Source organism: Bacillus sp. FSL K6-1012 (assembly GCF_037964915.1).
GTDB lineage: Bacteria > Bacillota > Bacilli > Bacillales > Bacillaceae > Bacillus > Bacillus halotolerans.
The window spans coordinates 2,766,565-2,881,907 of record NZ_CP150175.1 but is presented as its reverse complement, the minus strand read 5'-3'; the positions used below and the strand labels follow the sequence as shown (position 1 = coordinate 2,881,907).

Annotated in this window: 120 protein-coding genes, 1 other RNA gene, 3 pseudogenes and 2 other annotated features (2 of these 126 only partly in view); of the genes and pseudogenes, 93 read left to right on the top strand and 31 right to left on the bottom strand. The window is 43.3% G+C overall.

From position 1 onward, the window contains the following. From mreC to rpmA, 9 genes are all read left to right on the top strand, one after another. Positions 1 to 356 carry the final stretch of a rod shape-determining protein MreC gene (gene mreC / locus NSS75_RS15090; RefSeq protein ID WP_103672518.1) on the top strand. Its footprint begins 517 nt before the window's first position, so only the last 356 of its 873 coding nucleotides appear in the window; the start codon falls outside the window, past its left edge; its stop codon occupies positions 354 to 356. After that, entirely contained in the window at positions 353 to 871 is a 519-nt protein-coding gene (mreD, locus tag NSS75_RS15085) for a rod shape-determining protein MreD (RefSeq protein ID WP_010335162.1), read from the top strand. Before mreC ends, mreD begins: the two co-directional genes overlap by 4 nt. Before the next feature lie 52 nt (positions 872 to 923). Next, a complete protein-coding gene (gene minC / locus NSS75_RS15080) occupies positions 924 to 1,604 on the top strand; it encodes a septum site-determining protein MinC (RefSeq protein WP_103672519.1) in 681 nt (226 codons plus the stop codon). Position 1,605: 1 nt separating this feature from the next. Next, positions 1,606 to 2,412, top strand: a complete 807-nt coding sequence (gene minD, locus NSS75_RS15075; RefSeq protein ID WP_024122353.1) for a septum site-determining protein MinD — start codon at positions 1,606 to 1,608, stop codon at positions 2,410 to 2,412. Positions 2,413 to 2,561: 149 nt separating this feature from the next. Next, positions 2,562 to 3,356 (top strand): M23 family metallopeptidase, encoded by a 795-nt coding sequence (locus NSS75_RS15070; RefSeq protein ID WP_024122352.1) that lies wholly within the window; start codon positions 2,562 to 2,564, stop codon positions 3,354 to 3,356. Beyond that, on the top strand, positions 3,349 to 4,215 hold the full coding sequence (locus NSS75_RS15065) for a M50 family metallopeptidase (protein WP_339233625.1): 867 nt from the start codon (positions 3,349 to 3,351) through the stop codon (positions 4,213 to 4,215). Before NSS75_RS15070 ends, NSS75_RS15065 begins: the two co-directional genes overlap by 8 nt. Before the next feature lie 57 nt (positions 4,216 to 4,272). Continuing rightward, positions 4,273 to 4,350 (top strand) — a sequence feature (ribosomal protein L21 leader region). A 13-nt stretch (positions 4,351 to 4,363) separates the two neighbouring features. Next, positions 4,364 to 4,672 carry a 50S ribosomal protein L21 gene (rplU, locus tag NSS75_RS15060; protein ID WP_003222620.1) on the top strand — a complete coding sequence of 103 codons (309 nt, stop codon included), beginning with the start codon at positions 4,364 to 4,366 and terminating at the stop codon, positions 4,670 to 4,672. A 2-nt stretch (positions 4,673 to 4,674) separates the two neighbouring features. Beyond that, a complete protein-coding gene (locus tag NSS75_RS15055; protein WP_069487111.1) occupies positions 4,675 to 5,016 on the top strand; it encodes a ribosomal-processing cysteine protease Prp in 342 nt (113 codons plus the stop codon). A 12-nt stretch (positions 5,017 to 5,028) separates the two neighbouring features. Beyond that, entirely contained in the window at positions 5,029 to 5,313 is a 285-nt protein-coding gene (gene rpmA / locus NSS75_RS15050) for a 50S ribosomal protein L27 (protein ID WP_003222623.1), read from the top strand. Positions 5,314 to 5,432: 119 nt separating this feature from the next. On the opposite strand, the gene NSS75_RS15045 is transcribed toward rpmA, so the two are convergent. Further along, positions 5,433 to 5,555 (bottom strand): hypothetical protein, encoded by a 123-nt coding sequence (locus tag NSS75_RS15045; RefSeq protein ID WP_125825434.1) that lies wholly within the window; start codon positions 5,553 to 5,555, stop codon positions 5,433 to 5,435. Between the two features lie 77 nt (positions 5,556 to 5,632). Here NSS75_RS15045 and NSS75_RS15040 point away from each other — a divergent pair, with 77 nt between their 5' ends. The 4 genes from NSS75_RS15040 to pheA are packed head-to-tail and all read left to right on the top strand — an operon-like array spanning position 5,633 to position 8,905. Beyond that, on the top strand, positions 5,633 to 6,211 hold the full coding sequence (locus NSS75_RS15040; protein ID WP_216394361.1) for a sporulation initiation phosphotransferase B: 579 nt from the start codon (positions 5,633 to 5,635) through the stop codon (positions 6,209 to 6,211). A gap of 34 nt (positions 6,212 to 6,245) precedes the next feature. Next, a complete protein-coding gene (gene obgE, locus NSS75_RS15035) occupies positions 6,246 to 7,532 on the top strand; it encodes a GTPase ObgE (protein ID WP_339233619.1) in 1,287 nt (428 codons plus the stop codon). Between the two features lie 54 nt (positions 7,533 to 7,586). After that, positions 7,587 to 8,030 carry a transcriptional regulator ThrR gene (gene thrR, locus NSS75_RS15030; protein ID WP_010335153.1) on the top strand — a complete coding sequence of 148 codons (444 nt, stop codon included), beginning with the start codon at positions 7,587 to 7,589 and terminating at the stop codon, positions 8,028 to 8,030. A 17-nt stretch (positions 8,031 to 8,047) separates the two neighbouring features. After that, positions 8,048 to 8,905 (top strand): prephenate dehydratase, encoded by an 858-nt coding sequence (pheA, locus tag NSS75_RS15025; protein WP_024122347.1) that lies wholly within the window; start codon positions 8,048 to 8,050, stop codon positions 8,903 to 8,905. Positions 8,906 to 8,926: 21 nt separating this feature from the next. On the opposite strand, the gene NSS75_RS15020 is transcribed toward pheA, so the two are convergent. Next, positions 8,927 to 9,469, bottom strand: coding sequence for a transcription repressor NadR (locus NSS75_RS15020; RefSeq protein WP_095714293.1), 543 nt, complete (start codon positions 9,467 to 9,469; stop codon positions 8,927 to 8,929). Beyond that, a complete protein-coding gene (locus NSS75_RS15015; protein WP_213417790.1) occupies positions 9,435 to 10,616 on the bottom strand; it encodes an IscS subfamily cysteine desulfurase in 1,182 nt (393 codons plus the stop codon). The genes NSS75_RS15020 and NSS75_RS15015 overlap by 35 nt, the downstream gene beginning before the upstream one ends. A 102-nt stretch (positions 10,617 to 10,718) precedes the next feature. Between NSS75_RS15015 and nadB the strand changes: the two genes are divergently transcribed. From nadB to NSS75_RS14985, 6 genes are all read left to right on the top strand, one after another. Then, a complete protein-coding gene (gene nadB / locus NSS75_RS15010) occupies positions 10,719 to 12,314 on the top strand; it encodes an L-aspartate oxidase (protein WP_339233612.1) in 1,596 nt (531 codons plus the stop codon). Then, positions 12,268 to 13,137: a carboxylating nicotinate-nucleotide diphosphorylase gene (gene nadC / locus NSS75_RS15005; RefSeq protein ID WP_103672524.1), complete on the top strand. Its 870-nt coding sequence runs from the start codon at positions 12,268 to 12,270 to the stop codon at positions 13,135 to 13,137. The genes nadB and nadC overlap by 47 nt, the downstream gene beginning before the upstream one ends. Continuing rightward, positions 13,124 to 14,227: a quinolinate synthase NadA gene (nadA, locus tag NSS75_RS15000; RefSeq protein ID WP_095714297.1), complete on the top strand. Its 1,104-nt coding sequence runs from the start codon at positions 13,124 to 13,126 to the stop codon at positions 14,225 to 14,227. Before nadC ends, nadA begins: the two co-directional genes overlap by 14 nt. A 115-nt stretch (positions 14,228 to 14,342) precedes the next feature. Beyond that, positions 14,343 to 15,506 carry a spore coat assembly protein SafA gene (gene safA, locus NSS75_RS14995; RefSeq protein WP_339233605.1) on the top strand — a complete coding sequence of 388 codons (1,164 nt, stop codon included), beginning with the start codon at positions 14,343 to 14,345 and terminating at the stop codon, positions 15,504 to 15,506. A gap of 146 nt (positions 15,507 to 15,652) precedes the next feature. Then, positions 15,653 to 16,264: a YhcN/YlaJ family sporulation lipoprotein gene (locus tag NSS75_RS14990; RefSeq protein WP_024122340.1), complete on the top strand. Its 612-nt coding sequence runs from the start codon at positions 15,653 to 15,655 to the stop codon at positions 16,262 to 16,264. 103 nt (positions 16,265 to 16,367) lie between these two features. Continuing rightward, complete coding sequence (locus tag NSS75_RS14985) at positions 16,368 to 17,087, top strand: YebC/PmpR family DNA-binding transcriptional regulator (protein ID WP_198098494.1); 720 nt, start codon at positions 16,368 to 16,370, stop codon at positions 17,085 to 17,087. A 48-nt stretch (positions 17,088 to 17,135) separates the two neighbouring features. Here the strand turns inward: NSS75_RS14985 and NSS75_RS14980 are convergent, their stop codons facing one another. Beyond that, the gene (locus NSS75_RS14980; protein ID WP_198098493.1) at positions 17,136 to 18,590 is read right to left on the bottom strand and encodes an alanine/glycine:cation symporter family protein; all 1,455 of its coding nucleotides are present in this window, start codon (positions 18,588 to 18,590) and stop codon (positions 17,136 to 17,138) included. A gap of 266 nt (positions 18,591 to 18,856) precedes the next feature. Then, entirely contained in the window at positions 18,857 to 19,168 is a 312-nt protein-coding gene (locus NSS75_RS14975) for a DUF5412 family protein (protein WP_232351009.1), read from the bottom strand. Positions 19,169 to 19,372: 204 nt separating this feature from the next. On the opposite strand from NSS75_RS14975, the gene NSS75_RS14970 reads away from it, so the two are divergent. Continuing rightward, a complete protein-coding gene (locus NSS75_RS14970) occupies positions 19,373 to 19,495 on the top strand; it encodes a hypothetical protein (RefSeq protein WP_024122335.1) in 123 nt (40 codons plus the stop codon). Between the two features lie 41 nt (positions 19,496 to 19,536). On the opposite strand, the gene NSS75_RS14965 is transcribed toward NSS75_RS14970, so the two are convergent. Next, complete coding sequence (locus NSS75_RS14965) at positions 19,537 to 20,187, bottom strand: phosphotransferase (RefSeq protein WP_268496893.1); 651 nt, start codon at positions 20,185 to 20,187, stop codon at positions 19,537 to 19,539. A gap of 237 nt (positions 20,188 to 20,424) precedes the next feature. On the opposite strand from NSS75_RS14965, the gene iolG reads away from it, so the two are divergent. From iolG to yajC, 9 genes are all read left to right on the top strand, one after another. Then, entirely contained in the window at positions 20,425 to 21,450 is a 1,026-nt protein-coding gene (gene iolG / locus NSS75_RS14960; RefSeq protein WP_268509576.1) for an inositol 2-dehydrogenase, read from the top strand. A gap of 83 nt (positions 21,451 to 21,533) precedes the next feature. Next, positions 21,534 to 22,841 carry an MFS transporter gene (locus NSS75_RS14955; protein ID WP_339233592.1) on the top strand — a complete coding sequence of 436 codons (1,308 nt, stop codon included), beginning with the start codon at positions 21,534 to 21,536 and terminating at the stop codon, positions 22,839 to 22,841. Between the two features lie 47 nt (positions 22,842 to 22,888). Then, a complete protein-coding gene (locus NSS75_RS14950; RefSeq protein WP_024122331.1) occupies positions 22,889 to 23,398 on the top strand; it encodes an intercompartmental signaling factor BofC in 510 nt (169 codons plus the stop codon). Between the two features lie 138 nt (positions 23,399 to 23,536). After that, the gene (gene ruvA / locus NSS75_RS14945) at positions 23,537 to 24,142 is read left to right on the top strand and encodes a Holliday junction branch migration protein RuvA (RefSeq protein ID WP_024122330.1); all 606 of its coding nucleotides are present in this window, start codon (positions 23,537 to 23,539) and stop codon (positions 24,140 to 24,142) included. Positions 24,143 to 24,152: 10 nt separating this feature from the next. After that, positions 24,153 to 25,157 (top strand): Holliday junction branch migration DNA helicase RuvB, encoded by a 1,005-nt coding sequence (ruvB, locus tag NSS75_RS14940; RefSeq protein ID WP_024122329.1) that lies wholly within the window; start codon positions 24,153 to 24,155, stop codon positions 25,155 to 25,157. Continuing rightward, positions 25,150 to 25,350 carry a DUF2905 domain-containing protein gene (locus NSS75_RS14935; RefSeq protein ID WP_003222669.1) on the top strand — a complete coding sequence of 67 codons (201 nt, stop codon included), beginning with the start codon at positions 25,150 to 25,152 and terminating at the stop codon, positions 25,348 to 25,350. The genes ruvB and NSS75_RS14935 overlap by 8 nt, the downstream gene beginning before the upstream one ends. A gap of 26 nt (positions 25,351 to 25,376) precedes the next feature. After that, positions 25,377 to 26,405 (top strand): tRNA preQ1(34) S-adenosylmethionine ribosyltransferase-isomerase QueA, encoded by a 1,029-nt coding sequence (gene queA / locus NSS75_RS14930; protein ID WP_024122327.1) that lies wholly within the window; start codon positions 25,377 to 25,379, stop codon positions 26,403 to 26,405. Between the two features lie 26 nt (positions 26,406 to 26,431). Beyond that, on the top strand, positions 26,432 to 27,577 hold the full coding sequence (gene tgt / locus NSS75_RS14925) for a tRNA guanosine(34) transglycosylase Tgt (RefSeq protein WP_024122326.1): 1,146 nt from the start codon (positions 26,432 to 26,434) through the stop codon (positions 27,575 to 27,577). Between the two features lie 47 nt (positions 27,578 to 27,624). Further along, positions 27,625 to 27,891, top strand: coding sequence for a preprotein translocase subunit YajC (gene yajC / locus NSS75_RS14920; protein WP_024122325.1), 267 nt, complete (start codon positions 27,625 to 27,627; stop codon positions 27,889 to 27,891). A 58-nt stretch (positions 27,892 to 27,949) separates the two neighbouring features. On the opposite strand, the gene NSS75_RS14915 is transcribed toward yajC, so the two are convergent. Further along, on the bottom strand, positions 27,950 to 28,336 hold the full coding sequence (locus NSS75_RS14915) for a TIGR04086 family membrane protein (protein ID WP_024122324.1): 387 nt from the start codon (positions 28,334 to 28,336) through the stop codon (positions 27,950 to 27,952). 196 nt (positions 28,337 to 28,532) lie between these two features. Here NSS75_RS14915 and NSS75_RS14910 point away from each other — a divergent pair, with 196 nt between their 5' ends. Continuing rightward, positions 28,533 to 29,189, top strand: coding sequence for a DUF421 domain-containing protein (locus NSS75_RS14910; protein WP_024122323.1), 657 nt, complete (start codon positions 28,533 to 28,535; stop codon positions 29,187 to 29,189). 3 nt (positions 29,190 to 29,192) lie between these two features. On the opposite strand, the gene spoVB is transcribed toward NSS75_RS14910, so the two are convergent. Beyond that, a complete protein-coding gene (spoVB, locus tag NSS75_RS14905) occupies positions 29,193 to 30,749 on the bottom strand; it encodes a stage V sporulation protein B (RefSeq protein WP_024122322.1) in 1,557 nt (518 codons plus the stop codon). 115 nt (positions 30,750 to 30,864) lie between these two features. On the opposite strand from spoVB, the gene NSS75_RS14900 reads away from it, so the two are divergent. The 8 genes from NSS75_RS14900 (at position 30,865) to dtd (ending at position 40,250) form a co-directional block, all read left to right on the top strand. After that, positions 30,865 to 31,161 (top strand): post-transcriptional regulator, encoded by a 297-nt coding sequence (locus NSS75_RS14900; protein WP_010335127.1) that lies wholly within the window; start codon positions 30,865 to 30,867, stop codon positions 31,159 to 31,161. A 37-nt stretch (positions 31,162 to 31,198) separates the two neighbouring features. Next, the gene (gene secDF, locus NSS75_RS14895; RefSeq protein ID WP_024122320.1) at positions 31,199 to 33,412 is read left to right on the top strand and encodes a protein translocase subunit SecDF; all 2,214 of its coding nucleotides are present in this window, start codon (positions 31,199 to 31,201) and stop codon (positions 33,410 to 33,412) included. Positions 33,413 to 33,571: 159 nt separating this feature from the next. Next, a complete protein-coding gene (locus tag NSS75_RS14890; protein ID WP_024122319.1) occupies positions 33,572 to 34,069 on the top strand; it encodes a cation:proton antiporter regulatory subunit in 498 nt (165 codons plus the stop codon). A gap of 75 nt (positions 34,070 to 34,144) precedes the next feature. Beyond that, positions 34,145 to 34,480: a lipopolysaccharide assembly LapA domain-containing protein gene (locus tag NSS75_RS14885; RefSeq protein ID WP_024122318.1), complete on the top strand. Its 336-nt coding sequence runs from the start codon at positions 34,145 to 34,147 to the stop codon at positions 34,478 to 34,480. Positions 34,481 to 34,546: 66 nt separating this feature from the next. Further along, the gene (gene recJ, locus NSS75_RS14880; protein WP_213417786.1) at positions 34,547 to 36,907 is read left to right on the top strand and encodes a single-stranded-DNA-specific exonuclease RecJ; all 2,361 of its coding nucleotides are present in this window, start codon (positions 34,547 to 34,549) and stop codon (positions 36,905 to 36,907) included. 5 nt (positions 36,908 to 36,912) lie between these two features. Further along, positions 36,913 to 37,425: an adenine phosphoribosyltransferase gene (locus tag NSS75_RS14875; RefSeq protein WP_010335123.1), complete on the top strand. Its 513-nt coding sequence runs from the start codon at positions 36,913 to 36,915 to the stop codon at positions 37,423 to 37,425. Positions 37,426 to 37,592: 167 nt separating this feature from the next. Beyond that, complete coding sequence (gene relA, locus NSS75_RS14870) at positions 37,593 to 39,797, top strand: GTP diphosphokinase (protein WP_010335122.1); 2,205 nt, start codon at positions 37,593 to 37,595, stop codon at positions 39,795 to 39,797. 12 nt (positions 39,798 to 39,809) lie between these two features. Then, complete coding sequence (gene dtd, locus NSS75_RS14865) at positions 39,810 to 40,250, top strand: D-aminoacyl-tRNA deacylase (RefSeq protein ID WP_010335121.1); 441 nt, start codon at positions 39,810 to 39,812, stop codon at positions 40,248 to 40,250. 25 nt (positions 40,251 to 40,275) lie between these two features. Here dtd and NSS75_RS14860 read toward each other — a convergent pair whose 3' ends face one another. After that, the gene (locus tag NSS75_RS14860) at positions 40,276 to 41,829 is read right to left on the bottom strand and encodes an SH3 domain-containing protein (RefSeq protein ID WP_339233574.1); all 1,554 of its coding nucleotides are present in this window, start codon (positions 41,827 to 41,829) and stop codon (positions 40,276 to 40,278) included. A gap of 133 nt (positions 41,830 to 41,962) precedes the next feature. Between NSS75_RS14860 and NSS75_RS14855 the strand changes: the two genes are divergently transcribed. The 5 genes from NSS75_RS14855 (at position 41,963) to NSS75_RS14835 (ending at position 46,681) form a co-directional block, all read left to right on the top strand. Next, positions 41,963 to 42,133 (top strand): YrzK family protein, encoded by a 171-nt coding sequence (locus NSS75_RS14855; protein ID WP_010335119.1) that lies wholly within the window; start codon positions 41,963 to 41,965, stop codon positions 42,131 to 42,133. 59 nt (positions 42,134 to 42,192) lie between these two features. Further along, positions 42,193 to 42,423: a binding site (T-box leader), on the top strand. Positions 42,424 to 42,513: 90 nt separating this feature from the next. After that, positions 42,514 to 43,788: a histidine--tRNA ligase gene (hisS, locus tag NSS75_RS14850; protein ID WP_326323339.1), complete on the top strand. Its 1,275-nt coding sequence runs from the start codon at positions 42,514 to 42,516 to the stop codon at positions 43,786 to 43,788. 13 nt (positions 43,789 to 43,801) lie between these two features. Next, positions 43,802 to 45,580 carry an aspartate--tRNA ligase gene (gene aspS, locus NSS75_RS14845; protein ID WP_024122315.1) on the top strand — a complete coding sequence of 593 codons (1,779 nt, stop codon included), beginning with the start codon at positions 43,802 to 43,804 and terminating at the stop codon, positions 45,578 to 45,580. Positions 45,581 to 45,640: 60 nt separating this feature from the next. Beyond that, a non-coding RNA gene (gene ssrS, locus NSS75_RS14840) (6S RNA) lies at positions 45,641 to 45,833 on the top strand. An 83-nt stretch (positions 45,834 to 45,916) separates the two neighbouring features. Continuing rightward, complete coding sequence (locus tag NSS75_RS14835; RefSeq protein ID WP_059293512.1) at positions 45,917 to 46,681, top strand: tRNA threonylcarbamoyladenosine dehydratase; 765 nt, start codon at positions 45,917 to 45,919, stop codon at positions 46,679 to 46,681. 65 nt (positions 46,682 to 46,746) lie between these two features. On the opposite strand, the gene NSS75_RS14830 is transcribed toward NSS75_RS14835, so the two are convergent. Continuing rightward, positions 46,747 to 47,897, bottom strand: a protein-coding gene (locus tag NSS75_RS14830) for an IS3 family transposase (RefSeq protein WP_339233173.1) whose coding sequence is annotated in 2 segments (ribosomal slippage) — positions 46,747 to 47,624 and positions 47,624 to 47,897 — 1,152 coding nt in all. Because the reading frame shifts where the segments join, the coding sequence is not laid out codon by codon here. Positions 47,898 to 48,013: 116 nt separating this feature from the next. Then, positions 48,014 to 49,279 carry a replication-associated recombination protein A gene (locus tag NSS75_RS14825; protein ID WP_103672583.1) on the bottom strand — a complete coding sequence of 422 codons (1,266 nt, stop codon included), beginning with the start codon at positions 49,277 to 49,279 and terminating at the stop codon, positions 48,014 to 48,016. Between the two features lie 201 nt (positions 49,280 to 49,480). Here NSS75_RS14825 and cymR point away from each other — a divergent pair, with 201 nt between their 5' ends. From cymR to NSS75_RS14780, 9 genes are all read left to right on the top strand, one after another. Continuing rightward, positions 49,481 to 49,897 carry a cysteine metabolism transcriptional regulator CymR gene (cymR, locus tag NSS75_RS14820; RefSeq protein WP_003225879.1) on the top strand — a complete coding sequence of 139 codons (417 nt, stop codon included), beginning with the start codon at positions 49,481 to 49,483 and terminating at the stop codon, positions 49,895 to 49,897. 19 nt (positions 49,898 to 49,916) lie between these two features. Beyond that, positions 49,917 to 51,059, top strand: a complete 1,143-nt coding sequence (locus NSS75_RS14815) for a cysteine desulfurase family protein (protein WP_339233566.1) — start codon at positions 49,917 to 49,919, stop codon at positions 51,057 to 51,059. A 28-nt stretch (positions 51,060 to 51,087) separates the two neighbouring features. Next, a complete protein-coding gene (gene mnmA / locus NSS75_RS14810) occupies positions 51,088 to 52,203 on the top strand; it encodes a tRNA 2-thiouridine(34) synthase MnmA (RefSeq protein ID WP_213417782.1) in 1,116 nt (371 codons plus the stop codon). Between the two features lie 48 nt (positions 52,204 to 52,251). Next, positions 52,252 to 52,908, top strand: a complete 657-nt coding sequence (locus NSS75_RS14805; RefSeq protein WP_116429896.1) for a tetratricopeptide repeat protein — start codon at positions 52,252 to 52,254, stop codon at positions 52,906 to 52,908. A 24-nt stretch (positions 52,909 to 52,932) separates the two neighbouring features. After that, positions 52,933 to 55,329 carry an ATP-dependent RecD-like DNA helicase gene (locus NSS75_RS14800; protein WP_339233560.1) on the top strand — a complete coding sequence of 799 codons (2,397 nt, stop codon included), beginning with the start codon at positions 52,933 to 52,935 and terminating at the stop codon, positions 55,327 to 55,329. 113 nt (positions 55,330 to 55,442) lie between these two features. After that, a protein-coding gene (locus NSS75_RS14795; RefSeq protein WP_339233173.1) for an IS3 family transposase occupies positions 55,443 to 56,593 on the top strand; the annotation gives its coding sequence in 2 pieces (ribosomal slippage) (positions 55,443 to 55,716 and positions 55,716 to 56,593; 1,152 coding nt in all). A 131-nt stretch (positions 56,594 to 56,724) separates the two neighbouring features. After that, positions 56,725 to 57,204: a PRC-barrel domain-containing protein gene (locus NSS75_RS14790; protein WP_223257231.1), complete on the top strand. Its 480-nt coding sequence runs from the start codon at positions 56,725 to 56,727 to the stop codon at positions 57,202 to 57,204. An 11-nt stretch (positions 57,205 to 57,215) separates the two neighbouring features. After that, positions 57,216 to 57,407 (top strand): hypothetical protein, encoded by a 192-nt coding sequence (locus NSS75_RS14785; protein ID WP_010335110.1) that lies wholly within the window; start codon positions 57,216 to 57,218, stop codon positions 57,405 to 57,407. Positions 57,408 to 57,428: 21 nt separating this feature from the next. Beyond that, positions 57,429 to 57,560 (top strand): YrzQ family protein, encoded by a 132-nt coding sequence (locus NSS75_RS14780; protein ID WP_024122308.1) that lies wholly within the window; start codon positions 57,429 to 57,431, stop codon positions 57,558 to 57,560. A gap of 33 nt (positions 57,561 to 57,593) precedes the next feature. Here NSS75_RS14780 and NSS75_RS14775 read toward each other — a convergent pair whose 3' ends face one another. The 4 genes from NSS75_RS14775 to NSS75_RS14760 all read right to left on the bottom strand — a co-directional run bounded on the left by NSS75_RS14775 (position 57,594) and on the right by NSS75_RS14760 (position 60,553). Further along, positions 57,594 to 58,250 carry an amino acid ABC transporter permease gene (locus NSS75_RS14775; RefSeq protein WP_024122307.1) on the bottom strand — a complete coding sequence of 219 codons (657 nt, stop codon included), beginning with the start codon at positions 58,248 to 58,250 and terminating at the stop codon, positions 57,594 to 57,596. A 16-nt stretch (positions 58,251 to 58,266) separates the two neighbouring features. After that, a complete protein-coding gene (locus NSS75_RS14770; RefSeq protein ID WP_024122306.1) occupies positions 58,267 to 58,917 on the bottom strand; it encodes an amino acid ABC transporter permease in 651 nt (216 codons plus the stop codon). A gap of 63 nt (positions 58,918 to 58,980) precedes the next feature. Further along, positions 58,981 to 59,802 (bottom strand): transporter substrate-binding domain-containing protein, encoded by an 822-nt coding sequence (locus NSS75_RS14765; RefSeq protein ID WP_024122305.1) that lies wholly within the window; start codon positions 59,800 to 59,802, stop codon positions 58,981 to 58,983. 22 nt (positions 59,803 to 59,824) lie between these two features. Beyond that, positions 59,825 to 60,553: an amino acid ABC transporter ATP-binding protein gene (locus tag NSS75_RS14760; RefSeq protein ID WP_024122304.1), complete on the bottom strand. Its 729-nt coding sequence runs from the start codon at positions 60,551 to 60,553 to the stop codon at positions 59,825 to 59,827. A gap of 222 nt (positions 60,554 to 60,775) precedes the next feature. Between NSS75_RS14760 and NSS75_RS14755 the strand changes: the two genes are divergently transcribed. From NSS75_RS14755 to NSS75_RS14695, 13 genes are all read left to right on the top strand, one after another. Next, positions 60,776 to 61,837 (top strand): AI-2E family transporter, encoded by a 1,062-nt coding sequence (locus NSS75_RS14755; RefSeq protein WP_024122303.1) that lies wholly within the window; start codon positions 60,776 to 60,778, stop codon positions 61,835 to 61,837. Positions 61,838 to 62,169: 332 nt separating this feature from the next. After that, a complete protein-coding gene (gene alaS / locus NSS75_RS14750) occupies positions 62,170 to 64,806 on the top strand; it encodes an alanine--tRNA ligase (protein WP_095714639.1) in 2,637 nt (878 codons plus the stop codon). A gap of 84 nt (positions 64,807 to 64,890) precedes the next feature. Further along, on the top strand, positions 64,891 to 65,157 hold the full coding sequence (locus NSS75_RS14745; RefSeq protein ID WP_003225903.1) for an IreB family regulatory phosphoprotein: 267 nt from the start codon (positions 64,891 to 64,893) through the stop codon (positions 65,155 to 65,157). A 7-nt stretch (positions 65,158 to 65,164) separates the two neighbouring features. Next, a complete protein-coding gene (gene ruvX / locus NSS75_RS14740; protein WP_024122301.1) occupies positions 65,165 to 65,581 on the top strand; it encodes a Holliday junction resolvase RuvX in 417 nt (138 codons plus the stop codon). 17 nt (positions 65,582 to 65,598) lie between these two features. After that, the gene (locus NSS75_RS14735; RefSeq protein ID WP_010335105.1) at positions 65,599 to 65,880 is read left to right on the top strand and encodes a DUF1292 domain-containing protein; all 282 of its coding nucleotides are present in this window, start codon (positions 65,599 to 65,601) and stop codon (positions 65,878 to 65,880) included. A 127-nt stretch (positions 65,881 to 66,007) separates the two neighbouring features. After that, positions 66,008 to 67,090 carry an endolytic transglycosylase MltG gene (gene mltG, locus NSS75_RS14730; protein WP_216394341.1) on the top strand — a complete coding sequence of 361 codons (1,083 nt, stop codon included), beginning with the start codon at positions 66,008 to 66,010 and terminating at the stop codon, positions 67,088 to 67,090. Positions 67,091 to 67,241: 151 nt separating this feature from the next. Next, the gene (locus NSS75_RS14725) at positions 67,242 to 67,895 is read left to right on the top strand and encodes an O-methyltransferase (protein WP_024122299.1); all 654 of its coding nucleotides are present in this window, start codon (positions 67,242 to 67,244) and stop codon (positions 67,893 to 67,895) included. Between the two features lie 5 nt (positions 67,896 to 67,900). Further along, positions 67,901 to 68,830 (top strand): peptidase U32 family protein, encoded by a 930-nt coding sequence (locus tag NSS75_RS14720; protein ID WP_101864613.1) that lies wholly within the window; start codon positions 67,901 to 67,903, stop codon positions 68,828 to 68,830. An 18-nt stretch (positions 68,831 to 68,848) separates the two neighbouring features. Then, positions 68,849 to 70,117, top strand: a complete 1,269-nt coding sequence (locus tag NSS75_RS14715; RefSeq protein ID WP_044154332.1) for a U32 family peptidase — start codon at positions 68,849 to 68,851, stop codon at positions 70,115 to 70,117. 6 nt (positions 70,118 to 70,123) lie between these two features. Beyond that, positions 70,124 to 70,759 carry a uridine kinase gene (gene udk / locus NSS75_RS14710; protein WP_010335100.1) on the top strand — a complete coding sequence of 212 codons (636 nt, stop codon included), beginning with the start codon at positions 70,124 to 70,126 and terminating at the stop codon, positions 70,757 to 70,759. 248 nt (positions 70,760 to 71,007) lie between these two features. Next, the gene (gene greA / locus NSS75_RS14705) at positions 71,008 to 71,481 is read left to right on the top strand and encodes a transcription elongation factor GreA (RefSeq protein ID WP_010335099.1); all 474 of its coding nucleotides are present in this window, start codon (positions 71,008 to 71,010) and stop codon (positions 71,479 to 71,481) included. 53 nt (positions 71,482 to 71,534) lie between these two features. Continuing rightward, entirely contained in the window at positions 71,535 to 73,289 is a 1,755-nt protein-coding gene (locus NSS75_RS14700; RefSeq protein WP_024122296.1) for a penicillin-binding protein 2, read from the top strand. Between the two features lie 64 nt (positions 73,290 to 73,353). Continuing rightward, positions 73,354 to 74,055 (top strand): YrrS family protein, encoded by a 702-nt coding sequence (locus NSS75_RS14695; protein ID WP_339233552.1) that lies wholly within the window; start codon positions 73,354 to 73,356, stop codon positions 74,053 to 74,055. 34 nt (positions 74,056 to 74,089) lie between these two features. On the opposite strand, the gene NSS75_RS14690 is transcribed toward NSS75_RS14695, so the two are convergent. Continuing rightward, positions 74,090 to 74,293: a YrzA family protein gene (locus tag NSS75_RS14690; RefSeq protein ID WP_024122294.1), complete on the bottom strand. Its 204-nt coding sequence runs from the start codon at positions 74,291 to 74,293 to the stop codon at positions 74,090 to 74,092. A 192-nt stretch (positions 74,294 to 74,485) separates the two neighbouring features. Here NSS75_RS14690 and NSS75_RS14685 point away from each other — a divergent pair, with 192 nt between their 5' ends. From NSS75_RS14685 to NSS75_RS14665, 5 genes are all read left to right on the top strand, one after another. Further along, positions 74,486 to 75,127, top strand: a complete 642-nt coding sequence (locus tag NSS75_RS14685; RefSeq protein ID WP_024122293.1) for a class I SAM-dependent methyltransferase — start codon at positions 74,486 to 74,488, stop codon at positions 75,125 to 75,127. A gap of 20 nt (positions 75,128 to 75,147) precedes the next feature. Continuing rightward, a complete protein-coding gene (mtnN, locus tag NSS75_RS14680; RefSeq protein WP_024122292.1) occupies positions 75,148 to 75,843 on the top strand; it encodes a 5'-methylthioadenosine/S-adenosylhomocysteine nucleosidase in 696 nt (231 codons plus the stop codon). Between the two features lie 61 nt (positions 75,844 to 75,904). Further along, complete coding sequence (locus NSS75_RS14675) at positions 75,905 to 76,828, top strand: O-acetylserine dependent cystathionine beta-synthase (protein WP_213417775.1); 924 nt, start codon at positions 75,905 to 75,907, stop codon at positions 76,826 to 76,828. A 1-nt stretch (position 76,829) separates the two neighbouring features. Next, positions 76,830 to 77,969 (top strand): bifunctional cystathionine gamma-lyase/homocysteine desulfhydrase, encoded by a 1,140-nt coding sequence (locus tag NSS75_RS14670; RefSeq protein ID WP_024122290.1) that lies wholly within the window; start codon positions 76,830 to 76,832, stop codon positions 77,967 to 77,969. A gap of 84 nt (positions 77,970 to 78,053) precedes the next feature. Next, positions 78,054 to 78,284 carry a YrhC family protein gene (locus NSS75_RS14665; RefSeq protein WP_010335091.1) on the top strand — a complete coding sequence of 77 codons (231 nt, stop codon included), beginning with the start codon at positions 78,054 to 78,056 and terminating at the stop codon, positions 78,282 to 78,284. Positions 78,285 to 78,316: 32 nt separating this feature from the next. Here the strand turns inward: NSS75_RS14665 and NSS75_RS14660 are convergent, their stop codons facing one another. After that, the gene (locus tag NSS75_RS14660; RefSeq protein WP_010335090.1) at positions 78,317 to 78,799 is read right to left on the bottom strand and encodes a DUF1641 domain-containing protein; all 483 of its coding nucleotides are present in this window, start codon (positions 78,797 to 78,799) and stop codon (positions 78,317 to 78,319) included. A gap of 19 nt (positions 78,800 to 78,818) precedes the next feature. Next, entirely contained in the window at positions 78,819 to 81,761 is a 2,943-nt protein-coding gene (gene fdhF / locus NSS75_RS14655; protein ID WP_101861182.1) for a formate dehydrogenase subunit alpha, read from the bottom strand. 315 nt (positions 81,762 to 82,076) lie between these two features. On the opposite strand from fdhF, the gene NSS75_RS14650 reads away from it, so the two are divergent. From NSS75_RS14650 to cypB, 7 genes are all read left to right on the top strand, one after another. Then, entirely contained in the window at positions 82,077 to 82,445 is a 369-nt protein-coding gene (locus NSS75_RS14650) for a DUF2294 domain-containing protein (protein ID WP_024122287.1), read from the top strand. Between the two features lie 264 nt (positions 82,446 to 82,709). Next, positions 82,710 to 83,510, top strand: coding sequence for a formate/nitrite transporter family protein (locus tag NSS75_RS14645; RefSeq protein WP_095713420.1), 801 nt, complete (start codon positions 82,710 to 82,712; stop codon positions 83,508 to 83,510). A 396-nt stretch (positions 83,511 to 83,906) separates the two neighbouring features. Beyond that, the gene (locus tag NSS75_RS14640; RefSeq protein ID WP_024122284.1) at positions 83,907 to 84,056 is read left to right on the top strand and encodes a YrzI family small protein; all 150 of its coding nucleotides are present in this window, start codon (positions 83,907 to 83,909) and stop codon (positions 84,054 to 84,056) included. Between the two features lie 166 nt (positions 84,057 to 84,222). Beyond that, entirely contained in the window at positions 84,223 to 84,381 is a 159-nt protein-coding gene (locus NSS75_RS14635; protein ID WP_125825436.1) for a hypothetical protein, read from the top strand. A gap of 179 nt (positions 84,382 to 84,560) precedes the next feature. Continuing rightward, positions 84,561 to 85,118 (top strand): methyltransferase domain-containing protein, encoded by a 558-nt coding sequence (locus NSS75_RS14630; RefSeq protein ID WP_339233547.1) that lies wholly within the window; start codon positions 84,561 to 84,563, stop codon positions 85,116 to 85,118. A 222-nt stretch (positions 85,119 to 85,340) separates the two neighbouring features. After that, positions 85,341 to 85,931, top strand: a complete 591-nt coding sequence (locus NSS75_RS14625) for a TetR/AcrR family transcriptional regulator (protein WP_024122281.1) — start codon at positions 85,341 to 85,343, stop codon at positions 85,929 to 85,931. A 16-nt stretch (positions 85,932 to 85,947) separates the two neighbouring features. Continuing rightward, on the top strand, positions 85,948 to 89,112 hold the full coding sequence (cypB, locus tag NSS75_RS14620; protein ID WP_339233545.1) for a bifunctional cytochrome P450/NADPH--P450 reductase CypB: 3,165 nt from the start codon (positions 85,948 to 85,950) through the stop codon (positions 89,110 to 89,112). Between the two features lie 347 nt (positions 89,113 to 89,459). Here the strand turns inward: cypB and NSS75_RS14615 are convergent, their stop codons facing one another. From NSS75_RS14615 to NSS75_RS14595, 5 genes are all read right to left on the bottom strand, one after another. Beyond that, positions 89,460 to 89,747, bottom strand: a complete 288-nt coding sequence (locus NSS75_RS14615) for a YrhK family protein (protein WP_339233543.1) — start codon at positions 89,745 to 89,747, stop codon at positions 89,460 to 89,462. A gap of 429 nt (positions 89,748 to 90,176) precedes the next feature. Next, positions 90,177 to 92,045 (bottom strand): acyltransferase family protein, encoded by a 1,869-nt coding sequence (locus tag NSS75_RS14610; RefSeq protein ID WP_339233541.1) that lies wholly within the window; start codon positions 92,043 to 92,045, stop codon positions 90,177 to 90,179. 131 nt (positions 92,046 to 92,176) lie between these two features. Then, positions 92,177 to 93,034, bottom strand: coding sequence for an anti-sigma-V factor RsiV (gene rsiV / locus NSS75_RS14605; RefSeq protein ID WP_095713415.1), 858 nt, complete (start codon positions 93,032 to 93,034; stop codon positions 92,177 to 92,179). Then, positions 93,034 to 93,531 carry an RNA polymerase sigma factor SigV gene (sigV, locus tag NSS75_RS14600; protein WP_095713414.1) on the bottom strand — a complete coding sequence of 166 codons (498 nt, stop codon included), beginning with the start codon at positions 93,529 to 93,531 and terminating at the stop codon, positions 93,034 to 93,036. The genes rsiV and sigV overlap by 1 nt, the downstream gene beginning before the upstream one ends. Positions 93,532 to 93,781: 250 nt before the next feature. Next, the gene (locus NSS75_RS14595) at positions 93,782 to 94,609 is read right to left on the bottom strand and encodes a TrmB family transcriptional regulator (RefSeq protein ID WP_095713413.1); all 828 of its coding nucleotides are present in this window, start codon (positions 94,607 to 94,609) and stop codon (positions 93,782 to 93,784) included. Between the two features lie 153 nt (positions 94,610 to 94,762). On the opposite strand from NSS75_RS14595, the gene NSS75_RS14590 reads away from it, so the two are divergent. Further along, positions 94,763 to 95,395 carry a LysE family transporter gene (locus NSS75_RS14590; RefSeq protein WP_024122275.1) on the top strand — a complete coding sequence of 211 codons (633 nt, stop codon included), beginning with the start codon at positions 94,763 to 94,765 and terminating at the stop codon, positions 95,393 to 95,395. Positions 95,396 to 95,635: 240 nt separating this feature from the next. Here NSS75_RS14590 and NSS75_RS14585 read toward each other — a convergent pair whose 3' ends face one another. Beyond that, a complete protein-coding gene (locus tag NSS75_RS14585; protein ID WP_024122274.1) occupies positions 95,636 to 97,009 on the bottom strand; it encodes an amino acid permease in 1,374 nt (457 codons plus the stop codon). A 701-nt stretch (positions 97,010 to 97,710) separates the two neighbouring features. On the opposite strand from NSS75_RS14585, the gene NSS75_RS14580 reads away from it, so the two are divergent. From NSS75_RS14580 to NSS75_RS14555, 6 genes are all read left to right on the top strand, one after another. Continuing rightward, positions 97,711 to 100,521, top strand: coding sequence for a sigma 54-interacting transcriptional regulator (locus NSS75_RS14580; protein ID WP_339233537.1), 2,811 nt, complete (start codon positions 97,711 to 97,713; stop codon positions 100,519 to 100,521). A gap of 191 nt (positions 100,522 to 100,712) precedes the next feature. Next, positions 100,713 to 101,153, top strand: a complete 441-nt coding sequence (gene levD / locus NSS75_RS14575; protein ID WP_024122271.1) for a PTS fructose transporter subunit IIA — start codon at positions 100,713 to 100,715, stop codon at positions 101,151 to 101,153. Further along, positions 101,153 to 101,653, top strand: a complete 501-nt coding sequence (locus NSS75_RS14570) for a mannose/fructose/sorbose PTS transporter subunit IIB (RefSeq protein WP_326230491.1) — start codon at positions 101,153 to 101,155, stop codon at positions 101,651 to 101,653. Before levD ends, NSS75_RS14570 begins: the two co-directional genes overlap by 1 nt. A gap of 4 nt (positions 101,654 to 101,657) precedes the next feature. Next, on the top strand, positions 101,658 to 102,464 hold the full coding sequence (levF, locus tag NSS75_RS14565; protein ID WP_103672574.1) for a PTS fructose transporter subunit IIC: 807 nt from the start codon (positions 101,658 to 101,660) through the stop codon (positions 102,462 to 102,464). A 19-nt stretch (positions 102,465 to 102,483) separates the two neighbouring features. Then, positions 102,484 to 103,311: a PTS fructose transporter subunit IID gene (gene levG / locus NSS75_RS14560; protein WP_024122268.1), complete on the top strand. Its 828-nt coding sequence runs from the start codon at positions 102,484 to 102,486 to the stop codon at positions 103,309 to 103,311. Positions 103,312 to 103,451: 140 nt separating this feature from the next. Then, positions 103,452 to 105,488, top strand: a complete 2,037-nt coding sequence (locus NSS75_RS14555) for a GH32 C-terminal domain-containing protein (RefSeq protein ID WP_185848776.1) — start codon at positions 103,452 to 103,454, stop codon at positions 105,486 to 105,488. Between the two features lie 97 nt (positions 105,489 to 105,585). Here NSS75_RS14555 and yraA read toward each other — a convergent pair whose 3' ends face one another. The 3 genes and pseudogenes from yraA to NSS75_RS14540 form a co-directional block, all read right to left on the bottom strand. Continuing rightward, positions 105,586 to 106,095: a cysteine protease YraA gene (gene yraA / locus NSS75_RS14550; protein WP_069487145.1), complete on the bottom strand. Its 510-nt coding sequence runs from the start codon at positions 106,093 to 106,095 to the stop codon at positions 105,586 to 105,588. A gap of 175 nt (positions 106,096 to 106,270) precedes the next feature. Then, positions 106,271 to 107,320, bottom strand: a complete 1,050-nt coding sequence (locus tag NSS75_RS14545; RefSeq protein ID WP_095713408.1) for an NAD(P)-dependent alcohol dehydrogenase — start codon at positions 107,318 to 107,320, stop codon at positions 106,271 to 106,273. Positions 107,321 to 107,510: 190 nt separating this feature from the next. Next, positions 107,511 to 107,705: pseudogene (locus tag NSS75_RS14540) on the bottom strand (hypothetical protein); the annotation flags it as partial. Between the two features lie 108 nt (positions 107,706 to 107,813). Between NSS75_RS14540 and NSS75_RS14535 the strand changes: the two are divergent. The 3 genes and pseudogenes from NSS75_RS14535 (at position 107,814) to NSS75_RS14525 (ending at position 108,911) form a co-directional block, all read left to right on the top strand. Next, positions 107,814 to 108,218, top strand: coding sequence for a MerR family transcriptional regulator (locus tag NSS75_RS14535; protein WP_024122264.1), 405 nt, complete (start codon positions 107,814 to 107,816; stop codon positions 108,216 to 108,218). Between the two features lie 70 nt (positions 108,219 to 108,288). After that, positions 108,289 to 108,489, top strand: a pseudogene (locus NSS75_RS14530) (aldo/keto reductase); the annotation flags it as partial. Positions 108,490 to 108,632: 143 nt separating this feature from the next. Next, positions 108,633 to 108,911 carry an HPr family phosphocarrier protein gene (locus NSS75_RS14525; RefSeq protein ID WP_095713407.1) on the top strand — a complete coding sequence of 93 codons (279 nt, stop codon included), beginning with the start codon at positions 108,633 to 108,635 and terminating at the stop codon, positions 108,909 to 108,911. A 203-nt stretch (positions 108,912 to 109,114) separates the two neighbouring features. Here NSS75_RS14525 and NSS75_RS14520 read toward each other — a convergent pair whose 3' ends face one another. Then, the gene (locus NSS75_RS14520; RefSeq protein WP_095713406.1) at positions 109,115 to 109,483 is read right to left on the bottom strand and encodes a CotD family spore coat protein; all 369 of its coding nucleotides are present in this window, start codon (positions 109,481 to 109,483) and stop codon (positions 109,115 to 109,117) included. A gap of 264 nt (positions 109,484 to 109,747) precedes the next feature. On the opposite strand from NSS75_RS14520, the gene NSS75_RS14515 reads away from it, so the two are divergent. The 4 genes from NSS75_RS14515 (at position 109,748) to NSS75_RS14500 (ending at position 112,640) form a co-directional block, all read left to right on the top strand. Beyond that, complete coding sequence (locus NSS75_RS14515) at positions 109,748 to 110,446, top strand: aspartate/glutamate racemase family protein (RefSeq protein ID WP_095713405.1); 699 nt, start codon at positions 109,748 to 109,750, stop codon at positions 110,444 to 110,446. A 525-nt stretch (positions 110,447 to 110,971) separates the two neighbouring features. Next, positions 110,972 to 111,625, top strand: coding sequence for a VOC family protein (locus tag NSS75_RS14510; protein ID WP_095713404.1), 654 nt, complete (start codon positions 110,972 to 110,974; stop codon positions 111,623 to 111,625). A 250-nt stretch (positions 111,626 to 111,875) separates the two neighbouring features. After that, complete coding sequence (locus NSS75_RS14505; protein WP_010335061.1) at positions 111,876 to 112,235, top strand: SH3 domain-containing protein; 360 nt, start codon at positions 111,876 to 111,878, stop codon at positions 112,233 to 112,235. 48 nt (positions 112,236 to 112,283) lie between these two features. Further along, positions 112,284 to 112,640 (top strand): SH3 domain-containing protein, encoded by a 357-nt coding sequence (locus NSS75_RS14500; RefSeq protein WP_004398671.1) that lies wholly within the window; start codon positions 112,284 to 112,286, stop codon positions 112,638 to 112,640. Positions 112,641 to 112,753: 113 nt separating this feature from the next. Here the strand turns inward: NSS75_RS14500 and NSS75_RS14495 are convergent. Continuing rightward, a pseudogene (locus NSS75_RS14495) lies at positions 112,754 to 112,872 on the bottom strand (aldo/keto reductase); the annotation flags it as partial. A gap of 201 nt (positions 112,873 to 113,073) precedes the next feature. On the opposite strand from NSS75_RS14495, the gene NSS75_RS14490 reads away from it, so the two are divergent. Both NSS75_RS14490 and NSS75_RS14485 read left to right on the top strand, forming a co-directional pair. Next, the gene (locus tag NSS75_RS14490; RefSeq protein ID WP_339233527.1) at positions 113,074 to 113,838 is read left to right on the top strand and encodes a metal-binding protein ZinT; all 765 of its coding nucleotides are present in this window, start codon (positions 113,074 to 113,076) and stop codon (positions 113,836 to 113,838) included. A gap of 317 nt (positions 113,839 to 114,155) precedes the next feature. Continuing rightward, complete coding sequence (locus NSS75_RS14485) at positions 114,156 to 114,296, top strand: hypothetical protein (RefSeq protein ID WP_180948929.1); 141 nt, start codon at positions 114,156 to 114,158, stop codon at positions 114,294 to 114,296. A gap of 183 nt (positions 114,297 to 114,479) precedes the next feature. Here the strand turns inward: NSS75_RS14485 and nikE are convergent, their stop codons facing one another. After that, positions 114,480 to 115,301 carry a nickel import ATP-binding protein NikE gene (gene nikE, locus NSS75_RS14480; protein ID WP_101861132.1) on the bottom strand — a complete coding sequence of 274 codons (822 nt, stop codon included), beginning with the start codon at positions 115,299 to 115,301 and terminating at the stop codon, positions 114,480 to 114,482. A 30-nt stretch (positions 115,302 to 115,331) separates the two neighbouring features. Beyond that, positions 115,332 to 115,343, bottom strand: partial view of a nickel import ATP-binding protein NikD gene (gene nikD, locus NSS75_RS14475; protein WP_103672569.1) — the 3' end only. It continues 816 nt past the right edge of the window; 12 of the gene's 828 nt are visible here — the last part of the coding sequence; its start codon lies off the right edge, out of view; its stop codon occupies positions 115,332 to 115,334.

The window sequence follows — 115,343 nt, the reverse complement described above, 5'->3', positions numbered from 1 at the left end:
TAAGCGATACTGACCGGAATAACAGGGTCGCAACAACCATTTCCGGGAAAAAAGGCAGCAAAGGCTACGGTTTAATCGAAGGCTATGATAAAGACAAAAAACGGCTGAAGATGACCATAATCGAACGCAAGGAAAAACAAGACGTGAAAAAAGGCGATCTGATTGAAACGTCGGGCACAGGAGGCGTATTTCCAGAAGGGCTGACAATCGGTGAAGTGACTGAGATTGAGTCTGACTCTTATGGATTAACGAAAGTTGCCTATGTAAAACCTGCGGCTGATCTTTCTGATTTAAATAATGTGATCGTTGTTAATCGTGATGTGCCGACTGTCGATACAGAGGAGGAAGGATCGTGAAACGTTTCCTTCTCCCTTTCGTTATGATGTTGGTTTTTTCGGCGGAAAGCATCTTTACTGATCTGGTGCATTTCCCGTTCGTCACGGATGACCAGGTGCTCGTCCCGCGTTTTCTGATGCTTGTGCTGATTTTTATGTCGGCTTTTATCAATCAAAAACACGCGGTGATCTACGGTTTTATTTTCGGCTTTCTATATGATATGAATTATACAAGTCTATTAGGTGTTTATATGTTTGGCTTTGCGGGGCTAAGCTATTTGGCGTCAAAAGCGTTTAAAGTGCTGCACACAAACGCTTTTGTCGTCATCCTGATTGCTGTTCTCGCAGTTTGCCTGCTTGAATTTTATGTATTCGGCATTCAGTCGCTGATTCACAAAGACATTATGACGTTTAATGGCTTTGTGCTAGACCGGTTTATACCGACAGTTTTATTAAATATGATAAGCGCACTCATCCTGGTTCTCCCATTTAGATTATTTTTTATGAGTCTAAAGAAAGAATTGAGAGATGAGTAAAAAGGATTTTATCTTTTTTTGACGAAATGAGTATGTTGTTGAGGTGAATATTGTGAAGACCAAAAAGCAGCAATATGTAACGATAAAAGGAACAAAGAATGGTTTGACATTGCATCTTGATGATGCATGTTCTTTTGATGAGCTTCTCGATGGTCTTCAGAATATGCTGTCAATTGAACAATATACAGATGGAAAAGGCCAGAAAATCAGCGTTCACATTAAGCTGGGCAATCGCTGCTTATATCAGGAGCAAGAGGAACAGCTGACCGAATTAATTGCGTCAAAGAAAGATTTGTTTGTTCATTCTATTGAGAGTGAAGTCATTACTAAAAAAGAAGCACAGCGTATGAAAGAGGAAGCTGAAATTATTTCTGTTTCAAAAATTGTCCGTTCAGGCCAAGTGCTCGAGGTGAAGGGCGATTTGCTTCTAATCGGAGATGTGAACCCGGGCGGGACAATCAGAGCCGGCGGAAACATTTTTGTTTTGGGTTCGCTGAAAGGGATTGCCCACGCCGGATTTAACGGAAATAATCATGCGGTCATTGCTGCCTCTGAAATGCTGCCGACACAGTTAAGAATCAATCACGTGTTAAATCGCTCCCCAGACCACATTCAAAAAGGGAACGAAATGGAATGTGCTTATTTAGATACAGACGGAAATATGGTCATTGAACGCCTTCAACATTTGGCTCATTTAAGACCTGATCTAACAAGGCTTGAGGGAGGAATGTGAATTGGGTGAGGCTATCGTAATAACTTCGGGAAAAGGCGGAGTAGGTAAAACAACAACATCTGCTAACCTCGGTACCGCCTTAGCCATTTTAGGGAAGCGTGTATGTTTAGTAGATACTGATATAGGACTGCGCAACCTGGATGTAGTAATGGGTCTTGAAAATAGAATTATTTATGATCTCGTAGACGTTGTAGAGGGCAGATGTAAAATGCATCAGGCGCTCGTAAAGGATAAACGTTTTGATGATTTGCTCTATTTAATGCCCGCTGCTCAAACGAGCGATAAAACGGCTGTTGCTCCTGAACAAATTAAAACTATGGTCCAAGAGCTCAAGCAGGAATTTGATTATGTCATCATAGACTGCCCCGCAGGAATTGAGCAAGGATACAAAAACGCCGTTTCCGGGGCTGACAAGGCGGTAGTGGTCACAACGCCTGAAATTTCAGCTGTGCGAGATGCTGATCGCATTATAGGGCTTTTGGAACAAGAAGAAAATATTGAACCGCCGCGGCTCGTCGTAAACAGAATCAGAAATCACCTGATGAAAAACGGTGACACGATGGATATCGATGAAATCGTTCAGCATTTGTCGATTGATTTGCTCGGTATCGTTGCCGATGATGATGAAGTGATTAAGGCATCTAACCATGGCGAACCGATTGCAATGGACCCTAAAAATCGCGCCTCCATCGCATATCGCAATATTGCCCGCCGCATTTTAGGCGAATCTGTTCCTTTGCAGGTGCTTGAAGAGCAAAACAAGGGAATGATGGCTAAGATTAAGTCATTTTTCGGAGTAAGATCATAATTTCATAGAATAAAAGAGAAGAATCTGACAAAGCAAATGCTGTGTCAGGTTTTTTTGTTTCTGACTGCTCTGTGCTGAAGGTAAATCGAATAATTGCCGTGGACAAGACATATGATGTACAAACCCAACGAATGCAAAGGATGATGGCAATGAGTCACAGAGCAGATGAAATCAGAAAACGATTAGAGAAAAGAAGGAAACAGGTTTCCGGCTCAAAACGTTTCCCTACTCAGACAGGTTCCGAAAAGCAAAAACCGCCGTCTTGGGTCATGATGTCTGATCAGGAAAAACATGGAACCCTCCCGGTATATGAAGATGGCAATTCGAATTTCAGCGGAAGACACCCTTTGGTGAAAACAGACTCAATTATTCTGAAATGTCTTCTATCGGCCTGCCTTGTTCTTGTTTCTGCCATAGCCTATAAAACAAATATTGGACCCGTCAGCCAGATCAAGCCGGTCGTTGCACAAACCTTCGAAACAGAATTTCAATTTGCTTCAGCAAGTCATTGGTTTGAAACGAAATTTGGCAGCCCGCTTGCATTTCTCGCTCCTGAAAAGAAAAATAAGGAACAGCAGGTTGAAGTGGGTCAGGATCTCGTCGCACCCGCATCTGGTAAAGTTCAGCAGGATTTTCAGGACAACGGGGAAGGCATTAAAGTCGAAACAAGCAGCGATACAATCGATTGTATAAAAGAAGGCTATGTTGTTGAAGTCAGTAAAGACGGTGAGACGGGGCTGACAGTGAAAGTGCAGCATGCTGACAATACCTACAGCATTTATGGTGAACTGAAAGACGTGGATGTCGCTTTATATGATTTTGTAGATAAAGGCAAAAAGCTCGGTTCGATTAAACTCGATGATCATAACAAAGGGCTCTATTATTTTGCCATGAAAGACGGCGACAAATTTATTGATCCGATTCAGGTGATCTCATTTGAATAAATGGCTTGACCTCATCTTGAAAATTCATGTTCATCCTTTTCTTTGGATTATCGTGGCGCTGGGGCTGATTACAGGGCACATGAAAGCACTGCTGTGTTTGCTTGTGATTGTTCTGATCCATGAGCTGGGGCATGCCGCTCTGGCCGTGTTTTTTTCTTGGAGAATCAAGCGTGTTTTTTTGCTGCCATTTGGAGGAACAGTTGAAGTGGAAGAGCACGGAAATCGGCCGTTAAAGGAAGAGTTTGCGGTTATTATTGCCGGACCTCTTCAGCACATTTGGCTTCAGCTTGCGGCTTGGATGATTGCAGGCCTCGCCATAATTGATCAGCAGACCTTTGAACTGTTTACATTTTATAATCTATCTATTTTATTTGTGAATCTGCTGCCGATTTGGCCGCTTGATGGCGGCAAGCTATTATTTTTAATTTTTTCAAAGCATCTGTCTTTTCAAAAAGCGCACCGGCTGAATCTGAAGACTTCACTTGTGTGCTGCCTGCTTCTCGCATGCTGGGTTTTATTTGCGGTTCCTCTGCAAATCAGCGCATGGGTTTTGTTTGTCTTTCTGGCTGTTTCTCTGTTTGAGGAGTACAGGCAAAGACACTACATCCATGTGAGGTTTCTCCTGGAAAGATATTATGGGAAAAACCGTGAGCTTGAAAAATTGCTACCGCTTACCGTTAATGCTGAGGACAAAGTCTATCATGTCATGGCGGAATTCAAACGAGGCTGTAAGCATCCCATTATTATAGAAAAATCCGGAGAGAAGCTAAGCCAGCTGGATGAGAATGAAGTGCTGCATGCCTACTTTGCTGATAAGCGGACAAATTCCTCCATGGAAGAGCTGCTGCTCCCTTATTAAAATCGATTGACAAACGCCTTGTATTCTGATATATTTTTTAATGTTATGGATGTAGCACCAATGCTACAACCGCTCAGTACAGGTGTTAAGAGTTGTTTTACAGCCCCCTGGTATCTGGCGAGTCTTAGTCTAATAGGAGGTGCAGAGAATGTACGCAATCATTAAAACAGGCGGTAAACAAATTAAAGTTGAAGAAGGCCAAACTGTTTACATCGAGAAACTTGCTGCTGAAGCAGGTGAAACAGTTACTTTTGAAGACGTTTTGTTTGTTGGCGGAGACAATGTGAAAGTCGGCAACCCTACAGTTGAAGGCGCAACAGTAACGGCTAAAGTTGAAAAACAAGGCCGCGCGAAAAAAATCACTGTTTTCAGATACAAAGCAAAGAAAAACGTTCATAAAAAACAAGGTCATCGTCAGCCTTACACTAAAGTGACGATCGAAAAAATCAACGCGTAAGCATGATTCAGGCAACAATCAGACGGTCCCGTACTGACAAAAGCTTATTGTCTTTTGAAATGACGGGCCACGCCAACTTTGCTGAACATGGACAAGATCTCGTTTGTGCCGGAGTAACAGCCGTTGTGTTTGGATCCGTTAACGCGGTCATCGCGCTGGCGGGCTTCGAGCCGCTTCTTGATATAGGAGAAGACGGGGGTTATTTCTACTTTGAATTCCCTGAATCTCTCGATCCGGAGGCGCGCCAAAAAGCTCAGTTGCTGATTGAAGGCATGATTGTTTCGTTAGAGACAATTGAGCGGGATTATAAAGATCACTTGCGTGTGACCACAAACATAATATAGGAGGTGAGCTACATGCTTAGATTAGATCTTCAGTTTTTCGCTTCTAAAAAAGGAGTAGGTTCTACAAAGAACGGACGTGACTCTGAGGCTAAACGTTTAGGTGCTAAACGTGCTGACGGTCAATTCGTAACAGGCGGTTCTATCCTTTACCGTCAACGCGGAACAAAAATTTACCCAGGTGAAAACGTGGGCCGCGGCGGAGATGACACTCTTTTTGCGAAAATCGACGGAACTGTTAAATTCGAACGTTTCGGCCGTGACCGCAAAAAAGTGAGCGTATATCCTGTAGCTCAATAATGATTCAAAAACTCCGGTCGATGATGACTGGAGTTTTTTTTGCAATATGCGGAGTAAGCATCAAGAATGTTATGCAGAGTATGTGCGAGCAGACCCCGCCAAGAATGAGAACGAATGTCTCAAACCCACTGGATATGTTCCCCAAGCAGTAATACATAAAATGTTCTGCCTGGCTGAAAATCAACCGAAGCCAGAAAAAAGGAACATGATATTTCTGGGAAAAACAATTGTTTTTCTATCAAAGCCTTCTCTGTTATAATTCATAATACACACTTATACAGACTCCTAAATAAGAAATCAAATGATTGGGAGTGCGAAAATGAAGGATGTTTCAAAAAATCAAGAAGAAAATATAAGCGATACGGCTTTAACAAATGAACTGATTCATCTTCTTGGCCATTCCCGGCATGATTGGATGAATAAGCTGCAGCTAATTAAAGGAAACTTAAGCTTGCAGAAGTATGACCGCGTCTTTGAAATCATTGAAGAAATGGTGATAGACGCTAAGCACGAATCAAAGCTCTCAAACCTGAAAACACCGCATTTAGCGTTTGATTTTCTTACGTTTAATTGGAAAGCCCAATGTATGACACTTGAATATGAAGTTCTCGGGGAAATTAAGGATTTGTCAGCTTATGATCAAAAATTGGCGAAACTGATGAGAAAGCTGTTTGATCTGTTTGAACAAGCAGTCACTAGAGGCAGTGAAAATCATTTAACCGTTTCGCTTCAAACCGATCATCCTGACAGACAGCTGATTCTGTACCTTGATTTTCACGGCACTTTTGCCAATATATCTGCCTTTGACGATTTTCGGCAAAATGGATATGAGGACTTTGATATCATGCGTTTTGAGATCGCAAGTCACGAATGTCTGATTGAAATTGGGTTGAACTAGCGGAGTTTTTTAACGGTTTAGAACGGAGGACATTATGTTTGTAGATCAGGTGAAAGTGTATGTAAAAGGCGGCGACGGAGGCAACGGGATGGTTGCGTTTCGCCGTGAAAAATATGTGCCGAAAGGCGGCCCTGCCGGCGGCGACGGCGGAAAAGGAGGAGACGTCGTTTTTGAAGTGGACGAAGGTCTCCGTACTCTTATGGATTTTAGATATAAAAAACACTTTAAAGCGATTCGCGGCGAGCATGGCATGTCAAAAAACCAGCACGGACGAAATGCTGATGATATGGTCATTAAAGTTCCGCCTGGCACTGTTGTGACAGACGATGATACAAAACAGGTCATTGCCGATTTAACCGAACATGGACAGCAGGCTGTCATCGCAAGGGGCGGAAGAGGCGGAAGAGGGAACTCACGCTTTGCCACACCGGCGAACCCTGCACCTCAGCTCTCAGAAAACGGTGAACCGGGAAAAGAACGCTATGTTGTTCTTGAATTAAAAGTGCTTGCAGACGTCGGGCTTGTCGGGTTCCCAAGTGTAGGAAAGTCGACTTTGTTGTCCGTCGTTTCATCTGCAAAACCGAAAATTGCGGATTATCATTTTACGACACTTGTTCCGAATCTTGGCATGGTCGAAACAGATGATGGACGGAGCTTCGTTATAGCCGATTTGCCTGGACTGATTGAAGGGGCTCATCAAGGCGTCGGGCTTGGCCACCAATTTTTGCGCCATATTGAGCGGACCAGTGTTATCGTTCATGTCATTGATATGTCCGGCTTGGAAGGCCGCGATCCGTATGAGGATTATGTGACAATTAATCAGGAATTGAGCGAGTACAATTTGCGTCTCACTGAGCGCCCGCAAATTATTGTCGCAAATAAAATGGACATGCCGCAGGCGGCGGAAAATCTTGAAGGGTTTAAAGAAAAGATGACGGATGATTATCCGGTGTTCCCGGTCAGTGCAGTGACAAGAGAAGGTCTTCGCGAGCTTCTGTATGAAGTTGCCAATCAGCTGGAAAACACTCCGGAATTCCCGCTGTATGACGAGGAAGAGCTTACGCAAAACCGTGTTATGTACACGATGGAGAATGAAGAAGTGCCATTCAGCATTACGCGAGATCCTGACGGAGTCTTTGTGCTTTCAGGAGACAGTCTTGAGCGGTTATTCAAGATGACTGATTTCTCACGTGATGAATCTGTTAAACGATTTGCAAGACAGATGCGGGGAATGGGTGTTGATGAAGCACTCAGAGAACGCGGGGCCAAAGACGGAGACATTATCAGACTTCTTGAATTCGAATTTGAATTTATTGATTAATGATGGGTGAGAGCCTGGATATCAGGCTCTCTATTTTCAAAAGGGGGGATGCAAGTGAAAGAGGAGACGTTTTATCTTGTCCGTGAAGATGTGTTGCCTGATGCGATGAGAAAAACATTAGAAGTCAAAAAACTGCTGGATCGAAAAAAAGCAGAATCAGTGGCAGATGCCGTTCAAAAGGTGGATTTAAGCAGAAGTGCATTTTATAAATACAGAGATGCCGTTTTTCCTTTTTATACAATGGTTAAAGAACAAATTATCACACTTTTCTTTCATTTAGAGGATCGCTCCGGGGCGTTATCTCAGCTCCTTCAGGCGGTGGCTGACTCTGGAAGCAACGTTCTTTCCATTCACCAGACCATCCCGCTTCAAGGGAGAGCAAACGTAACGCTGTCTATCAGTACATCTGCAATGGAAGAGGATATTCATACATTAATGAACAAGATGAGAAAGTTTGACTTTGTAGAAAAGGTTGAAATATTAGGTTCAGGAGCGTAAGGGGAGAGAATATTGTCATGAAAGTCGGTTATTTAGGTCCAGCAGCTACATTCACACATCTAGCAGTCAGTTCTTGTTTCCAAAATGGCGCCGAGCATGTTGCTTACCGCACGATACCGGAATGTATAGATGCGGCAGTCGCAGGTGAGGTTGATTTTGCTTTTGTTCCTTTAGAGAACGCATTAGAAGGATCAGTAAATTTAACAATAGACTATTTAATACATGAACAGCCTCTGCCCATCGTAGGTGAAATGACATTACCGATTCATCAGCACTTACTCGTTCATCCTTCCAGAGAAAATGCGTGGAAAGATCTAGACAAAATTTATTCTCACTCACATGCGATTGCGCAGTGCCATAAATTTCTCCATCGGCATTTTTCTTCTGTGCCGTATGAATACGCCAATTCAACCGGAGCGGCGGCAAAGTTTGTCAGTGACCATCCCGAGCTGAATATCGGGGTGATTGCCAATGAAATGGCGGCTTCTACATACGAATTAAAAATCGTAAAACGGGATATACAGGATTATAGAGACAATCATACGCGATTTGTCATTCTGTCTCCTGATGAAAATATAACCTTTGAAGTGAATTCAAAATTGAATTCAAGACCAAAAACAACACTGATGGTGATGCTTCCGCAGGATGATCAGTCCGGAGCGCTGCATAGAGTGCTGTCTGCTTTTTCTTGGAGAAACTTAAACCTGTCAAAAATCGAATCCCGTCCGACCAAAACCGGGTTAGGGAATTATTTCTTTATTATTGATATTGAACAGGCGTTTGATGAAGTATTAATCCCTGGGGCTATGCAGGAGCTTGAAGCGCTCGGATGCAAAGTAAAGCTGCTTGGTACATATCAATCTTATCAATTATAAAAAGCCCTATTAGGGCTTTTTTTAGTCTTCAATCAAAATACCGGCTTCTTCGAGTGCTTGACAGGCTTGATCAATGCGATGTTCATCGGGTGCTGTCAGTGTATGAAGATGCACACCATCTGTCAGCTGTGATAAATAGGCGGCATTTGTGGAATTGATCTTTTTGATGAAATGTTCGACTTCTTTTCGCGTGCCGACTTGGATCGCTGCAGTTAAATCTCCGTATACAGGGTGCTCAATTTTTACGTCTTTTACAGTTACCCCTTCATCCACGATGAGCTGCAATTCTTCTTCTGTCCGTTCAGGCCCGTGCAGACACGCTATGATTCTTTCTGCCTGCTGATGCTTCTGAGCGGCGGCGTCCAGATAGACATAGCCTTGGCTTGTGGCGATAATCGGCTCGTTTCTCGCTTTTAAAAGCGAGATATCCTGAACGATCACCTGTCTCGAAACATTTGCTTTTTTTGCGAGCTCTCCTCCTGTCAGCGGCGATGTGGATTCCTTCAGCCACAAAAGAAGCTGCTCACGCCTATTGGCGCCCAAGAGCTTTAATTCTTCGGTCAATATGATATTCTCCTTTCCTTTGTTCCAAAAGCGCTGTAAACGTATGTAATAACATATCCAGCTGTTCAGTTGTTGTGTTTTTTCCGAAAGAGATGCGGATAAATTGCAGGGCTTCCTGTTCTGTTTTTCTTAACGCTTTCATCGTTTCAGACGGCCCGTGATAACCTGCAGAACAAGCGCTGCCCGTTGAAATGCAAATATTATTCCGATTACATTCTAACATAACATATTGTCCTTCAAATGAGCCAAAAAAACACCCGATAATATGGGGCAGACATTCTGTGTTTGCACCATCTGCCGCAAGGGTTACAGGGAGAGACCGAATACGGATTTGTTCTAAAAAGTATTGTCTTAACATTTGATTATGGGATATCTGACTTTCCATTTCACTTACGATCAGCTCCGCTGCCGCTGTAAAGGCTCCGATACCCGGTACGTTTATCGTGCCTGCTCGAAACCCATTCTCATGAACGGTGTCAGGGTACACCGGTTTCCAATTGACGTCCGGCCGAATATAGACAGCTCCGACTCCTTTAGGGCCGTGAATTTTGTGACTGGAAATAGAGAGAGCATCCACCCCCATTTCTTCAGTATGGATGGGCAGTTTGCCGAATGTTTGTACCGCATCACAATGAAGAAGAATTTGCCTGTTGTGAAGATACGATGACAGGTGTTTAATGGGCTGAATAATTCCTGTTTCTGAATTGGCATGCTGAATAGAAACCAGGCCTGTGTCCGGGCGAATATGAGCTGCCAATATTTCCTCGGTAATAAGTCCGTACTCGTTAGGCTTAATGATTGTCACGTCAAAGCCAAGATTCTGCAGTAAAGCAGCACAGTTATGGATTGATTGATGTTCCATGGCAGTCGTAATAAAATGTCTTTTTGTTTTTGGCAGGCCGTTTAACAATGATTGAATGGCAAGAAAATTGGATTCAGTGCCGCCGCTTGTAAAATATATACCGCCTGTTTCTCCGCCGATTATGTCAGCTATTTTCCCCCGGCAGTACTCCAGTATATGATTTGCTTTTCCCCCAGCGTCATGCAAGCTGCTGGCATTCCCGTACATATCAATGCTGAGCTTCTGAAATACGTCCAGTGCTTCCTCGCAAATTGGCGTGGTTGCTGCATAATCTAAATAAATCATCCGGTCTTTCCTCCATATGTTCTTCATAAAAAACTCTTGAGTTTATTTTATCGTTGTGTAAATATAGGTGTCAAGACAGGTGTAAACAACAGGAGGTGGCATATGTCTATAAAGACGATTGTGGTTATTGGTTCAGGAGCGGCGGCACTTGCCCTGGCTTCTGCACTTCCGCCATCATACCAGGTGACTGTCATCACGAAAAAAAGCACAAAAAACAGCAATTCAAGACATGCACAGGGCGGAATTGCGGCGGCTTATGCAAAAGATGACTCGATTGCGTCTCATATGGAGGATACGTTATATGCAGGCTGCGGACATAACGATCAAAACATCGTATCAGACGTTTTACTTGATGGAAAAACCATCATTGAGAACTTTTTGGAGAATGACTTTCCATTTGACCGGGATAAACAAGGCAAAGTCAGCCTTGGCAGGGAAGGAGCCCATACGCGTAACCGCATATTTCATGCGGGCGGAGACGCTACAGGCAGCATGCTTATTGATTACTTGCTGAAACAAATCAATAGCCAAATCGAAGTCATCGAGAATGAAACAGCGGTTGATTTGCTGATGAAGAATGGGCGCTGTGCCGGTGTAGTGGCGAAAGACAGCCGCGGCCGGATCAATTTGCGGCATGCGGATGAGGTTGTGCTGGCAGCTGGCGGATGCGGAAGCTTGTTTCAGCACCATACGAACGATCCATCTGTCACGGGTGATGGTCTTTCACTTGCTTACCGGGCCGGAGCGGAATTAACTGATTTAGAGTTTACCCAGTTTCATCCTACACTTCTAGTCAAAAATGGCGTCTCGTGTGGGCTTGTTTCAGAGGCAGTCAGAGGTGAGGGCGGTTTTATAACAGACCAAAACGGCCGCCGTATTATGGCCGGACGGCATCCGCTGGAGGATTTAGCACCACGGGACGTCGTCTCGCGGGTGATTCATGAAGAAATAGCAAAAGGAAAACGTGTGTATATTGATTGCAGCGCTATTTCTGACTTCGAAGTGCGTTTTCCCACAATCACCTCTATTTGCGAAAAGGCAGGGGTTGATATTCGTAAAAGAAAAATACCTGTTGCGCCGGGAATGCATTTCTTAATGGGAGGCGTTTCAGTCAATCGGTGGGGAGAAACAACTGTGCCCGGGCTATACGCGATAGGGGAAACTGCATGCACCGGCTTACACGGAGCCAATCGTCTTGCGAGCAATTCCTTGCTGGAGGCACTTGTGTTTGGTAAAAGAGCAGCAGAACATATCATGAGAAAACCGGTTGATAACAGGTATAGTCAATTCAACGGCGAAACCAGCGGAGTTTATGAGGTGCCGAATATCGAGCTTTCTGAACTGCAAAACAGAATGACAAGCGACATGTCCATAGTAAGAGAAAAAGACAGACTGATTGAGATGAGCAATTGGCTTTATGGGCTCCCATCTCAGAAGATAAATGTGAAGGATATCACAATTCCGCAGCTGGAGCTTTCTCACTTGTGGCAGGTTGCAAAGCTGATGACTTCGTCTGCTCTATTGCGGGAAGAAAGCAGGGGGGCGCATTTTCGAATTGATATTCCTCAGGCTGATGCAGGCTGGCAAGGAAAACAAATTGTCCATACAAAAAAGGGAACCAAAATGAGAAAAAACGAAGGGATTTGGAGAAATGAATCATTTACAGCTGAAAAAATTGCTGAATCACTTTTTTCATGAGGATATAGGGACGGGAGATCTTACATCACAGTCCATCTTTGAAGGACAGAACTGTGAGGCCTCAATTGTTGCAAAGTCAGACGGCATTTTCGCCGGAGCTGCGGTGATTAAGGAAGGCTTTGCTTTATTAGATGAAAAGGTTCAGACGTTTTTACACAAAAAAGATGGAGATCATTTGCGAAAGGGTGATGTGATTGCCGTCTTACGCGGGCCGGCCGCTGCTCTTCTTTCTGGAGAGAGGGTAGTATTAAATCTTATTCAAAGGCTGTCGGGTATTGCGACGATGACAAGGCAGGCTGTTGAACGGCTTGATGATGAACAGATTAAGGTTTGTGACACAAGGAAAACGACGCCGGGGTTAAGAATGCTCGAAAAATATGCGGTCAGGGTCGGAGGAGGATATAACCATCGATTCGGCCTGTACGACGGAATCATGATCAAAGATAATCATATTGCAGCTTGCGGTTCCATTGTAAAGGCGTGTGAAAAAGCGCGGCAGGCAGCAGGGCACATGGTGAATATTGAAGTGGAAATTGAATCTGAGGAGCAGCTCAGAGAAGCCATTCTTGCTGAAGCTGATGTCATTATGTTTGACAATTGCCCGCCTGACACTGTCCGCCATTTTGCAAATATCACACCAGATCACATTAAAACCGAAGCTTCCGGAGGAATTACATTAGAAACTCTGCCCGCTTTTAGAGGGACGGGTGTGAATTATATTTCCTTAGGATTTCTGACTCATTCAGTCAGAAGCTTAGATATCAGCATGGATGTAGCGTTAACAAATCAGTCAGTGGAGGAATGCGGTTATGTCAATTCTTGATGCAATCAAACAATTTGAAATGATGCCTGACCATTATAAAGGGCTGTCAATGAAAGAGATGGAGAGACGTGTTGCAGCCATTAAGGAAAAGTTCGGGAGCAGGTTGTTTATTCCAGGCCATCATTACCAAAAGGATGAAGTAATTCAATTTGCTGACCAAACGGGCGATTCACTCCAGCTTGCCCAAATGGCGGAAAAAAATAAGGATGCGGAATATATTGTATTTTGCGGCGTACATTTTATGGCAGAGACCGCTGATATGCTGACAGGTACGGACCAAACGGTCATCCTGCCAGATATGAGAGCGGGCTGTTCTATGGCTGATATGGCTGACATGCAGCAGACGAACAGGGCGTGGGAGAAACTTCAGCATATATTCGGCGACACGATCATACCATTAACCTATGTGAATTCCACAGCGGAGATCAAGGCATTTGTCGGAAAGCACGGCGGAGCGACTGTAACCTCATCCAATGCCAAAAAAGTGCTTGAATGGGCGTTTACACAGAAAAAACGCATTTTATTTCTGCCTGATCAGCATTTAGGAAGGAACACCGCTTATGAACTGGGTATACCGCTTGAGGACATGGCTGTCTGGGACCCGATTCAAGATCAATTAGAGAACGAGGCAGAACAAAACGATATCAAGGTTATTCTTTGGAAAGGCCACTGCTCTGTTCATGAAAAATTCACCGTGAAAAACATAAATGATTTGAGAGAACGAGATTCTGACATCCGGATCATTGTTCATCCTGAATGCTCCCATGAAGTCGTAATGCAAAGCGACGACAGCGGATCAACGAAATATATTATTGATACAATCAGCCACGCTCAGCCGGGAAGCAAATGGGCAATCGGTACAGAAATGAATCTTGTTCAGCGACTGATTCAAGAGCATTCCGACAAACAGATCGAATCACTCAATCCGGATATGTGTCCATGTCTGACGATGAATCGAATTGACCTCCCGCACTTGCTCTGGTCTTTAGAACAAATAGAAAAAGGAGAACCAGCAGGCGTGATCAAAGTGCCGAAAGTCATTCAGGACGATGCCCTTCTTGCGCTGAATCGAATGCTTTCCATCACGTAAACCAGAAATATTTCCCCTCCTGTACTCATAATTTCTTTCGATCAGGCATATGTTGTGAAGAAACATATTGTAATCACAACTGAACTGTTCACGTTTTGCATAGGAGGGGAAAACGTTGAAAATCCATATCGTTCAAAAAGGCGATTCACTCTGGAAAATAGCTGAAAAATACGGAGTTGATGTTGAGGAAGTAAAAAAACTCAATACGCAGCTCAGCAATCCAGATTTAATCATGCCTGGGATGAAAATAAAAGTGCCGTCTGGAGGTGTTCCAGTCAGAAAAGAGATAAAAGCGGGCAAAAGTCCGGCGGCAGTCGGGGATGAGAAGCAAGAACACCCATTTTCCAAGGAGAAGCCTAAATCCGTTGTCGACGTAGAAGACACAAAACCGAAAGAAAAGCAGTCTGTTCCTTTTGTCCCGCCGATGCCGAATTTGCATGATAATGTGTATCCTGAAGCTGATGTGAACGATTATTATGATATGAATCAGCTTTTTCAGCCTTGGTCGCCTCCTAAACCGGAGGAGCCTAAAAAGCATCATGACGGAAATATAGATCATATGTATGACATGCAAGATCAATTTCCACAACAGGAGGCAATGAGTAATATGGAGAATGCAAATTATCCGAATATGCCTAATACGCCTAAAGCGCCAGATGTAGGCGGTATGGAAGAAGAAAACATCCACCACACTGTTCCGAATATGCCGGCAGTTCAGCCATACTATCCGTATCCAGCCCATTTTGTGCCATGTCCGGTTCCTGTCTCACCGATTCTGCCTGGATCCGGCCTGTGCTACCCATACTATCCTGCACATGCATTTCCGATGCATCAGCCTTATGGCTTCCAGCCAAGTTTTGTATCACCTTCGCAATATGATCCGGGTGAATATGATAACCAGCATCATGAAAACAGCCATCACGGGCATTACGGATATCAGCCTTCGCACGGCGCGCCTCAATATGCATCGCCGGCTTATGGATCTCCTTATGGGCATATGCCATATGGTCCTTATTATGGCGCTCCTCAAGTGATGGGTGCTTATCAGCCAAATATGGCGCATGGTTATATGCCGCCATTTAAGGATCATGATGATTGCGGGTGTGACGATGATCAGCAGCCATACTTCTCAGCACCTGGTTATCAGGGAGGAGCATATGGAACTCCTTATATGCCTTACGGAGGAGCAAATCCGAATCCGTATGCAGCCGGAACTTCCATGCCAAATCAGCCTTCAACAAACCAGATGTTTGGACGCCCTGAAGAAGAAAGTGAATGATTGTTCGGGACGATGTAAATCGTTCCTTTTTTTATATTGCCTTACAATCGTCGAATGGTCATAACTGACACGCTTAACATATCTCCCTGATGCACATGATAAAAACGAGCACAACATGCTCAATCAGTCCTCGGGGGGTTTTTCCATTGGGTAGAAAGTTAACAATTGCAGGCCTCATTTTGATGACAGCCGGATTAACAGCATGCGGCGCAAATAATGATGCCCTTAATGATACGCGTAATAACGGTAATAACGGCAATACCCGTCCAATCGGATATTATACAAATGAGAATGACGCTGACAGACAGGGAGACGGGATGGATCACGACGGCCCGGTCTCTGAATTGATGGAGGACCAGAACGGCCAAAACGGCCGTGACCGAAACACAACCAATGTAAACGACCGTGTTACTGCAGATGATCGCGTCCCATTGGCAACTGACGGAACATATAACAACACAAATAACAGAAATATGAACCGAAATGGGACGAACAACAACGGGTATGACAACCAAGAGAACAGAAGACTTGCCGCAAAAATCGCCAATCGTGTGAAACAAGTCAAAAACGTCAACGACACACAAGTGATGGTAACGGATGACAAAGTAGTCATCGCTGTCAGAAGCCACGCTGATTTCACACAGTCTGACAGGCAAAATGTCAAAAAAGCCGCACGAAACTATGCGGATGGCCGTGACGTTCAAGTATCTACAGATAAAGGACTGTTCACAAGACTTCATAAAATGAACAGACGCTAGGACTAAGAAGGCTGCCGGAGAGTGATTCCCGGCGGTCTTTTTCTTTACAACGGCTTGCAATACCCATTAAAGTGTACATAGAAATATCAAGGAAGGTGAAAGCATGGCTGGCCATTCTAAGTGGAAAAACATCCAAAAAAGAAAAAATGCGCAAGACGCAAAGCGCGGAAAAGTATTTATGAAGCTTGCTAAAGAAATCTATGTGGCAGCAAAGCAAGGCGGAGCCGATCCTGAAGCAAATTCAGCATTGCGGCTTGTGATTGAAAAAGCAAAAGGCGCCAATATGCCAAATGATAATATAGACCGTGCCCTAAAAAAAGCCGCAGGAAGCCAGGACGGCAGCAGCTACGAGGAAATCACCTATGAAGGCTACGGTCCCTCAGGGGTTGCCGTCATGGTGGAGTGCTTAACTGATAATAAAAACCGTACGGCGACAAATGTGCGGACAGCTTTCAATAAAAACGGCGGAAGTCTCGGAGAAAGCGGATGTGTATCATTTTTATTTGAACGGAAGGGGTACATTGCAATTGACCGTACACATCGGCAAATAGAAGAGGATGACCTGATGCTTGATGTCATAGAAGCGGGCGGCGAAGAGCTGCAGACAGAGGATGAATACTTTGAGGTATTAACAGCGCCTGAACGTTTTGAAGAGGTAAAAACAGCACTTGAAGCAAATTATCCAGTCGATTCAGCTGAAGTAACCATGATTCCGAAAACATATGCAGATGCTGATGATGAGGCTGTTGAAAAACTGGATAAATTGATTGATGCGCTTGAAGACGATGATGATGTTCAGGCAGTGTATACAAATTACCAGTAATATAAAAATGACCGGCGCGAAGTGATCTCAGACCGGTCTTTTTACGTCTTAAGAGACGCGCTCATTTTCGTGTGTGTATTCTTTCTCCCAGAAATCAGCGTTTTTGATGCCGAGAGCTTTAGGATCAAAGACTGGGTCTAAGCCTTGTTTCTTCTGTTGCTCATAATCCTTTAACGCAATAAGCGCCGGCTTGGCGAGCAAAACAATGGCAATGACGTTCAGCCAAACCATAATGCCAAGTCCCGCGTCACCTAATGCCCAAGCAAGTGTAGCGGTTTTGACAGCACCGTAGAATGTCGCGGCTAAAATGATCATTTTTAAGCCGAGCATTGCCCACTTGCTTTCTCTGCCTCTCGCTAAATATGCGATATTTGTTTCAGCGATGTAGTAATAAGCCATAATGGTTGTAAAAGCGAAGAAGAACAAAGCGATAGCGACAAAGCCTGCACCAAAGCCGGGCAGCACACTGTCAATGGCGGCCTGAGTGAAGCCCGGTCCAGCTTCTACACCTTTCAGGTGATTGACAATAAATGAACCGTCGGCAGCCTGTGTATTGTACATACCGGTAAATAAAATCATGAATGCTGTAGCGGAACATACAAATAAAGTGTCGATATAAACAGAAAATGCCTGAACCAATCCTTGCTTTACCGGATGAGATACCTCTGCGGCGGCAGCAGGATGAGGGCCTGTTCCTTGTCCGGCTTCGTTTGAATAAATGCCTCGTTTGACGCCCCATGAAATGGCCATGCCGATGAGACCGCCGAATGCGGAATCTAATGCAAAAGCACTTCTGAAAATCAAAGAAATGACAGCAGGCAGTTCAGAAATATTCATCACAATGATGATCAGAGAGAGCAGAATGTATCCGACTGCCATAAACGGGACAATCATTTGTGAGGCACTGGCGATACGTTTTACACCTCCGAAAATGATAAAACCTAATAAGAGAACAAGAAAACAGCCAGTAATGGCAGGAGAGATGCCGAATGCATTTTGGACGCCCGCTGCAATGGAGTTGGACTGGACCCCTGGCATAAGGAGAGCCATTGCAATAAGGGCCGCAGCCGCAAATAAAACAGCAAACCACTTAATGCCTAATCCTTTTTCTATATAATAAGCGGGTCCGCCTCGATATTGGCCGCCTTGTTTCACTTTATAAATTTGGGCAAGAGTAGATTCAACAAAGGCGCTCGAAGCACCGATAAAAGCAATGGCCCACATCCAGAACACCGCGCCGGGTCCGCCGAACGCAATTGCTGTTGCCACACCTGCAATGTTTCCGGTCCCCACCCTGCCGGACAGAGCGATTGATAATGCTTGAAACGAAGATACCCCTGCCTCTGAGCTCTTGCCTTGAAACATCAGCACAATCATTTCCTTGATGTGTCTGACTTGTAAAAAACGGGTCACAATAGAAAAGATCAATCCAATTCCTAATAAAATATAAATGACGGGTGTACTCCATAAGACCGCGTTTAAACTAGCAACAAAATCTGCCATCAAGCTTCCTCCTCACGTCGTTTCGATTGCTTTATAAAGAGGATTTTGGGTTAATTGAACTATTTTTACAATCAATCTGTCACATTATATAACGTGTAATGATCATGAGAGGGGAGAATGGGGTGAAAAAAAGCGCAGCGTATGAAGTACGCCGCGCTTCTGTTTATAAAGGCATGTGGACACCAATTATGAAACAGTCTTTGAGAAATAAATAGCCAAGCTCATTGCGTATATAAAAGGCAAAACGAGAAGGATCTTTCATTATCTCATCTCACTGATGCTTGCGGCGGTTCCTCACGAATCCAATGATCATCCTTTCGCCAATCATAAGTTTCATCGATATCGAGATGTAAAGTCTGGCTGCCGATTTTTACTGTATTGTTGTTCAACCATTTAACAGATGGTCTGCTGTCAGGATAATTCCAATAGATTGTTTTTTCATTCACGAGTTCGCCTCTGGCGGCATCTGAGCCTAAGGTATTTTTGGATACATAAGTGTTTAGCGTATAGCTTCCGTCCGGTGATTCCACTGATTGTACGAGGCTGCCTTTCGGAACGTTTTTGAGTGAAAAAAACATCCAATAAACGGCACCGCCGAAGAACAGAAGACATGAGAATATAATAAGAGGGACTTTACTGCGTGTTTTGATGTGACTCTCTCCCTTTTTTTCTCTCATTTTATCATATCGCGGATTTTATACGATCTTTACATTTCTTTAAAATTTCCTCAATAAAGTGAAGGTATGATAAAGGAAAATAGATAAAGGGTGGGGGAGACAGAAATGGAAAACACATATTGTCATTCCAGCGAAAAGAACTCAGACGCGGTTTATTTGAGTGTGAGAGGATATCGCATCAAGCTGTCGCCTGAACAAATGAAATTGATTTCTGCTGTCAGAAAGTAAAAATAAAATGATAAAGGCAGCCGCTTATGCGGCTGCCTTTTCTATGAAGAATATTTTCTTTTCCGTTGTGCAAAGCGCTTCTGAAACCAAACTTTTTTATATAAAAAAGCAATAACCTCAAGCCAAAAGCCCGGGATTTTTTTCGGGAAAATCGGCTTTTTATAAAGCGTATGATACGCCGTTTTTAAATCGTCCCACTGCGTGCACGTTTTCGTCTGTTCAAATCTCGCAACATCAATGACCCGCACTGCTCCGGATTCTGTCAGAATCAGATTGCGCAAATGAATGTCTGACGGGTTGAGGCCAGCTGCACGGGCGTCAGAAAGTGCGTCCTCTACCTGCTGAATCATATCGTCGCTGATCGCGATGCCTTTTTTCAGGCAGTTGTAAAAGGTATCGCCTTTAATATATTCCATTAAAATAAATGAATCACCAGTTTCATAAATGTCAGGGTAGAATGCGGATCCGTCTAATTTTTCATAAATCGCTGCTTCTTTGACGGCTGTCGCTTGATACTCCGGAAAAAATACCTTCAGCGCCATTTTCCGGTCACCTTCTGTTATGGCAAACACATAGGCGCTTCGTCCCTTGCCGATCAATGTTAATTCCTCGGGTTTCTCTTTGACTTTATCAAATCTGCTGTTTTGGCGGTATATGACTGAATGGGCCAGTGCCTCTGCTTTTGTCAGCATTTCATTCACCTTCTTTGCTCTATTTTATGCAGTTGTTTATAGGAAAATCCAAAACTGTTCAGGAAAAAGAGCCTAAATATAGTGTATCTGGTCTTGGGAAAGAAGGCTACCTATAAGCTTTGATTGTGATAAAAGAGACATGAAAACGTTTATCCCACTCCTTGAAAAGCGCTTACAAATGGGATACTATTAATTTGAAATAAAGCGCTTTCGTAAACTATCAAGGGGGAACACGCCATGACGAAACAGATGGTGACAGGAATTATCGGTGCAGGGCGCATCGGCAAACTTCATGTTCAAAATATACATCGGATTCCTCATATGAAAATAAAAGCGGTTTCTGATATTTCTGCAAGCTGTTTACAGGATTGGGCCGCCAGTCACCACATTGAATACATAACCGCTGACTATAGAGATTTATTGCTTGATCCTGATATTGACGCTGTTTTTATCTGTTCGCCAACAAACACACATGCGCAAATCATCAGAGAAGCAGCTGAGGCGAAAAAACATATTTTTTGTGAAAAACCAATCAGTTTTTCTCCTGATGAAACGAAGGAGGCACTTGCGGCCGTGCGGAAACATGGGGTTAAGCTGCAAGTCGGATTTAACCGCCGTTTCGACCCTCATTTTAAGAAAATCAAAACCATTGTCTCAAATGGTGAAATCGGCACGCCTCATTTATTAAAAATTACGTCACGGGACCCTGAACCCCCGAATGTTGATTATGTCCGCACATCAGGCGGCTTATTTATCGATATGTCGATTCACGATTTTGATATGGCGAGATACATCATGGGAAGTGAAGTGACGGAAGTGTATGCAAAAGGAGCGGCTTTGGTGAATCCGTCCTTTGCAGAGCTGGGGGACATTGATACGGCTGTCATTACCTTGACATTTGCAAACGGTGCCATGGGTGTGATAGACAACAGCCGTCAAGCTGTGTACGGATATGACCAGCGGGTCGAGGTTTTCGGCACGAAAGGCTCGGCAGCAGCGGATAACAGCAGGCCGACGACGGTAGAAGTGTCAACGGCTGACTTTGTCATGAAGGATAAACCGCATTTCTTTTTTCTTGAACGCTATAAGGAAGCCTACACAGAAGAGATTCTTCAGTTTGCAGATGCGATCAAAACCAATCGGGAGACTGCCTGCACCGGCGATGACGGCTTTCAGGCGGAACGAATAGCAAGGGCGGCTCAGCAGTCACTCGCTTTAGGCATGCCTGTCAGCATTGAACATACTGAGAAAATTGTTTTTTAATATTCAGATAAAGGGATTGCAATACAGCAAGCTTGGGTATATACATTCCATTGATACTTTATAAAAAGTAGGCGGTGGAAATCATGAATACAGCACATGCTAAAGGAAATGCTTTAAACAAAATCGGAATTCCTTCTCACATGCTTTGGGGTTATATTGGTGTGGTCATCTTTATGGTTGGAGACGGACTTGAGCAAGGATGGCTGTCTCCTTTTCTTGTTGATCACGGTCTCAGTATGCAGCAATCTGCTTCGCTGTTTACGGTGTATGGCATTGCTGTCACGATTTCGGCTTGGCTATCAGGAACCTTTGTCCAGACTTGGGGGCCAAGAAAGACGATGACGGTCGGTTTACTTGCTTTTATCCTCGGTTCGGTTGCTTTTATCGGCTGGGCGATTCCTCATATGTACTATCCGGCTCTCTTGGGCAGCTACGCGCTCAGGGGCTTGGGATACCCGCTGTTTGCATACTCGTTTCTTGTATGGGTATCATACAGCACCTCTCAGCAAATCCTTGGTAAAGCCGTCGGCTGGTTTTGGTTTATGTTTACGTGCGGCCTGAACGTGCTTGGACCGTTTTATTCGAGCTATGCGGTTCCGGCGATTGGAGAAATCAATACGCTTTGGAGCGCTTTACTATTTGTGGCAGCAGGCGGAGTTCTCGCACTGTTTTTTAATAAAGATAAATTTATGCCTGTACAAAAACAAGATCAGCCGAAATGGAAAGAGCTGTCGAAGGCGTTTACAATTATGTTTGAAAATCCTAAAGTCGGCATCGGCGGCGTAGTCAAGACAATAAATGCTATCGGACAATTCGGATTTGCGATATTTCTTCCGACCTATTTGGCGCGTTACGGCTATTCTGTTTCAGAATGGCTGCAAATTTGGGGGACGCTGTTTTTTGTCAACATTGTATTTAACATCATTTTCGGCGCGGTCGGAGATAAACTGGGCTGGCGCAATACTGTCATGTGGTTTGGCGGAGTCGGCTGCGGCATTTTTACACTGGCGCTCTATTACACGCCGCAATTGATTGGGCATCAGTACTGGGTGCTGATGATCATTGCCTGCTGCTACGGTGCGGCACTGGCCGGATATGTTCCATTAAGCGCGCTTTTGCCGACGCTTGCGCCTGATAACAAAGGTGCTGCCATGTCTGTGTTAAATCTGGGGTCGGGTCTGTGCGCTTTTATTGCTCCCGGCATCGTGAGCCTTTTTATCGGCCCGCTCGGCGCAGGCGGCGTGATATGGATTTTTGCGTCATTATATTTTCTCAGTGCTTTCCTGACACAATTTCTGACGATTTCAGAACGGCACGCCGATATGTATCCAGAGGAACGGCTTGTCAGGAAAAATGTGCAAACAAATTTTGAGGAAACGGTTAAGCAGTAGCCTCTTTGGTCAGACTAGTCATAAACGTGTGCAAAGAGGTGTAAAGGGTGAAACGATTTAGCACTGCGTATCTGTTGCTGGGGATTTTATGCTCAGCCGCAGCTTTTCTAATGGGTGCTCCCCGCGCGTCAGGGGCGGAAGTGGAGCACTATGAACCGCTGCAAGTGCATGTGCAGCTTGAAAAAGTGTATTTGGATGGAGAGGTCAGCATCGAGCATAAGCGTGAAAAGGTGCTGTCCATGGATGACTTTTGGGCGGATTATGCGGGATGGACGCTTGTCGAACATAAAAATGGGTACGTTCTATTTCGGAAGCAGGTGGACGATATTTCTCCGCTCAGCAAGGTGAATGGTTATATCGGCGTTTCTGACAGCGGAGTAATTTCCACTTTTCATGGACGGCCGGAGTCGGATTCTGAACCGATTCAATCTTTTTTTCAAATTGACTTAGAAAGACTGGAGAGCCATATGCAAAAAAATCTCGAAAAAGGCATTCCGTTTCGGACGAAAGCGGAGTTTGAAGATGTCATAGAACATATCAAGACGTACAGCGGGTGACCACTGCTGATTGAAGACATGTGCTCATGTCTTTTTTTTCGTGGAACAATGAATGAGAAGCGAACATATGTTAACTTTTCTTTAAGCCTTTGGCTGTTTTTATGGTACAATGAAGAACAGTCAAAGAGGTGAATTTTCGTGATCGAATTTGTTAAAGGGACGATTGATTATGTATCTCCCCAATATATTGTGATAGAAAACGGCGGCATCGGCTATCAGATTTTTACGCCAAATCCGTTTATATATAAGGAGAGAAGTCAAGAAACCATTTTTACGTACCATCATGTAAGAGAAGATGCGTTTTTACTATACGGCTTTTCAACAAGGGAGGAAAAAGCGCTCTTTACAAAGCTGTTAAATGTGACCGGAATCGGTCCAAAAGGGGCACTCGCCATTTTGGGATCAGGTGACCCGGGAGCGGTCATTCAAGCAATTGAAAATGAAGATGAAGCCTTTTTAGTCAAGTTTCCGGGCGTCGGCAAAAAAACTGCCCGCCAGATTATCCTTGATTTAAAAGGAAAGCTGGCTGACGTCGTGCCTGAAATGATTGAAAATCTGTTCAATCATGAAGAAAGACTTGAAAAACAAACGGCAGAAACGGCGCTTGAAGAAGCACTCGAGGCCCTCAGGGTACTTGGTTATGCCGAAAAAGAAATCAAAAAGGTACTTCCTCACTTAAAAGAGGATATTGGTCTGACAACAGACCAGTACGTAAAAAAAGCATTACAAAAACTATTGAAGTAAGGTGATGTTCATGGATGAACGGCTCGTCTCAAGTGAAGCAGACAACCATGAATCAGTGATAGAGCAAAGCCTGAGGCCTCAGCGCCTGGTTCAATACATCGGGCAGCATAAGGTAAAAGAGAATTTGCGTGTTTTTATAGATGCCGCAAAAATGAGACAGGAAACGCTTGATCATGTTCTTTTATACGGTCCGCCAGGGCTTGGAAAAACGACGCTTGCTTCCATCGTTGCCAACGAAATGGGAGTGGAGTTGCGGACGACTTCGGGACCTGCGATTGAAAGGCCGGGTGATTTGGCTGCGATCTTAACGGCGCTCGAGCCGGGGGATGTATTATTTATCGATGAGATACATAGGCTGCACAGATCGATTGAAGAGGTGCTTTATCCGGCAATGGAAGATTTTTGTCTTGATATTGTCATTGGAAAAGGGCCTTCTGCCCGTTCAGTCCGTCTTGATCTTCCGCCTTTTACACTGGTCGGCGCCACGACAAGAGTAGGGCTTTTGACTGCGCCTTTAAGAGATCGATTCGGCGTCATGTCGCGGCTTGAGTATTATACACAAGAAGAGCTTGCTGATATTGTTACGAGAACGGCTGATGTGTTTGAGGTTGAAATTGATCAGCCGTCAGCGCTTGAGATTGCCAGAAGATCAAGAGGAACGCCGCGGGTGGCCAACCGCCTGCTGAGAAGGGTCCGGGATTTTGCACAGGTGTTAGGCGACAGCCGGATTACAGAAGAGATTTCTCAGGACGCTTTGGAGCGGCTTCAAGTCGACCGTCTTGGTTTGGATCACATTGATCACAAGCTGCTGATGGGAATGATCGAAAAATTTAACGGCGGTCCGGTGGGGCTTGATACGATTTCAGCCACGATCGGCGAAGAACCGCATACGATTGAAGATGTATACGAACCGTATCTTCTGCAAATCGGTTTTATCCAGAGAACGCCGCGGGGAAGGATCGTCACACCGGCCGTTTATCATCATTTTCAAATGGAGGCTCCCCGATATGACTGAATTTCCTAAGATCATTATGATTCTTGGTGCTGTTTTGCTTATTATCGGAGCGGTTTTGCATTTTGTCGGCAAGATGCCGGGAGATATTTTTGTAAAAAAAGGAAATGTGACGTTTTTCTTCCCGGTTGTCACTTGTATTATCATAAGTGTGGTATTATCAATCTTGCTTAATCTTTTCGGCAGAATGAAATAACAAAAGACTAGAATAAAGGTGAAATTATGAAAGTTGATTTATTTGATTTTGAACTTCCGGAACGTTTAATTGCACAGGTGCCATTGGAACAGCGTGACGCTTCAAGGCTGATGGTGCTTGATAAACATACAGGAGAGCTGACAGACAGCTCGTTTAAACAGATCATCAGTTTCTTTAAAGAAGGGGATTGTCTCGTGCTGAACAATACCCGCGTTTTGCCTGCCCGGTTATTCGGAACAAAAGAGGATACGGGGGCAAAAGTAGAACTGCTTTTGCTGAAACAGGAAGCCGGTGACAGGTGGGAAACGCTCGTCAAACCGGCAAAACGGGTAAAAAAAGGAACCGTTGTAACATTTGGAGACGGCAGATTAAAAGCTGTCTGCACGGAAGAGCTGGAGCATGGCGGCAGAAAAGTTGAGTTCCAATATGACGGTATTTTTTACGAGGTGCTGGAATCACTCGGAGAAATGCCGCTTCCGCCATATATTAAGGAACAGCTTGATGACAGAGAGCGCTACCAAACTGTGTTTTCAAAAGAAATCGGATCTGCCGCTGCGCCTACAGCCGGACTTCATTTCACGGAAGACATTTTACAGCAGCTGAAGGACAAAGGTGTTCAGATTGAGTTCATCACACTGCATGTCGGTCTCGGAACGTTTCGTCCGGTCAGTGCCGATGAAGTGGAAGAGCATAATATGCATGCAGAGTTCTATCAAATGTCAGAAGAAACGGCCGCGGCTTTAAACAGCGTAAGGGAAAAGGGCGGACGGATTATTTCTGTCGGCACGACCTCAACCCGCACGCTTGAAACGATTGCCGGTGAACATGATGGGCGATTTAAAGCATCAAGCGGATGGACATCTATTTTTATTTATCCGGGCTATGAATTCAAAGCCATTGACGGAATGATTACAAACTTTCACTTGCCGAAATCATCATTGATTATGCTGGTCAGTGCGCTTGCAGGCAGAGAAAACGTTCTGCGTGCGTATAACCATGCGGTTGAAGAAGAATACCGTTTCTTCAGCTTCGGCGACGCAATGCTGATTATATAAATTGAGAACAGGAGGCCTCATAAAAAGTGGCTGAACAACCAATACGCTATGAATTTATAAAAGAATGCAAACAAACAGGGGCGCGCCTGGGCAGAGTGCATACTCCCCACGGCTCCTTTGAAACGCCTGTTTTTATGCCGGTCGGCACACTGGCGACAGTCAAAACAATGGCGCCTGAAGAGCTGAAGGCAATGGACGCGGGCATCATATTAAGCAACACATATCACCTATGGCTTCGCCCGGGACAGGATATTGTAAAAGAAGCGGGCGGACTCCATAAATTTATGAACTGGGACCGCGCAATTTTAACAGATTCCGGCGGTTTTCAGGTCTTTTCATTAAGCAAGTTTCGTAATATAGAGGAAGAGGGCGTTCACTTCCGCAATCACTTAAATGGAGATAAGCTGTTTTTATCTCCGGAAAAAGCGATGGAGATCCAAAACGCACTCGGCTCTGATATTATGATGGCATTTGACGAATGCCCGCCATATCCGGCAGAATACGATTACATGAAACGGTCAGTTGAGCGGACAAGCCGCTGGGCTGAACGCTGCCTGAATGCCCATGCCCGGCAGGACGAGCAAGGCCTGTTTGGTATTGTTCAGGGGGGAGAATACGAAGATTTGCGTACACAAAGCGCGAAAGACTTGATTTCCCTTGATTTTCCGGGATATGCTATAGGTGGATTGTCCGTTGGTGAACCGAAAGACGTTATGAACCGGGTGCTTGAATTTACGACACCGCTTTTACCGAAGGATAAGCCGAGGTATCTGATGGGAGTCGGTTCTCCGGATGCTCTGATTGACGGAGCGATCCGCGGAGTAGACATGTTTGACTGTGTGCTGCCTACCCGTATTGCACGGAACGGCACGGTGTTTACTGCTGAAGGACGGCTCAATATGAAAAACGCAAAATTTGAGAGAGACTTCCGTCCGATTGATGAAGAGTGTGATTGCTACACATGTAAAAATTACACACGGGCGTATATCAGACACTTGATTCGCTGCAATGAAACGTTTGGACTCCGATTAACAACTTACCATAACCTTCATTTTCTGTTACACTTAATGGAGCAGGTAAGACAGGCTATTCGCGAGGATCGTCTGGGTGATTTCAGAGAAGAGTTCTTTGAGCGTTACGGCTATAACAAGCCAAATGCGAAAAGCTTCTAATATAAAAAGCCATAATGGCGAGTTTGTTTCAGAAAGGGGGGAAAAAGATGACAGGTACTTTAGGTACATTAGTTCCTATTATTTTAATGTTTGCGGTTCTTTATTTCTTGCTGATCCGTCCGCAGCAGAAGCAGCAAAAAGCTGTGCGTCGAATGCAGGAGGAACTGAAAAAAGGCGATTCAGTCGTGACAATCGGTGGATTGCACGGTACAGTTGACTCTATCGACGAAAGCAAAGTCGTCATTAAGACTGGTGATAACACACGTCTTACTTTCGACCGCCGCGCGATCAGAGAAACTTCTGCTGCTGAATAACAGCAGGAGTTCATACATAGCAAACAAAAAAGAGCGGGTAACCCCCGCTCTTTTTTTATTAGGAAGATCTGCTTCCTCTCAAATTCACTCCGAAAATGCCGCCAAGCATACATACGCCTAAAAAGCCAAGATGGAAGAGCAGCTGTTCTGCTGTAAATGTTTTTCCGAATCCCAGATATTGAAACAGTAAAATAATCAAGGAAAAGCTTAAAGCAGTCAATGCCCCAATCAGCCATCCTCTTTCCTTCCCTTTCCCGCCAGATATGAATCCGCCGATAAATAAAGAAAGAAATGATACGGCGGTGATCAGCCAGTTGAATGATGATTCTTCAAGCGAGGTTGCTGTCAGTAAAAGTGAAACGGCTAAACTCGTTAGGAGCATGGCTGAAAAAATAGCGATTAAGCCGTAGAGTATGCCTTTTCCAACTTGTTTCGTTTCCTCCATGAATTTCTCCTCCCTGCCTATCTATAAAGGCTTCTGTTCTTTTTAAACAAAGCCTCAGACATGCTGATGGCTCGTCTTTGTAAAAATGTATTCCCTCGTTCCGTGAATTAGACGTAAAAGCTTTATGAAATACGATCACTTTTTCTTACATAAATCGTATGTTTTGTTGCATGCTATGATGAGTTGGAGGTGCATGATGGAAGAGCTTCTTACTATAACGTTTCGCACAGTCGTATTATATTTTGTGATCCTGATTATTTTTCGTTTCATGGGCAAGCGGGAGATCGGAGAGCTTAGTATATTAGATCTCGTTGTCTTTATCATGATGGCAGAAATTGCTGTCCTGGCCATAGAAAACGTAGAGGACCATCTGTTTCATACCATTTTGCCAATGCTTGTGCTAATGATGATCCAAGTGACGTTTGCATACATATCCTTAAAAAACCGGAACGTACGTCAGCTTCTTGACGGCAAGCCCACCATTATCATTAAATACGGAAAAATTGACGAAAACGCCATGAAATCACAGCGTTATAATTTTGATGATTTGATGGTTCAGCTAAGAGAAAATAATATCGACAGAGTGGCTGATGTATCATTTGCTATATTAGAGCCGTCAGGCAAACTGACTGTCGTAAAAAAACAAAACAATGATGAACATAGACAGCTGGAGATGCCGCTTATCATTGACGGTGACATTCAAACTGAGAACCTGGCTCGGATCGGCAAAGATAACCAGTGGCTTGAGGAGAATTTATTGAAACAGGGATATACGAATCCTTCAGCTATATCATTTTGTTCGTTTACTGACGGCGAATTTTTTATTGATGAAAAAGATGGGCACCGCACTTGATTTTCATCGGACGATCAGGCGTCCGATAATAGGGATGCGGCGAAGCTCATCTTTTTTGATTAAACGGAAAACGAGCAGCAAGATGATATAGAAAACAGCGCTTATCGCAATCCATCCGGCAACATTCACAGCCTCCGACTCTCCGAACCGCACATATTGTTTGACAGCAGAGCTGAGGAACCCGCATATAAAAATAACCGCAAAGCAGAGCACGTACTCTTTTATTTTGATGCTGATCGGCAGCACTTTGCTCACTGTCGCTGCATGCAAAAGGGTGACGAGCACCATGCCCGTTACAATCGCTAATGCAGCACCCATGATGCCGAGAGACGGTCTCGTGGCAAGGACGAAAATAAGGCCTGTTTTTACAAGGGCTCCGATCAAGCTGTTCATCATTGCAGCTCCTGCTAAATTGAGCGCCTGCAGCACAGCCTGAAGCGGACCCTGGAAATAATAAAGCAGAAAAAACGGAGCCATGACTTTTATAAACACGGCTGCACCTGAGGACCCATACATCACGCTCATCAGCTCATCCGCAAACACATATAAAATCACTACTGAAATGCCCCCGCTAAGCAGGCACAGCCGCATGGCCTGCTCCAATCGGTATTCAACCACCTGAAGTTTTTTCTGTTCCATTCCTTCACTTATCGCAGGAACAAGCGCGGTCGACAAAGAATATGTAATAAAGCTGGGCAGAGTCAGCAGCGTCATGGCAAAGCCGGTCAGTTCCCCGTATTGCTTTGTAGCCGCAACTGTCGCCACTCCGGCAATTGCAAGGCTTTGCGCGACAACAATGGGTTCAAAAAACCAAGACAGGTTGCCGATAAAACGGCTGCCGGTTGTAGGAAGTGAGACGCTCATTAATTGAGAAAAAGTTTCTTTTCCATTTTTAATCGATTGAAAAAAATGTTTTCTGATTTTCATTGTTTTTTTGAATTTGAAACAAATGAATAAATAAACAAGTGACGCCAGCTCTCCTGCAACTGAAGAAAGCATGGCTCCCGCTGCGGCATATTCAATTCCGTAAGGGAGAAAAATCGTCGTACATACAGCCACGAGAGAAATGCGGACGACCTGTTCCAGGACTTGTGAAACGGCAAGCGGGTTCATGTTTTGTTTTCCTTGAAAATACCCTCTCAGCACACTGGATATGGCGATAATCGGCACGACCGGAGTAATGGCCAAGAGGGGGTACAGCGTCCTCTGATCTGTCAGCATGGTTTCCGCCATTACCGGGGCGAAAAATAAAAACAGCGGTGTGAAAATCAGGCTGAGAATCCCAGTGATGGTAAGAGACATGACTAAAATATTTTTCGTTTTTTGATGATCTCCGCGTGCGCTGGCTTCAGCGACAAGCTTACTGATCGCGACGGGAAGACCGAATTGAGTTAATGTAGTGGCTAAGAAAAAGGTAGGAGCCGCCATCATATAGAGCCCGACCCCTTCTTCACCGATAAATCGGGCGATGACCACCCGGTTGACAAAGCCGAGCATTCTTGTGACCATCCCTGCTGCGATAAGGATAAGAGTGCCCTTTAAAAACGTCTGTTTCGCCATTTTTACCCCCTGCCTTCTCAAACTACCTGGAATCATATACAATAAAGATATGCGTATATATCGTCCAAGCATGACAAGTCTTCTTGAAAAACAATAAAAAAGGAGCGTGGAATTCGTGGATAAGCATCCAGCCGATCTGTATAAAGACCACGTAAGGCCGTTTCTTTACAGCAAACTGGAAGAGTTTAAGATTCTGGGATATGATGATGTTGAGCTCGATAGTTTGTGGTCATACTTAAAAAACAAGAAGTGGAAAAAGAAATCGGAGCTGCACATCTATGAACTGACAAGGGATATTTTATCAGTGAAAATTGGAGAATTTATGAACTATGCAACCGTTGAGTCATTTAAAACGTCTAATTGGCTGGGCAGTGAAGAAGGTCAGGAAGCATTGGAAGAACTACTGAGGTAGCAGTTGATCTGCATAGGTTTAAGGGAGGATATACATAATGAAAAAAGGACGCTTGATTGCGTTTTTCCTTTTCGTTCTATTGATTGGCACGGGGCTGGGCTACTTTACAAAGCCTGCTGCAAACAATATTACGTTAGGATTGGATTTGCAAGGCGGATTTGAGGTGCTGTATGACGTACAGCCAGTAAAAAAAGGTGACAAAATCACAAAAGACGTTCTGGTCAGCACAGTAGAGGCTTTGAACCGCAGGGCGAATGTCCTCGGTGTCAGTGAACCGAACATCCAAATTGAAGGAAATAACCGGATTCGTGTTCAGCTAGCTGGTGTGACAAACCAAAACAGAGCGCGGGAAATTTTGGCGACTGAGGCTCAGCTTTCTTTCAGAGATACAAATGACAAAGAATTGCTGAACGGTTCTGATCTCGTTGAAAACGGGGCAAAACAAACATACGACGCCAAAACAAATGAACCGATTGTCAGTATTAAACTGAAAGATGCTGATAAATTCGGTGAAGTGACGAAAAAGGTCATGAAAATGGCGCCAAACAACCAGCTTGTCATTTGGATGGATTACGAAAAAGGAGACTCTTTTAAGAAAGAAGTTCAAAAAGAGCACCCTAAGTATGTTTCCGCTCCGAATGTAAGCCAGGAATTAAACACAAAAGACGTTACAATTGAAGGGCATTTTAAAGTCCAGGAAGCGAAAGATTTAGCCAGCATTTTAAATGCCGGGGCGCTGCCTGTTAAACTGACTGAAAAATACTCAACATCAGTAGGCGCACAATTTGGACAGCAGGCGTTGCATGATACGGTGTTTGCAGGTATTGTCGGAATAGCTATTATTTTCCTATTCATGCTTTTCTATTACCGCCTGCCAGGATTGATTGCGGTGATTACGCTATCAGTTTATGTATACATTACGCTCCAGATTTTTGACTGGATGAACGCTGTTCTCACTCTTCCGGGAATAGCCGCACTCATTTTAGGGGTCGGGATGGCTGTAGATGCCAACATCATCACCTATGAGCGGATTAAGGAAGAGCTTAAGCTAGGAAAATCCGTCCGTTCTGCCTTCCGCTCAGGAAACAGACGGTCATTTGCGACGATTTTTGACGCGAATATTACAACCATTATTGCAGCGGTTGTGCTCTTTGTCTTTGGGACAAGCTCTGTTAAAGGGTTTGCGACAATGCTGATTCTGTCGATTCTGACAAGCTTTATTACCGCAGTCTTCTTATCAAGATTTCTGCTCTCGCTTCTTGTGGAAAGCAGATGGTTAGACCGGAAAAAAGGCTGGTTTGGCGTCAAAAAGAAACATATTGTGGACATCCAGGACACAGATGAAAATACAGAACCGTATACGCCGTTCCAAAAATGGGATTTTACGAGCAAGCGAAACTTTTTCTTTATTTTCTCAAGTGCAGTTACCGTTGCCGGAATTATTATTCTGCTTGTATTTAAACTGAATCTGGGCATTGACTTTGCGAGCGGCGCACGGATTGAAGTGCAAAGTGACCATAAGCTCACGACAGAGCAGGTGGAGAAGGACTTTGCATCACTTGGCATGGAACCTGACACGGTTGTCTTGTCAGGCGAAAAGAGCAATATTGGTGTTGCCCGCTTTGTAGGAGTGCCTGATAAAGAAACCATTGCAAAAGTGAAAGATTACTTTAAAGACAAGTACGGATCCGAGCCGAATGTCAGCACGGTGTCACCTACTGTTGGTAAAGAACTGGCGAGAAATGCATTGTACGCAGTAGCCATTGCTTCAATCGGAATCATTATTTACGTTTCCATCCGATTCGAGTACAAAATGGCGATTGCTGCGATTGTTTCACTGCTTTATGATGCTTTCTTTATCGTCACATTTTTCAGCATTACAAGGCTGGAGGTAGATGTTACCTTTATTGCGGCCGTCCTGACGATTGTCGGTTATTCGATTAACGATACAATCGTTACATTTGACAGGGTTCGCGAGCATATGAAAAAGCGCAAGCCGAAAACGTTTGCCGATTTGAGCCATATCGTAAACCTAAGCTTGCAGCAAACCTTTACAAGATCCATTAATACTGTATTAACTGTAGTGATTGTTGTCATAACACTGCTGATCTTTGGGGCATCTTCTATTACAAACTTCTCAATCGCTCTATTGGTTGGGCTGTTAACAGGTGTTTATTCATCCCTCTACATTGCCGCGCAAATTTGGCTTGTTTGGAAAGGGAAAGAATTAAAAAAAGGTACGGAACAATAGAGTAGCTGTCAGGCTGTCCATTATGGGCAGCCTGATTTTTTGGCGTTTGATTGATCTTAAAATAGACATTTGCTATAATGACATACGCTTACAATTAAACATATAAATGGTGTGAAGAGGATTTGTGACAGGTTTTCATTTATGTGGGAGGGTTTGGGTATGAAGGTTCGCGAGTCGGAGCTGCCGGGTATCGGGCAAAAAGTTGAGATTGTCACCAGAAACCAAGATAAAATATCAATTATCATTCATGACGACGGCAGAAGAGAGCTGTATTATTTTGACGAAAATGATCATGAAGAATGTGTGACATCCGTACAGTTTGATGATGCGGAAGCGAGGCAGATTTCTGCGATTCTGGGCGGGATGGCATATAAACCGAAAGCGTTAGAAACCGTGGAAGTGGCTCTTGACGATTTGATCATAGAATGGTTTAAAGCAGAAGCAGGAGCACCAGCCGTTCACAAGACAATCGGTGATTTGGACGTGCGGCAGGAATATCAAGCGACAGTCATCGCTATATTAAAGAAGAATCAGAAAAAGCAATTGAATCCAGGGTCTGAAACAGTGATAGAAGAAGGAGATACACTCGTCATCTCTGGAGAGAGAGACGGACTGAAGAGGCTGATCCGTGAAAAATTAACCGCACTGGGGGCTTGACTCGCGTCAAGCCATGTTTAAAACCAATGTGAATAGGGAAACTAACCTCAATAAGTGAAGTTTGGGGGTAATCGAATGAACAAACAATGGACGATTATATTTGCACTTATTTTTACGTTGCTTGTCGCTGTTTTCGCAGTCATTAATGTAAGATCCGTAGAAGTTGATTACCTGTTTGGCAGATCAGAGTGGCCGCTTATTCTAGTCATTTTAGGTTCAGTACTGATGGGGGCGCTGATCGTTTTTTCTGCCGGAATTTTTCAAGTCATGAAATTAAAGAGAGAAATAAAAGCGTTGCGGAAAGAAACCAAAACCGCACAGGATGTGATACATAACCAAGAGGATGCTCATTTGAATGATGTTCAAGCCGACACACAGGATGCATCCGCCATTATTGAGAAAAAAGACTAGTTTTCGAATTATATTTGAAACCCTTCAGCCTGCTCTAGTATAATAGGGTGGTTGAGGGGTGAATTTATGTTAGCGTCAAAAATGCGATGGGAAATCCAGCGACCAGATCAGGAAAAGGTCAAATCACTCACAGAACAATTGGACATAACACCTCTTGTTGCGTCGCTGCTTGTAAAAAGAGGCTTTGATAAGGCAGAAAACGCGAGGCTGTTTTTACATACAAAGGATGCCGAATTCTATGATCCCTATGAGATGAAGGGGATGAAAGAAGCGGTAGAACGAATAAAACAGGCGATTTCACAACAAGAACAGATTATGATATATGGCGATTATGACGCCGATGGAGTTACCAGTACGTCAGTGATGCTGCACACTTTGCAAAAGCTGTCGGCGCAAGTTGATTTTTATATACCTGACCGGTTTAAAGAAGGCTACGGCCCTAATGAACAGGCATTTCGCTCGATTAAAGAACGAGGCTTCTCACTCATTATTACGGTTGATACGGGGATTGCCGCTGTCCATGAAGCGAAGGTAGCAAAGGAACTTGGCTTAGATGTCATCATTACCGACCACCATGAGCCTGGACCGGAGCTTCCGGATGTCCATGCGATCGTTCACCCGAAGCAGCCTGGCTGCACCTATCCTTTTAAGGAGCTTGCAGGAGTGGGCGTGGCGTTTAAGCTTGCCCACGCATTATTGGGCGAATTGCCAGATGAACTTCTTGACCTGGCGGCAATCGGCACCATTGCCGATCTAGTTCCGCTGCATGATGAAAACAGATTAATTGCAACATTAGGTCTCGAAAAGCTCCGGCGGACGAACCGGCTTGGCTTAAAAGAACTGATTAAGCTCTCAGGCGGAGAAATCGGAGAAGCGAACGAAGAAACCGTCGGATTTCAGCTCGCACCGAGACTGAACGCAGTCGGAAGAATTGAACAGGCCGATCCTGCTGTTCATTTGCTGATGTCAGAGGACCCGTTTGAAGCGGAAGAGCTTGCCGCTGAAATCGATCAGCTTAATAAAGAACGGCAAAAGATGGTCAGCAAAATGACGGATGAAGCGATTGAAATGGTTGAACAAGAAGGGCTTAATCAAACTGCGATTGTCGTGGCAAAAGCAGGATGGAATCCCGGAGTCGTCGGAATTGTTGCTTCAAAGCTTGTAGACCGTTTTTACCGCCCGGCCATTGTCCTTGGAATTGATGAAGAAAAAGGGATCGCCAAAGGTTCGGCACGAAGCATCAGGGGATTTAATTTGTTTGAAAGCCTTTCTGAATGCAGAGATATTCTTCCGCACTTTGGAGGCCATCCAATGGCGGCTGGCATGACGCTGAATGCCGAAGATGTGCCGGAATTGCGGAACAGGCTGAATGAGATAGCTGACAATACGCTTACAGAAGAAGATTTTATTCCTGTACAGGAAGTAGACCTCGTATGCAGCGTGGAGGACATTACGGTTGAAAGCATCACAGAGATGAATCTGCTTTCCCCCTTCGGCATGCTGAATCCGAAACCGCATGTGATGGTAGAAAACGCAGTGCTGGAAGATGTCCGCAAAATCGGGGCGAATAAAAATCATGTCAAAATGACGATTAGAAACGATTCCTCCCAGCTTGACTGCGTCGGTTTTAACAAAGGCGAGCTTGAGGAAAGTATAGTGCCCGGTTCAAAAATTTCGATTGTTGGTGAAATGTCGATCAATGAATGGAATAACAGAAAAAAACCGCAGCTGATGATCAAGGATGCGGCTGTTGCTGAATGGCAGCTGTTTGACTTAAGAGGAAAACGCACGTGGAAAGATACGGTTTCCGCCCTTCCGTCTGATAAACGAGTCATTGTCTCCTTCAAAGAAGAAACCGCAATGCTTCTTCAGTCTGAAGATCTTCGCCATGACGTGCACGTTATCAGTTCTGAAGACCAAGCGAAGGCATATGAACTTGACGGTGCATATATTGTATTACTGGATTCACCGCCTTCGCTGGACATGCTCGCACGTTTGTTGGAAGGCAAAGCGCCTGAGCGGATTTACTTCATCTTTCTCAATCATGAGGAACACTTTTTATCATCTTTTCCGGCAAGAGACCACTTTAAATGGTATTATGCATTCTTGCTGAAAAGAGGCACTTTTGACTTGAATAAACACGGCTCAGAGCTTGCGAGGCATAAAGGCTGGTCCGTTGAAACAATCAATTTCATGACAAAGGTGTTTTTTGATCTCGGTTTTGTTAAAATAGAGAATGGTGTGCTGTCTGTAATAAGCGGAGCGAAAAAACGCGATTTAACAGACTCGCAAACATATCAAGCAAAACAGCAGCTGATGGAGCTGGATCAAAAGCTGAATTATTCTGCGGCTGAAGAGCTGAAGGAATGGCTGAATAAGCTGATGAAACAAGATTCAGAGGCTTATGAAAGTACGAGGAGGACATAAAACAGATGGATTTAAAACAATACGTAACAATTGTACCGGATTACCCGAAAGAGGGCGTGCAATTTAAAGATATTACGACACTGATGGATAAAGGCGATGTCTATCGCTATGCAACAGATCAAATTGTGGAATATGCGAAAGAAAAACAAATTGATTTGGTTGTCGGTCCAGAGGCACGCGGCTTTATTATCGGCTGTCCGGTTGCCTACGCGCTTGGCGTCGGTTTTGCACCGGTGCGCAAAGAAGGCAAATTGCCGCGTGAGGTCATCAAAGTGGATTACGGTTTGGAGTATGGCAAAGACGTATTAACGATCCACAAAGATGCGATTTTACCAGGCCAGCGTGTGCTTATTACAGATGACCTGCTTGCAACAGGCGGCACAATTGAAGCAACAATCAAACTTGTTGAGGAGCTTGGCGGCATTGTAGCTGGTATCGCTTTCTTAATCGAGCTTTCTTACCTTGATGGCAGAAATAAACTTGATAATTATGACATCTTAACATTAATGAAATACTAAAGATAACCTCATAAAGGAAAAAGCACTCGATACAGGGTGCTTTTTTCCTATTGTTTTGCATTTATTTGATATATTATTTGGTGATTTGAACTTCTGCTCTTTACATCTATCGTTTTTTTCTTGATAATAAACTACAATACAGTTTACATTTTAAAAAAGGTGATTCCATGGCGAACGAACAAGTATTGACTGCCGAGCAAGTTATTGATAAAGCGCGCAGTTATCTATCCGATGAGCATATCGCATTTGTCGAAAAAGCATACCTGTACGCTGAAGATGCTCATCGCGAGCAATACCGCAAATCAGGCGAGCCTTACATTATTCATCCGATTCAGGTTGCGGGAATTCTCGTTGATCTTGAAATGGATCCATCCACAATCGCGGGCGGATTTCTGCATGATGTAGTGGAGGATACTGATGTGACGCTTGATGACCTGAAGGAAGCATTCTCCGAGGAAGTGGCAATGCTTGTGGACGGTGTAACGAAGCTCGGTAAAATTAAATATAAATCTCAAGAGGAACAGCAGGCGGAAAATCATCGCAAAATGTTTGTCGCTATGGCTCAAGATATCCGGGTCATACTGATCAAGCTGGCGGATCGTCTTCACAATATGCGGACGCTGAAACATCTTCCCCAAGAAAAACAGCGTAGAATTTCTAATGAAACGCTGGAAATTTTTGCTCCTTTGGCTCATCGCCTCGGGATTTCAAAGATTAAATGGGAACTGGAAGATACGGCGCTCCGTTATTTGAATCCTCAGCAATATTACAGAATTGTCAACCTCATGAAGAAAAAACGCGCAGAACGCGAGCTTTATGTCGACGAGGTTGTCAATGAGGTGAAAAAACGTGTCGAAGAAGTCAACATCAAGGCTGACTTCTCAGGCCGGCCGAAGCATATTTACAGTATCTATAGAAAAATGGTGCTGCAAAATAAGCAATTCAATGAAATTTATGATCTGCTTGCTGTCCGGATTCTCGTGAACAGTATAAAGGACTGCTACGCGGTGCTCGGCATTATTCATACATGCTGGAAGCCGATGCCCGGCAGGTTCAAAGATTATATCGCAATGCCGAAGCCGAACATGTATCAATCGCTTCATACAACAGTTATAGGGCCTAAAGGCGACCCGCTGGAAGTGCAGATCCGCACCTTTGAAATGCATGAAATCGCGGAATATGGGGTTGCGGCTCACTGGGCTTATAAAGAAGGAAAAGCAGCGAGTGAAAGCGCAACATTTGAGAAAAAGCTTTCATGGTTCCGCGAAATTTTGGAATTCCAAAATGAATCAACAGATGCCGAAGAATTTATGGAATCGCTCAAAATCGATTTGTTCTCGGATATGGTGTACGTCTTTACGCCAAAAGGAGATGTCATCGAGCTTCCGTCCGGTTCTGTCCCGATTGATTTCTCTTACCGGATTCACTCTGAAATCGGCAATAAAACAATCGGTGCGAAGGTCAACGGAAAAATGGTGACCCTTGACCATAAGCTCCGGACAGGTGATATCGTTGAAATTCTCACCTCCAAGCATTCCTATGGTCCGAGTCAGGATTGGGTGAAGCTTGCTCAAACCTCACAGGCGAAGCATAAGATCCGTCAATTCTTTAAGAAACAGCGGCGCGAAGAAAATGTCGAAAAAGGCCGTGAATTGGTTGAAAAAGAAATTAAAAATCTGGACTTTGAAGTGAAGGACGTCCTGACACCGGAGAACATCCAAAAAGTTGCAGATAAATTTAATTTCTCAAATGAAGAAGACATGTACGCAGCGGTCGGCTACAATGGCATCACAGCCCTGCAGGTGGCGAACCGGCTGACGGAAAAAGAAAGAAAACAGCGCGATCAGGAAGAACAAGAAAAAATTGTTCAGGATGTCACTGCGGAGCCTAAACCGTATCCGCAAGGAAGAAAGCGGGAAGCTGGCGTTCGCGTCAAGGGGATCGACAATCTCCTTGTGCGTTTATCGAAATGCTGTAATCCTGTGCCTGGTGACCATATTGTCGGTTTCATTACAAAAGGCAGAGGGGTTTCCGTCCATCGCGACGACTGCCCGAATGTCAAAACGAATGAAGCGCAGGAGCGGCTGATCCCCGTAGAGTGGGAACATGAGTCACAGGTGCAAAAACGCAAGGAATACAATGTTGAGATCGAGATTCTTGGGTATGACCGCCGCGGATTGCTTAACGAGGTGCTTCAGGCAGTGAATGAAACGAAAACAAATATTTCTTCTGTCTCTGGCAAATCGGATCGCAACAAAGTGGCAACCATTCATATGGCTATTTTTATCCAGAACATCAATCATCTGCATAAAGTCGTCGAGCGCATTAAGCAAATAAGGGATATATATTCTGTGCGCCGCGTCATGAATTAAAGGAGTCAGAAAATGAAATTAGTCGTTCAGCGAGTAACAGAAGCAAGCGTAACCGTTGATGGAGATGTGATCGGCCAAATTGGACAAGGCATTATGGTCCTGGTCGGCATCACTCACGATGATACAGAAGAGGACGCCGCTTACTTAGCGGATAAAGTGGTGAATCTTCGCATTTTCGATGACAGTGATGGAAAAATGAATTTGTCGCTTCTGGATACAGGCGGAGAGGTTTTGTCTGTTTCACAGTTTACGCTTTACGGAGATACAAGAAAAGGACGGCGCCCGAACTACATGAACGCCGCAAAACCTGATAAGGCTTTGGGCCTTTATGAAAAATGGAATGATCTGCTTCGTGAAAAAGGAATCAAAGTAGAAACCGGTAAATTCGGCGCCATGATGGATGTAAAGCTCACTAACTCCGGACCGGTTACTTTGATTATGGATTCAAAATAAAAAAGCTGCCAAAAGGCAGCTTTTTTTATTGAAAATATTTCTCCAATCCGCTCTCAATTCCGTCTGTTACTTTTTCTTGATATGAATTGCTATGTACAATGGCTTCTTCCTGCGGATGGCTTACATATCCTAGCTCGTACAGCATAGCGGGCTGTTTGTTTTCACGGAGCACATAATAATCTCCGAACAGTACGCCGCGGTCAGGAATTGAAGATCGCTTAACCACTTCAGAGTGTACATCTGATGCCAGTTCCTGATCCTTTGCAGGACTGTAGTAATAAGCTGTGCTTCCCCTTGTAGAAGTATCCGCAAAGCTGTCGTAATGAATGCTGATGAAGGCGTCTGCGTTGCGGTAGTGAGACGTCGAGACTCGTGACTGTAAGCTGACAAATGTATCATCCTGCCGTGTCACATACACGTTTGCTCCTGCTGATCTAAGTTTGCTGGCCAGCAGTTGCGCCGTTTTGATCGTCAGTTTTTTTTCGAATTGGCCTGAATAGCCGATCGTCCCGCTGTCTTTTCCTCCATGCCCCGGATCGACAACAATCGCTTTGTTTTTCAGCGACCCGCTTCCGGAAGCGGAATCAGCGACAGGCGGCTCTCCGGATTCTTCAGCGCTTTTAGACGTCTGTACCACCCAGTTGGCGACATAAGCGGTCTGCCCATTGTCAAGTTTTACTTCATACCAGCTGCCCTTTGATCCGGTAATGGAGTACGCATCGCCTTTGGCTGCGCGTTTAACGATAGAAGCTGATGTTGAGGCATCGCTTCTTAAATTCGTTCCTCCGTATACGATATAGGCTTTTTTGGTACTGTCTGAACTGCTGACATCAGCTGAATCTTCAGCTGGGTCAGAACTGGTCACAATGTAATGGCTTGCGACCCAGCCTTTTAGCCCATTCACTTCAATATGGAGCCAGCCGTTTTTCTCTTCGAGGATTGTAAGCTTCGTTCCTCGCGAGAGTTTTGTTATAATCGCTGCATCATGTGAGGCAGAGCCTCTGACATTTAGTGAAGAAACGCCAACCGTGCCCGTTGTTGAACCAGATGATTCTGTCTGATCACTTTCCTCAGACGCTGAACTGCCGCTGCCTGAAGTGACGTATTCGGAAGATACCCATCCGGTGGAATTTCGATATGATATTTTGATCCAGCCGGAATTCTTGTCAATCACTGCGGCTTGGCTGCCCTGCGGGAATTTGCCGATGACTTCGTATGAAGTACCAGGGCCTGTTCTCATCCGTAAATCGGGATCTGTTGATGTTACGGTTTCACTGCTGTCTGTAGAGCTTGTGCCTGACTGTTTTTCCTTAGTAATAAGCCAGGAGACAACCCACCCTTTATCTCCGGAACCAAGCTGTATTTGCACCCAGTCTCCGTCTTCTTTCAAGATGGGGTAGCGTTCTCCTTTTTTCACCTCCGCCATGATGCCGTAGCTAAGCCCCGGGCCGCTTCTGACGTTCATTTCATCTGTTGCGATGACCGCTTCTCCCTGAGCGGCTGTAACGGCAGAAAAAGGCGGGAAAAGCGCCCCGGCGACGATAATACATACAATAAGGACAAAGTGTTTCTTGCTCATTGTGTCCTCCTTTCTAATGATCATAAAAAAAAGCATTCTTTCTTAATATCGTAAAGTCCTTTCTGATTTTTAAATAAAAATAAAATGATTTGTTTATACTAGGCATAAATCCAATGAAAAAGGTGTGCAAATCATGAAATATCATCCAAAAATGGGACGTGCATTTCACGACGGCGAAGGAAACCTGCATTTCAGTGATCATGCCGATCCTGATACAATCGGTTATCTCACTGAAACGGCAACGGAATTTGGTCTTATGTCCAAAGAAGCATCACAGCAAAAAAACAACCGGAATAAAGCTTGACAGAGTACAGCAATGCCATTATTATAATAGAAATCGAGTACATAATAAATAATAATTAAACTGAACCAATAATGGAGAAGAGTAGGTCAGATTGCATGGCTAGAGAGGAACCGCCCCAGGCTGAAAGCGGCTCCCATTGCGTCTTTCTCGAAACAACACTCCGGAGGTTTCCTGCTGAACGCGTGATACCGTCATTAGGCAGTGAACGTGAACCTGCGTTAAAGGATCGAGCGGGAATACGAAAATATTCCAACTAGGGTGGCACCACGGGTATAACTCTCGTCCCTACTATATGTGTATAGTAGGGGCGGGAGTTTTTTTATTTTTCATCATTGACGATAAATGTATATTTTATAAGGGATACATAAGGAGGTCTACACATGGGATATAACATTCCAAGAGGAACACAAGATATTCTGCCCGGAGAATCAGAGCGCTGGCAGTATGTTGAACAAATCATGAGAGACACTTGCCGAACTTATCAATATAAAGAAATCCGCACGCCGATTTTTGAGCATACAGAACTGTTCGCCAGAGGCGTCGGGGAGTCTACGGATATTGTACAAAAAGAAATGTACACCTTCCAGGACCGCAAAGGCAGAAGCCTGACGCTTCGCCCCGAGGGAACTGCTGCAGCAGTTCGCGCTTTTAATGAAAATAAATTATTTGCGAATCCTGTTCAGCCGACAAAGCTGTATTATGTCGGGCCGATGTTCCGTTACGAACGTCCGCAGACAGGCCGTTACCGCCAGTTTTATCAGTTTGGAATCGAAGCGATTGGTTCGAAAGACCCTGCAATAGATGCTGAGGTAATGGCGCTGGCGATGGGGATTTATCAGAAGGTCGGCTTGAAAAACGTCAAGCTTGTGATAAACAGTCTTGGCGATCGGGACAGCCGCAAAAGCTACAGAGAAGCGCTCGTGAAACACTTTGAGCCGCGCATCGAGGAATTTTGTTCAGACTGTCAGTCACGTCTGCACACCAATCCGCTTAGAATTTTGGATTGCAAAAAGGACCGGGATCATGAGCTGATGAAATCGGCACCTTCTATTCTTACTTACTTAAATGAAGAATCAGCCGCTTATTTTGAAAAAGTGAAGCAATATTTAAACGATCTCGGCATTTCTTATGAAATTGATCCTAACCTTGTGAGAGGGCTGGATTATTATAATCATACCGCATTCGAAATCATGAGCAATGCGGAAGGCTTTGGCGCGATTACAACGCTTGCCGGCGGCGGCCGCTATGACGGATTGGTCGAGCAAATCGGCGGACCAGAAGCGCCCGGCATCGGATTTGCGATGAGCATTGAACGCCTGCTTGCCGCAATTGATGCTGAAAAAAGAGAACTGCCTGTTGATCAGGGGATTGACTGCTATATCGTGACGCTTGGCGAGAAAGCGAAGGATTATTCCGTTTCGTTGGTGTACAAACTGAGAGAAGCCGGCATTTCCAGTGAAATTGATTACGAAAATAAGAAAATGAAAGGCCAGTTTAAAACAGCTGACCGCCTCAACGCCAGATTTATTGCGATTTTGGGAGAGGATGAGCTTGCTCAAAACAAAATCAATGTAAAGGATGCAAAAACAGGCGAACAGATTGAAGTGGCTCTTGATGAATTGATACATGTGATGAAAGCAAACCAAAAGGGATAAGGAGTGGAACGCATTGTTTGGAAGAACATATTATTGCGGCGAAATGACTGAAAAAGCAATTGGCGAATCTGTAACGCTGAAAGGCTGGGTCCAAAAAAGACGGGACCTCGGCGGATTGATTTTTATTGACTTGCGTGACCGTACGGGAATTGTTCAAGTCGTTTTTAACCCTGATGTATCAAAAGAAGCGCTTGCTATTGCGGAAGGCATCAGAAACGAATATGTACTTGATATTCAAGGGAAAGTGGTTGCGCGCGAAGAAGGTACAGTGAATAAGAATTTGAAAACAGGCGCGATTGAAATTCACGCTGATGCAGTGACTGTATTGAGTGCTGCGAAGACGCCTCCGTTTGCCATTTCTGATCAAGCGGATGATGTATCAGAGGACGTGCGTTTAAAATACCGTTACTTAGATTTGCGCAGACCGGCTATGTTTCAAACGATCCAGCTGCGCCATAACGTGACGAGAGCTGCTCGGGGCTTTTTAGATGAAAAAGGGTTTCTTGATATTGAAACGCCGATTTTAACAGGAAGCACACCTGAGGGGGCACGTGACTACTTGGTGCCGAGCCGTGTGCACGAAGGTGAATTCTATGCGCTGCCTCAATCTCCGCAGCTATTTAAACAGCTTCTGATGGTCTCAGGCGTTGAACGCTATTATCAGATTGCCCGCTGTTTCCGTGATGAGGACTTGCGTGCGGACCGCCAGCCTGAATTTACGCAAATCGATATTGAAATGTCCTTTATGAGCCAGGAAGACATTATGTCATTGGCTGAGGATATGATGGCAAAGATTATGCGTGAAACGAAAGGTGTGGAACTCAAGCTTCCTCTGCCTCGAATGACGTATGACGAGGCGATGAACAAATACGGTTCTGATAAACCGGATACTCGCTTTGACATGCTTTTGACAGATGTATCTGACATTGTAAAAGATACTGAATTTAAGGTGTTCTCATCAGCTGTGGCAAACGGCGGTGTAGTCAAAGCCATCAACGTAAAAGGCGGGGCAGGCGATTACTCAAGAAAAGACATCGATGCTCTAGGCGCGTTTGCCGCAAATTACGGAGCGAAAGGACTTGCTTGGGTGAAGGTCGAAGCGGACGGAGTGAAAGGCCCGATCGCCAAATTCTTTGATGATGAAAAGCAGTCTAAGCTGATTGAAGCACTTAATGCCGCTGAAGGTGACTTGCTGCTGTTCGGAGCGGATAAATTCGAAGTTGTTGCCGCATCACTCGGAGCCCTGCGCTTAAAGCTTGGAAAAGAACGGGGACTCATTGATGAAAACCTCTTCAACTTCTTATGGGTTATTGACTGGCCGCTCTTAGAGCATGATGCGGAGGAAGGCCGTTTTTACGCAGCGCACCATCCGTTTACAATGCCTGTCCGTGAAGACCTTGAGCTGATTGAAACAGCGCCTGAGGACATGAAAGCACAAGCCTATGACCTCGTCTTAAACGGCTATGAGCTTGGCGGCGGTTCGATCCGTATTTTCGAAAAGGATATTCAGGAAAAAATGTTTGCACTGCTTGGTTTCACAAAAGAAGAAGCAGCAGAACAGTTTGGATTCCTTCTTGAGGCATTTGAATACGGCGCTCCTCCGCACGGCGGAATCGCGCTTGGCTTAGACCGTCTCGTGATGCTTCTTGCCGGCCGTACGAATCTGAGAGATACGATCGCTTTCCCGAAAACGGCAAGTGCAAGCTGTCTGATGACAGATGCGCCGGGAGAAGTAAGCGACGCGCAGCTTGATGAACTTCACCTTTCTATTAAATCAAAAGTAAAGAACTGAATGTGCAGTTCGATTCTTGAAAATCAAAATCGTCTGTGATATGATTTTGACAAGTTAAATAAAGTCCTGATGTGTTAGTTGTACACCTAGTTTTGACCGAACATTTTTTTGATTTGGGAGCCCGCATTTTTAAATGGCGTACATGCCTCTTTTCATTCGGTAAAGAGGACTTACAAGATTTAAAAGAGGGCACCCACCTGCTGAGAGCGGGTTCAAAACAAAGGAAAGCTGCAACGGCACAATTGGGACTTTATTTTTTATGCGCAGAAAAAACGGCTGTTTCTGTAATAGCCATTTATCATATGAAAACCAGATTACGAATGTGGAGTGAGGTTCTTGTTACACCAGTTTTCACGCAATGAATTAGCTATCGGAAAAGAAGGCCTTGAAACGCTGAAAAACAGCACGGTTGCTGTGCTTGGAGTTGGAGGCGTCGGATCGTTCGCAGCGGAGGCGCTTGCACGTTCAGGCGTTGGACGCATCCTGCTTGTTGATAAGGATGATGTGGACATCACAAACGTAAACCGTCAGCTTCACGCTCTTCTTTCAACTGTCGGTCAGCCGAAAGTGGATTTAATGAAAGCGCGTATTGCAGACATTAACCCCGAGTGTGAAGTGATTTCGTTAAAAATGTTTTATACGGAAGAAACGTATGAGCAATTCTTTGAGTATAACCTTGACTATGTGATTGATGCGTCAGACACCATTCATTATAAAATCCATTTAATGAAAGAATGTCTGAAACGGGATATTCCGCTGATCTCCAGCATGGGTGCGGCGAATAAGACAGACCCGACACGTTTCCAAATTGCAGATATTTCTAAAACACATACTGACCCAATTGCAAAGGTAGTTCGTACGAGACTCCGTAAAGAAGGCATCAAAAAGGGCGTTCAAGTGATTTTCTCCGATGAAAGCCCGATTGTAATCCGGGAAGACGTCAGAAAAGAAGTCGGAAATGACGATGCGAAAATCCGCAAAGCCAAAATGCCGCCGTCCTCTAATGCTTTTGTGCCGTCAGTTGCGGGATTGATTATGGGCGGTCATGTTGTCATGGATCTTTTGAAAGATATTGAAATCAAACGCGTGAAGGATAAATAATGAATAAAAAACAGCCTTGAAGCAGGGACTGACCCCCGTTTTTGAGACAGGGATCAAAACACCTTTTATACAGCCAATTGCCGATAGCTTATCGGTGATTGGCTGTTTAGTTTCGTTTGAATACGAATGTTGTTATAATAATAAATGTATTCTTTGACAGTGCGTTCTACGATGGCGGTCGTGGTTCGATTAATGCTGTTAAGATAGAACGTTTCAGACTTTAGTGAGGAATGAAACGATTCGATGGAGGCATTATCAGCGGGCGTCCCTTTGCGGGACATGCTCATGGTAATGCCTTTTGTTTTAACAGCTTTCTGATACTCATAAGATGTATACACAGATCCTTGGTCACTATGTAACACGCAGTTCTGAGGCAGTGTTGGCAGCTGATCAAGTGTGTTTAAGACAAAGTCTGTGTCCTGCTTATCTCCAATCGTGAAAGCAATTACTTCTCCATTGTATACATCCAATATACTGGAAAGGTACAATTGTTTCTGTCCATAAGGCAAATATGTGATATCCGTTACTAGTTTTTCAAGAGGATGATCGGACTGAAAGTTCCGATCTAATATATTATCAACCACGGCATATGGCTGCCCATTCTTCTTGCGCTTTTTCACCTTAACCCGGCACTGCCACTGATTTTTCTGCATGATACGCTGAACCGTTTTATGGTTAATACGCATTCCCTTTTTTAATATAGCTGTAATTTTTCGATATCCATATCGATACTTGTGCTCTCGGCACAACGTGCCGATTTGTTTTTCCAAATGGCACTTGGGATGATCTTTCATCAGGTTCTTCTTCCAACGATAATAAGATGCTCGTGAAATACCTAAATGAACACAGATATTCTGTACGGTCATTGTGCTGTGCAATACTTCTACAAGTTCGACTGACGTTTGGCTATCAACTTCCTTTCCAATTCGTTGTACTTTTTTAGAACTTCATTCTGTTGTCTCAGATAACGGTTCTCTGCCTGCAGTTTCTCTAATTCGGAAGAATACTCCGGACCTTTTCCGTAAGTGTATTGCTTACCAACAGGCTGTTCAAATCGATGTGTATCCCCAGCCTTATGCCATCTAACCCATGTCTGAACCTGCGTCTTATTCTTGATATTCAATTCCTGCATGATCTCTTTCATAGGTACGCCTGCCAATCTCATTTCTACAGCCTTCTGTTTGACTTCAATCGGATAACTCACTCTTGTTCCCATACAAAAAACACCTCCAAGTCTTATTTAAGGATAACAACTATCCGTTTTCAAACTTGAAGGTGTTTTTTATTTGTCTCATCTTATGGGGTCAGTCCCGCATATTCAAGGCTGTTTTTTTATTTTCTTTTTATTAATTTATCGTACACTTGCTTTAACGCAGATTCAAATTTACCAGTTTGCTTCGGTTTGTAATATTGCTTGTTCTTTAAAGGATCAGGGAGGTACTGCTGTTCAACCCATCCATTTTCGTAATTATGAGGGTATTTATAGTCGATTCCTCTTCCAAGTTCCTGTGCTCCTTTATAATGCGCGTCTTTTAAATGTTTTGGGACATCGCCGATTTTTCCTGCTCTGATGTCCGCGAGCGCTTCATCGATTGCTAAAATAGCTGAATTGGATTTTGGCGAGAGACAGAGCTCAATGACCGCATTGGCCAGCGGTATGCGCGCTTCAGGGAAGCCGATACGTTCGGCGGTCTGAACTGCATGCAGCACTCTCGGCCCGGCCTGCGGGCTGGCTAAGCCGATATCCTCATAGGCGATAACCAACAGTCTTCTCGCGATGCTTTCCAAGTCACCCGCTTCAATTAATCTGCCCAAATAGTGAAGAGCGGCGTTGGCATCAGAGCCGCGGATCGATTTTTGAAAAGCGGACAAGACGTCATAATGCGCATCACCGTCTTTATCGTGAGAAAAACTCTTTTTCTGCAGGCATTCTTCCGCAGACTCTAACGTGATGTCAATCACGCCGTCCGCAGACTCCTTCGTTGACAATACGGCAAGCTCAAGCGCATTTAAAGCGGAACGGACATCTCCTCCGCATCCGTGGGCAAAATGCTCCATCGCCTGGTCATCAATTGAAACGGAATATGTGCCAAGCCCCCGATGCTCATCATGAAGAGCTCGCTCTAATGCCTGTTTAATCAATTCAGGTGTTAATGGCTCTAGCTCAAAAATCTGCGTTCGGCTTCTGATGGCCGGATTTATGGCGTGATATGGGTTAGCTGTAGTGGCGCCGATTAAAATAATCATGCCATTTTCTAAATAAGGCAAAAGAAAATCCTGTTTTCCTTTATCGAGTCTGTGGACTTCATCCAAAATCAAAATGACCTGGCCGGACATTTTGGCTTCTTGGGCTACGATCTCCATATCCTTTTTATTGTTAATAACGGCATTCAGCTTGCGGAAAGCAATACTTGTTGAACCGGCGATTGCTGTTGCGATTGAGGTTTTTCCAATTCCGGGCGGCCCGTACAAAATCATGGATGACAAATGTTTTGCCTGAACCATTCTGCCGATAATTTTATCTTCAGCCACCAGATGCTGCTGGCCGATAATATCCTCTATTTTCGTCGGACGCATCCGATATGCCAATGGCTTCATCATCATCTCTCCTTACTTAATTACAGGGTAACGGAAAACCGGAAATTAGAAAAGGGGGAAGCCCCGTTTCCGCCAGCTTCCATGAAAATTCGCAGAAGGTATGCTATAATAGCAGTTGGTCTATTATTTAATAAACGGACGAATTATATAGAAATTACCATTATATATGTGGAAAATCATGAAATAACAGAGGTGTTCATGTTGAAAATATCAACTAAAGGAAGATACGGTCTCACCATTATGATCGAGCTCGCGAAAAAGCATGGTGAAGGCCCGACTTCATTAAAAAGCATCGCACAGACAAATAATTTGTCAGAGCATTATTTAGAGCAGCTGGTCTCACCGCTCAGAAATGCCGGCTTAGTCAAAAGCATCAGAGGCGCATACGGCGGATACGTATTAGGCAGTGAGCCGGATGCCATTACAGCTGGAGACATCATCCGCGTGCTTGAAGGTCCGATCAGCCCTGTGGAAGTGCTCGAAGACGAGGAGCCTGCCAAGCGGGAGCTGTGGATCCGCATACGGGATGCCGTTAAAGAAGTGTTAGACAGCACAACATTAGAGGACCTTGCCAGCTATACAGATGGGGAGCAAGAAGCTTATATGTTCTATATTTAAATCAGAGGTGTAAAACAAAATGGAACGGATTTATTTGGATCACGCCGCAACGTCTCCGATGGATGATCGCGTGCTGGAGAAAATGATACCGCATTTCTCCGGAAATTTCGGCAATCCATCCAGCATTCATTCATTTGGAAGAGAATCACGCAAATGGGTGGACGAAGCAAGAGCGCAGATTGCAGCTGAAATTGGTGCGGCAGAACAGGAAATTATTTTCACTAGCGGGGGAACGGAAGCCGACAACTTAGCGATAATGGGAACTGCGCTTGCCAGAAAAGATCAGGGAAAACATATCATCACGACAAAAATTGAGCATCACGCCGTGCTTCACACTTGCGAAAAACTGGAGGAAGACGGATTTGAAGTGACGTATCTGGATGTTGATGAAAACGGCAGAGTCAGTGCAAATCAGGTGAAAGAAGCACTCCGTGATGATACAATCCTTGTGACAGTGATGTATGGAAATAACGAAGTCGGAACTGTGCAGCCGATCGATGAAATCGGCCAGCTGCTGAAGGAACATAAGGCTTATTTTCATACCGATGCTGTTCAGGCATTCGGGTTTTTTCCAATTGATGTGAAAAGCAGCCATATTGACCTTCTGTCTGTTTCTGGGCACAAGCTCAACGGGCCAAAAGGGACAGGCTTTTTATATGCAAGTAAGGATGTAAAGCTTTCTCCGCTGTTATTCGGAGGAGAGCAAGAAAGAAAACGCCGTGCCGGAACAGAAAATGTTCCGGGAATTGTCGGGCTGAAAGAAGCGGTCAAGCTGTCGGGCGAAGAACGGGACGAAAAAAACGAGAAGTATCAATCGTTTAAAACAATCATAGCCGGCACGCTTAAGGATGCCGGTGTGGCATTCGAGATCAATGGACATCAAGAGCATAGCCTTCCGCATGTCATGAACCTTTATTTTCCCGGTGTATCTGTGGAGGCACTGCTGGTAAATCTTGATATGGCGGGAGTTGCGGTCTCCAGCGGATCAGCGTGCACCGCTGGTTCAGTCCTGCCGTCACACGTTCTGACTGCCATGTTCGGTGAAGAGAGCGACCGGCTGACGTCCTCAATTCGAATCAGCTTCGGTCTCGGCAATACGGCTGAGCAAGTGAAAACCGCTGCCGAACATGTGGCTGCTGTTGTAAAGCGGCTGACACAATAAGGTGGACTTAATTATTGGAGTGAATGAAATGGAAAAACGGCCGGAGGATACAAGAGTCGTTGTCGGCATGTCCGGCGGAGTAGACTCATCTGTGGCGGCTCTGCTGTTAAAAGAACAGGGCTATGACGTGATCGGAATCTTTATGAAAAACTGGGATGATACGGACGAAAACGGTTTTTGCACGGCGACAGAGGATTATGAAGATGTGATCCGCGTCTGCAATCAAATCGGAATTCCGTACTATGCCGTTAATTTTGAAAAGCAATATTACGAGAAGGTATTTCAATACTTCCTCGATGAATATAAAGCAGGCAGAACACCAAACCCGGATGTGCTGTGCAACAAAGAAATTAAATTCAAGGCATTTTTGGAGCATGCACTGTCACTTGGCGCCGACTATTTAGCGACTGGCCACTATGCAAGGGTCGACAGAAGCGGCGGCAAAGTAAGAATGCTGCGCGGCATTGATGAAAACAAAGATCAAACGTACTTCTTGAATCAGCTGACAGAAGATACGCTAAGCAAAGTCATGTTCCCGATCGGCGAGCTTCAAAAAAGCCGTGTGCGTGAAATTGCCAAAGAATCAGAACTTGCAACGGCAACGAAAAAAGACAGCACAGGCATCTGTTTTATCGGCGAACGCAACTTCAAAACGTTTCTTAGCCAATATCTCCCTGCACAGCCGGGCGATATGATGACGATGGACGGCGAAGTAAAAGGACGCCATGACGGGTTAATGTACTACACGATCGGACAGCGTCACGGCCTTGGCATCGGCGGAAGCGGCGAGCCGTGGTTTGCGGTCGGTAAAGATCTTGAAAAGAACATCCTTTACGTGGATCAAGGGTTCCACAACCCGCTCCTTTACTCCGATAAAATCACAGCAACCAATATCAGCTGGGTTCGTTCGGATATCATGAAGGGCGAAGAGATTTCCTGCACGGCTAAATTCCGTTACCGTCAAGAAGACCATAAAGTCACGGTTCGAATGACTGGGGAAGGCGAAGCGGAGGTTATCTTCGACGAACGGGTCCGTGCTGTCACACCGGGACAAGCCGTTGTCTTCTATGATGGCGAAGAATGCCTTGGCGGCGGAACCATCGATGACGTATATAAAGACGGAACAAAATTGTGGTATGTATAAAATGAAAAAAACCTCAACAGCGAGTTGGGGTTTTTTAATGAAAGGAAGATGTCTGTGGACTACAATCAAGCCGGTATAGAGGCAATGCAGGAAGGCGATTACGAAAAAGCGGCAGAGGCTTTTACAAAAGCGATTGAAGAGAACAAAGAAGACGCAATTCCGTATATTAACTTTGCTAACCTGCTTTCATCAGTAAATGAACTGGAACGGGCGCTTGCGTTTTATGAAAAAGCGCTTGACTTAGACAGTGGGGCAGCCACTGCTTATTATGGAGCAGGAAATGTCTATGTTGTAAAAGAAATGTACAAAGAAGCGAAAGACATGTTTGAAAAAGCGCTGCGTGCCGGAATGGAGAACGGTGATCTTTTCTACATGCTTGGAACCGTTCTCGTAAAGCTTGAGCAGCCTAAGCTCGCTCTGCCATATTTACAAAGAGCCGTCGAGCTGAATGAAAACGATGCAGAAGCGCGTTTCCAATTCGGGATGTGCTTAGCGAACGAAGGCATGCTGGACGAAGCACTCAGCCAATTCGAAGCTGTAACAGAGCAAGACCCGGGGCACGCGGATGCGTTTTATAACTCCGGTGTCGCTTATGCTTATAAAGAAAATCGTGAAAAAGCGCTTGAAATGCTGGACAAGGCTATCGAAATCCAGCCCGATCATATGCTGGCGCTTCATGCAAAAAAACTGATCGACCCATCATAAAAAGCTCAGGAGGAGGGACGGCTCGTGCAGCAGCACCCGGATCAGCTGAAAATGGAGGAGGAGCCCTTTTTAAAAGGGACAGTAAACACCGTCATTTATCACAATGACGCCAATTTATATACGGTTCTGAAAGTGAAAGTCACAGAGACCTCCGAAGCTATTGAAGATAAAGTCGTATCCGTGACGGGCTACTTCCCTGCGCTTCAAGAAGAAGAGACCTACACGTTTTACGGAAAAACCGTTACTCACCCAAAGTTCGGACTGCAATTTCAAGCTGAGCATTTCAAAAAGGAGATCCCGACAACAAAAGAAGGCGTCATTCAGTATTTGTCGAGCGATCTGTTTGAAGGAATCGGTAAAAAAACCGCTGAAGAGATTGTGAAAAAACTGGGTGACAGTGCGATTAATAAAATTTTGGCTAATTCTTCAGTCCTTTATGATGTTCCGAGACTGTCAAAAAAGAAAGCTGACACCCTTGCCGGTGCTTTGCAGCGGCATCAGGGACTGGAGCAAATTATGATTTCGCTGAATCAATTTGGGTTCGGCCCTCAGCTGTCTATGAAAATCTATCAGGCCTATGAATCCGAGACGCTGGAGAAAATTCAGGAAAACCCTTATCAGCTTGTGAGAGACGTGGAAGGCATCGGCTTTGGAAAAGCAGATGAGCTTGGCGGAAGAATGGGGCTCTCAGGGAATCATCCTGAGCGGATAAAAGCGGCTATTTTGTACACGCTTGAAACGACATGCCTTTCAGAAGGGCATACGTACATAGAAACGAAGCAGCTGATTATCGAAACCCAAACGCTGTTAAATCAGTCAGCGGCAGAGGGACAGCGCATTACAGAAATGGATGCCGCTAATGCAATGATTGCGCTTGGAGAGAATAAGGATATTGTCATTGAAGATGAACGATGTTACTTTCCGTCGCTGTTTTTCGCTGAACAAAATGTTGCAAAGCGTGTGAAACAGATCGCAAGCCAAACCGAATATGACGACCAGTTTCCTGAATCAGAATTCCTTTTGGCTTTAGGGGAATTGGAAGAGCGTATGAATGTTCAGTACGCGCCGAGTCAGAAGGAAGCGATACAAAAAGCTCTGTCGTCACCGATGCTTCTTTTAACGGGAGGACCGGGTACCGGTAAAACAACGGTCATCAGAGGCATTGTGGAATTGTATGGAGAACTCCACGGTGCTTCGCTTGATCCGTCGGATTATAAAAAAGATGAAGCCTTTCCGATTGTGCTGGCCGCGCCTACAGGTAGAGCGGCGAAACGAATGAGTGAGTCAACGGGTCTTCCGGCGGTTACGATACACCGGCTGCTCGGCTGGAACGGCGCGGAAGGATTTACTCATACAGAGGACCAGCCGATTGAAGGGAAGCTTTTGATTATCGATGAAGCGAGTATGCTTGATATATGGCTTGCGAATCATTTATTCAAAGCGATCCCTGACCATATTCAAATCATCATTGTCGGAGACGAAGACCAGCTGCCTTCCGTCGGACCCGGTCAAGTGCTCAGAGACCTTTTGGCATCCCAGGTGATTCCGACCGTAAGACTGACTGACATCTACCGGCAAGCGGAAGGATCGTCGATTGTCGAGCTTGCCCACGAGATGAAAAACGGGCTGCTTCCGAACAACCTGACGGCCCCGACAAAGGATCGTTCCTTTATTCGCTGCGGTGGTTCGCAAATTAAAGAAGTGGTTGAGAAGGTTGTCGCGAATGCATTGAAAAAAGGATATACGGCAAAAGATATACAGGTCCTCGCCCCAATGTACAGAGGGAAAGCCGGAATCAATGAGCTGAATGTGATGCTGCAGGATATTTTAAACCCTCCAAAAGAAAAGCGGAGGGAAATTAAGTTCGGTGACGTTGTCTATAGAACCGGGGATAAAATTTTGCAGCTTGTCAATCAGCCGGAAAACAATGTGTTTAATGGCGATATTGGAGAAATCACTTCAATTTTCTATGCGAAGGAAAATACAGAAAAAGAAGACATGGCTGTTGTCTCTTTTGACGGCAATGAAATGACGTTTACGAAAAAAGACTTCAGTCAGTTTACTCATGCGTATTGCTGCTCTATTCATAAATCGCAGGGCAGTGAATTTCCGATCGTGGTTCTTCCAGTAGTGAAGGGCTACTATAGAATGCTCAGAAGAAACCTTCTATATACCGCCATAACGAGGGCGAAGAAATTTCTCATTTTATGCGGGGAAGAGGAAGCGCTGGAGTGGGGCGTGAAAAATAATGACGCGACTGTCAGACAGACCTCATTAAAAAACAGGCTGTCAGCGCATGCGGCTGAAATGGATGCTGAGCTTGCGGCTTTGCAAAAAGAGCTCCCGTTCAGCGTGCACGACGCAAATATCGGAATGGAAGGCATTACGCCATTCGATTTTATGAAAGAAGAACAGCTGTAAAAAGGGCTCCCGTGTTTGGGACTGACCCCATAAGATGAGACAAATAAAAAACACCTTCAAGTTTGAAAACGGATAGTTGTTATCCTTAAATAAGACTTGGAGGTGTTTTTTGTATGGGAACAAGAGTGAGTTATCCGATTGAAGTCAAACAGAAGGCTGTAGAAATGAGATTGGCAGGCGTACCTATGAAAGAGATCATGCAGGAATTGAATATCAAGAATAAGACGCAGGTTCAGACATGGGTTAGATGGCATAAGGCTGGGGATACACATCGATTTGAACAGCCTGTTGGTAAGCAATACACTTACGGAAAAGGTCCGGAGTATTCTTCCGAATTAGAGAAACTGCAGGCAGAGAACCGTTATCTGAGACAACAGAATGAAGTTCTAAAAAAGTACAACGAATTGGAAAGGAAGTTGATAGCCAAACGTCAGTCGAACTTGTAGAAGTATTGCACAGCACAATGACCGTACAGAATATCTGTGTTCATTTAGGTATTTCACGAGCATCTTATTATCGTTGGAAGAAGAACCTGATGAAAGATCATCCCAAGTGCCATTTGGAAAAACAAATCGGCACGTTGTGCCGAGAGCACAAGTATCGATATGGATATCGAAAAATTACAGCTATATTAAAAAAGGGAATGCGTATTAACCATAAAACGGTTCAGCGTATCATGCAGAAAAATCAGTGGCAGTGCCGGGTTAAGGTGAAAAAGCGCAAGAAGAATGGGCAGCCATATGCCGTGGTTGATAATATATTAGATCGGAACTTTCAGTCCGATCATCCTCTTGAAAAACTAGTAACGGATATCACATATTTGCCTTATGGACAGAAACAATTGTACCTTTCCAGTATATTGGATGTATACAATGGAGAAGTAATTGCTTTCACGATTGGAGATAAGCAGGACACAGACTTTGTCTTAAACACACTTGATCAGCTGCCAACACTGCCTCAGAACTGCGTGTTACATAGTGACCAAGGATCTGTGTATACATCTTATGAGTATCAGAAAGCTGTTAAAACAAAAGGCATTACCATGAGCATGTCCCGCAAAGGGACGCCCGCTGATAATGCCTCCATCGAATCGTTTCATTCCTCACTAAAGTCTGAAACGTTCTATCTTAACAGCATTAATCGAACCACGACCGCCATCGTAGAACGCACTGTCAAAGAATACATTTATTATTATAACAACATTCGTATTCAAACGAAACTAAACAGCCAATCACCGATAAGCTATCGGCAATTGGCTGTATAAAAGGTGTTTTGATCCCTGTCTCAAAAACGGGGGTCAGTCCCGTTTGCGGGAGCTTTTTTCATTGGGGGTGGAAGTGATTTCATCGTATGTGTCAAAGGTGAAAAGCAAAACCTAAGCCTGTTCAACAAAAGGTGGTTGATCACACTTTGAGAACATGCCATGAGGTAGAAGGTTTTCCTGTATATTCAGAACAAACTTCTTTTTATCTTGGGACGATTTCTGATATTTGTTTTTCTCTTGAAGGAAATTGTCTTGGATTTATTCTTGAACAAAAACGTCTTTTTCATAACCATCATGCGCTTTTACGAGCATGTGATATCAGTTGCATTCTTCATGACCGGATATTGGCCGCAGTCAATTCAGAACAGCTTTTGCCTCTTCCGAAATCATGCTTCACATATGAGCAGATGAAAATGAAGCTCGTGAAATCGCAAGAGGGTGATATTTTGGGGATGCTGGAAGATGTATACTTTTGTTTGGACAAGGGCATAATCGTAGCATATGAACTCTCGGACGGTTTCTTTTCTGACTTGGCGGGGTGCAAACGCCAGATCCAAAGAGCGGATTCGCTTGTAGAGGTGCGGAAAGACGAGATCGTTCTGAACGGATAGAGGTGTGAGATATGCTTATATGCCCGAACTGCAAAAGTAAGGATATCGGGAAAATCGGCGTGAACCAATATTATTGCTGGGGCTGTTTCATTGAGCTGACAGTGGTCAAAGGGAAGATTGAAACTCATCAAGTGGAAGAAGACGGAACGCTAAGCAGCCTGGATGATTTGTTTTCTGAGGATGAACGCAGCATCAATTTTTAATAACGAAAGGAGATGCGCAGGATGAATCGGACAATGACTTCTCTTTTGGCGCTGGGAGCCGGGGCTCTCGTGTACCGAATGGCAACTCAATCTGACATGCTGAATAATCGAAGCATGAAGCGGATGAGAAAAAGAATGATGAAGATGTTTTAAGGAATGAAGGATACTCTCTTTAGAGTATCCTTTTTATGTCTGCCGTGCCTCTAGGCGTCTGGCTGCAAGTGAAAGACTGTAATTGACTGCAAAATACATCAATGCCGCCAGCAGAAAAATCGGGAAAAAATAACTACCGTCAGCGCTTTGCCCGTTTAAAATCTGCGCGTTATGAATAAGCTCAGGCAGGGCAATCACAACAGCTAGCGATGTATCCTTTAATAAAGAAATAAACTGGCTTACGATCGGCGGAACCATCCGGCGAAGCGCCTGAGGCATCACAATAAAGAAAAGTGTCTGTGTATAGCTAAGACCGGAGGAACGCGCCGCTTCAATCTGCCCTTTGTCAACTGAATTCAGGCCGCTCCGTATGATTTCAGAAAGCATGGCGGATTCAAAGATTGTTAAGGCTGTAATAGCGGCAGCTGTAATTTCAAGTTTGATCCCGATTTCCGGCAGGGCGAAAAACGTAAAGAAAATAATTAATAATAAGGGGAGATTTCTGATCGTTTCAACGAGAACGGCAATCAGTTGAGAAAGAATTGGGATTTTCGCATAGCGGAGAGTACCTGCGATCAACCCAAAAATAAAGCTCAGAATGATAGAAATAAATGCAACGTACAGTGTGACGAGAAAGCCGTCCCATAAAAAAGCTAAATGTTCAGATGAATAAGCTCCGATGAAATCCAATGTTTTTCACTCCTTATCAATAGCTTCTTTCCAGCCGTTTTTCCAAATAGTTAACACCGATACTAAGCGGTATCGTCAGCACTAAGTAAAAGAGTGCCACAAAGATATAGACATCAAAAACGACGAGCGTGCTTGATGACACCAAATCCGCCTGATACATGAGATCCAATCCGGCAACAACCCCGAGAATAGACGAGTTTTTGACCAAGTTTAAAAATTGATTGCCCAAGGGGGGGATCACAATTTTGATCGCCTGGGGCAAAATGATATATATCATTGCCTGGCTGTAGGTAAAGCCTGACGATCTTGCTGCTTCCATTTGCCCTTTTGAAACAGACTGGATGCCGGCTCTGATGGCTTCTGCGATAAAAGCAGACGTATAAATTGTGAGCGCAACGGTACCCGCTTGGAATCCATCCAGCCTCAGACCCGCATTTGGAAGTCCAAAGTAAAAGACAAATGTAATCAAAAGCAAGGGGATATTGCGGATAAATTCGACATAAGCCGTCCCGAGCCATTGCAAGGGCTTAAATACTGTTATTCTCATCACCGCGACAAGAACGCCAAGCGCAAAGCTGCCGGCCAGCGCGATCAGGCTTGCGAGCAGCGTGTGGTAAAAACCGTCCATATACATGTCGAAGTTATCGAATAGAATAGACACATTCATATGCTTTATTCACTCTCCTTATAAAATCGGGATGAGCATCGCCTGCTCACCCCGGGATGTTCGTTATTCAGCTGGTTCTTCTTTAATCCATTTTTTATAAATCTCGTCATATCTACCGTCCGATTTCATCTTTTCGAGAGAAGCGTTAATTTCTTTTGCGAGAGCCGATTGTCCTTTTTTTACGGCAATTCCATATGGCTCATCCGTGAATGGTTCTCCTGTTAATTGATAATTTTTATTCTCGTCAGCCATTCCGTATAAAATGGCATTATCCGTTGTGAGAGCATCGCCTTGACCGGATTTCAGCGCTGTAAAGGCTTCGGTGTAGTTTTCGAACTCTAATACACTCGCATCAGGCGCCTTTTCGCGTATGTTTTGAGAGGAAGTGGAGCCTTTTACAGCGAGAACTTTCGAGCCTTTGCCAAGGTCCTCAATACTTTTGATCTTGCTGCCTTTTTTCACGAGAAGTGATTGGCCTGCTTCAAAATAGACATCGGAAAAGTCAACTTCCTTTTTTCGTTCATCAGTGATCGTCATCGTTGCGACAATGGCGTCGATATCTCCGTTTTGAAGCATCGGGATCCTTGTTTTTGATGTGACTTCTTTAAATTCAGCTTTGTTTTCGTCGCCTAAAATATCTTTAGCGATTTGTTTGGCAATGTCGATGTCAAATCCCTCGATATCACCTGAGCTTGGGTTTTTCAGGCCGAACAGCCTGGTGTCGGTTTTAACACCGAAAACAATTTTGTCTTGATCTTTAATGGCAGCTAATGTATCTTTTTTGCTATCCTTTGCGCTTTCTCCGTTTGACCCCTTGCTTCCGCATGCAGCAAGCATGACAACAGCGATTAAAGAAATCAATGCTAACGATAAAATCTTTTTCATACAAACTCCCCCATTTCTCTTTTTAATGATTTAAAATACGGCTCAAGAATAGGCGTGCCCGTTCTTCCTTCGGGTTTGCGTAAAACTCAGCCGGTGCTGCTTCCTCCAGAATATTTCCTTCATCAATAAAGACAATACGATCCGCCACTTCTCTCGCAAACCCCATTTCATGCGTCACGACAACCATTGTCATGCCTTCTTTGGCGAGGTTCTTCATCACATCAAGCACTTCACCGATCATTTCCGGATCGAGCGCCGATGTCGGCTCGTCAAACAGCATGACCTCCGGCTTCATCGCCAGTCCCCGGGCAATAGCCACACGCTGCTGCTGCCCGCCGGAAAGCTGGGAAGGGTAGGCGTTTGCTTTCTCAGGGATTCCGACTTTTTCAAGGTAATACAGCGCAGTTTCCTTCGCTTGTTCAGCGGATTGTCCGAGTACTTTTACGGGCGCCAGCATAATATTTTGCAGCACGGTTTTATGAGGATATAAATGAAAGTGCTGAAACACCATTCCGATATTTCGCCGTACGTTATTAATGTCAGTTTTTCTGTCATTAATAACTGTGCCGTTTACGGTAAGTGTTCCTTCGTTAATCGTCTCCAGCCTGTTGATGCATCTGAGCAAAGTGCTTTTTCCGGAACCTGATGGGCCGATAATGACGACGACTTCACCTTTTTCGATTTGCAGGTTAATCTGCTTTAGCACATGAAAATCTCCGTAATGCTTGTTTACATTTTGAAATGAGATCATCGCAATCCTCCTAACAGAAACTTCAATAATTATGTGTAAATGTAACTAACTTACAAGGTTGAGGATAGTAACAACACGATATGATGCATACCTTAGTGAGAAAGGGTCAAACTTTTCTGAAAATTCAGCGTGGGAAAATATCCAATCCATTTGTAGGTGTAAAGAAAACATAAGAGAATAATTCCCTATAATCCTCAAAAGATATAGAAGAGGTGAAAGCAGATGCTCCAGAAACCGGTGCAGCTTTTGTTATGGGTGGCCATTTGTTTATTGGTCCTGTTAACAGTCTATGTCTTTTGTATGCTAGATATGTTATGGTCTCCCCTGTGGCTCGTCATAAAATCGATCTTTATTCCCTTGATCATTTCTATTTTTATTTCTTATTTATTACTTCCGGTCACTGAGTGGCTTCATGACAAAGGTCTGCCAAGGACTTTAAGCATTTTGGTGATTTACGTCCTTTTTTTTGGCGGACTGGGCTGGGCATTATATAAAGGTGTGCCTGTTCTAATCGTGCAGCTGACGGATCTGTCAGAAAATATACCTATGTTTGCCGAGACGTACAATGGGCTCCTTCTCCATGTGCATAACCATACAGATGACTGGCCGGACGGCATGCATCAGCGCATAGACAAAATGATTAGGCAGACAGAGGCGTTTTTCGCCGGCACAATCGAAGGGGCAATTAGCGGAATCCGTAAAGTGCTCGACTATTTCTTAATTGCGGCAACGATTCCTTTTCTCGTATTTTATATGGTCAAGGACATCGAATTGATGAAAAAAACGGTGTGGTATTTGACGCCGAAGTCGTGGAGGAAGCGGGGCAGCGCTTTTTTGCTTGATGTAGATGATTCTCTCGGTGATTACATTCGCGGCCAGCTGCTCGTCTGCTTGATTCTCGGAGCCGTAGCCGGTATTACATTTTGGATATTTGGCCTTCCGTATCCGCTGATACTGGGTCTTATCTCGGGTATTACGAATGTCATCCCGTACTTCGGTCCCTTTATCGGCGCTGTTCCTGCGCTTTTGATTGCAATGACGATTTCTGTGAAGGCCGTTCTTGTCGTTGTCATTACGGTGTTTGTACTTCAATTTTTGGAAGGAAATGTCCTCAGTCCGTTTATTGTCGGCAGAAGTCTCAAGATGCACCCGGTAGTGATCATGCTTGCGCTTCTTGCCGGAGGTGAGCTGGCGGGGATTGTCGGCATGATACTGGCAGTGCCTGCTGCGGCTGTTTTAAAAGTAATGATGATCCATTTTCTGCGGATGCGGACGGAGCATTGACATTGGCGTGCCGCTTGTCTATAATTTCTCGTAGAATACATACGAATCTCGAGTGACGGATCTGAGTACGCCGAAGCCCTGTTAAAGAGAGAAGCTCCGTAAGCTGAAAGGAGCTTTATCAGAAGATCGGAGGAAGCTAATCCTGAGTGCAGTTAATCGCTGCCGCACATCCTGCGTTATTGGATGAAAGGTGACGGGCGAATTATAAGGCCTGTAATCAGGGTGGTACCGCGAGACAGCTCTCGTCCCTGTGTAAACGTGTGTTTGCATAGGGGGAGGGCTTTTTTGCTGTCACTGAAGAGAATTTCGATTTTTATAGAGGAGGAAATACAATGAAACACTTAACTTCTGCTGAAGTGCGTCAAATGTTTTTGGATTTCTTTAAAGAAAAAGGACATGCTGTAGAGCCGAGCGCGTCATTAGTACCTCATGAAGATCCTTCACTGCTTTGGATCAACAGCGGTGTTGCGACGCTGAAAAAATATTTTGACGGCCGCGTTGTGCCGGAAAATCCAAGAATCGTAAACGCTCAAAAAGCAATCAGAACAAACGATATTGAAAATGTGGGTAAAACCGCGCGCCATCACACATTCTTTGAAATGCTCGGAAACTTTTCCATCGGTGATTATTTTAAAGAAGAAGCGATCACATGGGCTTGGGAATTTTTAACGAGTGACAAGTGGATTGGTTTTGACGAAGAGCTTCTTTCTGTTACAGTTCATCCGGAAGATGAAGAAGCGTATGAGTTTTGGGCGAAAAAAATCGGTGTTCCGGAAGAAAGAATTATTCGCCTGGAAGGGAACTTCTGGGACATCGGCGAAGGGCCGAGCGGACCGAACACAGAAATTTTCTACGACCGCGGTGAAGCGTACGGGAACGATCCTGACGATCCGGAGCTTTATCCTGGGGGAGAAAATGACCGCTATCTTGAAGTATGGAACCTTGTATTCTCTGAGTTCAACCATAATCCGGACGGCACGTATACGCCGCTTCCGAAGAAAAACATCGATACAGGGATGGGGCTTGAAAGAATGGTATCTGTCATTCAAAATGTCCCGACAAACTTTGATACTGATTTGTTTGTCCCAATCATCAAAGCGACAGAAACGATTTCCGGTGAAGCATACGGCCAAGATCATGTAAAAGACACTGCATTTAAAGTCATCGCCGACCACATCAGAACGGTTGCTTTTGCTGTCAGTGACGGGGCGCTTCCGTCAAATGAAGGACGCGGCTATGTATTAAGACGTTTATTGCGACGCGCTGTGCGTTATGCCAAAACGATCAACATCAACCGTCCGTTCATGTACGATCTTGTGCCGGTTGTTGCTGAGATCATGGCTGCTTTCTACCCTGAAGTAAAAGAGAAGGAAGAATTCATTTCAAAGGTCATTAAAACGGAGGAAGAACGCTTCCACGAAACACTGAATGAAGGACTTGCCATCTTGTCAGAAATGATCAAAAAGGAAAAAGATAAGGGCAGCAGCGTCATTTCAGGTGCGGATGTCTTTAAACTTTACGACACGTACGGATTCCCGGTTGAACTGACTGAAGAATATGCGGAAGACGAGAACATGACAGTTGACCATAAAGGCTTTGAAGAAGAAATGAACCAGCAGCGCGAGCGGGCCAGAAATGCACGTCAGGATGTCGGCAGCATGCAGGTGCAGGGCGGCGCATTACGCGACGTAACAGAAGAAAGCACATTTGTCGGCTACTCCCAAACAAAGGCTGATGCCAATGTGATTGTGCTTCTGCAGGACGGCCAGTTAATTGAAGAAGCACATGAAGGCGAAACTGTACAGATCATTCTTGACGAAACACCTTTCTATGCGGAAAGCGGCGGTCAAATCGGCGACAAAGGCTTTTTGCGCAGCGAGCAGGCAGTGGTAAAAGTGAAAGATGTGCAAAAAGCGCCGAACGGCCAGCATGTGCATGAAGGCGTTGTCGAGAGCGGAACCGTTCAAAAAGGCATGCATGTAACAGCTGAGGTTGAAGATCATATGAGAAGCGGCGTGATTAAAAACCATACGGCAACGCACTTATTGCACCAGGCCTTGAAGGATGTTCTTGGAACGCACGTCAATCAGGCGGGCTCCCTTGTGAATGAAAACCGCCTTCGTTTTGACTTCTCACACTTCGGGCAAGTGACAAAAGAAGAACTCGAACGAATTGAAGTCATTGTAAACGAAAAGATTTGGGCAAGCATCCCGGTCAGCATTGATCTGAAACCGATCGCTGAAGCAAAAGAAATGGGAGCTATGGCTCTGTTCGGAGAAAAATACGGTGATATTGTAAGGGTTGTTCAAGTCGGAGATTACAGCCTTGAGCTTTGCGGCGGATGCCATGTCAGCAACACAGCGGAAATCGGCTTATTTAAAATCGTATCTGAGTCTGGAATCGGAGCGGGCACTAGACGGATTGAAGCTGTAACAGGACAAGGCGCTTACGTGGAAATGAACAGCCAGATCTCAGTTTTGAAGCAGACTGCCGACGAACTGAAAACAAATATCAAAGAAGTGCCGAAGCGCGTTGCTGCGCTGCAGGCTGAGCTGAAGGAAGCACAAAGAGAAAATGAATCTCTTCTGGCGAAACTTGGCAACGTTGAAGCAGGCGCGATTCTATCAAAAGTAAAAGAAGTTGATGGTGTCAGCGTGCTTGCGGAAAAGGTAAACGCCAAAGACATGAACCATCTCCGCACAATGGTTGATGAACTGAAAGCAAAAATCGGCTCTGCGGTCATCGTGCTTGGCGCTGTGCAAAATGATAAAGTCAATATTTCTGCCGGTGTTACAAAGGATCTGATTGAGAAAGGCCTTCATGCCGGCAAGCTTGTCAAACAAGCCGCGGAAGTTTGCGGCGGCGGCGGCGGAGGCCGTCCTGACATGGCACAGGCGGGCGGCAAACAGCCGGAAAAATTAGAAGAAGCATTGGCTTCTGTAGAAGATTGGGTGAAATCCGTTTTATAATTTGCCCATGTAGTGTAGAATGATGGTAAGATTAGGACCCCAGGCTGAACTTTGCCTGCGAATTTGGGAAAGAGGTGCAAAACGGTGAGCTCGTTTGATAAAACGATGAAATTTAATTTCTCCGATGATTCTGCCGAGACTAACGTAAATGAGGTGCTGATTACTGTGTATGACGCGCTTCAGGAAAAGGGCTACAATCCAATCAATCAGATTGTCGGATACTTGCTTTCAGGTGATCCCGCTTATATTCCTAGGCATCGTGACGCTCGCAATTTAATTCGCAAACTTGAAAGAGACGAATTAATCGAGGAATTGGTGAAGTCTTATTTAGAACAGCATAAAGAGGCGTAAATAAACAATGAGAATATTAGGGCTCGATTTAGGAACCAAAACACTCGGTGTTGCTCTGAGCGATGAAATGGGCTGGACTGCTCAAGGCATTGAGACCATAAAGATAAATGAAGCAGAGGGCGATTACGGATTACCCCGTTTATCTGAACTGACAAAAGACTATACTATAGATAAGATCGTGCTCGGCTTTCCTAAAAACATGAATGGAACAGTCGGCCCGAGAGGTGAAGCCAGCCAAACATTTGCGAAAGTGCTTGAAACCACGTACAATGTTCCTGTTGTGCTGTGGGACGAGCGTCTTACCACAATGGCGGCTGAAAAAATGCTGATTGCCGCTGATGTCAGCAGGCAGAAACGAAAAAAAGTCATTGATAAAATGGCGGCTGTTATGATTCTGCAAGGATATCTTGACAGCTTAAATTAAAGCCAGAGGTGAATATAATGGAACACGGCGAAAAAAATATTACAATTGTTGACGATCAAGGAAATGAACAGCTTTGCGAAGTGCTGTTTACATTTGAAAACGAAGAGTTTGGCAAATCTTATGTGTTGTACTACCCAATTGAAACAAAGAATGACGAAGAAGTAGAAATTCTTGCTTCCAGCTTTACGCCAAACGAAGATGGTGAAGACGGCGAACTATTCCCGATCGAAACCGATGAAGAATGGGATATGATCGAAGAGACATTAAACACGTTTTTAGCGGAAGAAGACGAAGAGTAAAAACCGCGCCAAAAGCCGGAGCCTATACTGCTCCGGCTTTTTTTCTGCTTATAAAGAGACTTTTTTTGTAATAAATTGCCGAAACAGCATGAATCATGTAGTATAAAAGCTGATGGGAGGAGACCTTATGTATATTAATCAGCAAAAAAAATCATTTTTAAATAAAAAAAGAATTGTACTGTCTTCCATTATTGTGCTGCTTCTCATCATAGGCGGAGCATTTTTATATGGGAAATCACTGCTGGAACCTGTTGAAAAAAACAATAAAACGACAGTTAATATTAACATTCCGAGCGGATCGTCTGTATCTGCGATCGCATCGATTTTGAAGGAAAACAATGTCATAAAAAGTGAAAAGGCATTTCAGTACTATGTGAAATATAAAAAAGCTTCCGGATTCCAAGCCGGGTACTACCATCTGAACAAAGGAATGGATCTGGATGCCATTATCAAGAAGCTGACAAGCGGAGCAACAAACTACGCCTTTCAAATCACGGTCCCTGAGGGGAAACAGCTGACACAGATCGCCGACGCCATTGCGGAGGAAACGAAATACTCAACAAAACAGGTCATGGCAAAGCTGGACGATAAAACGTTTATCAATCAGCTGAAAAAGGAATTTCCGGACACCGTTACAAACGATGTTTTTCAGAAAAATATAAAGCATCCGCTGGAAGGATACCTATTCCCGGCTACATATCCATTCCACGATCCGGATACGTCGCTTGAGAACATCATAACTGAGATGATGAAACAGACAGATTCTTATGTGAAAACATACAAAACAGAAATGAAGAAAGAAAAGCTTTCTGTGCATAAGCTGCTGACGATGGCTTCTTTGATCGAAGAGGAAGCGACTGAAAAAGCGGATCGCCATAAAATTTCCAGCGTCTTTTATAACAGGCTGAAAAAGAAGATGCCGCTTCAGACCGATCCGACCGTCTTGTACGCGGCTGGCAAACATAAAGACCGGGTGCTTTATAAAGACCTTGAAATCGATTCGCCGTACAATACGTATAAAAACACCGGTCTGCCGCCAGGACCGATTGCCAATGCCGGAATGTCGTCATGGGAAGCGGCGCTTCATCCGGATAAAACGGACTATCTGTACTTTTTAGCAAAATCAAACGGTGAGGTCGTATTTACGAAAACATTAAAAGAACATAATAAAGCAAAAGAAAAATATATTTCGGCAAAAAATCAGAAATAAAAGGAGAGCAAAAGCTCTCCTTTTATTCGCATTCCGCAAGGTTTTATGATAAAATATATCGGGTTGTTTACTAACGTATACAAGTTGTGCTCAGAGAGTGTCCTGTGTCAAAGACTGGGGCACTCCTTTTTAGAACGGGAGGCTGTTTATTGTGACAGACCGCTATGAACAAATAAATGACTATATAGAAGCATTATTGAAGCCTCAGCCGGATAACGTGAGGAAACTGGAAGCATATGCGGAAGAACATCATGTTCCGATTATGGAAAAAGCGGGCATAGAAGTGTTGCTCCAAATTTTGTCTGTCAAACAGGCGAAGAAAATACTGGAGATCGGAACGGCTATCGGTTACTCGGCCATTCGAATGGCGCTGGCACTGCCGTCTGCAGAAATATATACGATTGAACGCAATGAGACACGCCATGAGGAAGCTGTTAACAACATAAAGGATTTTCAGCTTGATGACCGAATCCATGTGTTTTACGGGGACGCGCTCGAATTAGCAGAAGCCGTTCATGTCACAGCGCCATATGATGTGATTTTCATTGATGCTGCTAAAGGTCAATATCAAAACTTTTTTCACTTATATGAACCGATGCTTTCGCCAGACGGGGTGATTTTAACAGACAACGTGCTGTTTAAAGGTCTGGTGGCAGAGGATTACAGCAAAATAGAACCAAAAAGAAGGCGCAGGCTGGTATCAAAAATCGATGAGTATAATCATTGGCTGATGAATCATCCGGATTATCAAACTGCGATTATCCCTGTTGGGGACGGGCTTGCGATCAGTAAAAAGAAGAGGTGAACGTCATGAAAAAGCCAGAGCTCTTAGTCACACCGACAAGTACGGCAGACATTTTGCCGCTGATTCAGGCGGGGGCAACTGCGTTTTTAGTTGGGGAACAGAGATACGGTCTGAGATTAGCGGGGGAATTTTCCCGTGAGGATGTAACGAAAGCGGTAGACATTGCCCATAACGAAGGTGCAAAAGTATACGTTGCCGTAAATGGAATTTTTCATAACGATAAAGTGGGAGAACTTGGCGATTATCTCGCTTTCTTAGCGGAAACGGGCGTTGATGCGGCTGTATTCGGCGATCCTGCGGTTCTTATGGCTGCACGTGAATCAGCGCCGGAGCTGAAGCTTCATTGGAGCACAGAAACGACAGGAACCAACTATTATACATGCAACTACTGGGGACGTAAAGGCGCAGCTCGATCTGTGCTTGCCAGAGAATTAAATATGGACAGCATTGTTGAGATCAAAGAAAACGCAGAAGTTGAAATTGAAGTTCAGGTGCATGGAATGACCTGCATGTTCCAGTCGAAACGTTCCTTGATCGGAAACTATTTCGAATACCAAGGCAAAGTCATGGACATTGAAAGAAAGAAAAAAGAATCCGGCATGTTCCTGCATGATAAGGAACGCCATAATAAATATCCGATTTTCGAAGATGAGAACGGCACACATATCATGAGCCCGAACGATGTGTGTATCATTGATGAACTTGAAGATCTAATAGATGCGGGAGTCGATTCGTTCAAAATCGACGGTGTTCTGAAATCATCTGAATACTTAGTGGAAGTCACCAGCATGTACAGAGAAGCGATTGATCTGTGTGCGGAAAACCGTGACGATTACGAAGCGAAAAAAGAAGACTGGATCGAACGTATTGAAAACATTCAGCCAGTAAACAGAAAAATAGATACCGGCTTCTTCTTTAAAGAAACGGTTTATTAATGAAAAGGAGGTTACGTTATGACTGCCGTAAATGATAAGATTTCTAAAATAGTTGATGGTAAGCGTGTGATTACGAAAAAGCCAGAGCTTCTCGCGCCTGCGGGGAATCTTGAAAAGCTGAAAATTGCTGTGCATTACGGAGCGGATGCCGTCTTTATCGGAGGGCAGGAATACGGGCTTCGTTCGAATGCGGATAACTTTACGATTGAAGAAATCGCAGAGGGCGTGGAATTTGCGAAAAAATACGGCGCGAAAATTTACGTCACGACAAATATTTTTGCCCACAATGAGAATATTGACGGGCTTGAAGATTATTTAAAAGCTCTCGGTGACGCCAATGTTGCCGGCATCATTGTGGCAGATCCGCTTATTATCGAAACCTGCCGCAGAGTAGCTCCTCATGTTGAGGTTCACTTGAGCACGCAGCAATCTCTCTCCAACTGGAAGGCTGTTCAGTTCTGGAAGGAAGAAGGGCTTGACCGTGTGGTATTAGCCCGTGAGACAAGCGCGCTCGAAATCAGAGAAATGAAAGAAAAAGTAGATATCGAAATTGAATCCTTTATTCACGGTGCGATGTGTATTGCATACTCCGGCCGCTGTGTCTTGAGCAATCACATGACAGCCCGCGATTCCAACCGTGGAGGCTGCTGCCAGTCATGCCGCTGGGATTATGATTTATATCAAACCGACGGTGCCAATGCCGTTGCTTTATACAGTGAAGAAGACGCTCCGTTTGCAATGAGTCCGAAAGACTTGAAGCTGATTGAGTCGATTCCGAAAATGATTGAAATGGGCATCGACAGCTTAAAGATTGAAGGACGGATGAAATCCATTCACTACGTAGCGACAGTTGTCAGCGTATATCGTAAAGTGATTGACGCTTATTGCGCTGATCCCGATAACTTTGTGATTCAAAAAGAATGGCTGGAAGAGCTTGATAAATGCGCCAACCGTGACACTGCGACAGCTTTCTTCGAAGGAACACCAGGCTATGAAGAGCAAATGTTTGGCGAACACGGCAAAAAAACAACATTTGATTTTGTCGGCTTAGTGCTGAATTATGATGAGGATACACAAATGGTCACTCTTCAGCAGCGCAATTTCTTCAAAAAAGGCGACGAAGTAGAATTTTTCGGTCCGGAAATCGAAAACTTTACACATACGATTGAAACCATTTGGGACGAAGACGGAAATGAGCTAGACGCTGCCCGCCATCCCCTGCAAATTGTCAAATTCAAATTAGACAAAAAGATTTATCCGAGCAACATGATGAGAAAGGGGAAGTAATCACCCATGGGTAAGAGTCCAGTAGTCATTGGAATCGCAGGAGGTTCCGGTTCAGGAAAAACGAGTGTAACACGTTCAATTTATGAACAATTCAAAGGGCACTCGATTTTAATGATCCAGCAAGACCTCTATTATAAAGACCAAAGCCATCTTCCATTTGAAGAAAGGCTGAATACAAACTATGATCATCCGCTTGCGTTTGATAATGACTATTTAATCGAGCATATTCAAGACCTATTGAATTACCGTCCGATTGAAAAGCCGATTTACGATTATAAGCTTCACACACGGTCAGAAGAAACGGTTCACGTAGAGCCGAAAGACGTGATTATTCTTGAAGGCATTCTTGTTCTTGAAGATAAAAGGCTGCGCGACCTGATGGATATCAAGCTTTACGTTGACACAGACGCTGACTTGCGCATCATCAGACGGATTATGAGAGATATTAATGAGCGCGGACGCTCTATTGATTCTGTCATTGAACAATATGTGTCTGTTGTCCGCCCGATGCACAATCAATTCGTTGAGCCGACAAAGCGATACGCTGATATTATTATCCCGGAAGGCGGACAAAATCACGTTGCAATTGATCTGATGGTCACAAAAATTCAAACCATTCTTGAACAAAACGCGATTTTGTAATACCATAGCATAGACATAAATAACTCTGACCATATTATGTATAGGCAGGAAGGGGATGTGTAAATTCCCTTCTTTCCCTGTTTATAAACGCGAAATATTTGCAGAACCACAAGATTCAGTTTAAGATAAACAGTACCAATATGGGAGAGAAGAACGAGGACTGCCCTGTGTTCTCATTCTTGTATTTTAGTTTATGCTCTCATACATAATCGAAGATGTTGAGGGACAACCAGAAGGAGTGAAGGGACATGGCACAAGAGAAAGTTTTTCCTATGACTGTAGAAGGAAAACAAAAACTTGAACAAGAATTAGAATATTTGAAAACGGTTAAACGAAAAGAAGTAGTAGAGCGCATCAAAATCGCGAGAAGTTTCGGGGATCTTTCCGAAAACTCTGAATACGACTCAGCGAAAGAAGAGCAGGCATTCGTAGAGGGCCGTGTAACGACTCTTGAGAATATGATCCGCAATGCGAAAATCATTGAAGATGACGGCGGCTCTAACGTTGTCGGTTTAGGTAAAACCGTCACTTTCGTCGAACTGCCTGATGGTGATGAAGAATCTTATACAATCGTCGGAAGCGCTGAAGCTGATCCGTTTGAAGGGAAAATTTCAAACGACTCGCCGATCGCTAAAAGCCTGCTTGGCAAAAAAGTAGATGATGAAGTCACAGTTCAGACGCCGGGCGGAGAAATGCTCGTGAAAATTGTGAAAATTTCATAATATCCGTTTAGCAAAGAAACACCTCGTCCACAATGTGGGTGAGGTGTTTTTTTATGAAGTTATCGAAACGAATGAAGCTGGCTGTCCTGGCTTTTTTAATCGTGTTTTTTCTGCTTTTGCTGAGGCTCGCGGAAATCCAGCTGTTTTTCACAGAATCATTTTCGAAAAAGAAAATTAATTTAATACAGGAAAGTGTTAATCAGCGGACGGAGGAAGTGCTCATTTCTGACGGCAGAGGATCGTTTTTAGATCGAAACGGCCAAGCGCTGACGGGTACAAGCGAGCCTGCGGTTGTCTTGTTCCCTTTTCTGTTAACGCAGGACTGGCCGATTAAAAAAGTCGCAGAGATTCTCGGCATGTCTGAAGATGATTTGCATCAGACTCTTGCAAAATCGAAAAAACCAGTTATTTTACATCAAAAGAAAATCAAAACACTTTCGAAGGAATCTATCACAAAAATCAATTCTTTGAAATATCCTGGCATTTACGGCGTATATATGGAGAATGAAGACAAGCCCAGTCTTGCCTCGCATACGATAGGCACAACCAATCAAGATCCGGCGCTTCTCCGCAATAAGTATCCAGAAAAGGAAAACCTGCCGATTAAAACGAAAATCGGCACAACTGGTTTAGAACGGACATTTGATGAGTTTTTGCTCCCGGAACAGGACACGAAGCTTTTGTATCATGTGGACGGAAAAGGAAACCCTTTGTTCGGCATGGACGTCAAATATACAGCTGAGGCCAACTCATTTTATCCGCTCCAAGTCAAAACAACGATTGATCAAAGCATTCAAAAAGCGATAGAAGGCATACTAGATGATCAGGGGCTGAAAAAAGGAGGAGCGGTGCTGCTGGACATCGAAAAGAGCAGTGTGTTGGGCATCGTAAGCAAACCGGATGCCGATGTGTCCAGACAAAACACGCTTCAAAATTATATGCTGACGCCAATCTATCCCGGCTCCGTTTTTAAAACTGTGATAGCGGCAGCTGCGATTGAGCATAACGCGGTAAAGCCGAGTCAAACCTTTAATTGTAATTTAAACCTGTACGGCGAACCGGGAGACGACAAAGGAACCCTGTCCTTTGAAGAAAGTTTCGCACAAAGCTGCAATTACACGTTTACAAGTCTTGCCGAACAATTAATGAAGAAAGACCATTCCGTCATTGAAGACATGTCAGAAAAGCTGTCCCTTACAGATCGGGCAGGCTGGGAAGGAAAACTGTACCACGAGTCAGATTTCCGCCAATTCTATAATGAAAAAAGCGGTGTGATTTGGGGGGATGAAAAAGACAAATCAGTCAAAAAAGCAATTGCGCAAACAGCGATCGGGCAGAAAAATGTAAAGGTAACGCCGCTTGAGGTAGCTAATATGATGGCGACAATCGCCCGCGGCGGTGAAAAGCGGCAGGTGAAAATCGCAGAGCAGATTGAATACAAAAACGGCACAACGCTCGTCAAGTTTAAAGATCAGAAGCTTAAAGGAGAAACAATAGACAAATATACGGCACAGCAGCTTCAAAAAATGCTGCGGCGGGTGGTGGAATCTCCTTCCGGAACGGGCAGAAGGTTTCAGGATCTCTCGTATACTGTAGCAGGGAAGTCAGGCACCGCCCAGACAGGCAAGCTTTCAAAAGATAAAGAAACGCTTTATGAAAAATGGTTTGCCGGGTATTTTCCCGCGGATAAGCCGAAATACGCGCTTGTCGTATTGCACATGGATACGCCGGGGGATAAGGCTCTGACAAATTCGGTGTTTTATGATATTGTTAAAAAAGTACACGAAATTGAAATCAATCAGAAATAGAACAACTTCTCAGCACATGGTAAAATATATGCTGAGCCAAGAGGGATAAAGGAGTGCAGAATTATTGAGCAATAATCAATCTCGTTATGAAAACCGTGATAAGCGCAGGAAAGCTAATTTAGTGCTTAACATCTTAATCGCAATCGTATCTATTCTAATTGTTGTAGTAGCAGCCAATCTCTTCATTAACAGTCCTTCTAGCAAAGATGTCAGCAAGGATTCTGAAACGGCGCAAAAACAGGAATCTCCGGCTTCAGGAAAGACGGAAAAGAAATCGGATGAGGATATAAAAGACAGTAAGAAAGATACATCTGACAGCGAAAAGGATTCTGAGAAATCTTCTGACTCAGATTCAGATTCCAAAAAAGATGATTCTTCTAAAAGTGATGACTCTGATTCTGATTCAGACTCAAATTCAGATGACCCGCTTAAAGACGCAAAAGTCACAGATGGCGGCTCATCAAGTGATGTGGAAAAAACGTATGAAAATCCTGACTGGAAAGCAGTCGGAACTGAGCAGAAGGGCGAGCATGCTGCCACTTATGACTCAAGCTCACAAGACTGGGCTGAGATGCTGAAAGCCATATCATATGCAACCGGTGTTTCAACAGATAACATGACCGTGCTCTGGCTCGGAAATAACGGCAGCCCTCAGGATGCCAAAGGTAAGATTTTAGATAAAACGAGCGGAGAGAAATATCAAGTAACGATTACATGGGTTGATGAAAAAGGCTGGAAGCCGACAAAAGTAGAAAAATTAAAATAAACAAAAGCAGCCGAATCTTTCGGCTGCTTTTGTTTTACACCTCAGCCGCAAAATGAACAACGGCGCTGTAAAAAAATTTTCCGTCTGCCACAGCAGTTTGATGCGAGACAGATTTCACACGCAGCATGATTGCTTTATTGTTTTCAATTTGTGTGTTGATTTTCTTTTCAAGCTCCTGCAATGATGCCGCTTCGAAAAATTCTACTTTGTCTTTAATCAGATCCAATTGAAAATTCATCTTTCGACCCCTCCGCCTTTACAAGTCATATGAAGTATAAGCCTTTTTACGCTGTACGCGCAATATATGACTGGATAAAAAACACAAAGTGTTTTAGTACCTACTTTCAAGAAGATATGGTAAGATAGGAACTGTTCCATCATTAATTCATAGTATGCTTATAGGAATTATAAAATATGGAGTGTGACAACTATGGGACGTGAATTTATCCCTCTTTTTGAGGATTGGGCCGCAACTTACGATCAAACAGTTCAAGGTTTTGATATTCAGTATAAAGAGGCGTTCAGAGGCTATGATGATATTTTGAATGCCATTGTCAGCCGGTCAGGGATTCGTGTATTAGAATTTGGGCCAGGGACCGGCAACTTGACAGCGAAACTGCTTGAAGCGGGGAAATCTGTATTTGGAGTCGAGCCGTCTCCGGCGATGCGCAAGTTAGCATCTGACAAGCTTCGCGGCAGGGCGGAAATTGTTGACGGAGACTTCCTGACATTCCCTGAACCGCCATTTCAGGCTGACACGATTGTCAGTTCATATGCTTTTCATCATTTGACTGACGAAGAAAAACGAGCCGCAATAAAGCAATATGGCAAATACCTTCACATGCATGATAAAATAGTGTTTGCCGATACTGTCTTTGAACACGAGGAAGCGTATAATCAAGCCATTGATAAAGCACGTTCTCAGGGCTTCTATCAGCTGGCGAATGATTTAAAGACAGAGCATTATCCCACATTGGAAACGATGAAAGAGATGTTTACAGCTGAAGGTTTTGCAGTCCAATTCATTCAGCAAAACGACTTCGTGTGGATAATGGAGGCGATCAAACGGTAAAGTGAAGGGAATGTGTATAGATGAAACTAGCAGTCATCGGAGCAATGGAAGAGGAAGTAACCATCCTAAGAAACAAACTGGAAAATGCAAAAACAGAAACGATCGCGCACTGTGAATTTACAACAGGCCAATATGAAGGAACTGAAGTCATTCTTTTAAAATCAGGAATCGGAAAAGTGAATGCTGCGATCAGCACGACACTTCTGCTTGATCGCTACAAGCCTGATTATGTGATTAACACAGGCTCAGCGGGCGGATTTCATCATACACTGAATGTGGGAGACGTCGTCATTTCTACTGACGTTCGCCATCATGATGTAGATGTAACGGCCTTTGATTATGAATACGGACAGGTGCCAGGCCTTCCGGCTGCTTACGCCGCAGATGAAAAGCTGATCAGCATTACTGAAGAAGCGATTTCTGAGCTTGACGGCATTCAAGTTGCAAAAGGAACGATCGCAACAGGTGATTCTTTTATGAATGATCCGAAGCGGGTCGAAGAGGTGCGTGCGAGATTTTCTGATCTGTATGCGGTTGAAATGGAGGCAGCGGCAGTCGCTCAAGTGTGCCACCAGTTTAAAACGCCGTTTGTTGTGATCAGAGCATTATCTGATATCGCAGGAAAAGAATCACATGTATCATTTGACCAATTTTTAGAGCAGGCCGCTGTTCACTCAACAGAGCTTGTGTTAAAAGTGATCAAACGAATTCATTAAAACGGGGGAGTGTTCTCCTCCGTTTTCCCTAAAACAACCTCTATCAAGGAGGAGGACATATATGACAGTTATTACGGACATTACGGAGCTGATTGGGAATACACCGCTTCTCCGCTTGAAGAATTTTGATATTCCTGAAGGAGTGGCTGTATATGCCAAGCTGGAAATGATGAACCCTGGCGGAAGCATAAAAGACAGACTGGGAGATATGCTGATTCGTGACGCCCTGGATTCAGGCAAAGTGAAGCCCGGGGGAGTCATTATAGAGGCAACGGCCGGAAATACAGGTATCGGGCTTGCCCTTAACGCCAGAAAACATGGTTTAAAAGCCATTTTCTGTGTTCCGGAACATTTCAGCAAAGAAAAGCAGCAAATTATGCAGGCGCTAGGAGCGTCAATCGTGCATACGCCGCGTAAAGACGGAATGCAGGGAGCCATTCGAAAAGCGATACAGCTGGAGAGGGAAATTGATAATTCCTATTGTGTTTTGCAATTTAAAAACCGAGTAAATCCATCGACTTACTATAAGACTCTTGGGCCTGAAATATGGAAAGCGCTTGACGGCAATATTCATACGTTTGTCGCGGGGGCAGGATCAGGAGGCACATTCGCGGGAACAGCATCCTTCTTAAAAGAAAAACATCCCGCAGTCAAAACAGTGATTGTCGAACCGGAAGGCTCCATATTAAACGGCGGAGAGCCTCATGCTCATAAAACAGAAGGGATCGGCATGGAGTTTATCCCTGACTATATGGATGAAAGCCATTTTGATGCAATATATACGGTAACAGATGAGAATGCTTTTAGACTTGTTAAAGAAGCGGCTGAAAAAGAGGGCCTGCTGATCGGAAGCTCTTCAGGTGCAGCGCTTTATGCGGCATTGGAGGAAGCGAAAAAATCGTCTGCCGGAACAAATATTGTCACAGTATTCCCAGACAGCAGTGATCGGTATATCAGCAAACATATATACGAAGGAGGCATCTGATATGAAGAAAAAAACATTGATGGTACATGGCGGGATCACAGGTGATGAGAAAACAGGAGCTGTTTCCGTTCCGATATATCAAGTGAGCACGTACAAGCAGCCAAAAGCAGGCCAGCATACCGGCTATGAATATTCAAGAACGGCCAACCCGACAAGAACTGCACTGGAAACGCTTGTGACAGAGCTCGAAGCCGGGGAAGCAGGTTATGCGTTCAGCTCAGGAATGGCTGCAATTACAGCTGTTATGATGCTGTTTAACAGCGGAGACCATGTGGTTTTGACTGATGACGTGTACGGCGGGACATATCGAGTGATGACAAAGGTGCTTAACCGTCTCGGCATTGAATCAACTTTTGTGGATACAAGCAGCAGAGAAGAAGTCGAAAAAGCGATTCGTCCCAATACAAAGGCAATTTATATTGAGACACCGACAAATCCGCTTCTCAAAATCACCGATTTATCACTGATGGCAGATATTGCGAAAAAAGCGGGGGTTCTTCTAATCGTAGACAACACCTTTAATACACCATATTTTCAGCAGCCGCTTACTTTAGGCGCTGATATCGTACTTCACAGTGCGACTAAATATCTCGGCGGGCACAGTGATGTTGTCGGCGGTTTAGTTATTACAGCTTCGAAAGAGCTTGGAGAAGAGCTGCATTTTGTGCAAAATTCAACAGGCGGCGTGCTCGGCCCTCAGGATTCATGGCTGTTAATGAGAGGGATCAAAACACTGGGGCTCAGAATGGAAGCAATCGATCAAAACGCGCGGAAAATCGCAAGCTTTCTTGAGCAGCATCCTGCTGTTCAAACGTTATATTACCCTGGTTCTCCAAACCATCCGGGACATGAGCTTGCGAAATCTCAAGGATCAGGCTTTGGAGGCATGATCTCCTTTGATATTGGCAGTGAAGAGCGAGTGGATGCCTTTTTAGGCAAACTTAAGCTGTTTACAATTGCAGAAAGCCTGGGCGCTGTAGAAAGCTTAATTTCTGTTCCGGCTAGAATGACACATGCTTCTATTCCGAGAGAGCGCCGGCTTGAACTCGGCATTACGGACGGCTTGATCAGAATCTCTGTGGGAATAGAGGATGGGGAGGATTTGCTGGAAGATATCGAGCAGGCTCTTAACATTTTATAACAAATGGATAGATTTACTTTCTCTGTAAGCTGCCAGAGTATATTATAATAGTCGTATACTATGAATCTGGCAGGTGATTCTTTTATGAAGAAGAATAGAATGAAATCATTAAAAGAAGACTACAAGCATTTCGCTTTTACCTTGCTTGCAGTCAGCACTTTTTTATATATAGGCGCGGTTCTTCCTGATCAGGGCTTAACGTTAGGCCAGAAATCAGTTATGTTTATGACGGATTGCGTGTTTTTAGCTGGCGCTTTCTTTTGCGCCGACCGTTCACTTGTATATAAGAAGCGCTTGGAAGAAGCCGACGAATAAAAAAACAGCCATCAACTGATGGCTGTTTTTTGTTATTCTTCCCGCAGCTCTTTTCCCATGCCTTTTAAAAACTGAAGGCCGAAGCCGACTGCTCTGTTAATATCAGGGTCGTTCATCGCTTTTAAAAGATCGAGAATGCCGACTTTCTTGTCTTCTTTTAAAAAGCTTTGCGCCTGTTCGGTTCCCGCCATTACGCTTTCTAAAAGCTTGCCTGTAAACGCAGGATCAGCCTTTGTCAAAGCGCCTCCAGCCGCCATCATCGTGTTGATGAGGTTTGTGACAGGCTCGCGAGATACCTGGCCAAGCGCGATTTTGGCGATGTCTTCTTTCGCCCTCAGCATGCTTGCTGCTGCATCAAAGATGCCAAGCTCATTAAGTTCACTCATTAACGTCATCGTTTTCGAGACGGCATCCTCATTTTCCGTCAGCAGCTCCTTCAGCTCCTCGATTTTCTCAAGCTTGATTTGCTCCGCTGTTTTTGTTTCTTTTTTGATCGTTGTAATCGGAGTGGCCATTTTCGTTTCCCCCTTTCATTTAATCAGTCAAATGGACATAACCCGGGCGTTTCCATTTTCTTTCTGCCTCGACGCCGTTTTGCGGATTCCGTTTCTTGTTACGCGGATTTGTTTTAGGAAGCGGTGCGCTTTCGCAGCCTCCAAGCACCTCCATGCGAACCTTCGTCTGTTTGTAAGCAGGCGTGTTCGTGCGTTTATCAGCCGCAGGCCCTGTCAGGAAGTTAATCGCTGAATCCTTGTCTGTCGAGTTCATCGGCAGGTAGAGTTCATTTTTTCGCACACGGTCAGTAATGAGCGCATTTAATTTAACAGCTCCGAACGGAGAAACGAGGCGAACCAGTGAACCGTCACAAATGCCGCGCTCCTGTGCAAGCTCCGGCGATACTTCGACGAATACATTCGGCACTTTGGATTGAATGCCTTTCGATTTATTTGTCATATTTCCTTCATGGAAATGCTCAAGCATCCGGCCGTTATTGATGTGAAGATCATATTCTTCAGGGAAAGCGGCAGGTTCTGTCCAATCAGACAGTGCAAAACGGGCTTTCTTGTCTGGAAAATTAAATCCGTCTTCATACAGAAGCGGCGTGCTTTCACCTGTGAAGCTGCCCCATAGGAAGGTGTTCCAGCCTTCAAGCACCTCATAGCTGGCTTTTCCAAATAGAGGAGAAAGACTCGCCATTTCAGAGAAAATGTCGCTTGGATGGCTGTAGCTCCATCCGGCTCCTAAGCGGTTTGCCACCTCTTGAATAATCCACCAATCCGGTTTCGCGTCTCCAAGTGTCGGAAGCGCTTGATACAATCGCTGCACACGGCGCTCTGTATTGGTAAACGTTCCATCTTTCTCAAGAGATGGAGTGGCAGGCAAGACGACATCGGCATATTGAGCCGTTCTCGACAGGAAAATGTCCTGAACCACGAAGAAATCAAGGCTTGATAAAATATCATGCACATGGTTCGCATTCGAATCGACCAGTGCCATATCTTCACCAACAAGGTACATGGCCTTCATCTTGCCTTCTTCAATGGAATGAAGCATTTGAATATTGTCTAAACCTGGTTTTCCTTCAATCTCCACACCATAAGCCTTTTCAAATTTGGCGCGTGCTTCGTCATCTGTAATATGCTGATATCCCGGAAGCCAGCCTGGCAATGTCCCCATATCGCAAGCGCCTTGAACGTTATTGTGGCCGCGCAGTGGATAAGCGCCGGCACCCGGACGGCGGTAGTTGCCTGTTGCCAGAAGCAGGTTCGAAATCGCTGCTGACGTATCAGAGCCGCCCGTATTTTGAGTAACACCCATTCCCCAAAGAACACAAGTGCCGTCAGCGTCACGAATCATTTCGGCAATTCGAATGATGTTTTCTTTAGAAAGGCCTGTGATGCGTTCCGCATAATCAAGCGTATAGGTTTTAAGCGTTTCTTTATAATCTTCAAAGTAATTCACGTTCTCATCAATAAACGCTTGATCATGCCAGCCTTGGTCGATCATATATTTCGTAACGGCCATCAGCCATACTTGGTCTGTACCTTGTTTAGGACTGATGAACAGATCAGACCGCTCAGCCATCTCATTTTTCCGCAGGTCGGCAACGATCAATTTTTGTCCATGGAGCTTGTGTGCACGTTTGACCCGTGTTGCAAGCACCGGATGTCCTTCAGCCGGATTGGCGCCGACGATGATGACGAGTCCGGCCTTGGCAATATCTTTAATCGTGCCGGCGTCACCGCCCATGCCGACCGTACGGAACAACCCGTCTGTAGCAGGAGACTGACAGTAGCGAGAGCAGTTATCGACGTTATTTGTTTCAAATACCTGACGCGCTAATTTTTGGATGACATAGTTTTCTTCATTCGTAATTTTAGAAGAAGAAATGAATCCGACAGAGCCTTTGCCGTATGTCTCTTTAATTGCACCTAATCTGCTTGCGACTAAATCGAGGGCTTCTTCCCAAGATGATTCAACAAAAGCCCCGTTTTTACGGATTAAAGGCTTTGTAATCCGTTCTTCAGAATTGACGAAATCCCAGCCGAATTTTCCTTTGACACATGTAGAAATCGCGTTAACCGGAGCGTCGGAAACAGGCTGGATCTTTAAGATATCCCGTCCTTTTGTCCATACTTCAAAGGAGCAGCCGACGCCGCAGAATGTACATACCGTTTTCGTTTTTTTCGTTCTTGTTTCACGCATAGCCGCTTCAACTTCAGAAATGGCAAAAATGCTGCTGTACCCCGGTTCAACATTTTTGACAAGGTCAATCATTGGTTCCATAACATCCTGCTTGATGCCCGTCATAAAGCCAGCCTGGCCAAGCATTGATTTTTCCATCAGTGCATTACACGGACAAACCGTGACACATTGGCCGCAGCTGACACAAGAAGATTCATTGATTGAAACTCCTTCATCCCAAATAACCCGCGGACGTTCGCGTTCCCAGTCGATAGAGAGTGTTTCATTGACTTGAAGGTTCTGACACACCTCAACACACTGGCCGCAGGCGATGCATTGGTTTGGATCATATCGGTAAAACGGGTGAGACATATCAACCGCACAAGACGGATCTTCTTTTGGCGTATAAGGGTATTTTTGATGCTCGATCCCCATCATTTCCGCTGTATTATGCAGTGTACAGTTCCCATTGTTATTATCGCAAACTGTACAATACAGCAAATGATTTTCAAGAAGGCGGTCCATTGCTTCGGTTTGTGCCTCTTTCACCCGATTTCCCGAAAGATCAATTGACATTCCGTTTTCAGCGACCGTAGAGCATGAACGAACCAGCTTGCCGTCTGCCTCTACAATGCATGTATCGCATGTTTGAATCGGATCAACCTCTGGGACGTGGCAGATTTGCGGATACTCAATCCCATTTTCATTTAAAATATCTAAAATTGTTGCCCCTGCTCGTGCTTGAATTTCTGTTCCGTCAACGCGGACACTGATCGACTTATCGTCCATCATATTCATATTCCCCTCCATCTTTCTTTCAAGAAGTCAAAAAAGCCATGTATAGATACACCTGTCTTTCATTCACAGAAGGTGTAAACACACATGGCGGAATAGTTCACTAGCAAGTCTTACTAACAGACCAATCCTGGATTTTTATAAACCGATAGACTCATAACAAGATCCTATTACAAATCCATCAACACTGCTTTTATTATAAAGTGATATTTATTATAATACAATATGACAGGAAAATTTTAACCAAGTGAAATGTCCTGAGGGGAACCGGGAACGGCCTTTTTTAAGGCAAAATCGGAAGGGGTAATCAGCATGTCAAAGAAAATTCATGAGTTCAATGATATTATTCGAAAACTTCGCAAGGAATTGTTCGGCAAAGGACCTGAACGGATTCACACGGTATTTGTAGATAATATGGCTGTGTCGACGCTCTACGGCAACCTGAGCGCGAGCGAGCAGTTTATCGCCCGCACGCCTGAGGGAAGAGAAATGGTGCATGCGGCCCGGACAAGCCTGATTCAAGACCTTTACTCTAAAAAAACGCCGGAAGGAATGGAGGAGCTGATCGGGGCTAAGCTTGTTCATTTGTTTTCTGATATCAAAATTGAAGAAAATATCGCCGTATCTGTTTTTGTCTTTGACCGAAAAATTGACGACCAAAAAGAAGTCCTTTTTAACTAGCATATTTGCCATTGACACAAAATTGCCACATTTGATATGATGTTTTTACTGCAGTTATAGAAGGACAAAAGCAATGGAATGTATGCACGAACTGTATATATTCTCTATCAATATCTTAATTCTGCTTGATGTTGTTGTATGGGTATGCACACAAGTTAGGCAGCATTCAAACACCTGATTGATACAGGTTATTTGAGTGCTGCCTTTTTTGTTGCTTTTCTTTTATAACTGTAAAAATGGAGAAACAATGGGGGCGTATTTAGTATGGGTTTTCGGAAACCGGATGAAATAGCAGAAGCAGCAATTGAAGCAGGGATGAAAAAGGTAAAGCTTCCGCTGCTGTCTCTCTTGGTGCTGGGGTTTTTAGGCGGTGCCTTTATCGCACTCGGTTATTTGCTTGATATCAGGGTGATCGGCGATCTTCCGAAAGAATGGGGAAGCATGTCCAGTTTTATCGGGGCTGCGGTATTTCCTGTAGGACTGATACTTGTGGTTCTTGCAGGGGCTGAGCTGATTACAGGAAATATGATGTCAGTGGCAATGGCGTTATTTTCGAGAAAAATATCACTAAAGGAATTGGCGGTTAATTGGGTGATCGTCACCATTATGAATCTGATCGGCGCTTTGTTTGTTGCTTACTTTTTCGGCCATCTTGTCGGCTTAACCGAAACGGGGCCATATTTGGAAAAGACGATCGCTGTTGCACAAGGCAAGCTTGATATGAGCTTTGGCAAGGTTCTCGTTTCCGGCATCGGCTGTAACTGGCTGGTGTGTCTTGCAGTTTGGCTTTCCTTCGGTGCTCAAGATGGCGCAGGGAAAATTTTTGGCATCTGGTTCCCTGTCATGGCCTTTGTGGCAATCGGATTTCAGCACGTTGTCGCCAACATGTTTGTGATTCCGGCTGCCATTTTTGCAGGCTCGTTTACGTGGGGGCAGTTTATCGGAAACCTCATTCCGGCTTTTATCGGCAATGTTATTGGAGGAGCAGTGTTTGTCGGATTCATCTATTTTATCGCATATCATAAGAAAGACCGCTCCAGAAAAGAAATGAAACAGGTATCATAAACAAGGGACAAAGACAGTCGATGAATCACACAATTTACGTCCATTTTTAGAAAAAGATGTTTACAAAATGGAATTTGGTGGATATACTTACAAAGTAAGAAAAAAAGCAAAGGAGGCTGAATCAAAATGACAATGCGACAACGACGCAGACCAGTTAATGGCTCACGCAATGTACAAGGAATTTGTAATGGTTTATTCAGCCTGTGGAAGAGTCCGTGTCCTTCCTTAACCGATGCTTATCGCACGCATTAAATTCGGAATCGTCGGACATACGCAACTCCCCGCAGGCAGTAGAGACATGGGTGTCTTCTTTTGTCTGCGGTTTTTATGTGCCCGCAGCAGGGAGATGCCGCGGGTTATTTCGCTTGGGGCGGACTTTGAAAGGGGGTGAGCGATATGACGATTAACCTATTCTTTTTGACTTTAACGATTAACAAGCGGTTTAAAAGCCCGGAAGAGTTCGAACAAGAACAGCAGATCGAGCAGATTTATGATGAAATGAAAGAATCTCAGCTGAAACATCTTTATTTGACAAACTGGCGCTAATAAAAGGAAACAAAATACAGAAGGGAGAGATGACAAATGCTTAAAATGGAACTATTGATGCATTATACGATGGAGAAGGACCAAGTGTAGCGAATGAAGCTGTCAAGGAAATGCCGTCCTGCATATCATAAAAAAAGCAGCACTTTATGTAAGGGCAGGTGATGGCATGATGAACTTTCAACAAAAAAGGCTGCCGTCGATAGGTCATGGTTATGCATCCATGCCGCATTCCTTCAAACACGGCTATGGCAATCCATTCCGTCAGCAGAGACTGGCGGCGATGCAGCAGCAAAGGCTGTATATGTTCCCATATCATTGGCATTAAAAAGCGGGCGGAAAACATTTTGTTTTCTGCCTTTTTTTGCGGGAAAAAATGAAAATGTTCAGTTCTGTTGAAACATTTCTAAACACATTGCCGTCTAGTTGATATCCTCATTCTGTATAAGAAATGAAGCGATGTTTATTTTTTCAATATAATAAATAAGCACAGGAAACCAAAAGCAGGTGTTTAAAATGCTAGAAAACAAACTTTATAAACGAGCGAACCTATTGAAATTATTTTCTGGGAAATATAAGAAAACTAAAATAATTGAGCATATGATGATTGATTCTATAGACATACAAGAAAATGACAGAATTTTAGAAATTGGAACCGGAAACGGCTCTGTCTTTAAGACAATAACGGGAAAACTTGAAAAGGGAAGCATAAAAAGCATCGACTCTTCTAAGCGAAAAGTAAGACAGGTATCTCGTGCAATCCAAAAGCAAAAGAAAACAGATCAAGGGGGCATTTTCCATGGTCATCCGGAAAGGATCCCCTTTGAAGACCGTACCTTCAATAAAGTATTTTCTTTACATACGGTTCAGGCTTGTACTGATGTCAGGCTCGCATTAAGAGAGATTTATCGAGTGCTTCAAATTGACGGCCGATTTTACATCAGTATTGATAACAATGCAGAAAAAAACGAGAAAAAATATATTCAATTGCTGCAAGGTCAGCATTTTAGAGACATTTCTGTCATCAGACGCGATTCGTGCCTTTGTATTGTCGCTGTTAAATAAAAAATTTCTCGGGAAATATATCCAGACTTCTGACATTCAGAGATTTGGGTATATTTTCTTAATTTTATATTTTTTGCATAGTATTTATATTAAAAAAAGTTTTTTTCATATAAACTATAAACATAAGAATGGGTAAGAGGTGATTCGAGACAGAGTGGATATCATTTATGAACAACCGGAATGAATGTTCATTCCTAAATGAATCGGAGGTTTTAAGTTTACATGGCATCCGCACTTATCAGTAAATACGATTTGATCATGAAGGCATCGCTCTCGCTTTTTACGGAAAGAGGATTTGATGCCACCACCATCCCAATGATAGCAAAAAGAGCTGAAGTTGGTACAGGCACGATTTATCGCTACTTTGACAGCAAAGAAACACTCGTTAATGTTTTGTTTCAAGAAAGCATTCAGCGTTTTTCAGAAAAGGTAAAGCGAAATTATTCTGAAATGCCTGTCAGAGAGGGCTTTCGCCACATATTTTGCTGTCTCGTTCAATTTACGAAGGAGAGCGACTACGCGCTGTTTTTTCTTGAAACGAAAAAGGATGCTCACTATTTAAATGAAACAAGCAAAAAAATGATAGAAAACCTGACTCAAATGCTTGACGATTTCTTTAACAAGGGAAAAACAGAAGGAGTGATCCGCTCCTTGCCCTCCAATGTATTAATTGCGATTGTATTAGGCGCATTTCTCAAGTTGTATCAGCTTGTGCAACAAGGTGATATAGAGATGAATGCTGATTTGATTTCTGAATTGGAGCAGTGCTGCTGGGACGCGATTAAACTTCATTCATTGACTTCAGAAGAATAAAGAAAGGAAGATGTTTATGAAACAGGCAAGTGCAATACCTCAGCCGAAAACATACGGACCTTTAAAAAACCTCCCGCATTTGGAAAAGGAACAGCTTTCCCAATCCTTATGGCGGATTGCTGATGAGTTAGGGCCGATTTTCCGTTTCGATTTTCCTGGTGTATCCGGCGTTTTCGTATCAGGCCATGAACTCGTTGCTGAAGTGTGTGACGAGAGCCGATTTGACAAAAACCTTGGAAAAGGCTTGCTGAAAGTGCGTGAGTTCGGAGGAGACGGATTGTTTACAAGCTGGACGCACGAGCCGAATTGGCAGAAAGCCCATCGTATTCTGCTGCCGAGCTTCAGTCAAAAAGCAATGAAAGGCTATCATTCTATGATGCTGGATATCGCGACACAGCTGATTCAAAAATGGAGCCGGCTGAATCCGAATGAAGAAATTGACGTGGCGGACGATATGACTCGCCTGACGCTTGATACCATCGGGTTATGCGGATTTAACTATCGGTTTAACAGCTTTTACCGTGATACGCAGCATCCGTTTATCACCAGCATGCTCCGGGCTTTAAAAGAGGGAATGAACCAAACAAAAAGACTGGGCCTGCAGGATAAGATGATGGTCAAAACGAGACAGCAGTTCCAAAAGGATATCGAAGTGATGAATTCACTGGTTGACAGAATTATAGCAGAGCGAAAAGCAAACCCGGACCAAAACATTAAGGATCTGTTATCGCTCATGCTTTATGCGAAAGATCCTGTCACGGGTGAGACACTGGATGATGAAAACATCAGATATCAAATCATCACGTTTTTAATCGCAGGCCATGAAACAACGAGCGGCTTGCTTTCCTTTGCGATTTACTGTCTGCTTAAACATCCGGAAAAACTTAAAAAAGCTCAAGAGGAAGCCGATCGCGTGTTAACGGAAGACACGCCTGAATATAAACACATTCAGCAGCTGAAATATGTTCGGATGGTTCTCAATGAAACGCTTAGGCTGTATCCGACAGCGCCCGCTTTTTCTCTTTATGCCAAGGAGGATACAGTTTTAGGCGGCGAATACCCTATCAGTAAAGGACAGCCCGTCTCCGTCTTGATCCCAAAACTTCACAGAGATCAAAACGCTTGGGGTGAAGATGCAGAAGATTTTCGTCCGGAACGGTTTGAGAACCCTGAGAGTATTCCTCACCATGCGTATAAACCGTTTGGAAACGGCCAGCGGGCATGTATCGGGATGCAGTTTGCGCTTCAAGAAGCGACAATGGTTCTCGGACTTGTATTAAAGCACTTTGAAGTGATGAATCACACTGGTTACGAGCTCAAAATCAAAGAGGCATTAACAATTAAACCGGATGAATTTAAAATTACAGTGAAACCAAGGAAAACGGTCCAAATGAATGTTCAGAAAAAAGAACAGACTGGCACCGTGCACGAAACGAAGGAAAACGAGACAAAACCTAAACACGGGACACCTTTACTCGTTCTTTACGGTTCAAACCTCGGCACCGCAGAAGGCATGGCAGGTGAATTGGCAGCTTACGGTCGCCGGCTCGGCTTTACAGCGGAAACTGCACCTCTTGATGATTACATTGGAAAACTCCCCGACCAAGGCGCTGTTGTCATTGTGACTGCCTCATATAACGGAGCGCCGCCTGATAATGCTGCTGGCTTTGTCGAGTGGCTGGGAGAGTTGGAGGAAGGTCAATTAAAGGGTGTTTCCTATGCGGTATTCGGCTGCGGAAACCGGAGCTGGGCCAGCACGTATCAGCGAATTCCTCGCCTTATCGATGACATGATGGCATCAAAAGGAGCATCACGATTGACATCCATTGGGGAAGGCGATGCGGCCGATGACTTTGAAAGCCATCGCGAGTCTTGGGAGAACCGCTTTTGGAAGGAAACAATGGAAGCCTTTCACGTGAATGAAATAACCGAGAAAGAAACGAAGCCGTCACTATCCATTACATTCCTCAGTGAAGCAACAGAGACACCGCTTGCTAAAGCGTATGGCGCGTTTGAAGGTATCGTTCTTGAAAATCATGAGCTTCAGACAGCAAGCAGTTTGCGTTCGACGCGTCATATAGAATTGGAGCTCCCTGACTCAAAAACGTATAAAGAAGGCGACCACATCGGAATATTGCCGAAAAACAGCCAAGAGCTGGTTCAACGGGTTCTCAACCGATTCGATTTGCAGCCGCAAGCTGTGATAAAAATGAACGGCAGCCCGCATATGGCTCACCTTCCGCTGGATCGGCCGATCAGAGTGATGGAGTTATTATCATCTTACGTAGAGCTGCAGGATTCTGCTTCAAGGCTTCAGCTTCGTGAGCTGGCTTCATATACAGTATGCCCGCCTCATAAAAAAGAGCTGGAATTACTTATATCGAGTGATGAAATGTACAAGGAACATGTTCTGAGAAAACGTGTGACAATGCTGGATCTGTTAGAGGACTATCCGGCCTGTGAAATGCCGTTTGAACGGTTTTTAGAGCTTTTGCCATCACTAAAGCCAAGATATTATTCAATTTCAAGCTCACCGAAGGTCAAAGCAAATAGGGTCAGTATGACGGTGGGAGTTGTAAAGGCCTCAGCTTGGAGCGGACGCGGGGAATATAAGGGCGTTGCATCCAATTACTTAGCCGGACTCCGTCAAGGTGATACGGTTGCCTGTTTCATTCGGACACCGCAATCTGGATTCCAGCTGCCTGATGATCTCCAAACTCCGCTGATTATGGTGGGACCGGGTACAGGAATTGCGCCATTCAGAGGTTTCATCCAGGCCAGATCCGTTCTGAAGAAGGAAGGAAGTGCGCTTGGCGAAGCTCATTTATACTTCGGATGCCGGCGTCCTGATCATGACGATCTTTATAAAGAAGAGCTTGACCAGGCGGAAAAAGCCGGTTTGGTAACAGTCCATCGATGCTATTCACGAATGGAAGACGAACCAAAAGTATATGTTCAGCACTTACTAAAACAAGATGCACAGAAATTAATTTCACTGATCGAAAAAGGTGCGCACGTTTATATATGCGGCGATGGTGCACAAATGGCTCCTGAAGTAGAGAACACACTGCGTGCGGCTTATGAAGCTGACAAAGGAGCAAGTCAGGAAGCGTCAGCAGAATGGCTGAAGAAGCTGCAAGATCAAAAACGTTATGTAAAAGATGTATGGACTGGAATGTAAGTAAAAATAAATCCCGCCAGAGATGGCGGGATTGCTTTAGCATGTGAAAAACCGGCACGATATTGAAATCTACTGAAAAGGATGTTATAGGGAGTATCGCGCCGGCCTTGTTATTATTATCGTCCGAAAGATATAAAACTTTAGGTTTTTTTCTGGTTTTTTATAAATAAATAGTTATAAAGTTATATATTTGTATCTTGGAGTTTAATTTTCTAGAAACTTAATCAAGCGTTTTTTCCTTTTTATTCTTGCATCTCATCATGCCGTTTGAGTTAGACTGTCCGATTTGAGACTATGCATTTGAATGCCCCGCAGGTTTCAGTCTGTTCGCTTCCTCACACTTCATGCTAGTCAGAGGATGTTCCATGATGATATAGACGCTCAAGATGTTTTCTGTAATGAAAATCATGAACCAAACGAATCGTCGGTCTGATTAAAAGCAGGAAGCTGCCAACCGCAAACAGCCATATCCCTGCAGACATTAATTCATCGTAAAAGAAGAAAAAGCTGCCGATGAAAAATAAAAAGCCAATGATAAATTCGTTTACTGTATAGAGAACTTTATATCGTTTTTTGAAAAAAAGCTCGTATCGATTTATTTGCTTTTTCATCTCTTTTTCTGCATTAGCTTCCACGATGATCCCTCCATTCTATATTTGCTTACCCTCACGTAAACGATAGGTAAACATAAGAGCTTCACAGCTAGATATAAAAATGATGAGGACCCATTTCTCAAGTTAGGAAGGGCGGTAGTTTGTGAGTTTTCTTATACCTATTTATTAACATAAATTTAAAAATGTTGTAATATAAATGGATCATAAACGAAGGGGGTGGCAACATGAATAAAGAATCGAAGGTTATTATCGTATTAGGTGAATTTGAGAACGAAGCGGAAGGAATAATTTTAGAATGCAGAATATAAATTTCCAATAGATTAGGTTTTATGCCTGGTCCATGTCATCAATGTGAACGGCAATTCTTTTTTAAAAGCAATTTGCTGCACGCAGCTGGAATTGATCCATCGCAAAAAAAAGAGGTCTAAGCAGGACCTCTTTTTTGCTAATCTATTTTATTGCCCGAACGATAAGAGCGGTTAAAGCTTCAGCCCCTTGGGGAACCAAGTGTACGCCGTCAGGGGTGAAATACTCCGGATGCTGGAGAGCTTCTGTATGCCAGTCAACCAACGTAATATTGTTATGCGTGTTAGCCTGCTGCCGCAAAGATTCATTCACCTTGCTTTCCCATTGCCGGGGAACCCGCGTATTGACAAGATAGATATGAGCTTTTGAGAAAGATGTAAGCAATTGATCGATTTGGCTGTTTGTAAAGTAGCCATTGGTTCCCAGCTCAATGATGACAGCTTTATTCGGCTGATTAAAAGACTTGTATTCTCGTGTCAGTTCTAAAGCTTGAGACATTTGTCTTCCCACCTTCCCATCAATTATGACATGTGAAAGAGACTGACGGAGGCTGGAGGCGATATCAAGCATGACGGAATCCCCTATTGCTAATACTTCTTTATCAGCAGCTGCCGGTTCTTTCTGAGATTTTATGTCCTTTTTTTTCTTAGTCTCCTGTCCTTTTGCGCTCGTTTCCTCTTGATCTTTATTTGAGGCTGTTGTTTTTTGTTTCGATTTGTTTTCTCCGTCTTTATCGGATGCTGCCAACTTTCTATGCTCTGACGTGCTATACGTCCATTGCGGATGTTTTTTCTCTCCGGCTACCCCTGACAGTCCCCCTGCAAAAATAAGCATAGCGAGAATGACGAAGCCAATTGACATTTTGCTGATGACAGATGTCGTTTTCCATTCTCGAATTCTATGAATAAAAGCCCGGCGGAAAAATGACTTAAACCCCTCTGTCCGTATCGGCTTTTCAATGAAATGATAGGAAAGCTCGGCGAGTATAAATGTAACGAAGATCTTTAGCGAGATATGCCAAAAAACAGGGTTTCCGATTTCTTGAACCGGCGTGCTTAACACAATAACAGGGTAGTGCCAAAGATAAATACCGTAAGACCTCGTTCCAAGCCAACGAAGAGGCCTCCATGAAAGCAGAATGCCCAAAAAGCTGCTCGGATGGGATACACATGCAATAAGGACCGCTGCGGTAATGCTTATTAAAAACATTCCACCTCTGTAAAGAAAAGGTTCGTATTCATCTGTAAAATAGACACACAAAACTAAAATACAAAACGCCGATAGTTCTGTGCCATACAAAAGGCGCTTCAGTTTGTATGGCAGCCTGTTGGGAGACAGCCTTTTCATCGGCCATATCAGAGCCAGAGCACATCCTATGAGAAGTTCAAACGAACGAGTATCTGTGCCGTAGTACACGCGACTCGGATCTCCGCCGGGTTCATACAGTACGCTCATCATCACGGCTGAACAGAGCGCAAGCAACGATACCGCTGCCGCCAGTTTCGCACGGTTTTTAAATATGTACATTCCAGCAACCAAGAACATTGGCCATACAATATAAAATTGCTCTTCAATTGCCAATGACCAAAGGTTTTTAAGCGGTGACGGGGATCCGAAGCTATCAAAATACGAGAGTTTATGAAAAATAAACCACCAATTGCTCATGTAAAAGAGAGAAGAGATGGCATCTCCGCGCACAGTGTGCAAAAGTTCCCGGTTGCACACGACGACCCAAATAACAGCGGAAATGATCATAAGGTAAGCCGCTGGCAGAAGCCGCCGAATTCGGCGCACCCAAAAGTCCCGAAAATCAAGGCTGATATCATTTCCATGTGCCGGCAGTATAATAGATGTAATTAAATAGCCTGATAATACAAAAAAGATATCAACTCCAATGAAGCCACCGTTAGCCCAATTGAAGTTTAGGTGATAAGCGATAACTGCCAGGACGGCAAAAGCCCGAAGGCCATCGAGTCCAGTGATGTAGCGGTGATGCTGTGTTTTGTGATACATGGTATTCCTCCAATAATGTGCAGATATTCTCGCTGTTTTGGCTGCAAGGTTACGCCTTCTGGATATCTGTCAGGTCCCTTTGCGAAAGGGAAAACACCCATGACACAGATGATGACATGGATGTTTTTCTGTTATCGAACATAACGTTCTCCCATGAGCAGATTTGAGATGACGCTGGTCGGAATTTTAAACTCTGTAACGCCCATATAGCCGGGGGCAACTTCATATTCATCAAATGAAATCACAAGTTTATGGTCTTCTGTAATATAAAACGTTTGATCAGGCTGAATGTGTTTGAATGGTTCTGCATCCTCGTCAGTGACCCAATAGATTTTATTTGGATCTTCCTTCATTTGCTGTTTCATTTGTTCTTTGATGTTTTGGCTGATGACTTTGATATAGCGGTCATCTTTAAATAAGCTTTTTAATGTAAGTAAGATATCATTCTTTTTGTCAATTGTGATATAACGGCTTTGTGTGTAAGATGATGCTTGTGTTTTTTCAATATCACGCCGAATAGAAATTAAATCTGGCGTGTCTGTTACTGTCTCGTAATCACTGTAGATGCTGAGATGTCCTTTTTTATTTTTGGATGTGGACTGTATAAATTCTTTATACATCTGCTTGCTTTCTTTCAAATATTTCTGGTTGATGCTGTTTTCAAGCTCTTTATTAGAAAGTCCCGACAGAGCAGGCGTTTTGACATCAATGCTTGATTCATCTTTCTCTTCTTTGATCTCAATAAAAGTGATGGCTTTGACGATCTTGCCGATGACAGGGATTTTTGACATAGCTTGAGCTGCATCTGGGTTGATGTTGACAAGTGCAGTGAATAAAATAGCTGCCGCGACAGCTGCTGATGTCGGCCACATGACGATTCTTTTCTTTTTTGGTTTTTGCTGAAGGGCTTTTTCGACAATGATATCCAGTTCTTTAGGAATCTGGACATTTTTATATTCTTCTTTTAATTGCTGTAATCTCTTATCCATTAAGAATCCTCCTTCGTCAACTGAATGCGCATCAGCTTCAATGCTCTGTAAAGGCGCGTTTTGACGGTATTCAAGTTTTCCCCTGTAATTTCCGCAATTTCTTCTAGTTTGAGGTCTTCAAAAAAACGCAAAATAATAATTGTTTTATAGTGGGACGGCAATTCGTCGAGCGCTTCATGAAGATCAGTGTCCTTATAGTGATCTTCCTTTCCTGAGCTTAAAAACTCAATCGTTTCGTCATCCATCACCTTTAACTTTTTTTGTTTTCGCAAAAAATCAATAGCTGTACGTACTAAGATTTTATAAAACCAGCTTTTTATCGTCTCAGGGTTTCTGACCGTTTCAACTGAGCTGAGCGCTTTTTTTATAGATTCCTGAATAATATCTAATGCGTCATCTTGATTTTTCACATAACTGAAGGCTAATCTGTAGAAATCTTGCTTATGGTCAGTTATACACGTGACAAGCAACGCTTTTATTGTTTGTTTTTTCTTCATTGCAATAAAGGGCTCCTTTTTGAATATACGTATATCGTAGGATGTTACCTAGGATAGACGGGGCAGTTTGAAAAATAGTTTGCGCAGATATTATTTTTTTAAAAAAAGTGATCAGGAGCGGGAGGGGAGGATCAATTGCTTAAAAATAAACGGAAAAGACCCTATTAATGGGGGAGTTCATAAAAAAACATGACTTGTTGATACAAGCCATGTTTTTTGGTTACATGGTATACAGGAAATATCATGTGTTCTATTCCAAGTAATGTTTTTTAAAATCTGAGTGGATTGAAAATTTGCGTCGTAACTGGATGAGGTTTTTTCCAAAACTTTCTTCTAAAAGCCCTCTATGCTTCTTCATAATTTCCATGAGATACAGATCATGAATGATCACTTCTGTAATAGGCATGACTAAACCTACATGCATCGTCCATGCAGCACGGCTATCGTTGCCAAGAGAGACAATACCTGCTACTACTTCTGAATCATCTCCGCTATATACAAGCCACCGTCCGTCATACTCTTCTGTAATTTCACTGCTCATATCATGAAGGTACACATTAGCAAAATCAGATGCGATATCTCCGTAGGCAATAATGGTGACAATGACACCTTTATTTGCCGCCTGTCTCAGCTCTGATTCCACCTCTTTGAAATCCTCTTTCCAGATCTCCAAGAGGATTCTTTTTTTTGCTGATAATATACAAGCCTTCACCTTTTCAAGAATTTCACTGCGGCCGGTAATATTCCAGATATTTTCCCGGTCATTTGCGGTCTGTTCGAATTTTTCAAAGTATTTTTCAGCCTGGTCAAAATTCTCTTCCGCTTTGAGCCGTCGGTTTTTAATCAGTTCTTTAGCGGGTACAGGGACATACTGAGGCGTGTTTCCGTGGCTTACAAAAACATCTCCTCTTAAGACTAGGCTTTCCAAGACTTCATATATTTTTGAACGAGGCACGCCGGAATTTTTGGCTACCGCATAACCGGTTAAAGGCGATTCTTGCAATAATGCCAGATAAGCTTTTGATTCATATTCGGTAAAATTGAGGTTTTTTAAAATGTCTAACATATTTTCCTTCATACATCCTCCAATATAAAGAGCAGTCGCTGCCTTTGTAATCGCTATTTTAACAAACCATATTGATTTTTTCCAAACGTATTGATACACTTTTTTTAGGGAGTTACTTTAGTAGTCACTATATGTTAAGGGGATTCATTTAAAGGGGGAAAGAATATGCACAGCTTACTCGCATACATACCGATCGCTGCCATGATGGTTATCATTCCAGGAGCAGATACGATGCTTGTTATGAAAAATACTCTTAGATATGGCGCAAAGGCTGGCCGATATAATATTCTCGGATTGGCAACGGGACTATCTTTTTGGACGGTTATTGCCATTCTAGGTTTATCAATGGTCATTGCCAAGTCGGTGATTCTTTTTACAACAATTAAATATTTGGGAGCAGCATACTTAATTTATTTAGGGATAAAAAGTTTTTTTGCAAAAAATATGTTTTCTTTAGACGACATGCAAGCTCAAGCAAAAACCGCAGCAATTTCTCCGAAACGACACTATAAATCTTCCTTTATGCAAGGGTCACTCAGTAACATTCTCAATCCCAAAACGGTTTTGGTCTATGTCACGATCATGCCCCAATTTATCAATCTGAAGGGAAATGTAAACCAGCAGCTTATTATTTTAGCTTCAATTCTCACCCTATTAGCGGTGTTATGGTTTCTCTTTCTCGTTTATATCATTGATTACGCAAAAAAATGGATGAAAAACCCCAAGTTCCAGAAAGCTTTTCAAAAAATAACGGGAATCATATTAGTTGGGTTTGGTATTAAAACTGGTTTAAATTGATGTCACGGCCACTTACCAAAAGACTCCGTTCATATTTTGAACGGAGTCTTTTGATAAATATGGAGATTAAATCACGGAGGCAGGTATGTTTTTATCTTCAGCATACGTTTATTTGGAGACATTTGTACGGGAAAAGATCATGACACTAAATGAGCGGGATCGTAAAACATGGAATATCCAGTGCCTCGCAGCACACAAAAAAGACAAGGGATAAACAACTCCCTTGTCTTTTTTATGATTTCACTTAGTATGACGAACTTTATAAGCAATCATCAATAAGAGAAACCAAACTGGAGTGACAAATAGGGAAACACGCGTATCTTTCGCGAGTGCCAGCACAACCAGTATGAACACCAGGAAAGCCAGTGTTACGTAATTGGATAATGGAAAAAGCGGCATTTTAAATGTATTCACCTTTGCTGCATCCGGTCTTGTTTTCCGATATTTCAAATGGCAAATCACAATAATGCCCCAAATAAAGATGAAGCATATAGTAGAAACACTTGTGATAAGCGTAAAGACTTGCTCTGGCATTACATAGTTCAGAATAACACCAATAAGAATGGCAATGGCTGAAAAGAACAATGCATTGCTTGGTACATTTGAGGCAGTCAGCTTTTGCAATGGGTCAGGTGCATGATGATCCTTGGCAAGCGAGTATACCATCCGGCTTGTACTAAATAAAGCACTATTGCCAGCTGAAGCAGCAGATGTCAGTACAACAAAATTAATGATGCTGGCGGCTGCTGTGATACCGACCGCTGAGAATACTTGAACAAACGGGCTTTCAGCAGGATTGATGATATTCCATGGATAAATACTCATAATCACAAGAAGAGCGCCAATATAAAAAAGCAAAATTCGAATAGGGATATTGTTAATTGCTTTAGGGATTACTTTTTCTGGGTTTTCTGCTTCGCCTGCAGTAAGCCCCACAAGTTCAATGCCCGTAAATGCAAACACGACCATCTGGAATGAGAGGATAAATCCATGTAAACCATTTGGAAACATGCCGCCGTGACTCCAAAGATTCGTGAAGGAGGCTATGCTTGACTGTGTGGAAAATCCTTTTATGATCAAGACAATACCGATAACAATCAGTGCCAGTATTGCGATGATTTTGATTAATGCGAACCAGAACTCCAATTCACCAAAAAGTTTTACAGTCGCTAGATTCATGATGAGCAACATCATAAGCGCAATGAACCCTGGCATCCATTGGGGTACACCAGGAAACCAATATTGGGTATAAAGACCGACAGCTGTTAAATCAGCCATAGCAAGTGAGATCCAGCAAAACCAGTACGTCCAGCCGGTAATAAATGCTGCCATATTTCCTAAATAATCACTTACAAAATCAACAAAAGAGTGATATCCCGCGTTTGATAAGAGCAGCTCTCCCAGTGAACGCATAATAAAAAAGAGAAATACGCCCGTGATCATGTAAGCAAATAAAATAGAGGGTCCTGAAAAATGTATTGATTTCCCTGATCCTAGGAATAAACCAGTTCCAATTGCCCCCCCAATCGCTATGAGTTGTATGTGCCTGTTTTTAAGGCCTCTGGACAATTTCCGTTTGTGCAGAGAATTGTCCATAGTGGAATCGTCCGTCACTTTATGTTTTCCTCCAATAAAAAATATAGTTATCTTGGTTGTTTAGGAATCATAGCTTCCTAAATTTTTTATCTATCATTATAACAGGAAACTTATATTATTTTAAATTTTATTGATTTTTTTAATTAAATGTAACTAATGTATCTATCTTTCTTTTCTATTTTTATAAGGTGTAATATAAGGTGTAATATCCATCAGGATGAGTAAAGGATTTCTTTTCTGCCGCTCTAATAATATATCCCACTATTTTTTATTAAAATAATAAAGTTATAAGAAGAATAGAAAGTTTACATTCAGTCATGTTTATAATGACAAGAGATTAAGTTTTGGGTTATTTGCCCTGATCTTTAAGATGTATTTTCTGAAGTATCAGAACTTTGTCACCAATATGTTCACGGAGAGTGGTAAACTGTTTACGAATTATTACTTTTGAAGGGGGACAACCTGAGTGAATCATAGATCAAAAACACCAAAAAGGGTGTTTGTTTAGACAAATAACGAAATTATTTTTTAATCGGTGCAAGCTTTTGTGTTGAGATACGTGCTATTGTTCCTGCATACAAAAACATTTAACAGAATATTGAAAAAGAAAATCCGAGTGCGGACGCAAGGCCATAGAATGAGATGAGATCATCAGTACAAGGCATAAAACTGATGTCCGTTTTTTCAATTTTGACTAATAAGGACAAAGGATGATATAGATGAAAAGAATTGATAAAATATACCATCAGCTCATGCATAATTTTCATGACTCCAGCTTAGATCATCTTTTAAAGGTACAGGGAAATTCAGCAAAGGAAATTGCTCAGCAATTGAAGATAGAGCGGTCCAATGTCAGTTTTGAATTAAACAATCTCGTGCGGTCCAAAAAGGTGATAAAAATTAAAACGTTTCCCGTGCGCTACATTCCAGTGGAAGTAGTGGAAAGGGCATTCAACAAAAAATGGAATACAGAGATAATGGAAGTGAAAGAACTGAAGGGGCTTTCTGAAAATCAAAAAAAGAACGATCAAAATATTTCTACGAATCCTCTTGAACTTATGATTGGAGCAAAAGGCAGTTTGAAGAAAGCAATTTCTCAAGCAAAAGCAGCTGTTTTTTATCCTCCGCACGGTCTGCACATGCTTCTCTTAGGACCAACAGGCTCCGGTAAATCCCTTTTTGCGAACCGGATTTACCAGTTTGCGATTTACTCTGACATTTTGAAGGCTGGTTCTCCGTTCATCACATTTAACTGTGCAGATTACTATAACAATCCTCAATTATTGCTCTCTCAATTATTTGGTCATAAGAAAGGAGCATTTACCGGTGCCAGCGAAGATAAAGCCGGTTTAGTTGAGCAGGCCGACGGGGGCATTCTGTTTATGGATGAAATTCATCGTCTTCCGCCTGAGGGACAAGAAATGCTGTTTTATTTTATCGACAGCGGATCTTATAACCGTCTTGGAGAAACTGAACATAAAAGAACATCGAAAGTATTATTTATTTGCGCAACTACCGAAAACCCTAATTCTGCTCTATTAAAAACATTTTTGCGGAGAATTCCAATGACGATTCATATTCCATCGCTGGAAGAACGATCTCTTAAAGAGAGAGTTGATCTCACAACGTTTTTATTAGGGAAAGAAGCAGAGCGTATTAAGAAGAATCTAAGTGTGCATATCGATGTATATAATGCATTGATTCATTCTGCGAAGTTTGGGAATGTGGGACAGCTGAAATCAAATGTGCAGTTAGTTTGTGCACATGGATTCTTACATAATCTTGACAGAGATGAAGTTGTTGAACTGACCGTTCGGGATCTCCCGGATGAAATCAAGCAAGATTGGATGTCAAGCAGCAAAAACATGAAAAGAAGCAAAACGATTTCTGAATATGTCAATATCACAACCATCATATCCCCGATAGTAGAAGATGAAACAACAAAAATTGATGATGATCTATCATTTAATTTGTATCATTTGATAGAAGAAAAGGTCGAAGTGCTAAACAAAGAAGGTTTGTCCAAAAAGGAAATAAACCAATATATTTTAACGGATATTCATTTGCATGTCAGAAGCTTTTTTAATCAAAGCGCGTTCCGAAATGACAACCTGCTGACATTTGTTGAGGACGGCGTGATTCAAATGACGAAGCAATTAAAAGAAGTTGCTGAACATGAACTGAATTGCACATTTGACCGTAAATTTATCTATTTTTTAAGTATGCATATCGATTCATTTTTAAAACGCGGTAAGCAAATTGATATTTTAAATGCGCAGGAAACAGATGAAATCCGTGATACCCATGTGAAAGAGTATCAGGTGGCGCTCATATTTAAAGACAAAATTCAGGAACACTTCAGAGTAACCGTCCCGGAAATAGAAGTCATCTACTTAACGATGCTGATTCATTCCATCAAAACGTTAAAAGAAAACAAAAGAGTAGGGATTGTGGTTGCCGCACATGGAAATAGCATGGCGAGTTCCATGGTAGAAGTAGCGACGGAGCTTTTAGGAAGCACCCCAATTGCGGCCGTTGATATGCCCCTTTCTGTTTCACCTGCGGAAATTATGGAGCGCTTAGCGGGAAAAATACAGCAGGTAGATGAAGGTGAAGGTGTTTTAATGCTTGTTGACATGGGGTCACTTGCAATGCTGGAAAGCAAGCTTGAAGAAAAAACAGGCATCAAAATCAAAACAATCAGCAATGTCACGACCTCAATGGTGCTGGACGCCGTCAGAAAGGTGAACTATCTGAATTTACATTTACATGCCATATATGATTCGGTCACAAAGGATTTTATTGAGTTATGGGATCGGCAGCCTGCCGCCTCACCAGGCAAAAAGAGGGCGTTGGTTTCAATCTGCACAACAGGCAGCGGAACGGCAAAAAAGCTGGAAGACATCTTAACAACGATCGTAAACAAGGCCTCTGATGTTCCCATCCACATATTGACCGTATCATCGATTAAATTGGCAAACAGCCTCAAAGAAATCGAAAAAGAGTATGAGATTCTTGCGACAGTAGGAACAAAAGATCCTAAAATCAATGCTCCGCATGTATCTTTGGAGGTATTAATTGGAGGAGAAGGAGAGAAGATGATCCAACAGGCGATCACAAAAGGCAGCATCCCGATGAGTAATGGATTATCGGGCACAAACATCATTGTACGGGAGCTTTGCGAGGATAGTTTGAAAAAGTATCTGGTTTTTTTGAACCCTCATCACATTATAGAAATCTTATTAGAGTGGCTTCAAACCATTCAAGATGAACTAGGCATCATTTTCAATAACACAGTGATGATCAAAGTGATTATGCATACAGCTTTTGCCTTTGAAAGGGTGATTAAACAGAATCCGATTGCTTTTTCCGAAGAAGACGAAATAACCGATCAGCTGAAAGAGATCTTTGAGGTGACAGAGCGAACATTAATCCCTTACGAACAAAAATTGGGGCTGAACATAAGCGATGATGAAAAATTATTTATAGCCGCCATTTTTGCTGACGAAGTACATGGCCACATGTGTTAAAAACGATTTTTTTACGTAAACCTGTATTAAATGGAACGCCATTTTAATACAGGTTTATTTTTGTATTCACATGTGTTTCAATCAGCTTTCTTCATGTGCTGTAAAACAAATGAAAACGCTTAACACAGCTTCTTTGGCACGATACTTGCATTATAAATGGGTGTACGAAAAAGGAAAGGAGCAATCGTGTTATGATTTCAGTCATTATTAGCGGACATGGGGACTTTCCCATAGCATTAAAAGAATCTTCAGGCATGATATTCGGTGAAGAAAATCATCTGATAGCGGTGCCGTTTTTTAAAGGAGAGGGCATCCAAACGCTGCAAGAAAAATATCATCAGACGCTTCAGGATATTCCGAAAGAAAATGAGGTGCTTTTTTTAGTTGATATTTTTGGAGGCACACCGTATAACGCAGCGGCAACCTTCATCGCTAAGGATCAAAGAATGGATATGGCTGCCGGCATAAACCTGCCGATACTACTGGAGGTTTTAAGCCTGAGAGAACACATGAAACTCAAAGAAATGCTGAATCACTTAAAAAAAATGAGCCAGCAAAGCTTTCAAGTTTGCAGTGAACATTTAGAAAAAGCAAAAACAGTTTGTGAAGAAAAAAGAGAGGATGAACTATGATGAACATTACATTGGCAAGAATTGATGACCGCTTTATTCACGGCCAAATCCTGACAAGATGGATTAAAGTCCATGCAGCAGACCGAATCATCGTTGTGTCAGATGACGTTGCGCAGGATGAAATGAGAAAAACCCTGATCCTATCTGTTGCTCCTTCCAATGTAAAGGCGAGTGCCGTATCAATTTCTAAAATGGCAAAGGCGTTTCATAGTCCGCGCTACGAAGGGGTAACGGCGATGCTGCTGTTTGAAAACCCATCCGATATTGTATCTCTCATAGAAGCAGGCGTCCCTATCAAAACCGTAAATGTCGGAGGGATGCGTTTTGAGAATAATCGCCGGCAAATCACCAAATCAGTCAGCGTAACTGAAGAGGATATAGAGGCCTTTGAAACATTAAATGAATTAGGCGTCACACTGGAATTGAGGCAGCTGCCTTCTGATACCAGTGAAGACTTTATGGAGATTTTGAGAAATGTAACAAAATCATCAAGGGGATGAGATGATGACTTCAATACAAATTATTTTGTTGTTAATCATTGCAGCCATTACAGGTATTGCAAGTGTATTGGATGAAGGACAAACACACCGTCCGCTGATTGCCTGCACTTTGGTTGGCCTTGTGCTTGGTGATCTAAAAACAGGAATCATTTTAGGAGGAACGCTGGAGCTGATGGCGCTGGGCTGGATGAATGTCGGCCTCGCCATGGCGCCTGATACAGCCATTGCCTCTGTGATTTCAACCATTTTAGTGATTACCGCTGATCAAGGCATTGGTGAAGGCATTGCCGTCGCTGTTGCTTTGGCAGCTGCAGGTCAAGCGCTTACTATTTTTGTCCGAACGATTACTGTCTTTTTCATTCACCGTGCTGATAAATATGCCAGGGAGGGGAATATCAAAGGAATTGAAATTATGCATGTTACAGCCATGGTGTTTCAAGCGCTGCGTGTCATGATACCGACTTTGATTGTGGCCTTAATCAGTGTGAGCGCTGTTCAGGCGTTCTTGGGAAATATTCCTGAAGTCATTACCAAAGGTTTGCAAATAGGAGGAGGCATCATTGTTGTTGTGGGGTATGCAATGGTGATCAATATGATGAATATCCCTTATCTTAAGCCATTTTTCTATATTGGTTTTTTGTTGGCAGCGTTTACCGATTTCAATTTAGTAGGATTTGGCGCTCTTGGTCTCTGTCTGGCGCTTTTATACCAGCAGGTTATGCAAAAAAATAGCGCCCACGGGGCAGTCGCCGCAGCCGCAGACGGCAGCAATGCAGCTGTCTATGATGATGATGACGATCTTGATGCATAAGAACGAGGGGGGATGAAAATTGGAGAAAGAAAAAAGATTAACAAAGAAAGACATTTTCAGTATGTTTATCCGTTCGAATTTCTTGCTCGGCTCATTTAACTTTGAACGTGTGCAGGCAATGGGATATTGCTATGTGATGATACCGGCGATAAAAAAATTGTACGGTCCGGGAGCGAAAAGAAACGCAGCTTTGCAGCGCCACTTGGAATGGTTTAATACACATCCGTGGCTGTCCGCACCCATATTTGGGGTGACAGCTGCCATGGAAGAAGAAATGGCGAACAATAAAGGAATAGACGGGAAAGCAATAAGCGGGATGAAAATCGGTTTAATGGGTCCGATAGCGGGTGTGGGCGATCCTATTTTCTGGGGAACCGTACGTCCCGTATTGGCTGCTTTAGGGGCTTCTCTTGCTTTAGGCGGAAACATTGCCGGTCCTCTGCTGTTCTTTTTCCTGCTGAATGCCATCAGATTAACCACAAAATATTACGGTTTAAAGTATGGCTATGTAAAAGGGATGGAGATTCTGCAGGATCTAGCAGGGAATCGTATTCAAAAACTGACAGAAGGTGCTTCCATCCTCGGGTTATTTGTGATGGGGGCTTTGGTCTCCAAGTGGACCACCATCAACATCCCGATCGTTGTTTCAAGAATTAAAGATGATAACGGAAAAGTTGACGTTCAAACTGTGCAAAATATTTTAGACAGCATTATGCCGGGGGTGCTGCCTTTAGGATTGACTTTATTAGTGGCATGGATGCTGCGAAAAGGAGTAAATCCGCTCCTTATTATAGTTGGCATATTTGTGATCGGTATTCTTGGCTATTGGGCTGGATTTCTGGCATAAGCGCTTAACGGGTAAAAAGGGGAGAACCTGCAGAAGTCTTTTTCATAACCTCTTCATCATTCGATACAGCTTTTATCACGGATCACTCGTGCAGATGTCTCTCTTGAATGTTTTTAAATGTTAGAGAGGAGAGAATCAGAATGAAAAAGAAGCTAATTCAAGTCGTGATCCTATTTACCATGCTGTTTACTATGGCACTGCCAGTAAGTGCAGCCGATTCAAGCTACTATGATGAGGATTACCGTCCTCAATATCATTTCACACCAGAGGCAAACTGGATGAATGATCCAAATGGAATGGTTTATTATGCAGGGGAGTATCATTTGTTTTATCAGCATCATCCATACGGTCTGCAATGGGGGCCGATGCATTGGGGCCATGCAGTAAGCAAGGATTTAGTTCACTGGAAGCACCTTCCCATAGCGCTGTCACCTGATGAAAAAGGCACAATTTTTTCCGGGAGCGCAGTGGTCGATTGGAATAATACAAGCGGTTTTCAAACCGGAAAGGAGAAGCCGCTTGTCTCTATATATACGCAGGATCATGAAGACGGCCAAGTGCAAAGCGTCGCCTATAGTAATGATAAAGGCAGAACGTGGACGAAATACTCAGGTAATCCGGTCATTCCAAACCCGGGAAAAAAAGATTTTCGCGATCCGAAAGTGTTTTGGTATGAAAAAGATAAAAAGTGGGTGATGGTCCTGGCAGCTGGTGACCGAATACTCATTTATACATCAAAAAATCTGAAACAGTGGACATATGCAAGTGAGTTTGGACAAGGACAAGGAAGTCATGGAGGCGTATGGGAATGTCCGGATTTATTTGAGCTTCCTGTAGACGGCAATCCGAAACAAAAGAAATGGGTGATGCAAGTCAGTGTCGGAAACGGTGCGGTTTCAGGAGGATCAGGCATGCAATATTTTGTAGGAAGTTTTGATGGAACAACTTTCAAGAACGAAAACCCGTCAGACAAAGTATTATGGACCGACTACGGTAAAGACTTTTATGCGGCTGTTTCTTGGTCCGATGTTCCTTCTTCAGATGGACGGCGGCTTTGGCTAGGGTGGATGAGCAATTGGCAATATGCCAACGATGTTCCTACATCTCCATGGAGAAGTGCAATGACTATTCCAAGAGAAGTAAAATTGAAAGCGTTTTCTAAAGGGATCAGAGTTATTCAAACACCAGTAACAGAGCTGCAATCTATCAGGGGAGCCGCGCAGAAGTGGAAAAATAAGATTATATCGCCAGAGAGCAGTAATGTATTGGCGGGTATATCTGGAGATGCTTATGAAATGAATGCAGAGTTTCAAGTGAATCCAGGTTCGGCTTCTGAATTCGGTTTTAAGGTTCGAACAGGGAGAAATCAATATACAAAAGTCGGTTATCATCAAAAGAGCGGCAAACTGTTCGTTGACCGAAGCCAATCCGGAAATGTCACCTTTAATCCAACCTTTAACACTGGGAAGCAAGCAGCTCCGCTGAAGCCGGTAAATGGAAAGATAAAAATGCGTATTTTTGTTGACCGCTCTTCAGTCGAAGTATTTGGCAATGACGGGCAACAGGTGTTGACTGACATCATTCTTCCGGATAGATCAAGCAAAGGTCTTGAATTATATGCTGTTAATGGCCGTGTTAAGGTAAACTCCCTAACGATTCATCCTTTAAATAAAGCATGGGGAGCGTCACCGTTTATATCCAATTTGACTGGCTGGACAACTGTAAACGGTACGTGGGCCGACACAATTGATGGAAAACAAGGACGATCAGACGGCGATTCCTTCATGATGTCTTCAGCATCAGGAGCTGACTTCACTTATGAATCCGATATAATCATTAAGGATGGGAACGGAAAAGGGGCAGGGGCTCTTGTGTTTCGTTCTGATAAAGACGCACAAAACGGTTATGTAGCCAATGTGGATGCGAAACATGATCTTGTGAAATTTTTTAAATTTGAGGACGGGATTGCCTCTGTTATTGCCGAACACCAAACACCAATAGATATAAATAAAAAATATCATCTGAAAACTGTGGCTCATGGCGCTCACTTTAAAATATATTTGGATGACCGTCTAGTCATAGATGCTGAAGATTCTGCATTCTCAGAAGGTCAATTTGGCTTGAACGTTTGGGATGCTACAGCAGCCTTTCAGAATGTCAACGCAAAGGCTGATTAGAAAAGACAAAAGAGGCATTTTAAATGAAGGGAGAATAGAGATTCTTACACTTTCTCTATAAAAAAGGGCACAGACTCAAACTGTCTGTGCCTTTTTCTTATTTCAACAGGTTCAATGATTCGCGGTTAAATGCTTCCAAATCATCAGGTGTTCTGCTTGTTACAATGTTGTGGCTGACGACTACTTCTTCGTCTTTGTAATTTGCACCAGCGTTGATCAAGTCTTTGCGAATGCTGCGGTAGCCAGTGATGTCTTTGCCTTTCAGAAGATCCGTATCAATGAGTACCTGCGGGCCGTGGCAAATAGCGAAAACAGGTTTCTCATTTTCTACAAATGCTTTCGCAAATTCACCCGGCCGATCATCTCCGCGAAGCAAATCTGGGGAAAATCCTCCAGGAATCAATAGGGCATCGAATTCACTTGCATCTACGTCGGAGATTGCTTTGTCGATCTTCACTTTCTCGCCATGTTTACCGGTAACTTCCTTGCCTGCTTCCAAATCAATGGCAACGACGCTATGGCCAGCTTCTTCGTATGCCTTTACCGGACTTGTATATTCGATATCTTCGAATTGGTCTGTAACGAGAACAGCGATTTTTTTGCTCATATTTATACCTCCTATGAATTCCTATATACCATAGAATAACAGGCACGTTCATTTTCCTTCAAAATATTTGCTTGAGATGGTTTTCGCAAGAGTCCTGCGAAAGGATTGTTTATAGGTTTTATGGTTTTCATAGGGTAAAAGCGCAGCCAAAACGAGGCTACCCCACCTTTTACAACTATAATGTAGAGATATCAATAACGAATCGGTAGCGTACATCACTGCGAAGAACACGCTCATATGCTTCATCCACTTGATCGGCACGAATCACCTCAATTTTAGGTGCAATGCCATGCTGAGCAGCGAAATCAAGCATCTCTTGTGTTTCTGGAATTCCGCCGACAAGAGAACCCGCTAGGCTGCGGCGGCCCATGATTAAGGAGAATACACTATATTTGTCCGGCTCGGCCGGTGCCCCTACATTCACAAGGGTTCCGTCTATCCGAAGCATTGATAAATAGGCATCTACATCAAGGTTCGCGGATACTGTATTTAAGATTACGTCAAAACGCCCGGCCAATTCAGTAAATGTAGCTTGATTACTGGTTGCATAGTAATGGTCAGCCCCTAGTTCAAGGGCTTCCTCTTTCTTATTCATAGAGCGGCTCAGGACGGTTACCTCTGCACCCAAAGCATGCGCAAATTGAATCGCCAAATGACCAAGCCCGCCGACCCCTACAATCGCAACCTTTTTGCCTGTGCCGACGTTCCAGTGTTTTAGAGGGGAATAGGTTGTAATCCCTGCACACAGTAGAGGGCTGGCAACATCCATCTCCAAACTGTCCGGTATCCGAACAACGAACCTGTCAGTGACAACGATTTTTTGGCTGTACCCGCCATACGTCGGATTTCCATCATAGTCCAGTGAATTATAAGTTTGGACAACACCTTTAGTGCAGAACTGTTCCTCACCGCTGAGGCAGTATTCGCATTCTCCGCAGGAGTCAACAAAACAGCCGACGCCAACGCGATCTCCGACAGCAAATTTTGTGACTTCTGCTCCCACAGCCTCCACAACTCCGGCGATTTCGTGACCGGGAACCATCGGAAAAATTCCTCCGCCCCATTCATCGAACGCACTGTGGATATCGGAATGGCAAATACCGCTGAACTTAATGTCGATTAAGACGTCGTGCGGCCGTAATTCTCTTCTTTCAATTGTCGTCTGTTCAAATTTCGCTTTAGCATTTGGTACGCTTAATACACGAGTTTTATAATGATTACACATACAGACCTTCCTTTCATATAGTCAGTTTCCAGATAAGAACATGTCACTTGGTGTTTGTCATGTGTGTTCAACATCACTTTAAACCTTAAAGTCCACTTTAAGGCAAGAGTTTTTTTAGAAACATATTTTTATAAAAGATTAAGAGTAAACACAATTATTGAAGAAATAATGCTTTTTTAACACTTAAGTATTAAATTCTGTACGGCCGCTCATATAAAAAAACGCATCGAATCAATTGACTCGATGCGTTCGTTTTATCATGTATCATACCATTCATCATGAACAGGTCCGTCTCTCTAAGAGTAATGGTTACATGTACAAGCCAACTGTCTTTTGTTGCGCCATGCCAATGTTTTACGTGCGGCGGAATATTCACGACATCTCCTGAAGAATGAGATTGAGGAATACGTCAGAGTTTAAACTTGGTTTCTTCTTGACTTAAAGTGAACTTTAAGTGTTATCTTCAAAAACAGAGGATAAAGAGGTGAAAAATATGAATATTACGCAAGTGGCAAAGCAGTTTGGCCTAACAGCCGCAACGCTCAGATATTATGAACGTGTTGGATTGATCCCGCCGGTAAAACGAAAAGAAAGCGGAATCCGCGATTATGATGAAGAAGATATCAAATGGGTTGAATTCATCAAATGCATGCGAAATGCTGGACTAACGATAGAAGCGTTAATTGAATATACAACGTTATTTACTGAAGGAGACCGAACAGTAGAAGCCCGCAAAAATATCCTGGCTGACGAAAGACAGCGATTGATAGAAAAGCGGAAAGAAATTGATGAAACAATAAAAAGATTAAATAAAAAAATTGAGGATTATGATGGGAAATTGCGAGAAAATGAGGACAAACTCAAAAGCAGACCTAAAACGGAAAGTTTTCATGGATAAGTACCAGTAAGGCTAGAATGAATTAAACAATTCCTTCTTTGTTAACATTTATCATAAAAGAGCAGGGGAAATCGCGGAAAAACGCGGTGTCTCCCGTATTCATATCGCGCTTGCCTGGTTGCTGCAGAAAGAGCCTGTAACAGCTCCTATTATCGGTGCTACGAAAATGTCACACCTTCAAGATGCCGTAGGTGCTCTTGCAGTTAAATTGATGCCTGCAGAAGTTAAGTTTCTAGAAGAACCATATGTACCTCACCGAATAGTTGGTCATCATGAATTATGCTCGAAAACGATATTGCTGGAAATCAACAAAATACTATGTTTCGGATTGAGAGAAAGAATAGAGGGCTTATGAATAAAAACTGGCCTATTCCAATTCTTTAAGGAATTCTAAGGCCTAAGGAGCAGGGGAGAATGATAGAAAAACAGTATACAATTATCGCGAGTACAGGCTTCGCACGTGCAGCAGTCTTGTTAGTACGTGCGGCTTGTAAATTCAGCTCTAGTATATATCTTGAATATCAAGGGGAAGCTGTCGATCTGAAAAATACACCCAAGTCCCTCATTGATGTGATGTCACTAGGAATTAAACCTAATACCCACATAAGGATAAGAGCTAATGGCGTTGACGAGAATCAGGCTTTACAAGCGATAGAAGATCATTTGCAAAAAAACAAGTTCACAAAGAAATGAGGAAGAAAACCTCTCTTTTTTTATCATTTTCAGGGACTCGCTCCAAGTCCCCCTTTTTTATACGAGCGTTTTGTTAAATGCTTATCTTTAAAGAAACCAACTCATTTCTCTTCATATTAATGCCGAAAATCTTATAATTGGAAAGGATAGGGTAATGAAAAAGGCATCCATAAGGATGCCTAAAATGAATCTTTACTGAATGATTACCTATTCCATCTTTTTACTGGTTTACAGCATGGATTTCTTAAGTCACTTCCACAATCATATTCCTCAACGATATTTTCATTCTCTGCAGATTGTGTCACTGGATAGTAATTTTCTACTCTTGTAACATTTCTATTAACATTAACAATATGAGTCGGCTGAACACGTCTAACAGTACGTTCATTGGTAGTCGTATTTACAACATTTCTTGTGGGAGAAACAATTGTTTCTACATTGTTGCCTCCGTTACCTCCATTACCCCCATTAAAACCATTGAAGCCATTGAAGCTATTGGTACCGTTGTTCCCGCGACGAGAGCCGAACATGAATTCGTCCACACTTCTTAACCCACCGTTGCTGCAGCTCATCAAAATCACCCTCTCAAAAAATCTTGTCTTACAATATAAGTTATGATGAAGAAAAAAGGTTGTCCTAGACAAGAAACTCATATTATCGATACACATGACAAGTAAGGGGGCAAAGTTTTCTGTCATTTTGATTATATTTCCACCGTAGCTACGGGCCTGGAAGACCAATCAATCATTTTATACTTGATAATAGCAGTCCTGGTATTAAAATGACTTATATATTAAAATACTAATAATATTTAGAATTTTAAATCGAGGTGGGCTATGAAAACGATTGGTCTTATTGGCGGAATGAGTTGGGAGTCGTCGGCTGAGTACTATCGAATTATCAATGAGGAAATAAAAAAGAAGTTAGGGGGGTTACATTCTGCAAAGTGTCTTTTGTACAGTGTTAATTTTAAAGAGATTGAACACTTTCAATCAGAAGGAGCTTGGAATAAAGCTGGTAAAACCTTGGGGGAAGCAGCAAGATCATTAGAAAAAGCCGGAGCAGATTTTATTGTAATATGCACAAACACTATGCACAAAGTAATTAGTGATATCCAAGCAATGATCACAATACCTATTTTACATATTGCCGATGCAACTGCTGATCAAATGAACAGACAAGATATTCGTTCAGCAGGATTACTTGGTACCAAATATACAATGGAGCAAAATTTTTATAAAACTCGTATTGAGACTCATGGCATTAATATTATTGTGCCTAATGATAATGAAAGAGAATTAATAAATAATATTATCTATCAAGAACTATGTTTGGGTGAAATTAAACAGTCATCGAAAAACATTTATCACACAATCATAAATAATTTGATGAATAGAGGAGCGGAGGGAATAATTCTCGGATGTACTGAAATTGGATTACTAGTAAAAGCTGAAGATTTCAAAGTGCCAATATTTGATACAACCTTAATCCATGCTCGAGAAGCAGTGAATAAATCTCTTTCGATTTCATCTTAGAATCAGTTCCTTCCTATACTCTAAAACCGTTTTTTAAGAGCGGTTTTTTTATTATGTTTATACAAGTCATAAAATAGGAGGCTTTTTATAGGGGTGATAATATTATGATCCTTTCCACTGAAAATTGTGTTTGAAGATATTGAAGACGGCAGCAAGGTCTCACTAACACAATAGATAGACTTTGAAAACAATTGCGTAGTGAGGTGAGTATATCTGTTCTTATATACTAAACGGTATACCTATCCAGTTTTAGACATGACACGGGTGACGAGTTCAGGAATCAGATGACAATCCTGAAGCCTATGCCTAGGTATAGATTGATGATGACCTTACTTCAGCTGTACAGATTTTTGAAATGAAAAACCAAGGTGATTCATTTCATCCATCCTTAAAGCTAATGAATAATAATGAAAAACAAATTTATGTAGTTTTTTATTTTTCAGTCTAATGATGTAGATTAAATAAGCTAAATGTAGAAAGAATTTGTTTCTCATTTTAGATATATTAAGAGAGGGGGTGTGAATAATGAAAATAAAAAATCTTGAAATATTTGTTTCTCATTTTAATCAAACTGTAAGCTTTTATAAAGATATCCTTCAATTTAAAAGGCTGGCGTTAACTGATACATTAGCCACATTTCAAGTGGGAGAAAGCATTTTAACCTTGCATCAAGACGAAGTGAATCAATATTACTATCATTTTGCGTTTAATATCCATTCGAATATTTTCGCAGAAGCAAAAGAATGGCTGAAAAAGAAGGTTAATTTACTTGAAGAAAATGGTGATGATGAAGTATATTTTGCAAATGCAAAGGCAAGATCGATATATTTTGAAGATCCAGCAGGTAATATTGTTGAGTTTATTTCTCGATTAGAAACCTCTCCGGAAACGAGGTCAAAAGAATTCACGCCCGACAATGTAATAGGGATAAGTGAGATTGGTTTATCTACGAATCATGTTAAAGAATGTTTTGACTACCTTTTAAAGTTGGGAATCCGGCAAAGAAATGATGAACCTTTCTCAAAAAACCATTTACATTTCATGGGGGAGTATAAAGAAGGAGTCTATATTTTATTAGGTCCTGTCGGAAGAAGGTGGATATTCTCGGATAAATACAGTATAGATGCACCACTTATGATTGAAACTGACCGAGGGATCATCAAAAATTTTGATGAGTAGTCAAGCTTTTAATTGGTGTGTGACATATCTTTCATGCATTATTTTTGCTTGCATTGTCATCCCTATATTCCCAAATTTTATCCTCTCTTCTGTCGGAAAATTCAGTAATAATGGCACTTCTCATATACCTGTGTGATGGTAATATGATCAATATATGTAAACGAAAGGAGCGAAGATGGTCTGCCGAATCATTCCTGAACTGAATGTAAGAAAACCAGACGCAGGACATTTATTGTGAGGAGGATATAAGTTGAGAAAGTTAAAAATGGCAAGTTTATTAACCGTTATGATGGCGTCATTCTTCATTTTTTCTAGTCATGCACAAGCAGTTCAGTATTACACTGTCTCAACAAGCAGCGGTGCTCCCGTAAATATGCGCAGCGGCCCAGGTACAAGTTGGGGGATTGTAACGACTATTCCGAGCGGAACCCGCATCCCGATCTACTGCTACAAAACCGGTACAACTGTAACTGGAAAGTATGGAACGAGTAATATTTGGAACTACACAGAACGGACGCTTGCCAGCGGGGAGATCGTTCCTGGATTTGTCTCTGATACATATATGTATACAGGATCAGACGGCCCGGTAGTTCCTAAATGCAGCTGGTAGCATATGTATCGTTCTTAAAATGAAGAAATTGAAGAAAGAGGGATGACATTGACTAAACTGAAAATGCTGAGTATGTTAACCGTGATGATCGCATCATTATTCATTTTTTCCAGTCAGGCACTTGCCGTTCAGTACTTTACTGTCTCAACAAGCAGCGGTGCGCCTGTAAATATGCGCAGCGGTCCAGGTACAAACTATCCTATTATGCTTTCCATTCCTAGCGGTTCACGTGTTCCTTACTATTGTTACGCTTATGGGACGACTGTTACTGGAAAGTATGGAACGAGTAATATTTGGGATCAAATCCAGTGGAAAGATTCACGTGGTGTCGTGAACATTGGATATGTTTCTGACACATATGTCTACACAGGTTCAGACGGCCCTGTCGGTTACAAATGCAACTAGCTATATAATTCGTACAATAGAGTCTCTTCTTTGGGCCTATCTGAGAGAAACCATACCAACAATGTTGGTATGGTTTTTGCTATTATTATGTCTTCCGCACCTGCATTTGTGGGAATGCCGCTATCGAGCGCTTCATCTATAATATGGAACGCGGTCTTTTCATCTGTATCGAGCCACCTAAACATAAACGGCTGACCCGCAATCCTGTTCTTCCTAAAAAGGTGTACTTCACAACAAATCTCTCCTCATGGAATATCGTAGATTTTCGCATTTTAAAAGAATTTCTGATTAACAAAGTAGGATTCTAATGAAATCGCCATCTGCTCCCAGCAACATTCAAGCGAGATTAGGAGCATTTTCCCTTTGATTTTTGAACAAGATAATTGTATAATACAAATCGTAATTATTTCGGTTTGGGAAAAGGAGTGTTGTAATGAAAATTTTATTTACAAAGAGATTAGGGATATTTATGATTGGTTTATTACTAATATTGGCAGGATGTCAGACTTCAGGTTCATCTAAAGGTGAGTCTAATAAAACAGCAACATCATCCTCAGCAGGTGAAGAAAACTCTTCTAACACGCAAGAGCAAACATCAGAATCTCATGATCACGATCACGATCACGATCATAGTCATAGTCATGCACATGGTGAAGAGACAGAAAAAATTCATGAAGGCGATTTTAAAAACAGCCAAGTAAAGGATCGTTCACTTTCTGATTGGGAAGGAGACTGGCAATCGGTATATCCATACCTGCAAGATGGTACTCTTGACGAAGTATTCTCATATAAATCAGAACATGAAGGTGACAAGACAGCTGAAGAATATAAAGAGTATTATAAAAAAGGGTATAAAACAGATGTTGACCGTATCTTAATTCAAAAAGATGCTGTAACGTTCTTCAAAAACGGAAAAGAATATTCTGGTAAGTATACGTATGACGGGTACGAAATTCTAACATATGATGGGGGCAATAGAGGGGTAAGATACATATTCAAACGAGCTAAAAAAGCTGAAGGACTTCCTCAGTATATTCAGTTTAGCGATCACAGTATCTACCCGACTAAAGCTAGCCATTACCATCTGTATTGGGGTGAGGACCGTGAAGCTTTACTTGATGAAGTGAAAAACTGGCCTACCTACTACCCGTCAGAAATGGACGGACACGATATTGCCCATGATATGATGGCGCATTAAATGAAGAGGAACATACCGTGAATTATGGCATTTCTTCTACACAAACGGTTTTTTTCACTATGGAAAATTGATAGAATGGGGAAAAACAAGCTTAGTCTAGTCCCTTATGGAGTTTGAATGTTTAAATACTTTTAGCTGCTGACTCCTCGTCAGCAGCTTTTTTGCCCTCTTTCGTTTTTATCCGTTTCTTTCTCTTCGCAACGGGGATTGACGGCTCATTAACAAAGTTAAGATACGATCAATATTAACTTGACGGTTGGGAAAAAGCATTTTGAAGATAGGGTGAAGAGTAAGGGAGAGTATGAGGAAAAAATGAAATGACTAAAGATGAAGAAGCTCTGGTATTATTTCAAAGTTCTGTGAGTGTATGTTATGCGAACACAACAACGAAAGCAAAAACAGTTAGAAAAAGAACCAATGATTTAAAGCCAACGGTTCTTTTTCAATGTCATATTTAAAGCAGGAACATTGGTTAAAATGTGGCATGTGTAGCCGTGAGTTGAAAGCAGTTAACGGTGCAACCGTTCTATTGAAATCAGCACTCCATGCTTTGAACAACAAGAGACATGCCGTACTTGTTAAAGCAAATATTATGAAAAAACGATGTAACCGGGAATGCTATATATCTACACGCGATTTTCTTATTGTAGCGTCATTCCTCTTCCTATCGAACGAAAGCGCGGGTGTTCTGCAAGTATGGAGCTTCTCATTTCTTTTACTGCTGGATGGTCTGATGCAAAGAACTGAAGTTTGGACTCGTATAGCTCAACTAATTTTCCGTTATCTAGTACACCTAATGTGTCACTCAATTGATAAGCGGCTTTCAAATCATGCGTAATAAAAAAATACGATAACCCAAACTCGTCTTTGAGCTCTTTTAACAAATCGAGTATAAGCGTTTGGGTAACCATGTCCAGACTGCTGACTGATTCGTCTAAAACGATCAGTTTCGGTTTGAGCGAAATTGCTCTGGCGATATTGATCCGCTGCAATTGCCCGCCGCTGAATTGGTGCGGATATTTTGTTAAATCATTTTCACTTAGGCCTACTCTTTCCAACAACTCGATAATGGTTCGTCTTTGTTCCGCCGCAGTGAGGGTTTCATAGTTTTCTAATGGTTCTGCAATAATCTGTTCCGCCGTCATTCGCGGGTTGACGGACGAGTATGAATCTTGAAAGACAGCTTGAAGGTCACGACGGATTTTTCGCCGGATCGATTTATCTACGCTATACATATCATGGCCTTGAAAAAGGATTTGACCTGATTGCGGCCGTTCTAAACCAAGCAACACTTTTCCCAATGTACTCTTACCGGCTCCACTTGGCCCAATCAAGCCTAAGCATGTACCCTTCTCAATCGAAAAGCTGACATCGGATAGGACTTGTTTAGATTGAAATTTCCATTTGAATAATGAACGCTCCGCATAACGATGAGAGACTTCTTTCACTTGTAATAAACTCACTTGTTCACCTCATTAAAATGCGCTCTTTCGTCAAATTGACCC

Bases quoted from the DNA above. Each gene is read 5' to 3' on its own strand.
- NSS75_RS14765 (WP_024122305.1), bottom strand. From the start codon at position 59,802: ATGAAAAAGATTTTATCGTTAGCATTGATTTCTTTAATCGCTGTTGTC.
- NSS75_RS14580 (WP_339233537.1), top strand. From the start codon at position 97,711: ATGAAAAGAATTGATAAAATATACCATCAGCTCATGCATAATTTTCAT.
- NSS75_RS14805 (WP_116429896.1), top strand. From the start codon at position 52,252: ATGTCTGTGGACTACAATCAAGCCGGTATAGAGGCAATGCAGGAAGGC.
- NSS75_RS14640 (WP_024122284.1), top strand. From the start codon at position 83,907: ATGACGATTAACCTATTCTTTTTGACTTTAACGATTAACAAGCGGTTT.
- NSS75_RS14555 (WP_185848776.1), top strand. From the start codon at position 103,452: ATGAAAAAGAAGCTAATTCAAGTCGTGATCCTATTTACCATGCTGTTT.
- sigV (WP_095713414.1), bottom strand. From the start codon at position 93,531: ATGAAGAAAAAACAAACAATAAAAGCGTTGCTTGTCACGTGTATAACT.
- NSS75_RS14965 (WP_268496893.1), bottom strand. From the start codon at position 20,187: ATGCTGACAAAAGCAGAGGCACTGGCCCATTCAGTCATATACCGCCAA.
- NSS75_RS14675 (WP_213417775.1), top strand. From the start codon at position 75,905: ATGACAGTTATTACGGACATTACGGAGCTGATTGGGAATACACCGCTT.
- NSS75_RS14815 (WP_339233566.1), top strand. From the start codon at position 49,917: ATGGAACGGATTTATTTGGATCACGCCGCAACGTCTCCGATGGATGAT.
- relA (WP_010335122.1), top strand. From the start codon at position 37,593: ATGGCGAACGAACAAGTATTGACTGCCGAGCAAGTTATTGATAAAGCG.
- NSS75_RS14700 (WP_024122296.1), top strand. From the start codon at position 71,535: ATGAAGTTATCGAAACGAATGAAGCTGGCTGTCCTGGCTTTTTTAATC.
- NSS75_RS14635 (WP_125825436.1), top strand. From the start codon at position 84,223: ATGATGAACTTTCAACAAAAAAGGCTGCCGTCGATAGGTCATGGTTAT.
- NSS75_RS14515 (WP_095713405.1), top strand. From the start codon at position 109,748: ATGAAAACGATTGGTCTTATTGGCGGAATGAGTTGGGAGTCGTCGGCT.
- mtnN (WP_024122292.1), top strand. From the start codon at position 75,148: ATGAAACTAGCAGTCATCGGAGCAATGGAAGAGGAAGTAACCATCCTA.
- NSS75_RS14910 (WP_024122323.1), top strand. From the start codon at position 28,533: ATGGAAGAGCTTCTTACTATAACGTTTCGCACAGTCGTATTATATTTT.
- yraA (WP_069487145.1), bottom strand. From the start codon at position 106,095: ATGAGCAAAAAAATCGCTGTTCTCGTTACAGACCAATTCGAAGATATC.
- mltG (WP_216394341.1), top strand. From the start codon at position 66,008: ATGTATATTAATCAGCAAAAAAAATCATTTTTAAATAAAAAAAGAATT.
- obgE (WP_339233619.1), top strand. From the start codon at position 6,246: ATGTTTGTAGATCAGGTGAAAGTGTATGTAAAAGGCGGCGACGGAGGC.
- NSS75_RS14520 (WP_095713406.1), bottom strand. From the start codon at position 109,483: ATGAGCTGCAGCAACGGTGGGTTAAGAAGTGTGGACGAATTCATGTTC.
- NSS75_RS14590 (WP_024122275.1), top strand. From the start codon at position 94,763: ATGCACAGCTTACTCGCATACATACCGATCGCTGCCATGATGGTTATC.
- secDF (WP_024122320.1), top strand. From the start codon at position 31,199: ATGAAAAAAGGACGCTTGATTGCGTTTTTCCTTTTCGTTCTATTGATT.
- NSS75_RS14770 (WP_024122306.1), bottom strand. From the start codon at position 58,917: ATGAATGTGTCTATTCTATTCGATAACTTCGACATGTATATGGACGGT.
- NSS75_RS14755 (WP_024122303.1), top strand. From the start codon at position 60,776: ATGCTCCAGAAACCGGTGCAGCTTTTGTTATGGGTGGCCATTTGTTTA.
- NSS75_RS14860 (WP_339233574.1), bottom strand. From the start codon at position 41,829: ATGAGCAAGAAACACTTTGTCCTTATTGTATGTATTATCGTCGCCGGG.
- fdhF (WP_101861182.1), bottom strand. From the start codon at position 81,761: ATGATGGACGATAAGTCGATCAGTGTCCGCGTTGACGGAACAGAAATT.
- NSS75_RS14935 (WP_003222669.1), top strand. From the start codon at position 25,150: ATGACTGAATTTCCTAAGATCATTATGATTCTTGGTGCTGTTTTGCTT.
- NSS75_RS14735 (WP_010335105.1), top strand. From the start codon at position 65,599: ATGGAACACGGCGAAAAAAATATTACAATTGTTGACGATCAAGGAAAT.
- NSS75_RS14625 (WP_024122281.1), top strand. From the start codon at position 85,341: ATGGCATCCGCACTTATCAGTAAATACGATTTGATCATGAAGGCATCG.
- rsiV (WP_095713415.1), bottom strand. From the start codon at position 93,034: ATGGATAAGAGATTACAGCAATTAAAAGAAGAATATAAAAATGTCCAG.
- ruvX (WP_024122301.1), top strand. From the start codon at position 65,165: ATGAGAATATTAGGGCTCGATTTAGGAACCAAAACACTCGGTGTTGCT.
- NSS75_RS14825 (WP_103672583.1), bottom strand. From the start codon at position 49,279: ATGAAGCCATTGGCATATCGGATGCGTCCGACGAAAATAGAGGATATT.
- NSS75_RS14715 (WP_044154332.1), top strand. From the start codon at position 68,849: ATGACTGCCGTAAATGATAAGATTTCTAAAATAGTTGATGGTAAGCGT.
- NSS75_RS14595 (WP_095713413.1), bottom strand. From the start codon at position 94,609: ATGAAGGAAAATATGTTAGACATTTTAAAAAACCTCAATTTTACCGAA.
- NSS75_RS15070 (WP_024122352.1), top strand. From the start codon at position 2,562: ATGAGTCACAGAGCAGATGAAATCAGAAAACGATTAGAGAAAAGAAGG.
- NSS75_RS14980 (WP_198098493.1), bottom strand. From the start codon at position 18,590: ATGGCAGATTTTGTTGCTAGTTTAAACGCGGTCTTATGGAGTACACCC.
- rpmA (WP_003222623.1), top strand. From the start codon at position 5,029: ATGCTTAGATTAGATCTTCAGTTTTTCGCTTCTAAAAAAGGAGTAGGT.
- NSS75_RS14610 (WP_339233541.1), bottom strand. From the start codon at position 92,045: ATGTATCACAAAACACAGCATCACCGCTACATCACTGGACTCGATGGC.
- NSS75_RS14570 (WP_326230491.1), top strand. From the start codon at position 101,153: ATGAACATTACATTGGCAAGAATTGATGACCGCTTTATTCACGGCCAA.
- NSS75_RS14685 (WP_024122293.1), top strand. From the start codon at position 74,486: ATGGGACGTGAATTTATCCCTCTTTTTGAGGATTGGGCCGCAACTTAC.
- NSS75_RS14510 (WP_095713404.1), top strand. From the start codon at position 110,972: ATGAAAATAAAAAATCTTGAAATATTTGTTTCTCATTTTAATCAAACT.
- NSS75_RS14485 (WP_180948929.1), top strand. From the start codon at position 114,156: ATGACTAAAGATGAAGAAGCTCTGGTATTATTTCAAAGTTCTGTGAGT.
- NSS75_RS14780 (WP_024122308.1), top strand. From the start codon at position 57,429: ATGAATCGGACAATGACTTCTCTTTTGGCGCTGGGAGCCGGGGCTCTC.
- levD (WP_024122271.1), top strand. From the start codon at position 100,713: ATGATTTCAGTCATTATTAGCGGACATGGGGACTTTCCCATAGCATTA.
- NSS75_RS14665 (WP_010335091.1), top strand. From the start codon at position 78,054: ATGAAGAAGAATAGAATGAAATCATTAAAAGAAGACTACAAGCATTTC.
- NSS75_RS14720 (WP_101864613.1), top strand. From the start codon at position 67,901: ATGAAAAAGCCAGAGCTCTTAGTCACACCGACAAGTACGGCAGACATT.
- NSS75_RS14490 (WP_339233527.1), top strand. From the start codon at position 113,074: ATGAAAATTTTATTTACAAAGAGATTAGGGATATTTATGATTGGTTTA.
- NSS75_RS14975 (WP_232351009.1), bottom strand. From the start codon at position 19,168: ATGTTTTTTTCACTCAAAAACGTTCCGAAAGGCAGCCTCGTACAATCA.
- nadA (WP_095714297.1), top strand. From the start codon at position 13,124: ATGTCAATTCTTGATGCAATCAAACAATTTGAAATGATGCCTGACCAT.
- udk (WP_010335100.1), top strand. From the start codon at position 70,124: ATGGGTAAGAGTCCAGTAGTCATTGGAATCGCAGGAGGTTCCGGTTCA.
- hisS (WP_326323339.1), top strand. From the start codon at position 42,514: ATGGGATATAACATTCCAAGAGGAACACAAGATATTCTGCCCGGAGAA.
- greA (WP_010335099.1), top strand. From the start codon at position 71,008: ATGGCACAAGAGAAAGTTTTTCCTATGACTGTAGAAGGAAAACAAAAA.
- NSS75_RS14955 (WP_339233592.1), top strand. From the start codon at position 21,534: ATGAATACAGCACATGCTAAAGGAAATGCTTTAAACAAAATCGGAATT.
- NSS75_RS14525 (WP_095713407.1), top strand. From the start codon at position 108,633: ATGATAGAAAAACAGTATACAATTATCGCGAGTACAGGCTTCGCACGT.
- NSS75_RS14890 (WP_024122319.1), top strand. From the start codon at position 33,572: ATGAAGGTTCGCGAGTCGGAGCTGCCGGGTATCGGGCAAAAAGTTGAG.
- NSS75_RS14885 (WP_024122318.1), top strand. From the start codon at position 34,145: ATGAACAAACAATGGACGATTATATTTGCACTTATTTTTACGTTGCTT.
- NSS75_RS14535 (WP_024122264.1), top strand. From the start codon at position 107,814: ATGAATATTACGCAAGTGGCAAAGCAGTTTGGCCTAACAGCCGCAACG.
- NSS75_RS14650 (WP_024122287.1), top strand. From the start codon at position 82,077: ATGTCAAAGAAAATTCATGAGTTCAATGATATTATTCGAAAACTTCGC.
- mnmA (WP_213417782.1), top strand. From the start codon at position 51,088: ATGGAAAAACGGCCGGAGGATACAAGAGTCGTTGTCGGCATGTCCGGC.
- NSS75_RS15015 (WP_213417790.1), bottom strand. From the start codon at position 10,616: ATGATTTATTTAGATTATGCAGCAACCACGCCAATTTGCGAGGAAGCA.
- alaS (WP_095714639.1), top strand. From the start codon at position 62,170: ATGAAACACTTAACTTCTGCTGAAGTGCGTCAAATGTTTTTGGATTTC.
- NSS75_RS14985 (WP_198098494.1), top strand. From the start codon at position 16,368: ATGGCTGGCCATTCTAAGTGGAAAAACATCCAAAAAAGAAAAAATGCG.
- dtd (WP_010335121.1), top strand. From the start codon at position 39,810: ATGAAATTAGTCGTTCAGCGAGTAACAGAAGCAAGCGTAACCGTTGAT.
- NSS75_RS14875 (WP_010335123.1), top strand. From the start codon at position 36,913: ATGGATTTAAAACAATACGTAACAATTGTACCGGATTACCCGAAAGAG.
- cypB (WP_339233545.1), top strand. From the start codon at position 85,948: ATGAAACAGGCAAGTGCAATACCTCAGCCGAAAACATACGGACCTTTA.
- nadC (WP_103672524.1), top strand. From the start codon at position 12,268: ATGAATCATTTACAGCTGAAAAAATTGCTGAATCACTTTTTTCATGAG.
- NSS75_RS14670 (WP_024122290.1), top strand. From the start codon at position 76,830: ATGAAGAAAAAAACATTGATGGTACATGGCGGGATCACAGGTGATGAG.
- nadB (WP_339233612.1), top strand. From the start codon at position 10,719: ATGTCTATAAAGACGATTGTGGTTATTGGTTCAGGAGCGGCGGCACTT.
- NSS75_RS15055 (WP_069487111.1), top strand. From the start codon at position 4,675: ATGATTCAGGCAACAATCAGACGGTCCCGTACTGACAAAAGCTTATTG.
- levF (WP_103672574.1), top strand. From the start codon at position 101,658: ATGACTTCAATACAAATTATTTTGTTGTTAATCATTGCAGCCATTACA.
- NSS75_RS14645 (WP_095713420.1), top strand. From the start codon at position 82,710: ATGGGTTTTCGGAAACCGGATGAAATAGCAGAAGCAGCAATTGAAGCA.
- pheA (WP_024122347.1), top strand. From the start codon at position 8,048: ATGAAAGTCGGTTATTTAGGTCCAGCAGCTACATTCACACATCTAGCA.
- NSS75_RS14970 (WP_024122335.1), top strand. From the start codon at position 19,373: ATGGAAAACACATATTGTCATTCCAGCGAAAAGAACTCAGACGCGGTT.
- spoVB (WP_024122322.1), bottom strand. From the start codon at position 30,749: ATGGCGAAACAGACGTTTTTAAAGGGCACTCTTATCCTTATCGCAGCA.
- NSS75_RS14760 (WP_024122304.1), bottom strand. From the start codon at position 60,553: ATGATCTCATTTCAAAATGTAAACAAGCATTACGGAGATTTTCATGTG.
- rplU (WP_003222620.1), top strand. From the start codon at position 4,364: ATGTACGCAATCATTAAAACAGGCGGTAAACAAATTAAAGTTGAAGAA.
- NSS75_RS14660 (WP_010335090.1), bottom strand. From the start codon at position 78,799: ATGGCCACTCCGATTACAACGATCAAAAAAGAAACAAAAACAGCGGAG.
- NSS75_RS14545 (WP_095713408.1), bottom strand. From the start codon at position 107,320: ATGTGTAATCATTATAAAACTCGTGTATTAAGCGTACCAAATGCTAAA.
- NSS75_RS14690 (WP_024122294.1), bottom strand. From the start codon at position 74,293: ATGAATTTTCAATTGGATCTGATTAAAGACAAAGTAGAATTTTTCGAA.
- NSS75_RS14915 (WP_024122324.1), bottom strand. From the start codon at position 28,336: ATGGAGGAAACGAAACAAGTTGGAAAAGGCATACTCTACGGCTTAATC.
- NSS75_RS14785 (WP_010335110.1), top strand. From the start codon at position 57,216: ATGCTTATATGCCCGAACTGCAAAAGTAAGGATATCGGGAAAATCGGC.
- recJ (WP_213417786.1), top strand. From the start codon at position 34,547: ATGTTAGCGTCAAAAATGCGATGGGAAATCCAGCGACCAGATCAGGAA.
- NSS75_RS15040 (WP_216394361.1), top strand. From the start codon at position 5,633: ATGAAGGATGTTTCAAAAAATCAAGAAGAAAATATAAGCGATACGGCT.
- ruvB (WP_024122329.1), top strand. From the start codon at position 24,153: ATGGATGAACGGCTCGTCTCAAGTGAAGCAGACAACCATGAATCAGTG.
- yajC (WP_024122325.1), top strand. From the start codon at position 27,625: ATGACAGGTACTTTAGGTACATTAGTTCCTATTATTTTAATGTTTGCG.
- iolG (WP_268509576.1), top strand. From the start codon at position 20,425: ATGACGAAACAGATGGTGACAGGAATTATCGGTGCAGGGCGCATCGGC.
- queA (WP_024122327.1), top strand. From the start codon at position 25,377: ATGAAAGTTGATTTATTTGATTTTGAACTTCCGGAACGTTTAATTGCA.
- NSS75_RS14855 (WP_010335119.1), top strand. From the start codon at position 41,963: ATGAAATATCATCCAAAAATGGGACGTGCATTTCACGACGGCGAAGGA.